Below are 115343 nucleotides of genomic sequence, written 5' to 3'. Positions count from 1 at the left end.
TGGCTTTCATAGTGAAGAAGGCAGCCACGGCGATACCCTAATTTTTGAACCTAATGACTTCGATGATGCCTGCGTCGGACACGCTGTGTGGGACCTGTTTCGCTTTTTAGTGAGTTTACCGCTTACCCAACTAGAAGGTGGGCGTATTCAAGAGCAAGCTCAGGATATTAAAGACCGAAGTAAACCTTTGGTAAGTAAAGAGCTGGTTGCCCAAGCACAATTGGACTTTTTACACAGCTACCTAAAAGCCTGTCAGTTGTCGCTGGAACATAAGGTCGATAGCAACACAGGCTTAACCGAATTTGATAATAATCATATACTGCATAAACGATGGCAAAAAGGGTTACAAAGAATGGCGGGTGGTGCCGCGTTTACGATAAAAAGCACGCTCGCAAAGGAAATCGACCTCAGCATTAAGCCGCTGCGTTTTCGCGAAGACAAACTGAAGTTTAAGCAACTTGACTCCGATTTAAAAGAAAACCTTATTCATCACTTTGCGCCCTATGTTGATGACGAAATTTTAGATTGTGTTGAGCGTATCGACCAAGGCACAGGCTCATTGCATCTGAGCAGATATTACTTGTTGGTTGGCCCAAACGTACAAAAGCCCACTAAAGATATTTTGCCGCTATGTCACATTGTGGAGGTAAAACAACAGCAACTCGCTTCGCCTCTGGCTTACTTTGTAAATTTAAGCCCAGTGAATCGCTTAGATCCCGCACACTTAACCGTCAACAGTCAAAGAAAAATGCAGCGCCGTACCGATCTCATTTTAGATAATGCATTGTGGCAAGGCAGCCATTGGCTGGTACGCTCGCGCCATCATGCTCGCGTTGGTATAGACCCAGAAGACATCACCATTGGTAAGCGTGCAGCGACTAAGTCGGGCTTTAGCCAATATGCAGAAGCATGCGGTGAAGCACTTGCCCTTTCACATATGCGAGCAGATAGACGATCCTTACAATTTCAAGAAGATGCCGTAGCCATTTTGCCTAGTCTCATCGATGAATTGGTCAAATCGGCCAGTCATTACAGCGCGCAAGTCGTAGCCGATTGGCATTGGTTTTGCGAGCAATCCCAGAGCTAAGCAGTTGCGCACTCAACTTGCTTTTGCTTTGGAATGTCTACAATCAGACCATCCTCTGCGATGATGAGTGCATTGCTAAAGTGCAACTTGGCCTCTTCAATAAGAGGCTGCAGCATGCCCTCACCATGATAGCGCACGCTAAAGTGAGTGAGCGCGAGCATGGGCACTTGATGTAATTGTGCAAACTGAGCGATGCGCTTGGCATCGCTATGTCCTGTATGAAATCCCACTTTATGAAGATCTGCAGCGGTAAAGGTAGCTTCATGAACAAGCAAATCGACCCCTTTTATCATCTGCGATAGCAAGCCGGGCTTTTCGTTATCACCACAAATTATTGCAACTCGAGGTTGCCAACTATAAAAACTGTAGTCATCCGAGGTTAAAAGTCGGCCTTGGTATTCTACGTCCTGGCCCTTTTGCAACAGGTTGTAGTGGCCGCCAGACGCAATGCCATCTTGCTGAAGTTTATCTATTTTTAACTTGCGAGGAATGCACTTTTCCGTGAGCTTATAGCCAGCACTGGGCACTCTGTGTTGTAGCGCTATGGTTTCGATATCGCAACTTTCAAGCGGTAGCTTATCGTTTATTTCTTCAAAGGCGATGGTGATTAAGTCAAAACTTAGTCTCACCTCTGTCAGTGTAAAACAGCTTTGCACAAACTGAATAACGGCCCTCGGCGCAATTAATTTTAGCGGCGCTTTGCGAGAGTTTAATGCCATGGATGAAATGAGTCCGGGTAATCCATAGCAATGATCCCCATGAAGGTGGGTAATACAAATCGCTTCGAGATGATATAGGGTTAACTCACTGTGCAGCAGCGCATGCTGGGTCGCTTCGGCGCAGTCAATTAGTACCCAGGCTTTGGTATTTTCAAAGCTTACTGCCGCTGCCGACATATTACGTTGTTTAGATGGGCTACCTGAAGAAGTGCCAAGAAAATGTACTTTCACGCCAAAACCGTTTACTTTTTAAGTGGGTATACCATTGTAACGAATAAATAACGTAATAGCGAAGCGCGTGCTCGCCTTGCAACGTAATCTCTAAGGAGAAGATGATGAATTTGATACCTTCGGACAGCATGATCTTGGTGATCGATATTCAAGAAAAATTTCGTCCTCATATTGAGGTATTTGGCGATATTGAGCGCCAAGTAACCACCCTGCTACAAGCTGCAGAACATTTGTCTGTTCCTGCACTGATTTTTGAGCAATATCCCAAAGGGCTTGGCCATACAGCACCGAGTTTACTTGAATTTAATCTTCCGGTTATCGAAAAAACCGCGTTTAGTGCTTACCATGTTGAATCTTGCAAGCAAGCTATTCAAGAATATAAACGCGACACCATCGTCGTGGTTGGCCTCGAAAGTCATATCTGTGTACAACAAACCGTCAATGACCTGCTTGCGGACAATTTCAACGTGGTGATAGTTGCCGATGGTATTTGCTCACGTAATCCAAAACACACAGATTGGGCGCTAATGCAGATGCAGGCAGATGGCGCACGCTTTTTGGCTTTAGAGTCTATTTTATTTCAGTGGCTAAAATCGGCCAAGAATGAGCAATTTAAGGCAATTTCAGCGTTAGTTAAGTGATCGGCTATCACAGTGAAAGCGTATTCCAAGTATCGAGGTGAACAATGAAAAATGAATTAGATAGCAAATTCTTGTTAACGGTGTTCGAGCATATTCAAAAGCACGGTGAAGTAACCGAAGAAGGTAAACGCTATGAGGGCATAGTGGCCTATTCAGATCCAGATGGTTACACCATATACCTGCAAGGCAGTGGCGTGTTACTGCGCTCTGGGTTTCATAATACTTATCACTTGGATTATGAACAAGATAAGCACAAAGACGATTTCATTAAGAAGCTAGATTACATTTTTAAAGAGGCGAATGAGTAGCTTATATCCAAATACCAACCGAGGACGTCGCGTTAGACGTCCCCACCCTGAAAGCAAACAAACCCGCGCATATGTAAGTAAGGTCGTCGAAGCGCTCAGGGAAAATCCAAATAAACTCAAGATAATCAAACAGAACTGCGATGAATTTCGCCAGCAACGCTATTTAAAACGTGGCTTTTTGCTCGCCATCGAACGCTTTGATTGGGTGTTTGCAGTGGACGATGACGTAGAGCGAATATGCCAGCAGATCCTCGCCGACGACTACATCGGCAAACGCCTACGCCGTTACCCTTTATTGTTTAAGGGGGTGTTAGATGATTAATCTCGTTTGGCTCAAACGTGACTTAAGAGTGTTCGACCATAAACCACTTTACGAAGCGTGTAATAACGGCAGACCAACCCTGATCTTGTATGTTGTTGAGCCCGAATATTGGCAACTCCCCGATACCAGCGAAAGACAATTTCAATTTGTAAAAGAGTCGCTGTTAAGCCTTGCTGAGCAGCTGCAGCTTTTAGGTGGCACGCTGACGATTCGCCAGGGCGATATCATTGAAATACTTGAAAAGATCCATCAACACATCGCGATAGCAACCCTTTATTGCCATCAAGAAACGGGGAATACATGGACATTTGCGCGCGATTTGCGTGTTATTGCCTGGTGCAAAGAAAGACACGTAACGTATGAAGAATATCGCCAACAAGCCGTATTCAGGGGAAAAGTGAATCGTGATAAGTGGCAACAGCAAGCCGAAGACTGGCTGCAAAGCGACTGTCTACCAACTCCTTCAAAAATCAATTCACTGCTGCAACAACATAGTGGCATTGCACTTTTAAATGACTATCCTGGTAATGACAGCAACTCAGCCCCAAAGCCACAATTAGGTGGACTCAAAGCCGCGCAGCAAACCTTGAATAGCTTTTTTAATTATAGGATAGACAACTATTTATTTGGTATCTCAAGCCCGGTAAAAGCTGTAAATAGTAGCTCCAGACTCAGTCCGTATTTGGCCTATGGCGTGCTAAGCCTCAGGGATGTTTTACAACAAACCCTTGCTTTAAATGTTGACTCAAAACGCAATAAGAGCGGTTTTTTATCACGGCTTTACTGGCATAGCCACTTTGTGCAAAAGCTCGAATCAGAACCGCTTTATGCTGAGCGTGCAGTGCATGCATCCCTAATTGCTATGCGTGCGAGTGAATTTAATCCGCAACGCTTTGAACTTTGGGCTCACGGTAACACGGGCGTCCCCTTTATTGATGCCTGTATGCGAATGCTGATCACCACAGGTTGGATAAACTTTCGCATGCGCGCCATGCTGATGGCGTTTTCAAGCTATCATCTGTGGCTTGATTGGCAACAACCAGCTGCAAGACTTGCCACTCTTTTTGTCGATTATGAACCTGGGATCCACTATCCTCAGGTACAAATGCAGTCAGGCACGACTGGGATAAATCCGTTTCGCATCTATAACCCCATAACCCAGGGGCAAAAATATGATCCAGAAGGTCAATTCATTCGCCGCTACATTCCTGAGCTCAATCACGTTCCAACGCATTACTTGCATACGCCTTGGCTTTATACTGGCTTAAAAGAAGACCAATATCAGCGGCCAGCCATATTACCCGATGACGCAGCAAAAATTGCCCGTGAAAAAATCTCTGCATTTTATAAACAACATCTAGATAAAAATGAAACAGGCAGAGTGCGTCACACTCACGCTTCAAGGCGCCGCTCAAGTCGTGGGCGCAAAAAACAAGCAAGTTCTGATAAAAATCAGTTAAAACTATTCTAACTGATTTGTTTTTGCACAATGTTCCGCCTTTCGACCCAGAAAGAGGACAAATAGCCGCTTAAGCATGACCTCATGTAAAAAAAATGCTAAGGTTGCGCCATTTTTTGGAACTGAGAATTTAGCTATGTCAAATGCTGTAGAGACGCAAGCTGATAGTCAGGACCAACAGGGGCAAAAAGGGGGATTATTTAATCGCTTCTTGGCAACTGTTGAGTTCTTAGGGAATATGCTTCCCCACCCTATTACTTTGTTTGCAATGTTTTGTATCGCCATCGTGTTATTTAGTGGTATTGCCGATTGGATGGGGCTATCTGCCATCGATCCTCGCCCAGAAGGCTCCGCGGGTCGCGACCCCGACGGTGTCATTGAAGTCGTAAGCTTAATGAGTGCTGAGGGTTTGCAACGCATTGTGACAGGTCTTGTGACTAACTTTACTGGCTTTGCACCACTTGGCACTGTACTTGTTGCATTACTAGGGGTTAGTGTTGCAGAACACTCTGGCATGCTATCAGCTGCAATGCGCGGCATGGTAATGGGCGCTTCAAAACGCCTTGTTACCTTTATGATTGTATTTGCTGCTATCTTGTCTAATACCGCATCAGAACTTGGCTACGTTGTACTTATTCCGCTTGCCGCAATGATTTTCCATAGCCTTGGTAGACACCCACTTGCCGGCTTAGCCGCTGCATTTGCTGGCGTATCTGGTGGCTACAGCGCAAACCTGTTACTTGGCACCATAGATCCGCTATTAGCTGGTATTACGACGCCAGCTGCGCAGATGATTGACCCAACTTACCAAGTAGGACCTGAAGCGAACTGGTACTTCATGATGATTTCAGTATTCCTAATAGCCATCGTGGGAACCTTAGTCACTGAGAAAATCGTAGAGCCACGTTTAGGGAAATACGACCCTAAAGAAGCCAGCGTTGATTTAAGTGAAAACAATATCGAGAAACTTTCTGCAAAAGAAAAATCAGGCCTCAAATGGGCGGGCGTATCACTACTCGTAGTAAGCATTCTACTTGCCTTAACCATAGTGCCTGAAGATGGCATTTTACGTCATCCGGTAACAGGCGAAGTGGCAGGCTCACCATTTTTAAAAGGGATCGTGGTATTTATCTTTGTAACCTTTGCTATTCCGGGTTTTGTGTACGGCCGTGTGGTTGGCACCATGAAAAATGACCGCGACATTATTGATGCAATGAGTAAAAGCATGAGCTCGATGGGCATGTATATCGTGTTGGTATTCTTTGCCGCTCAGTTTGTTGCATTCTTTAAGTGGACAAACCTAGGTACTATTCTTGCGATAAATGGCGCAGCACTGTTACAGGCGCTAAACCTAACTGGCCCTGAAGTATTCGTACTGTTTATATTCATGTGTGCACTCGTGAACCTAAGCCTTGGTTCATCATCAGCTCAATGGGCTGTCACTGCACCGATATTTGTTCCAATGCTAATGCTTATCGGCTATGCACCAGAAACCATTCAAGCAGCGTACCGTATTGGAGATTCAGTTACTAACCTTATCACTCCGATGATGAGTTACTTTGGTTTAATATTAGCGGTTGCGACGAAATACAAAAAAGATATGGGTATAGGTACACTAGTGGCAACAATGTTGCCGTACAGTATGTTCTTCTTTATCGGCTGGGTAGCACTATTCTACGTGTGGGTATTTGGCTTTGGTCTACCAGTTGGACCTAACTCTCCTATCTACTACAATCCGTAGCTAATACTTTAAAATTATCTAAATGCCAGCATTTGCTGGCATTTTTATTTGTGAAAACCTCAACCCTCACCTAAGGTTGAATAGGAGACAGCGAAGAAGGAGCCGATTTTGGATACCAATAACCTTGCAATTATTACATTGGTATTAAACTAACTTCACGTGATCACTGTTATTTTATGCCCTGTTCCTGAGTGATACACGTGACCTAACATTAGGTGAATTATGTATACACTCTTTTACTATCCACAAAGTGCGAGCCTTGCGCCTCATATTTTATTAGAACTCATTGGTGAGCCTTATCAACTTGAACTGGTGGATATCAAAAAAAACGCCAACCGTAGTGCACAATACTTAACACTAAGCCCTGCCGGACAAGTACCAGCCCTCGTTGATGACGACTTTACCTTATTTGAAAGCGCTGCAATTTCTCAGTATCTTGCTGAAAAGCACATTGACAAGCAACTTATCCCAACTGAGCTAAAACTAAAATCACAGTGCCTGCAATGGATGCATTTTATGAGCGCTTCTATTCACAGCGACTTATTGATGTATACCTACCCCGAACGACACACCCAAAGTGCTTTGATGTATGACGACCTTATTCGCTCGCAGCAAGGCCGATTAGAAGAAGGGTTTGGTATTATTGATACCTTACTTGCAGACAATCATTACCTGTTTGCAAATCAATTTACGCTGTGCGACAGCTATTTATTTATGCTTTGTGAACGTGCGAAGACATTTTTAGAAAAAACGCCTTCGCTTAAGAATTTACGCCGCTATTATCGCCAAATTGCGGCAACACCAGCGATTAGCAAAGCCTTAGAAATGGCTGAGTTTTAGCCTGAACGATTAACGTTAATAAGTACAATACCGGTCAGCACAGCGATCACGCCCACGACTTTTTGCAGGTTAATAGGCGTATAAGGTACACCAAAGAGACCAAGCTGACCGATCACCATAGCTACCACCATTTGACCACACAAGTAATAAGCCATTAGGTTACCTATACCCATTTTAGGAATTAAAAAATAACAGAGTCCCACCCCTGTTGCACTTAGCACCCCACCTAAACACCACAAGTACCAAGGCACCGCTTTTAGTTCTGAGGTTGCTGGCAGCACGTTATCAGATACCCGAAAGGCAATAAAGGCATAGAAGGCGCTGACAGTAAACGCCACTCCTGCTGCCAATATCGGACTTTTTAATAAACCGCCAAGCTGTGCATTCATGCTTGCCTGCACCGCGATTGCCCCCCCTGCGAAAACAGCTAATATGGCAAAAATCATCGTCACACCTCAATATGCAGCAAGTCTCTAGATTTCCTTACTTTGCTTGTATTCGCGTTCACATCCGTACTATCACGAATGCCAATTGGCGCAATTAATACCGTGCGTAAGTTTAAGGATGAAAGACCCAACACGTCATCGTAGGCAACCTTATCGATACCGGTCATCGGGCAAACATCAATTTCCATACTGGCGGCTACCAACAGTAATGTACCGAGGGCCAAGTGAGCCTGCTCAGAACACCAGCTATATTGAGACGCACAGTCCATAGTGTGTAGCGCGTCTTTCATACCCAATTCCATCTGTGCATAGATAAGCTCATCAAGATTTCGATTCGCCTTAAAGTCTTGAATGTAGCGCTCTACTTGACTATCAATAGATGACATATCAGCAGCAAAAACTAATAGATGACTATTATCAAGCACTTTTTGTTGTCCATACGAATGCGGTAGTAATGCTTTTTTTATCGATTGCTTGGATATTTGAATAATCTTATAAGGCTGTAAGCCAAATGCTGAAGCACTCAACCCCGTTAGTTCGATTAACTTATCGACTTTGTCTTGCGCAATGGTTTGCTCAGAAAATTTGCGGACGGCGTAACGCCAATTCAATAACGATTCTAGTTGTGATGTATTCATAAGTTGCTCTCCATTATGTGTGAGGCAACTTTAACAAGGTGAAGAGCTTGGCTCATTTACCTATGTAAACGAACCTGAATTTTTTAACGATTTTCTTATTCGGCTTAACTGTGTAGGAGTGATCCCAAGGTGTGACGCTAAATGGTATTGCGGTACACGCTCAGCAAGCTCTGGCTGCTCTTTTAAAAATGCAAGATAGCGCTCCGTGGCATCTAACTGCACCATATAAAGCTCTCGCTTATCCTTTTCTAACAACCAATTCTTTTCAAGATACAGTATTTGAAATCGCATTAATTCCGAATTATCCATCAGCAGTGCTCTAAATTTCTTAAAATTAATTAGCACAACCTCAGTCGGTTCTAAGGCTTGGATCCCCTGATTAGCGGGTTCAGCACGGTGCAAAGCATGCATTACACCAGGAAATTCCCCCGCCACAAAAAAACGCTTATTATATTCCTGCCCAGCAGCATTGGTGTTAACTAATCTAACTAACCCTTGATGTAGAAATGCAAAAGTAGTCAGATACTCTCCTTCTTTGTAAAGCCACTCATCTTTCGCGAGTAGTTTGATGCTGGTGATCGCAGCAATAGCGGACCAGGTTTCTTGAGAAAGTGGATAATAGGCGTCTACCGCTTGTTTTAATCTTGTTAGTGCATCCATGAGTTCTAGCTTTATGATATTATTCGGATTAACTATTCCTATTTGCAGTGTCTATGTCAATCTCTAGCCATTATCAAGCACAAATCGAATGTGGAAATCTTACTCCTGATGCAGCGCAGCAAGCTGCAATTTCAGCCTTAGATGCCCTTTCTCAATCACTCGCTTGCGGTCACTCGAATAAAGGCATCTATTTTTATGGCCCAGTTGGTCGTGGCAAGACCATGCTGATGGATTGGTTTTATGAATTCACTGACGTCGCAAATAAAACTCGCCTACACTTTCATCACTTTATGCAACAGGTGCATAAAGAACTCAATCAAATACAAGGTGTGAGAGATCCTTTAAAGCGGATCGCCCAAAACTGGGCAGAGCACACTTCTGTGCTGTGCTTTGATGAATTTTTTGTCACCGATATCGGCGATGCCATCATTATGGCGAGATTATTTGAAGCCCTTTTTGAAGCTGGCGTGACCTTAGTTGCAACCTCTAATTGTCACCCAACCGAGTTATACAAAGATGGATTACATAGAGACCGCTTTGAACCAACGATAGCACTGCTTATAAGTCACTGCGATGTCATATCTGTATGTGGTGAGACAGATCATCGATTTAGCAAAGGTACAACGGCAAACCACTACTTCGTCAACAATAAACAAGCATTTTGGGACGCCTTTACTAATGCCGGTGGCATATTCAAACCGGGCGCCCTTGAAATTAATCATCGTCTAATTAACGTGCTTGGCGCAAATGAAAGTGTAGCATGTTTTGATTTTATGGAGATCTGCTCAAGCCCTCGCGCTACCAATGACTATATTGAGCTTGCACAGCAATTTAGCTGTATTTTTATCTCTGAGTTACCGCTACTGGGTGTTACTCCAGAGAATAAAGATGTAGCACAAGGAACTGAGGAAGGCTATATCCGCCCAAATAACTCAATGCAACCTAGGATTGGCGACGATGAGGCCAGACGACTGATTGCGCTTATCGATGAGTGTTACGAAGCCAAAGTACTGGTTGTTTTTTTGGCAGATGCGCCGATTGAGCAAATTTACCAAGGAGAACAACTGGCATTTGCATTCGCTCGCTGTATTAGTCGAGTGACAGAAATGCAAAGTTGGTCTCTTAGCGCCTGCTGAGCTTACAATTTTTGTCATTGTATAAATTACAACCGAGTGCTAACCTGTTGCAAATAATAATAAAAAAGGATGTTTTCATGAAAAAAGCCACAATCATTGCTCTTTTTCTTTTTATCTCATTCCCTTCACTAACAACAGAAGCACTGTGCAACAACACGTGCATGCAAACTCAAACACAGAATTATCTCGACAGTCTTGTTACGGTTTTTATTAAAGGTTCAACAGTCAAAGATATCGACGCGCTACTGTCTCAATTACATGACAACGTAAAATATGAACATGAAGAATATGATGCAGACTTCGATAAAACTAAATGGCGTAAAGCATTCATCAAACAATTAGAGCTGGGTTCTTTTGACGATACACCTAATACGCAGGCAAAAATCCTGAACATCATCTACGGCAAGCGCCATGCCGCCGTAGAATACTCATACGGTAAAACAGATCAAGCCGGCAACTGGACTAAGGGCCATGTAAAGTTTGCTCTATTTGAATTCACGGATAAAAAAGTCTCCCTTGTCAGAGAGTACTGGTGACAGTGACTAATCAACAAAAACAAGCTCAGCTCTTTATTCCTGACTCTTTTATGCCACCAACAAGGGTTAGCACAGCGCATTTTTCTTTTACCGTACTCAATGACTAATTGCGACAGTAGATTATGCGCTGGTGATGGCTAATCAAGCACGTTTGCAAGGCATATTTGGTCCGAATTCAGACTGGCCGAAAGCTTCTATGACTTTTGAGGAAAACATTGCGAGTTTAGCCACCCACAAGAAAGAATTTATGTCGCGAGCGGCATTTACTTATGCGATTTACACCAGACACAGTGAAAAGTATATCGGTTGTGTCTATATCGATCCGCCGCAATCTTCAGATTTTGATTGTGATTGTGATGTCTATCTTTGGATAGGAGCAGAAGATACCACGTTGGATAACCTACTCTATCAAACAATTACTCATTGGTTAAAAACGGCATGGCCATTTTCTAAACTTGCATTTCCCAGTCGAAACGTTGCATTTAATACAGAGTAAAAAAACTATAAATTAAGGAAAATCATAATGAAAGTTCGATATGCACTGCTGACCCTCATGCTGGTTTCAAGTCTTTGCTCCGCAGATACACTGAGCGACAAGGTCAACGCTTACTTCGACGCACAAGAAGCCGTTGAACACCAATATTCAAAAGAGTCTGATGTTACCCACCTACTTACGCTTTTAACGCCAGGCGCCTCATTCGAGCACCCTCGTTTTAATGCCGTGTTGTCAAAAGAAGAATACAAAAAAGGCCTACTCAGCTATCTAGGCCAATACGGAAAATGCGATATCGAAGTCACAAACATCATTGAAGGACTTAATGCGGTGACCGTTGAGTATCTACATCCTTGCGTTGATCAGCAAGGTAACACGGATGAAAAAGAAAATAAGCAAAAACTTATGACACTGTTTGAGTTTAGCGGCGAAAAAATAAAGCGTATTCGCCACTATTTTTAAGTGGCAATAAATACTCAAAAAATAGACCACATGGATTACCTAAGTGGCCTATTTACGCATTTTGATTATCATTCACCAAGTAATTTAGTTAGCCGCTCTTTACGAGCAACAAAGACATCGTAGCCACCATCACCCTTCGTTGATAATGCCAGCGCTTTGTTTACTTGCTCTAAAGATGCTTGGTATTGTTTGTCGGTTTCATAGCCATATGCTAAGCCGTTGTAGGCATCTGCATTATTTGGATAGCGTGAAACGCCAAACTTAAACAACTTAATTGCTTCTTTCACGTTACCCATGCTTACGTGGTAATAGCCAAGCTCTCTGATCACGGCTTCCTGTGGCTCAAAAGCCTCGCCATATTGAGCAGACAGTTGTTGATAATACTTAGTAATAGAGCTCAATTCACCAGTATAAGCACGCGCAGGCATTCGGGTTGGCAAAAACAGCTTTTGATACGCGCTAAAAATACCAGCAGCAGACACAAGTCCATGCGGAACATTGTCGTAGGCCTCACTGAAAAAGCGCAAATCATGTGGTTGATTTGCTGCTAGAAAGTTCGCCATATCGTCGTATCTTTCGCGCATCACGCCGCCTTCCTCACCAATTGTGATATATAGAAAGTTATCTAACTGCTTCGTTTTGGAAATAAACGCTTTAGTACTCTTTGCTGTCGCGCCAAAGTTCCACCATACCGCTGGACTATAAGCAATATGCGCTTGAAATAGCTCGGGCTTTGCCTGCAAAGCATAAAGAGCAAAAGTCCCCGCTGCAGAAGCACCTGCAATAACTTTAAAATCATGAGTGCGATAGGTCTGGTTCACATAAGGAATAAGCTCAGTCTCGATAAATTCTAAAAACTTGGGAGCCCCTCCGCCAATATCCATAGGCCCTGCCGGCTCTTTATTCTTAGTTGGATAAAGGTCTCTTAACCTGTCTGTATTTTCAATCGCAACAATAATAACTTCAGGTGCCGCAGAAACGTTTGCTCCTTGCAAACGCTCAAGTACAGCGGTCATCAACGGAAGGTTGCCTTTACCATCAAGGCGATAAATAACAGGGTATTTTTTATTGGGGTTGGTGTGATAACTTTTGGGTAGTTGAATGGTAAAAGTTCTCTTTTCATCAAGCACTTTTGACATCAAGGTTTTTGTTTGTTGTTCATATTCTTGTTTTGTCTTTTCTTCGGACTCTGCCATTGCTGATCCCGAAAAGAAAGCCGCTAACGTCACAGCGAACAAGCACTGAACAGCCTTACCAATTCTCATTATTATTATTCCATTTAGTTGATTTCACTAACAAAGCTAGCATAATGGTTCAGGAATTGATAGCACCACATGTCCCTCTTTTTGCTAGCTTACTTTTAAGATAGTCAGCGCATACTCTTAAACAGAGAAATACAGCAAAGCGGCAATCGCAAAGAAAACCACCCAATCAAAAACAACACTGCTGCAATTATCATTTATGCCACTTCCATTTTATGATTTTATCTAAAAAATGCGCTCAACTAACGCGCGGCTTACTTAACTAAACCATCGACGTTTTTATCCAATGCACTATAAATGGCTTTCATGGCGGGATCGACACCATTGAAGTAGCTCGTAGAGTCTGGCAATACCGGCATATGTGGTGCAATCCAAATACGGTGGTCTTCTGAGCGAGAAGTTTGATGAAACTGCGACGAAACGAGTCCAAACACCCCACTGAACGGTAAACGGAACCTTCCAGCTTCACCAATATGATTTGGTCGAGAACCACTTGGCTCTCCAACCAATATAGCATTGGTAAAGCTATCAATATTGGTTAAGAGGTTTTGCGCTGCTGAAAAGGTATTACGTCCCATCACTACAAATAACTTGCCTTCTGGCTTTGCCGCTTCAAAATAAATAAGTGCCTTTAGTAATGGTGGTAAGATGGAGCCATTGCCACCACTATTGTGTCGTAAATCCAGCACCAAGTGGCTTACTTCACCGTGTTTTATTTTCTCTATCAACTCAGCACTAAATTGCGCTAGCGACTGCGTTTTCATCTGTGCAACGGCATTAAACTGTACGTACAAAATCCCATTGCTTTTATCCACTTCGTACCAATAAGGTTTAGTGACGTTTTGCAGATATTGTGGGCTTTTTTGATGATTTTCTGGCAAAGTCGGAAAGCCGTGAAATTCAAATGTTCGACCACTAAGGCGAATGGTCTTTTGCGCGCTCTGTGCATTTTCCAACGTGATAGACACCTCATTTGACGCATCGCTCAACTCTAGTCCAGCGAGTACTTCGGGCATGGCGAGATAATAAGGCGCAAGCCAAAGCTGCTGCATTTCATTATCTCGCGGATTAATCTCAGCAACTTTCGCCATTGCTTCTGCGGTTGGTGTTTGTCCAAAGGCTGTGACTTTATAGCCGATTAAATCACTAAACTCAGCTTCAGCATCAACAATGTAAAGGCCATCGATAAAGGCATAAAACTGCACTGGCAAACGAGTGAAATTCCCTTTTTCTCCGAAGGTCGGTACGATAAAGTTATGCCCGTTACCAAGCCTGCCTATCATTTGCATCATACCGAAGACAATTTGCTGATCAGTTAACTTGGGTATATCTGAGCGCAAATTATTTGCCAACGTAATTAAATCCGGGTTGTTACTTGCCTGTTCGTTAACATGCAATCGCTTAATTTCTGAGAGTAAGAAATCTAAATCCGCATTCCACTGTTGATCTCGAGTGAGCGAAGTGTCTTTATAGTTACCTGTAAGACGCTGAAATTGCTGGTTATCTTTGATGGAGTCGAAAACACTTTTATTTGCTAAGCTACTGCGTTCGTCGTACCGCGCTGACAAAGACTTACTCAGCCACTCATTAGCTTCATCCACTTTACTTAGCGCGGCATACGCGCCTGCAATCTTTATCATAATGTCATTTGAGGGGCGCGAACCGGTAGGTACATTGGTTAGGTTTACGCCCAGTGACAACGCCTTTTTTAGTGAAATGATAGCTTGCTCATACTGCGCTAATTGTATTTGCGTTAATCCCAATAGATACCAAGTGTCTCCGTCATCTTGATACAACTTAGTAAGCTTTTGCAGTTGTAGTAACGCCTGTTGCCAATTTTTGCTACGTACTAACGCTAGTGCGTTGATCCGTGTATTTAGGTAATCCACTGGGGATTTAACATTTAGTTGCTGTGCAACATGCGCTTGTTCGCTCGTTGATGTCAGCGCCCGAATAGGTTCAGCCTTTGCAGGCTGCGCGATAAACAAACTACTAAAAGTCAGGCAAGTGGCCACATGAGTGAGAAAACGTGAATACATCATCTTTATCCTTGTTATCGATTTAACTCCAGATTACCTATAACGACTTTATATGGCGTGCAACATCAGGATTTTGTACTTCTACGACTTTTAAAAGACACTCAGAATTCAGTCTAAGCAATTGTTTAATCTACTTATATTAATTTTGAAAATTGACTTGGAGTGTAACCCGTTTGCTTTTTAAAAACACTGTTAAACGAGGATTTTGAGTTAAACCCAGCATTCATTGCGAGCACTAACAAGTTGGGCGTTGCTTGCTTTTCGCGCTGTAGTTGCTGTTTTACCTCATCGACCCGCAGGCTATTGATATACTCATTAAAGTTGTAACCACCGCAAGTATTGATGGCCCAAGAGATATCCTTTACCCCAAGTCCAATAACCTCAGCAACATCGTGAATAGTCAGGCGTGGCTGGCGATATAAATAGTGCAGCATAATCGTGTTATGAATTGCATTGAATATCTCGGTTGGATCTTCTGACTGTTTATCCACCTCATTGAACGTTATTTCTTGGGCTTGGGTTATGGAATCTTCGAGGTGTGGTTGATTGTGTACTTTGACAACTAGGTAAAGATTAATTGCAAGTAACCAAACTAAGTCAATAAAATACCAGAGTGCTTTAGTGCTGATGTCATTGTATGTTTGCATATTGAGTCTAACCAAATCCACCAGAGCAAAGATCACAAACAAGACAACCGTTGTTCTTATCCACTGTAAATCGCGCGTGTTGACGTCCGCTCTGATCTCCGCGGATGCTTGCTGGTAAAGGCCAACAAGTTGCACCGTAAAAGCAAAATAAATCAACTGACTTACAGTACCAAGCGCAATCACGAGCTGGGTGTATTCAGTAAATGGAAGCGCCAGCAAAACAGGTAAGAAATGGACTAACCTTCGCTCTTGCTTATGTTGATTGGCATGCAGTAAATTTTTAAACAGAAAATAGACTAAAGGCCCAGTAGCTAGGGTAAATACAGGCGTGATAAGTAAATAACTTCTAACTCCTAACGCTTCTTCAGCAAAGTTGGTTGCCATCAGCACACATTGAAATAACAAATAAATGACGAGCATTCGTGCGCGTGGTTGATTGGCAAAAATTAACATTGCAAGGAGATAAGCCCCAAGAGAGACGAGTTGGATTAGATTAACTGGAACAATGTGAAATAACTGAAGCACAAGCCGTATTTTTATAATTATTTTTCGCTATTGTACGCCACATTGGCTAAAAACAACAACGCCAGCGTGCTAGCTGGCGTTGTAAATATAGCAAAAAACAATTTTACTTCTTCTTTTGCTGCTTACGTACATTTGCAATACGAGAGCGGTTTTTTAATCTTGCTTCTGCACTTGCTTGATTCGAAGGCTTATTCACCCGCGCCTTACGACGTTGATGCGCTGGTTTCTTCTGGATAGTTTCAACCAGTCTTTCACGATTTGCCACTTCGTAGCCAGGCAGATAATAGCGTGAAATTTGCTGCTCGATTAACTGTTCAATATGAATTAGATCTGACTCTTCTTCACGGCTTACAAAGGTGATCGCATAACCAAACTGACCTGCACGACCAGTTCTTCCGATACGGTGAACATAATCTTCGGCAAGATAAGGCACATCGTAGTTAACCACGCGTGGCAGGCCAACGATATCCAATCCGCGAGCTGCGACTTCGGTTGCAACCATAACGCGTACTTTGCCTTCAGTGAACTCTCTTAAAGCGCGACGACGAGCACCTTGAGTTTTGTCGCCATGACATACGTTTGCATCTATACCATCAAGCTTTAGCTCTTCAACTAGCTTGTCTGCGGTTTCTTTCATATTGACGAACACTAGCACTTGTTGCCAATTTTTGGTCCCGATCAGCTCAGATAGTAACTCGCGCTTACGTTCTTCTTTAACTGGATAAACAACGTGGCGAACCGTGTCGGCTGTACTATTTTCTGGCGTCGCTTGGATTAACTTAGGGTTATCTAACACTTGTTTCGCGAACTGCTTCATTGCCGACGGGAAAGTTGCAGAAAACAACAATAGCTGCTTTTGCTTATCCACCAGCTCAATGATTTTTTGCATGTCGGTGATAAAACCCATATCTAACATGCGGTCAGCTTCATCTAACACTAAGTGTTTAACGTTACTTAACGTGACATTACCTAAGCGGATGTGATCTAACAAGCGTCCAGGGGTTGCCACTAAAATATCCACGCCCTGCTTTAAGCGCTCAGCTTGGCCATTGGCGTTAACCCCGCCAAACAGTGCCTGCACTTTTAAGTCTGTGTACTTTGCAAATGTCGCACAGTTGTTGGCGATCTGCTCGGCAAGCTCACGCGTTGGCGCCAAAATCAACGCTCTTGGCGTCGACTGCGCTTTAGCCTCAAGCAGTTTTTGGATGATAGGCAATGCAAAAGCTGCGGTTTTCCCTGTTCCAGTTTGCGCTGTTGCGAGCACATCACTACCTTGACGGACAGCTGGGATAGCCGCCTGTTGAATTGGCGTTAATGTATGAAAATTGATGTCTTGCAGCGCATCTAAAAGAGGCTGTGCGAAACTAAATGAAGAAAACGTTGCCATAATAACCTACGACCGAGTCAAAAACGGTCGCAGATTATAAATGACAAACCGACTTTTAACAAAACTTAAGCAAGGTTTCGTCAATTAATTTTGGTGTCGAGCCAACAAAGTCACTTTCTTTTAACTGCGAAAGGAGTTCAATCCCCTCTTTTTGCTGTGCTTGCGACAGTGGCACATAAGGTAATCTAAATACCGGTTTGACTGCGCCAGTCATAATCAAAGCCGAATTGATAGCAATTGGATTTGGTTCGCAGAAGAGCCAGTTCATTAACGGTTGCAATGACTGATTAAGCGCTTGGTTAGGCGTATCCATCAACTGTCTGAATAAGCCCGGAATGATGTTTGAAGCAACAGAAATAACGCCGTGAGATTGGCTGTTATGGCGGCTATCGTGGGCTTGATCATCGTTACCTGACCAACACGCAATGCCTTTCGCTTCATAGTGCGCGATACGTTCATCACCCGCACATTCTTTCATACCAACAAAATGCTTGTGGCTGGCCAGCGGCTCAATGATATCAGGCGTAATGTCTTGTCCCGTTCTGCCAGGCACGTTGTAAATAAAACCAGGGCCGATTTCTAATACTTCTTTCAGGTGAGCCTTCACACCCGCAATTGAGGTTTTACCATAATACGGGTTTATTTGTAGTGCACAGTGCATACCTGATGCAAACCCATATTCAGTCGCTTTTTTTGCTTCTCTGGTGTTATTGCTGCCGGTATTACCAACAATGAGCAATTTATCGCCAAACTTATTCGCAGAATGGGCAATGAGCATTAAGTGCTCTTCCCAATTCATCAGTTGGCCTTCACCTGTAGTGCCACCGACAACAATACCATCGACACCGCCTGCAATTTGCGCTTCGACTAGCTTGTCGTAAGTATCTAAGTCAATTTCACCCGCCATTGTGTAAGGGGTTTTAATAGCGGTAATTAAGCTTGCTTTTTTTATTGATTGGATCTGATGCATGGTCTTTCTATTACTCTTCCAGTTGACAGCCATTTTTACCATAAATCTGACTGAGATCCGACCCATAAACCTGAGTAAATCGGTTAAATCTAATGAAATTTAACTTTAGTGCTTGTTATTTGCGTAAAGATCCAGCAAAATCAAAAGCACTGTATATTTATCCAGTTTAATTTTATGGGACTGACACATTTTCTAAATACGCACTTTTATACCACTTTGGAGCTGAGCAGCAGCTTAAAGATACCTGAAGAACAGCTCTTAGAATGGCAACAAATGAGCCTATTCCCAAATCCGAGTTATAGTATTCAAAATCAAATTAAGTGCAGTTCGTACTTTGGCCTGTACGAATGTGAAGAATATACTGATTTTTATGCCAGAGGCCTACTCAATTGGGGGCAACTTTTACTTAAACATAAAGTAGATCAATCAAGTAGTGCATTTGAGTTATTTCAACAGCGTTACTGTGAAGCACTTGCGAAATGTATTGAAAAAGGCTTTTACACCGAAGATCCAAGCTTTAGTGATGACCTTACAGAGCATGTACAACAAGTTTGGCAACAGTTTTTATGTGGCAAGTATGGAGTGATCAGCCAAAATGGTCTCGTAGAGGAAGCGCTTTATATTGACCTAGGCCGCGCGATTATCGACGACATTACAGAAGCAAGAACCGCCAGCAGCATTGCCCCAGAGCAACGTAGTCAAGTACACAGCGCCATGAAGCTACTGAACAAAGCACTAGCGGCCAATACTCAAGCTGAGCAAACAGAGTCGCTACGCACTCGATACATTGACCAATTGATTAGTAAGTACGACTTATCAATCAAATAATCTGCCGTCTGGCGCACAACCGTTTCGCCAGACAATCTATGCGTATTTATATTTGCTGTTCTATGTGCGCACGAATTATCTCAAATGCTTTTAAGACCTTTAACTGATCTTTACATAAGCTGTCGTACCAAGCATCGAACAGTTCATCATCTTGCTCACTGAGCGTTTGATACTGTGCCAGTAGTGTCACTATGTCACTATGTGTACAAGAAAGTGTATCTAATTCTTGCTGTAACGCGCTGTCATCGCTGCTGTGAAGCTTAGCTAAAATTGAGTTATCTAACTCAGCATGTTTATCCATAATAAATGCTCTATATCTGTATTGCGTTGGCGAACAAAGTACCTTCGCGAACGTACTAGGTTTTAATTATTTGCTAGGCCTCTCTCATTTAGTGAAGGTTATTAACCGTTAAGCCAGCCTCAATTGGATCTCACTCTTTTATCTCATATCTATCAAACCAACAGGCTTACATCGATAGCTATATTCCAAAAAAGTCTATTCGCTACTATTCCGGTTAGGTGTCAACACCAATATGACTACTTGAGAAACTATCTAGAACTAGTTATATCAGGCAATTTTAAGGAAAGTAAGCCCCTTTGAATCAACTGCTCAAGATGCATTCAGTTTAGTTCCGCATGCGTCGACAAATTAAGCGTATCGCACTAAATAGCGGCAACGACAAATTAGTTGTTGAGAATAGTTTTTATTTGATTTATATTGATACAATATAACAACACATTATTTAGGAGTCGTTGTCGTGAAACCCAATATCCACCCTGATTATCAACTTGTTGCCTTCCATGATACATCGGTTGATAAGTACTTTATTGTCGGTTCAACCATAAAATCCGACAGAACCGTTGAACTAGATGGTAAGACTTACCCTTACTTCCCAATTGACGTCTCTAGTGCGTCTCACCCTTTCTACACAGGTAAACAGAAGTTGGTGGCAAGTGATGGTCGAGTTGCACAATTTAACCGTCGCTTTAAAAACCTTGCGACTAAAAAAGGATAAACCAGATGAAAGTACTGAGCTCACTCAAAAGCGCTAAAAATAGACCGGGGTGCCAAGTCGTAAAAAGACGCGGTCGGGTTTACGTAATTTGTAAATCTAATCCGCGATTTAAAGCGGTTCAAGGTAAAAAGAAGAAGAAACGTTAAAGGTCAAAATAAGTAACCTGAGCTGCGGATAATTAATGCCTTTCTAGCAGCCAGTTTTAGCGCTAACTGTGTTGAATTCACTTCCAATAGCCAGCTATTGGTGCGTACATTCGCCTTGCCTACAGGATGTAGGTACCTTAGCGAGAGCAGGACGCGGAAGCGGTGTTTTCCCTAAAACTCTCTGGCTAGACAAGGAGAAAACTAAGTTGTGCTTTAGCAACAATGAGTTGGAACATTCCTTATCCAAACCTCAGGTTAAGTACGTTTTAAAGGTGGGCATTGCCCACCTTTTAACTAAAAAGCTATTCTTTTGCTTCCCACAATGAGAATTCGCCTAGTTGAATTAGGCGTCCGCTAGCGCCGCCAATTCCAACGCCTTCACGGGTATGCTCAAGTTCCAAACGATACTGGGTATACGCATTTGGACTCTCGATAGCAAAGCTATAGTATTCCATCGTATTAGGTAGTTTGTTGAACTGTTGAGTATCTAGCGTAATCCAATTCGTACCGTCATTTGAGCCCTGTAGCTGCCACGCATTAGGAAAGCGATGAGGGTTGTCTCCCGCTGTCGCTAATGAGTAGTATTTTGCTGTTTTAGCGCTGTCAAACACATAGTTAACCTGGGCCTTATCAACCTGTTTTATCGGCAACAAGTCAGGCGCATATTGTGCAAGCCAAGCAGGCGCTTCCAATACCACATTAAATTTAGAGGTAATATTTCTATCATTAAGCTTATCTGCCCCCTCATTAAAAGGCACAAGTGCAGTTCCGTTTGTTGTTACCTGAGTGCTAGTGGGTGCAAAGTTCTGATAGCCAAGTGGTACTGGTGGTAACTTACCGACGCTTGCAAGGTAGACTTGATACTCTTCAAATACCGCATCAATCCCACGTTGTTCACCAAATATGGATTTAAAAGCGGTGTCTAAACTCCACGCATCAAGCGTTTTTGCAGCCGCATTAAACTTGCGGATAAAATCTGTATTACGATGACTGTTTTCTACCCATTCAAAGAAGAATGCTGTTTGATCGTAAGCATCAACATTGTAGTGTTCCATCCAGCGAACTCCACCGCGTCTATGCTCTAAGTAACCAGCATCTATTCGAATAAAGTTAGCCAGCGCTTCTAAGTAGGTATGATAATCCGTGCCCGGACGATATTCACCTTCAGCCGGAACATTATTGTAGCCATGAGTCAACTCATGCCACAGCACGCCAATGACTTCGTTACGGATAGCCTCATCTCCAAGACCCTCTAGATTGGCGATGTGCTTAACATCAAACCTAAGCTCCATAAATTTGCCTTCACCAGCCTTTGAAGCAGGCGCGTCAAAGTCTCCAGTGATAAAAGTAACGTGCTCAAAAACGTTTATTTCGGTTACATTATTAAATAAGCGTTTGGCAATCTTCAAAGAGATCTCATGAATAAGGGCATTTAGATCTGGTACCGCACGTTCAAGCGCCAGCTGTCCTGGGTGCTCTGGTAGTTCCTTTTTCACTTCAATTGCAGGCTCTGGAAACCCTGCCCATGGCGAGACTGGATCCCACACACGGATAAAATCTTGCTGAACTAATGTCGCTTCCCCTTTGTCATTACTCGCAACTAGTGTAATGGTTTTTGGCCCTAAAGCTTCAAACTTAACCAATGGGCTTTGCTCTGTACTTGTCGCAGGAATACCACCTTCAAACGTCCACTGCCAGTGAGTCGGATTAACTAACGACTCATCTCTAAAAACAATATACTCAGAGACTTCAGGAGTCGTGTTTGTCGCATTAAATGCGACGATAGGAATATCCGATACCGTTTTGATTTCGAGTTCCGCTAGTTGCGTAATATCAGCACCATAGCCATCTGTACCACCATGTACTAAATCAAATTTGAAGTAGCGATACTTTTCGCCGCTTTCGGCCAATTCAAAATTGCGAGTCAGTCCTCGAGCAGAGAAGACTTCTCCCGCTCTTGAGTCCAGCTCAATCCACTCAGCTTTATCATTTGAGCCATATACGACCCACTGTTTTGGATCTCGGTTTGCTTCATCGTTTGCTGACGTAAAGCTATATTCTCTAAGCTCAATCTCTGTCGCGGCTTTAAACACTACAGTGACGTTTGACGCAAAAGCGAGGAATTTTGTACTCGTGTTAGCGTCGATAAGTTTGTCGACACTTTCACCTGCGGGCGAGGCTTGTACACCATCTGCTAAAATAGCCTCTATCTCAACCCCAGTATCTAAGGTGATATTACGCAGTGCACCAGAGCCTGGCTGTCCAGATGATTGAGTTTGTTCAGGCTTGTCACGTTCAACAAATTCAGACCCATCATTACAGCCTATTAGTGTCGCAGCGACGGCCATTGCCACCGCTGATAGCATTAATTTTCTCATTTCGTTATCCTTTATTATTAAAATTGGTAGTTAACTTTTAGTAAGAACTCGCGCCCATTCGTGTCATAATTACCCGCTTTATAGAATGGGTAACTTCTAAACGAGTCGTCCTGAGGCGGCATCGCATTTAATAAGTTTTGAACCGTAAACATCACTCGCGTGTTGTCATTGATGTAATGGCCAATGGTTAGGTTATGCTTTATCCATGCAGGTAACTTTTCTCTTTGACCAAAATCAGCACCGTTCCAATTTTTTCCTTTATAATTTACCTGCCATGAAATTGCGGTCTTTTCCAACTGCCAAGTCAGGTTAAACGATGCCATATCTTTGAAGTTATAGTTATCTTGACTGTCTAACACATCTTCAAGCGGATCTTCAGGACGGAGCTTTTCTTTTTTCTTTAAAACATGGCTGTAATCAAGCTTATAAATAAACTCGCCAAGCTCTGACTCAAACGTGCCTTTCACACCAAAATTGACGCCGCCATGCTGCCTTTCTGCGGCGTTTATATAACCTTCTCTGATAATTGCAGCGGTGTACGGTAATCCTTTTTTCGTGTTCCCTAACCAGTCGGTTGCCAGACCATCTTGGTCAAAACGCTGTACTCTGTCTTGCATGTTCGCGCATTTAGCAGAAGACGAATCAATTAGGTCGTTTTCACACTTCCAGACATTATCAAGAATTTCGCCAGACCCAAGTCGAGTAATTTTGTCTTTTAAGACAATGTCATAAACATCAACATTGAATGACAGCTCAGGGGAGTACTCATACACAAGACCGAACGTTAATGAATGACCAGACTCTTCTTTTAAAGTTGGATCGCCTGCCGAGATTGTCTCAAAGTCAGCATCTAGCTTTGGCTCGTTGATATTTGTTGTGTCTAAGTCTGCACAGCTGATAGTTAATGCATCAGCATTATATTGAGCGGGATCCCCAGTGGTTTGAAAACGTAGACAAGCATCTGCAATCACTTTGTCCGAGCCTCGTCCAAAGTTACCAGCAAACCCTTGATATACCGAGCTCATGCTAGGACCACGGAACGTTGTGCCATACGCACTTCTTAGCATCAGCGCGTCAGTAGGAGAATACTTAAAACCGACTTGATAAGTGAATGCCCCACCAACATCAGAAATATCATCATAGTGGTCATAACGCAGCGCTATTTCACTAGAGATCTGTTCAGTAATAGGGATCATAAATTCTGTCGCCGCAGCATAACGGTTACGTTCACCATCGGTGATAACACCAGTCAGACCAACAAACTCTTTATTTAGTATTCTGCTATCGGGCGTCGCTCTCGTCCCTTCTTTCATCAGCTCAATATATGCCGCAAAAGACACAAATCCTGCTGGCAATTCAAATAAATCCCCGGACAGATCTGCGGTTAGGGTTTCATTGAACGATAAGCCATCGTAGGTTGCCCAATCAGCCATGTTATACATATTGTCTTGGGTCAGAGGCGCAAAAAAAGCTTGGTAATTTGGACGGTAGATTGGCATGCCATCAACCTCTCCCAACTTTGGTCCTTTTAGCCAGTTATTTCCTTCAACCGTGTGGTGCAAGTACCTATCAGAGAAATCGTATTGTGAACGGCTGAAGCCAACGGAGTAATAGTAATCTGCTATCTCCCCTTCAAGACCAAAACTAAATGAATAAGATTTATCATCGTATACTCGACCTAAGCCATCATTTGTATATTCTGAATCATTCACTATCCGCCACATATACTTAACTGGGGCGCCATAGCCACCAGCTTTATTTTTGATATCAGGATCCCAAAACATGGATCCGTGAATTGACTCTGCATGAGCAAAGAAGAATGGATTTCGTGCCCCTTTCTTTTCTTGATCGATATAAAATCCGTTAACAAAAAAACTGTGTTCGTCGTTGATACTGTACACCGAGTTGATATACAAACTCATGGTTTCAACTTGGTTACGGAGCAAATTGTTACCGGTTTCATCCCACCCACAGCTTAGGCCGTAATCATTGCGGCTAATAAAGTGCTGAACTGCAGTTGGGTGTGGATTGTCATCTGTGTTGCAGTACTGCGCTGAATATTGATTTTTGAACTCGGTATTCTCAGCCCATACAGTAATTGAACGATTAAGCTCTCGCTTGTTTGTTGGGTCTGGATTATCCCAAACGCTGTCATGAAAAGGTCTGTCGGCACCAGTTAGCGCCTCTTCCGTCTTGTACTCCAGTGAGTAGTCAAACGTAAAATCGTCTTGCTCAAAACCACCAACAAACGACAAGCCTTTTTTATCACCCGTACCATAGGTATCCTGGCCGTAGAATGCTTCGACGACGTGCTCGTCCATACCTTTTTTGGTGATAATATTGACTACCCCAGCCATTGCGTCTGAACCGTAGATTGCAGAGCCACCGCCGGATTGAATATCGATGCGCTCAACCATCGCCGTTGGCAACATATCGAGATTAACAAAATTGGTTTGGCCACCGTAAGGCATTGGGTAATAAGCCAAGCGCTTGCCATTAACTAGAATAAGTGTGTACTCAGGTCCAACACCTAATAGGTTTAACTCCTTGGCGCCAGGCGTATAGGAGCCAGTTTCTACTTCACCGAGAACGGCACCACTAGCAGCGGAAATACTACTCAGTGCGTCATAAACTGTGTTAAAACCACTTCTGACCATATCAGCGGAAGAGAGACTTTGGACATTGGTCACACCCTCAATGGCGATACGTTTAATACGAGATCCTGTCACCTCAACACGTTCTATTTCTTCTGCTTGTTCATCTGTTGCGGCTGTTACTGAGTTAGTTGCTACCGCTGCAAGAACAGCAGCGGCGATCAGGCTATGTTTATACATTATTGTTGTCATAAGACCCCCACAATTTAAAGGAACGTTCCAATTTCTTATAAAAATTTTATTTCACCATTAGCAAAACCAACAAAGCATCAGGCAGAAATCAAAAAGGGAACGTTCCAATTATGAGCAATAAAACAAACCTGTCAACAAATTATGTACATTTACAGCACAACACCGACAAATTGTAATCACCTAGTTCTTGCTAGTTCTTGCTAGTTCATTGCAATTTCTTGGTATTTAGCCCACTTTGATAACGAGACCAGAGCTTATCAAGGGACTCTCCAGTAACTGATTTTATTGCATCTTCAAATGACCAATCTTCTATTTCTACCGCAGTTTGATTAAAACGATAGGCAAAATCTGGATAAGACGCAGCGAGCCATGCGAGAAAGAACCCAGTGTTTGTGTATCCACCAACCCAAGAATCTGACGGCTTAGGCGAACGGGTTTTATGGTATCCCGCTTGAATGCGAATGAGATCCGCCATTCCTTCAATAAATGCATGTACATCGGGCTCAGAATAACTTCTCTCTTTTGGAAATAGCTGATATCCATGGGTAAGTTCGTGCCAAAGCACACCAAGGAGCTCGTATTCCACTTGCTCATCTGGCTGTGCGGCGAGTTTTTCGGTGATGTACTTTGAACTAAACACGATTTCCATATTCGTTTCGTCTCCAGAGCGATAGGCTATTGTGTCCATCCATTTTAGCCTAAATGTGACTTGCTCAAACTCTGGCAGCTCTGCAAAGTGTTTGTACAACCTAGGGGCCAGTTGGCGAGTTACGTCATCCACCGTACTGGCTATATCAGGAAATAGTGCTTGCAGGCGTTTCGACCCTGCCGACTCAGTATCTTCAATAACTACTTTGACCTTTGGCGGCTCAAAGCCTTTCCATGGTTGAATTGGATCGTATATTTTTAAATAGTTCGCACGGGTTTTTAGGTCCGAACCATGCGCATTTTTAGTGGCTAGAGTAACATCGTAGTTACCAGGCTTGTCATAAACTACTTCAACACTTTTTGTGGTTGGCAGCATCGTTTTGCCCTCAACCTTCCAACTCAGCTCTGTTGGTGAGTTTGCAGATATCGACTGCAGAGAAATTGGCTCATTAAGCTTGGCAACGGTTTTATCTGCCGTAAAATTCGCCAGTGGTAAACTTGTTTGTGCATAGAGCGCCAGATCAGCGATTTGCAAAAAGCGGTCGCCCCACTGCGTTTTACCTTCTTGTGCTACAGTAAAGCGCACGTACCTCGCATCCGTTGTTTTGGGTAGGTCGAAAGCGAGTGTTTCACCTCGCCTTGAAAATACCATATTGTTGCGCTTATCAGCCTCTTGCCATGCCTTACCATCTCTAGATACAGCTACAGTCCAATGCTTTGGGTCTCGAGCGGGGGCATCTTGGGCTGAGGTGAGACTATATTGTCTAAGCGCTTTTACATCTTTCAGATCAAATACAATCTCAGCGCTAGATTGCTTAGATAAGAATTTGCTTTTTAGCGACCTATCAACTAATTGCTCTATCCCCTCACCTTGGATTTGCTCCCTTACGTCACTCGTTACAGAGAAAGCATCGCGTTCGGTGATGTCGTAGAGCGCATTGGCACTTGCTAATGAGGAGCCACAAAATGAAAGTAAAATTAGACTGGCTAATGAGGAGGTTTTCATTGAAATTTCCCAGATTAAAAACAAACATACTGGATCGTTCCAATTAATAATGCAACTTATTTTGAGTAGATCTTTACGTAATTTTTAATAAGTGCAGAAAAGGATAACGCTATTTCACCGCTTTTTGGATTTTATAGAGAACTAACGAGCGAGCCTGAAAGATCAGGCCACCACTCGCTAGTATTTTGTCATGCTCAACTAAAGCCAAGACAGATGAGCAAAGCCGCTGCGATAAAACAAGAAATAACCACAGCGCTTAGATAAGTTAACTGTTCGAATCTCAGCTTAACTACCAAACAGTAATTCCCAAAAGCTCGGTGGCTCGTGTAGTTTGTGATATTGCTTTCTCAGTTCATCAATTTTTAAAAGCATTTCACGGGCTTTCTCAACTCTTCCCGAGTCTACTTCTTGGCTCGCTTTAGTAATGGTTTCGAGTACTTTATTCAAGCCCGCAACTGACTCGGCAGACACCTCTTGCTTAAACTGAAATTGCTTACTTTCATTAACGAGTGTAGTCAGCTCGGTTAAGTGTGCTTGCATTTCTTGAGCAGATTGCGCTTTCATAGCCTGCTTATAAATATGACCCATTTCCTTCATGGTTTTATTCAGTTCGCTTGACTCATGCGCAACTCCAGACATCGAAAACAACAACACGAATATAAATACGATTTTTCTCATCAAAGTCCCCTTACTCTTTGCGCGCTAGTATAAAGCAATTAACGTATGAGCTAAATTCAATGCTATGAAAAAAAGCTGGTTCCGAATAGCATGCAAAAAACAGGCAGATAGCGCAACGATTCTAGCGTAAGCTATACTTGTAGCGTATTTAGCAGCACACTTTTTGAATATCAAAAATGTAGAGACTTATGATCCGAAAATTGTTGTTCATCTTTTTACTCTTATCGCCGATGGCCGTGCTATCTGCACAACGATTCAACGTTCAATTTGTAAACCCTGGCTTTGCAACAAAAAATCCTACAGGGGATTTTTGGTATAACGTCAGCAACGTGATGACTGCGGCCGCTACTAACATGAATATTTCCCTCAAAATTAGTTATGCGCAGCGCAACCATATTTTGATGAAATCGCTCGTAGAGCAAGCCTTGAAAAGTGATGCTGATTACCTTGTGCTGGTAAACGAAAAGTCGAGTGTCGTTCCCTATTTGTTAAACACTAAAGCCACCAACATTAAGATTATTTTCTTGCTCAACGGACCGACCAAAACAGAGGAAGTGGCTTTGTTAAAGGCAGGACACCAAATTATTGGCACCATTGAGCCAGACAATTTCCAAGCCGGTTTTAAATTAATGCATCAACTTGCGCGAAAAGCGCTTAGGTCCTCAAATCCATCGCAACATGTATTAGCTTTACTAGGTGACGTGGCGACGACTGCGGCATTAGACCGACAAAAAGGCATGCGCGCATATCTTGAGCACCATACGGAGCTAGAATTAATCGCAGAGGCAAATTGTCAATGGTCTCAGAATGAAGCTTATCGCCTCACTAAAGCGTGGTTACAGCGAGACTCCGCAATTACAACCGTTTGGGCTGCCAATGATCCTATTGCTTATGGCGCATTACTCGCTGCTAAAGAGTTAAACCGTAAGATCGTCATAGGTGGGATTAATTGGGATGAAGATATTGCGCCTAAGTTAGATGTTTCGATTGGAGGGCATGTGTTGCTTGGGGCCTATACCTTAGCTCGACTAGCACAATATCATAGAGACTTCACACCGATAGACAGCGTAACCTTATCTATTTTCGAATCGCTGGATGACGCTCACTTACCTTTGTATCATGCCATACATGGAAACTTTCCTGAACACCTGGACTTTTTACGTTACATTAACGATCCTGCGCAATTTACCATTACAGAACTAACTCACTCACTTAATAAAAATAACCACAATAATAATGTGAAGAATTGAGAATTTAAGAACGTTTAATTAATGCATTAAACAAAATCCAGAAAGATAATGCAATTTAAACCTGTCTAATATTTACGCATTGACAGCGATGTCAACACCTGTTTTAGTAACAAACGTAAACAACATGTAAAACAGGTGAAATATGAAAAACAGTAATACAGTAGTAAAACTTCTTAAGCTTTCGACCCTTAGCGCCTGCGTTTGTGCAAGCCTTTCAGTTGCTCACGCAGATACACAGCGCGTTATTGTCACGTTAAAAGACAGCGCAACACCAAATGTTCTGCCAGTGCGCTTAAATCAAGCAGAAACGGCGCAGTTTAAAGCGCAGGCTTTGTCTGAAGCTGCCTACTCCACCTTGGGTACTGCTGCAGTCAACACATTACCAAGCATTAATGCATATGTCGCCGAAGTTTCTTCAGCGCAAATGCAACAACTACAAGCAAGCGGTAATGTTGCACACGTAGAAGTTGACCCTAAACGCTATTTGCCAAGTGTAAAAACTTCAGCAATTGATTTACTTGCTGAAACAACACCTTACGGCATTAATATGGTGCAAGCTAACCAAGTATCTGACGGCTACAGCGGCAACCGTAAAGTCTGTATTATGGATACAGGTTATACGCTAGGTCACCAAGATTTACCTAGCACAGGCATTACTGGTAATGACGGCTACGGTAACTACGACACAGGTGTGTGGAGTAACGATGGTAACGGCCACGGAACACACGTTGCCGGCACAATCGCCGCTCTAGGTGGTAATGGCACAGGTGTGGTCGGGGTGAATCCATCAGGGCAACTAGGTCTTCATATTGTTAAAGTGTTTAACGACCAAGGTAACTGGGCATACGGTTCCGACCTCATTAAAGCAATTGAGCAGTGTGAGCAGGCTGGCGCCAATGTAACTAGCATGAGTTTAGGTGGCAGCGGCAGCTCTACGGCAGAACGAAGCGCATTTGAGCAGAGTTATCAGCGTGGCATGCTACATATCGCAGCCGCTGGCAACGCGGGTAATAGCTCGTTGAGCTACCCAGCATCGTATAATGCAGTTGTATCTGTGGCTGCGGTCGATAGCTCTGAGTCAAAAGCCTCTTTCTCTCAATACAACAGCCAAGTAGAAATTGCAGGCCCGGGGGTTGGTGTAAACTCAACATGGAATAATGGCGCGTATCGCAGTATTAGTGGGACTTCAATGGCAACACCGCATGTTTCTGGTGTCGCAGCATTAGTGTGGAGCCACTTCCCGCAATGTACTGCTCAGCAAATTCGCCAAGTGCTTAATACAACAGCAAAAGACAAAGGCCAAGCAGGTCGTGATACTTCTTACGGCTATGGTATTGTGCAAGCAAAAGCGGCGGTTGATTATCTAACAAATAATGGTTGTGATACTTCAGGTGCAGTCAATGCAAACTTTAACTTCAGCGTGTCCGGCCTCACTGCGACATTTAACAACCAATCAACAGCAGGTAGTTATCAGTGGGAATTTGGTGACGGTGCAACAAGCTCACAAACTAACCCATCACACACCTACGCGAGTGCTGGTACATATCAAGTGACACTCACTGTGACAGCTTCAAATAACAGAACTGCTTCTAAGACACTAGCAGTTACCGTTAGTGATGCACCAGCTGGGTGTAATGGTATCCAAGAATGGAATGCAACTAAGTTCTACAATACGGGCGACCGGGTTTCATTCAAAGGCTTTGAATACCGTGCTACGTACTGGTCACAAGGCGCAAGCCCAGAGATCTACTCAAACGTTTGGACTAAAGTCGCGCAGTGTAAGTAATACCAATTAGTAATTTTAAGTGGCGCTTAAGCGCCACTGTTTAATGCTAACATTGCACTACAACACAGAATAACAGAGATCATAAGCCATTCTTTTGTTGAAATTGCCTCTTTAAAAAACCACATTCCAAGCATACTCGCGCTGACTATACCAATGGCTCTTTTCAATCCTTCAACAAGCCCCGGCTGAATTTCGGTTAACGCCTGCATTTGAAAGATAACAGCGACAGCGAATACCACTGAAGAAATACTCCAGAGCAACCAATGTGCGCGGAAATTTTGATTTTTAAACTGTGGTCGTAACAAGATTAGATTAACAAAAAATACCATAAAGGTTAGAAACCCAGCATGAAAAGAGAGCGAGCTGTATTGCAAAGCCTGTTTATCGAACACGATGCAAAGCCCCCAGCAAAAAGAGGTGATCGCAACTTGTTTTGCACCAGGCTCTTGAAAAGAGAATCTGCCTCCTTGCAATAAAAACGAAGCAAGAACAATCGCAGCGATTAGTATTGACTGCAGTGTGGTTAAAGGTTCTCCTAGTAGCAACCAAGCAAATACACCTGCAAGTGCTGGAGTGATGGATAACAGAGGCAGGATAACCGCCATTCGCCCAAGCGAAAGCGCCTGAATAAAGTTTACGCTACCAATTGCCGCCAAAATTCCGCTAGCTATCGCAGGCGCTATATAAGCAGAGCTTGGGAGCTGTTTGTCAACAACCAACCAATAGCCAATGTATGCAGGTAAGACTAGCAGACTAAATATCACCGACATTTGCGCGGCTGAATAATGGCTCGCTAGCCTTTTTCGTAAAAAATCAAATACAGCCCAATTTAACGCACTGAATAAGGCTATGACCATTTATTATCCCTGTTGTAATGCAATTTCCGTTTGAAATTTCATGTAATCATTGATTTTTACATGGTCCGGTTTCCAACCCAATAGAAAGCGATAAAAGTCAGCCCACACCACAGGCCACAACGACTCCCACTCAGAAAGGATCTGAGCGATATCAATAGAGGCTGCTTTGCCTAATAATTCTATTCTCAACATATCTAAATACAACTTGAGATACTCATCAGCATGCAGGAGCTGTTCCTTTTCGTCTAATACCGATGTAATAAACAGCATTAAGTCTGACACACCAATACCCTTTCCGACATACTGAAAATCGAATCCTAGCGCTTGGTCGCCATTAAAGGCAAAGTTAGCAAGCTTGGCGTCGCCATGGATCCAAGTATGCCAATGGCTATTTTTGATACGATCTCGTAATCGTGGCGCCGCTTGTTTAATGCTACTGTGCTGCATTCGCTCAAGCTCATCCGGTCGTGTATCTAGGTGCCAATAGTTTCCTTGTTCCCACACATGCTCTGCTGGGCTTTGTAAAAAGTGAGCATGGAATTTAGCTAACCACCCTATCACTGCTAATATTTGTGACTCGGATGGATTAGCGGTTTGCGAAAAACCTTGAGTTGAGAAGTCTCTAAAGACGATGTAGTCCATCCCTTCACTTACCCCTTCACCTAAATAACTAGGCGTATTGCAGGGTGAGAGTAACTCGCATGCATGATGCTTGTAAAAGTGACGTTCTACTTGATAAGACTTAGCTTTACGCGCAAGCGCTACTGAAGATTGTGCAATTCGCCGATGTGCAATGTCACTAGGCACTTTAGTGCGCTTAATTGCAAGCTTCCCAGCATCATGATTGATAAATAACATATCACCACAACCGCTCCATAATTGTTGCTCTTGCTGTGTTGACATAGGCGCAGAAATTACATCGTTCGGAATACTTATTTTCACTGTGTTACACCTTTTTGTTATTTAACCTGAAAGCAGTTCAATAAATAGCCAAACTTTTTTATTGTATAACTCAGGTTACTTAAACACAGTACAACCCTTTACTTACTGTTACGAATACCAATTTGCTTAATTAAGTGATCTATTTTGAGACGAAGAAATCTTGTTGATAACACCGCTTCCGCATCCTGCTCCCGCCAAGGTACCTACATCCATATAGACAAGGCAAAAATTTTGCTATTTAGTTATTCTAAATAAAAAATTTTTAACGCTGTTAACGTCAGATATGCTCCTTCAAATTGAGCTAGTATTAAGACAAATTGGTATAAATAAGCAAACCGTTTTACAGTGCTTGATAATTATAGCTGGTGTTATTATCTTTACCCAACATGAAAAAGCCCTTAACCAATTGATTAAGGGCTTTTACTTTTACAAAAAAGTTATTTGTTTAACTTACTCATTCACAGCTTGCTTGACTGTTTCTTTCGCACTTTGTTCATCTAACAAGTTTAAATCGAAGTCAAACTCATCCACTCGGATTGCTTTTTCACGCTTGCGATTGTAATCAACCAGTTTTGCGTACTCTTCTTCGTTGATAAGGTTACTAACGAGTGCATTATCTAATGTTTGCTCGAAACGAACACCTGGTTGGATCTCGCGCTTGCGAACTGCCTTTTTAACTTTGGCAAGCAGGTCAAGGCAACCCATCTTAGCTTTATATGCTTGCTCATTGATATCATGACCATCACCTGCGGTAGGCTTCACAAGATGAGTAAGCTGCGCTTTGATTGGCGTATCCATTTGCGCCGCGGCGGCCAACTCTCTGATCATATCATCATTAATTTTAGGCATTTGTTTGCCACTAAACTGCATCGTGATCACACGCATAAATTTACGAGTACCACTTGCCGGGAAGTTATCTAAGAATTTATGTAGCGCTTCTTCAGCACTGATAAGTGCATGCCTTGTCGCATAATGGAAATAAGGTGCTGCTTGCTCACGCTCTGCTACCGCTACTTTTTGCTCATAGTATTTGATTGAAGCCATCGCTGCATACAAGTGACTCATTACATCACCAAGGCGTGCTGACAGCATTTCTGCTTGCTTCAGTTTTCCACCTAGCACAAGTAGTGAGAAGTCTGCATATACCGCAAGCTTAGCTGCTAATCTATGCGCGGCTTTTTCATACGCACGCACTTCAGGTAATGGTGACTTTGCATCGGCAGTGAAAGGCATAAGGCCGTATTTGAAAGCACGTAAGCTGTTGGCAACACTATAGCTAACTGTTTTTGTCAAAATACCACGGAATTTACTGTCGGCGTCTTTCTCTTCGCTGTGAATAGATTCAACCATCGACTGCAAATATGGGTGACAGCGCATTACACCTTGACCAAAGATCATCAAGTTACGCGTTAGAATGTTTGCACCTTCTACGGTAATCGCTATTGGCTGGGCAACATAACCGCTTGCAAGGGTATTCTGAGGACCGTTTTGAATAGCCTTACCTGCAAGAATATCCATTGCAGAGTCCAATACGTCACGACCAGTTTCAGTCATGTGGTATTTTGCAATTGCTGTTACTACAGATGGCTTAAGACCCATACCTAAACCTTCTGTTGTTAATACCCGCATTGCCTCTTGCATGTATGCTTTGCCTGCAATATCAGCAAGCTTTTCTTGAATACCTTCAAACTGGCCGATCGAAAGACCAAACTGCTCACGTACCGCTGCATATTCTGATGCCGATTTCAATGCGACTTGACTAGTTGAAACACCTAGCGCTGGTAAAGAAATACCACGTCCAGCACCTAAGCAACTTACCAACATCTGCCAACCGCGACCGATATTCTTCTGGCCACCGATAATAAAGTCCATTGGAATAAAGACTTTTTCACCACGTGTCGTACCGTTATAGAAGCGTATCCCCATCGGGTCATGACGGTTACCAAGTTGCACACCTGGATGGTCATGTGGAATTAACGCACAGGTGATCCCTAGTTCTTTTTTACCGCCTAGTAATCCCTCTGGATCCAATACTTTAAAGGCTAAACCGAGTACCGTCGCAATCGGCGCAAGTGTGATATAGCGTTTGTCCCATGTTACTTCAAGACCGAGTACTTCTTCACCGTTATGCATGCCTTTTTTAACAATACCTTGGTCCGGAATGCCACCGGCATCGGAACCAGCTTCAGGGCTTGTTAGCGCGAAACACGGAATATCACGACCGTTTGCTAGGCGAGGAAGGTAGTGCGCTTGCTGCTCTTTAGTACCATAATGAAGCAATAACTCACCCGGACCTAGTGAATTAGGAACCATCACCGTTACCGCTACCGCAGAGGATTTAGTCGCAATCGTACCTACAATCGTTGAGTTTGCGTAAGGACTAAACTCTAGACCACCGTATTCTTTTGGAATGATCAAAGAGAAAAATCTCTCTCTTTTCAAAAATTCAAGCACGTGCTCTGGCAGGTGTTTGCCATTTTGAATTTCCGAGTCATCGATCATACCCATTAATTCTTTAACTGGACCTTCTAAAAAAGCTTGCTCTTCTGCACTTAGCTTAGCTTCAGGTACAGCACGAAGCGCCGAAAAGTCAGGCTTACCTTGATAAATTGACCCTTCTAACCAAACATCACCGGCATCTAATGCTTCTTGTTCTGTGATTGAAATGCTTGGGAGGATCTTTCTTAAATTCGTTCTTAGGCTCATAATTAACTCATCCGACCAGATAGATATACCTACATTACGGCATAAAAATTCGTTTAGATCAATTACTCTACTTAATTTTTTAACGGCTTTTTTACTGAGTTATCGAGTGATTAATATAAATGACTGCTAAATTAATGGCTTACAGCTGTAAGTTGAGAAAAGTAAATTACTGTTCTTAGGGGAAAAATAGGAGTGAACGAGAAGCTTTGACAGCCTGAGCAGTTCTAGACTGGCATTTTATCTGTAATCAAGATGGTTTTTACGCTGAGCACTGCCATTAAAACAGTGCAATTTTTGCTTTGCATAGCTGCTCTACCGTAGCAGGTGAAACAACGACTTCAACTCCCCGCTTACCCGCACTAACATAAATTTGCTCAAATGCTAAAGCACTCTCGTGAAGTAACGTGGGCAGCTGCTTTTTCTGCGCAAACGGGCTTATACCACCAATTAAATAACCAGTTACCTTTTGCGCGTTTTGTTGATCTGCAAGCTGTGCTTTTTTCCCCTTACACGCTTTAGCAAAGGCTTTTAAATCCACTTGTTGCGTGGCGGGAGAAACAGCTACATACAATTTACCATCAACGTCAATCAGCAGGGTTTTAAATACTTTTTCTCGGTCTAGGTTGAGCTTTTTCGCTGCTTCATTAGCAAAGTCATGATCATTAGGGTCATGCTCAAATTGCAGCACTTGGAACGCCACTTTCGCCTTTTTAAGTAGGTTAATTGCCGGTGTCATTACAAACTCCTTTTAAGCAGATGTTGATTTCTGTTATACCAAGAAACAAACGCTTATGCTATCGCCTTACGATGAGCTCCATCATCCGTCAAAACAAAAATGCCCGCTATCGCAGCGGGCATTTTCAATAAGCTTAAGTTACTTAGTTAAGTCATCAAAGAACTTCTTAACGCCGTCAAAAAAGCCTTGTGCCTTAGGACGGTTCTTACCGTTGTTTTCACCCATAGACTCTTCAAACTCTTGCAGAAGCTCTTTTTGGCGCTCGTTTAAGTTTACTGGCGTCTCAAGGACAACTTTACAAATTAAGTCGCCTACCGCACCGCTACGCACAGATTTCACGCCTTTACCACGCATACGGAACATTTTGCCTGTTTGACTTTCCGATGGGATCTTCAGTTTTGCGCGGCCATCTAGCGTCGGCACTTCAATCTCACCACCGAGTGCTGCCGTTGTGAAGCTAATTGGCACTTCACAGTACAAATTGTTGCCGTCACGTACGAAGATTGGGTGCTCTTTTACACTCACTTGTACGTACAAGTCGCCGGCTGGAGCACCATGTGCCCCCGCTTCACCTTCGCCAGACAAACGTACTCTATCACCCGTATCAACCCCTGCTGGGATCTTAACGTTAAGTGTCTTCGTTTTCTCCACACGGCCTTGTCCGTGACAGCTGTTACACGGGTCTGAAATGATCTGACCTGTGCCCTGACAAGTTGGACAAGTTTGCTGTACCGCAAAGAAGCCTTGGCGCATTTGTACTTGACCTGCACCATGACAGGTTGTACAAGTTTTAGGCTTAGAACCTGCTTTCGCACCACTACCATCACATGGTTTACAGCTCACCCAAGTTGGTACTTGGATATCAACCTGCTTACCACGTACCGCTTCTTCAAGACTTAACTCTAAGTTATATCTTAAATCCGCGCCACGCTGTTGTCTTGATTGACGACGGCCACCACCGCCACCAAAGATATCACCGAATACGTCCCCAAAAATATCGCCGAAGTCGCCAGCGCCGCCAAATCCACCATGACCAGCACCACCACCTTGTTCGAAAGCTGCATGGCCGTATTGATCATACATCTGGCGTTTTTGACTATCAGTCAATACCTCGTAAGCTTCTTTTACTTCTTTGAATTTTGCTTCGAGTTCGGTGTTACCTGCAGTACGATCTGGGTGATATTTCATTGCAAGACGTTTATACGCCTTTTTAATGTCACGTTCACTGGCGTCTCTTGCAACACCTAATACTTCATAATAGTCAGGTTTAGACATTTTTATCACACTACTCTTTCTTGGCAACTTATGTCGTTGCAAACTCTGCTGAGTTCTGTCGCTCGCAAATTAATGCCAGACAACAGTCTAATTTATAAACACGTAGGGCGCGACAAGCCATACAGCCAGCGCGCCCTCACTCAAGACCTACAATTACTTGTCGTCTTTAACTTCTTCAAATTCAGCGTCAACTACATCGTCGTCTTTTTTCGCTGAACCTTGTTGGGCACCTGCATCACCGCCTGCTTGTTGAGCTTGCGCTTTTGCTTGAGCGATTTCCATAAGCTTCTGAGATTTCTCTGCTAGTGCTTGTGTCTTAGCATCGATTTCGTCTTTGCTATCGCCCTTGATTGCTGTTTCTAGCTCGCCAAGTGCAGCTTCAATTGCAGTCTTGTCATCAGCTGGAAGGTCGTCACCCGCTTCTTCAACTTGCTTGCGTGTAGCATGAACAAGTGCATCAGCTTGGTTACGAGCGCCAACTAGCTCTTCAAACTTTTTATCTTCTTCTGCGTTTGCTTCCGCATCACGTACCATTTTTTCTACTTCTTCATCGCTTAGACCTGAAGAAGCCTGGATTGTGATCTTCTGCTCTTTACCTGTGTCTTTGTCTTTCGCAGACACATGTAAGATACCATCAGCATCCACATCAAAAGTAACTTCAATTTGTGGCACACCGCGCTGCGCTGGACGAATACCTTCTAGGTTGAATTGACCTAGAGACTTGTTATCACTTGAACGCTTACGCTCACCCTGTAGTACGTGAATTGTTACTGCAGACTGATTGTCTTCTGCTGTTGAGAACGTTTGCGACTTCTTAGTAGGGATAGTCGTGTTTTTCTCGATTAACGCAGTCATTACTTGACCCATAGTCTCAATACCTAGAGACAGAGGACAAACGTCAAGTAGTAGAACGTCTTTCACGTCACCCGCAAGTACACCACCTTGAACCGCAGCACCAACTGCTACCGCTTCATCAGGGTTTACGTCTTTACGAGGCTCTTTGCCAAAGAATTCAGCTACTGTTTTCTGTACCAGTGGCATACGTGTTTGACCACCAACTAGGATAATGTCATTTACGTCGCTTACAGAAAGGTCTGCATCAGCAAGTGCACGTTTTAGCGGCTCGATTGATTGCGCAACTAAGTCTTCAACTAGTGACTCAAGTTTTGCACGAGTTAGCTTAACGTTCATGTGCTTAGGACCTGTTGCATCAGCAGTAACGTAAGGTAGATTTACCTCAGTTTGCTGTGCTGAAGACAGCTCAATCTTCGCTTTCTCAGCCGCTTCCTTAACACGCTGCATCGCTAGCGGGTCAGTTTTTAGGTCGATGCCTTGGTCTTTCTTAAATTCTGCAACTAGGTAGTTGATAACGCGGTTATCAAAGTCTTCACCACCTAGGTGAGTATCACCGTTAGTTGCTAGTACTTCAAACGTGTGCTCGCCTTCAACTTCATCAATCTCGATGATTGAGATATCGAATGTACCACCACCTAAGTCGTATACTGCAACGACGTTGTCGCCTTGCTTCTTATCCATACCGTAAGCAAGTGCTGCTGCTGTTGGCTCATTGATAATACGCTTAACTTCAAGACCTGCGATACGACCAGCATCTTTAGTTGCTTGACGCTGTGAATCGTTGAAATATGCAGGAACTGTGATAACAGCTTCTGTTACTGGCTCACCAAGAAAGTCTTCCGCTGTTTTCTTCATTTTCTTAAGAACTTCAGCTGAGATCTGAGGTGCAGCTCTTTTCTCACCGCGTACTTCAACCCAAGCGTCGCCGTTGTCCGCTTTTACGATGTTAAAAGGCATGATGCTAAGGTCACGCTGTACTTCTTCATCTTCAAAACGACGACCAATTAGACGCTTGATCGCGTATAGTGTGTTTTTAGGGTTAGTCACTGCCTGGCGTTTTGCTGGCTGACCGACTAGTGTTTCACCATCATCTGTAAATGCAATAACAGAAGGAGTTGTGCGGTCGCCCTCAGCATTTTCAATAACGCGCGGCTTGTCACCATCAAGTACCGCTACGCAAGAGTTAGTAGTACCTAAATCGATTCCAATAATTTTACCCATGAATCATCTCCGACTTCAAAATTCGTTGTTCAGTTAGTTGATTTGATAAATAAGGTCACCGATTTGTAATTCAAGCGTCACAACTAAAAAAAAATGAAAAAAATTGAAATTTTTTTACTTTTCGAACGTTTCGGTCAAAAAAGCAGCCTTAATTGCTTATTTTGAAACAAGTGAAGACGAAAATACGATGTATTTGACGCTTGATTACCTGGTTAGACCAGTTATGCTAAGTGCAACATAATAAATAATGAGAAATGACAACATGACATTTGATGAAATTATTCAGTCGGAGCATTTACAGCAAGCGCAAACACAAATGACATTTCCTGCAAGTTGGTGTCAAGGCCGCACTGCGTTTGGCGGATTGTCTGCAGCAATCGCGGTACAAAGCATGAAGCACCAACTGACAGAGCCTCGTCGGCTGCTCTCTGTGAGCGTTAACTTTGTCGGACCACTGCTAGAAGGCGCACCATTTACCGTTGCAACAACGATTTTGCGTAGCGGAAAAAATGCAACCCAAATGCAAACTCAACTGATCCAATCAGGCGAGGTTTGTCTTATTGCTATCGGGTGCTTTGGCAAGGATAGAGCATCCGCTATCCAAGTTACAAATGTCGATAGCCCTACTCTTTCAGATGTTAATCCAAACGCAGTTCTTCCATACCAAGAAGGTGTGATGCCTGCATTTTTCCAGCACGTCGCGCTCAATGCCCAGCAAGGGGCTTTACCATTTTCAGGTGCACCATCTTCAAATCTAGGTGGTTGGATGCGATTTAAAGCAAAAACTACATCGGTAAATGAACTACATACACTGGCTCTTGCTGATTCATGGCCGCCAACCTTACTCCAGATGTGTAAAGCGCCAAGCCCCGCCAGCAGTATGTCTTGGTACATAGAGTTTTTGTGTGATATTTCACTCGACTCAGAGTCTTGGCTGGGCTTTGAAGCCGTTACCCACCATAGCCAAAATGGTTATGGTATTGAAGATGCTAAAATTTGGTCACAAGATGGCAAGCTGCTCGCCCTAAGCCGCCAAACCGTCGCAGTATTTGATTAACATTGATAAATTTGGGCGCATCAAGCAAACTAGCATAAAAGGAATCAACGGATTTTTGTGTGATTACAGCTTGCCCTGAATGCGATACGCTTGTTGAAATAGACGCTATCGAGTCCCAAAAGCGTGCGGTGTGCCCAAACTGTCGGTGCGTGTTGTGCCATGTACAAGGGCACCAAAATCAATTAGTACAAGCCTTCAGCTTTTCTGCGTTACTATTTTTATTCGCAAGCTTATTTCCAAACTTTATTTCCTACACGCAACATGGTATCACTCAAGTTGTGAGCCTCTGGCAAGCGCTCATATTGTTAGCTGAACATTATAGTTATTTTCTCGCTGGATTATTTGCCTTCACTATCTTAGTCATGCCTGTTGCCGTATGCTCATTGCTACTGATTGCACACACCGAGTATTGGCAAATCATCAATGCGCACAATGCCCGACATTTAGCCAAATTACTTTCAGCACTGAAACCGCTTAATCTCACAGACATATTTTTAGTGGCCGTGCTCGTGAGCGCTTTTAAATTAATGTCTTTCGCTGAATTGGAGATGGGACTTGGGTTTTGGGCCTATATTTTGTTCGTTTTGTGTTTTATTGAAGCGCTCTCACTTTTTGATCATGAGTACATGTGGCGTAATCAGACTCAATGTAATCGTCACTTAGTGGAGCCACAGAATTTATCTTCCACACTAAAGCGTTGCAAGGTTTGTGGCTTTTTGGGTGAAGGTGAAAAGTGTCAGCGTTGCTACGCCAAACTAAAATACCGAAAGTCTCAATCTACGCAAAAAAGCTTAGCTTGGATGCTCACCAGCGTCGTGCTACTTGTACCTGCTAATTTTCTGCCCATCATGGATACCATTAGTCTTGGGCTCCATACTCCTGCAACGATTTTTTCAGGTGTTCAAGTGCTTTGGGAAGCCGGTTCTTATCCCGTAGCAACACTTATTTTTCTCGCAAGTATATGTATTCCTATCGCAAAAGCGTTACTATTGAGTTACTTACTAATACGAGTTAAAAAGCCCAAAGACCCAATCACAGCAACAAAAGTGTATCGCTTGCTCGAATTCATTGGCCGCTGGTCGATGATAGATGTGTTTGTGGTGATTATCTTAGTGTCTTTGGTGCAACTTGGTACGGTGCTAAATGTCGAACCGGAAATTGGTATCGTATTTTTTACTTTGATGGTGCTTTGCCAAATCGCAGCCGTTAATAGTTTTGATCCAAGATTATTGTGGGATAAAAATAATCAATGACTACTCAAGCTGATATAGAAGACAAACCAAAATTTTCAGTGATTTGGATTATTCCAATTATCGCGTTGCTCATCACAGGCTGGATGTTATATCAACATCAGGCAAATAAAGGCCACACTATTTTTATAAAAATGACTGACGCAGATGGTATTATTGCCGGCAAAACTGAGGTGAGAGTTAAAAGCGTTAAGGTCGGATTAGTCGAGTCATTAAAGCTTGAATTAGCGCAAAATGCAGTGGTAGCAAAAGTTCGGATTTTACAGCCCTACCGTGACTTATTGGCCGAAGACTCATCGTTTTGGGTAGTTAAACCTCGAATTGACGAATCCGGCATCTCGGGCATGAATACGCTACTCTCTGGCGTATATATAGAGCTCTCTCCCGGTGAAGCAAAAGCACGTTCGAGCATCTTCACCTTAATGGATGAACCTGCACTAATCGGCTCAGAGGTACAAGGAAAACGCTATCAACTCGTGGCTTCAGATGCTGAAGTGTTAGACGTTGGCTCCAGTATTTTTTTCCGCAATTACAAAGTGGGTCAAATTGAGTCAGCACATTTTAGTGTCGAAAGCTTAAAAATGGAGTACGGCATTTTTATCTATTCGCCATACGATACCCTTATCACCGACAACGCTATTTTCTGGATTAGTTCCGGCATTGATTTTAAACTATCAACGGAAGGCGTTGAAGTGTCGACAGGATCGCTAGCAAAGATGATCAAGGGCGGGATTTCTGTTGACTATCCACCAACTATGCCAAGCGGCACTGCGGCGCTCGAAAACAAAACCTACGCCTTACACAAAAACTTTGCAATGGCTTTAGAGCAACGTTTTGATCACTTTGATTACTATCTCATTGAGTTTGAGCAATCAATTCGAGGACTTCGAGCTGGCGCACCAATTGAATATAGAGGTATGCGAATTGGCACGATAGAACAAGTTCCTGCGACTGGTGTTAGCGACGATAGACCTTTATACTTTCAACAAAATAACACTTCTGTGCCTGTATTGGTTAAAATTGAGTACGGCCGCATTTACGAAGATGCACAGCTTGCACAAACATATTGGTCAGAAAATATAGACAAATGGATTAGCAGCGGCCTTAGAGCATCACTAAAAAGTGGCAATTTGTTAACAGGTGCGGTATATATAGAGTTAGACTTTTATCCAAGTGCAGAAGTCGTTAGTTCAAACAAAACGACTATTTATCCAGTATTACCTAGCGTTCCGAGCGGTATTACAGCACTTTCTGAACAGGTCACAAGCTTACTGAACAAGTTAAATGGGTTACCTCTTGAAACAACTGTTAAGGAACTAGAAGGTGCCCTTCAGCAACACAGGTTACTAGCAATGGAAATGAATCAACTCGTAGAGTCTATCAATAATAACAATATAACAGACAAGGTTGGCGGTAATTTAACGAGCTTAAAAGATACGTTAAGCCAGCTCACATCAAGCTTGAAGCAATTTGAGCAAACCATGACTCAGTACCAAAAAGGTTCAGGTGTTATGGATCAACTTAGTAATACCCTTGAAGAACTTGAAAGTTTGTCAAATCGCTTAAAGCCTATTTCTAAAGGGTTGAATGAGCAACCGAATATGCTTATTTTCAATAAAGAGAGCGGTACAGATCCACTCCCAAGGAAAAAATAAATGAAGACTGGCTTAGCGACATTTTTGCTTTTATTTTGTTTAACGGGCTGCATAACGAATCCATCGCAGCCGGTTAGTTATTATCAGTTAGAAGCAAAGAGTGTCGCTGACGAAAAGCAAGTTGAGCTCAATCACGTTCTCTTGGTTGATAAAGTGCAGTTGATTGAATTGTTTGATCAGCAAGCTTTAGTGCAATATCAACCAGAAAACAAAGTAAATATCGCTAATTTTCATTTTTGGGCTCAGCCACCTTCCGATATGCTGACTTGGAATTTAGTAAACGCGTTAAATGCAACCAATAAAACCACTGCAATTAAAAGCGATAAGTTTTATCGCAACACGCAAGAACATCAACGCCTCGTTGTAGAAATTAACGAGTTTGCAGGGCACTTTGAAAAAGGTGCTGTGATGGGTGGGACTTGGTATCTTTACCAATACAAAGAAGGGAGCTATCAACTAACTCAAGTGCAACCATTCCAATTTGAAGCAACGCTTGAGCAGGATGGCTTTAGTGCTCTTGTATCTGCACATCAAAAAAACTTTAACCAACTAACTGCACAAATAAGCCTGCATTTATAGTTGGCACTCAAACACCACTACAGGTGTTAAGTCATTATCAATTATTATTTTACCAATACGACTAAATCCCACTTTGCTAAGTAGGTTAATGCTGTTGCGGTTACTTTCTAATGTAATTGCACCTAACTTGATGTAGCTTTGTTCTAATTTAGCATATTCCATAAGTAACCTAACGGCCTCAGACGCATAGCCTTTTCTGGTAAACTCATCTAAAAGCGCATAACCTAAGTCTGGAATATTAAAAAAAGGCCTTTGATATAAGCCACACAACCCAATACTAGTATTGCTGCTTGCTTCTACAACGATGTAAGCTGCAGGCTTACCAATTTGATAGGGAATAAGGTAAGCTTGCTCGATATGCTCCTCAGCTTGTTGTTGCGTTTTTATGCCTTTATCACGGATGTTATCGATAAAGCTTTTTTGATTCAAAAGCCTGAGTAAGAAGCCGGCATCATTTAAAGTTGCTTTCCTTAAAAAGATCCGTTCTCCCGTCGCTATCGTCATTCTGCCTCCAAAAATATCATAATTAACTTCCATAGGAACTTTAGCATTTACATAAGCGAATAAAAAAGCTGGGAAACGAATTTGCCCAGCTTTTCATTACTACTGAAATACCGACTGGTTACTGTTGGAATTTCACGTTTTTATACATTTGCTCAACTGAGTCTAGCTTAGTTTGCTTCGGTAAATCTGCAAACGGCTCAGCTTGGAACTTAGCACCGCGTAATTGAATATTTAGTCTAGCAGCATTGGTGTTCATTACAGTTTGCTGATAGTACGCTTTAATATCTTCTAATGTGACCGCTTTAACTGCAGCGATTAACTTAGCTTCGGAGTCAAACGCCATATTTTCTTTGAACCAATCGCCTATTAATGGTTGTAGTTCTTCAGAAAGGTTTTTTGGCTCTTCGGTTAATGAGACTAACACTGCATTTTTTAACTGCTCAAACGTTGCCCCATCTAACGCGGCTAAGTCTTTAGCGTATTCATCTTTATACGCGTCAAAACGAGCTTGCATGCTTTTAGCATCTTTTACTGGTGTTTGAATATAAAAGCCTAGCGCTGAATATTCGTCAATAGCAACACTCGTTGCGCCAACCGCATACGCTAACTGCTCTTCGGTTCTCAGACGTTCAAACGCCGCCGTCCTTAAGTGCCCTTGAAGCACCATCGCCGCCGCCTTTTGCGCATAGCCTTTGATTGGGTGCACTGCAAAATCGATTACAGCAACATCAGCAACATCAATGTCTTGCTGCCATACAAGTGTCTGCTTTTGCTCTGGTTGCCAATATTTAGCACGTGCGTACTTGGTCACTTTTTGGCGTTTAGGCAGCGCATTGTCGAGTGTCTCTTTTACTGTTTGCAAATCGGTTTTATCGTAGTTGCCATAGGCAAAAACACGAACTTGATTATTCGTCAGAATTTGATTTTGCACTTTATCTAAGTCGGCCAGAGTCAAAGATTTAGCTGCTGATATCAATGCAGAATCATCATAACTTCCTGAACGGATAAGTTTTTGATAAACACCGAAAGCTTGTCTGAATGGGAATTCTTTCTCTTGATTTTTAATGCCACGTACGTAACGATCAATGGCTTGGTCAAATGCCCGTTTATTCGTTTCTACACGAACACCAGAGAGCGCATCCTTTATTAATAAAGCTTGCTTATCTGTAAAACCTGAAATATCTAGCATTATCCCATTTGCAGGAGTCAGCCCAAGATGCATACCCGCTATGCTCGCTTCCGTCATTAACTTTGCTTTATCCAAGCGGTATAAATCAGCCCAAATCGACAGTGCAACCTCAGTTTTGATGTCTTTTAATGCACTTGGGTTATTAACGTAGATTTTCAGACTACCTTTAGGCTGTTGGTAGAAACGCTCACTCGCAGCATGCCAAACCGTTACGCCATCAGCATCAATAACCTTCTGAACGCCCTTTTTCGCATCATCCGCAGATGTTTTCAGTGCGAAGTTTTCAGGTAGCAAGGTATTTACACTAGGAAGTGCTAAATCGAAATTTGCCTCTTCTTTCCATTTATCAAAATCGCTACGCTTTAAGTCTACAATCTGATATTCACCATCATAGAAGTGTAGTTTTGCATCAGTAGGTTCATCTTTACTAATATACCATACCCGCATTTGCTCAGGTGTTAATTGCTTCAAGACGGCATTAACAGCATCAGCATCAAACTGCGCATAGTAGTAGCTCGCATTGATAGCGTGGTTCATTGGGTAATGCTGCATGCTATCCGCAAGGTTACTGACGTAACCAAACTCATCGCCTTTTTCTAAAAACCTAAATTGATTATTTAGCGACGTTTGGATTTCCTTGAAGTAACGGCTATCGACGCCTTTATCACGGATCATATCGATATAATCAAGTACCGTACCTGTAATTAACTCGCGTTGCTTTAAGCCCTCATCGGTTAACTGAATATCAATCTGCAATGTTCCATAGTTGCCGTAACTATTTGGTGTCGCGAATGCACTTAACGATGAGATTAAGCCTTTATCTTTTAGTACTTGAGCTGGGCTACCCGCCATTTCATTACTTAGAAGGTATGTAATGAAATAGTTCGGTTTAACCGCAAACGCGCTTGCGTTGTTTTTGATAGTGAAATCAAGCTGTAGCGTCTTTACGTCTTCATTTGGTTTGTAGTGGACCAACTTCTGCCCAACGTTATCGAAGTTAAGCGATTGCTTAACCTCTGGCTTCTCGATGTTTTTATTCATGATTGTCGTGAAATGCTTTTTCGCTTTGGCCACCATCTGCTCAATCGGCTCGTTAGAAATCATGGCTAACTTCATGATATTCGCAGAGTAGTACTTATCATAAAAAGCAACGGTCTCTTGATGTAGTTTGCTACCTTCTTTATCACCTAACGTTTCTAGGTTACCAATAAGAAAGCGATTAGCTGGATGCTCTCCCATCATGTTTCGTGCAAGTTTAAATTGACCAAAAAAGTCCATTTCACGACGCATAGACCACTCTGCGTTTACTGCATTTTTTTCTTTTTCTGTGTACTCAGGGTAAAGCTTTGGAGATTTAAAGAAGTCGGAGAATCTGTCTAACGCCTCATCATAGGCATCGTTGTTTACTTTGAACATATAATTAGTAATATCCAACCAAGTGTAAGCATTGTGTGCCCCACCGTTTTTGGTCATGAACTCAGAATAACCTTTGCTATCTGGATACTTTTCTGTACCAAGGAATAGCATATGTTCAAGATAGTGCGCCATCCCTTGCTGAGACATAGGATCGTGTAGTAGACCAACGCCAACACTCAGCGCTGCCGCTGACTTCGATACAGAAGGATCTGATACCAAAATGACTTCAATGCCATTTTCCAAGGTTAACGTTTGATATTGTCTATCATCATTAGGACTTACAACCAGTTGCTCTGAAAGAAGATTCTCAGTCGTGTCTGAATGATTGAGTGAAGAAGTTGTACCACATCCAGTCAAAACTGCTAAGGTAAGTGTGCTAATTGCGAATAGCTTTTTCATAAAACAATCCATTATTGTGATAATTACTTTTTGGAACCAGACTATCATCGTCATTCGACTAAGCTTTTGCAATATAGAAATTTTTTGTTTTGTAACACTTCGTAAACTGAGGAATCTATGCCGACATCCATTTATTTACTGCTCGCCGCGCTATTTTTACAAACTCTACTGACCTTAGTCATCATGGTCATTATGGGTAAACGTCGATTTAAAGCTGCACGAGAAAAACAGATCCAGTTTGATCAATTCAAAACCATGGCGCTCGACAACGCGCCCGAAGAAGTCATTCTGGCATCCAGAAATTTTACTAATCAGTTCGAAATTCCCGTGTTGTTTTTTGTGGTTTCTCTTGCCGCACTCGCAATGAAACTTGTTACGTTGTGGTTCAGCATCTTCGCCCTGCTGTTTGTAATTAGTCGTATTGCGCATGCCTATGTTCATATCGGTAGTAATCATATTCGAACGCGTTTTCGCCTCTACCTTGCAGGATGTGCCTTCATTGTGTTGCAGTGGATCACATTACTTTTAACACTTATATAACTAAAAATAATAAAAATGCCATCCGTTTTAGCTAATTGTTCTTTAATCTCTGAGCCAATTTGTTAGCATGGCGATGGCAAAAAGAACAACAGGGGCACATAGATGAAACAGGATAATGATATCTGCGATTTTGGACTTCATGCTGGAGAGCCATACTCCACGCTGCCAGCGAGCTTTTTAAACTGGATGATAGAAACAGACCATGCAAAATGTGAGTTAGCTAAGTTTGAACTGGACAGAAGAGTATCTGCGGTGGCACAAAACACCAGAAAATATAGCAATTTTGAGTGTTAGCACTATTAAAATAATTATAATGATCTAGAATACGCGCATAATTTATCAAATAGCTTCTAAATTATGCGCAACTTACTTATTCTTTCAACGGCTTTGCTATTATCAGCATGCCATTTTTCTTCTCCTAAGCGGTCGCAACAAGCAGAATACCTAACCGTATTACACACCAACGATAATCATGGTCGTTTTTGGCAAAATGAAAAAGGTGAATATGGTATGGCTGCCAGAAAAACCTTAATTGACCAATTAAAAAGTGATGCCGAAAAAGCTGGACATGCCGTTATATTGCTTTCTGGAGGCGATATAAACACGGGTGTACCAGAATCTGATTTACAGTTTGCCGAACCTGATTTTAAAGGAATGAATAAACTCGGTTACGATGCCATGGCAATTGGTAACCATGAATTTGATAACACTCGAGATGTGCTAGCCAAACAAATTGAGTGGGCAAGCTTCCCAGTACTGTCAGCAAATATTCTTGATAATACAAATCAGATGCCAGCATACGAGCCTTACACAATTATTGAGCGTGCAGGATTGACCATTGCTGTCCTTGGACTTACGACAATTGATACTGTTAAAATTGCCAATCCAAAACATGTTCATGGCCTTACTTTTATTGAGCCTTTAGCAGCCACAGAAAACTGGGTTCCTAAGATCAAAGCCAAATACCACCCAGATGTAATGATTGCTGTTACACATATGGGCCACTATCACGGTGCCAATCATGGTATCAATGCACCCGGTGATGTAACGCTTGCGCGCCGACTTCCTAAAGGTATGCTTGATTTGATAGTCGGTGGACATTCTCAAGAACCTGTCTGTGTTGACGACAATGGTAACGAGGACATAGCTTTTGCTCCTGGCAAAACATGTAAGCCTGATAATCAAAATGGTGTTTGGATTATGCAAGCACATGAGTGGGGTAAGTATGTGGGTAAAGCCGTATTTAGGATTGATGGTGATACAAAAACCTTGATTAGCTATAACTTAATCCCAGTAAACTTAAAAAATAAAGCTGGCTATGTGATTGGTGAAACTATTCAAGAAGATCCTCAAATGCTCGCTTTTTTAACACCTTTTCAAGAAAAGGGGCAAGCGCAAATAGCTGGTGCTGTGGGATACGTTGATAGTTTCTTAGATGGCCGTCGCAGTACAGTGAGATTCAAGCAAAGCAACCTCGCAGATCTTATCATTAACGCGCAAATGGCAGCTGTCGAAGCAGACTTTGGCATTATCAGCGGCGGCGGGATCCGAGATAGCATAGAGCAAGGTGATGTCAGCTACAAAGATGTGCTGAAAGTTCATCCATTTAAAAATCGTATTACTTATATAGACTGGAAGGCCAACGACCTAATTAACTACTTAAACATTGTCGCCAAATTCCCACCTGACTCTGGTGCTTACTTACAGTTCCACCATATTACGTTTGATATCAAGAACGATAAGGTAACCAATGTTCACATAGCGGGCGAGCCATTGACTGACGGCAAGACCTACCGCATGAGTGTGAATAGTTATAATGCTTCTGGTGGTGACGGTTATCCAAAGATTAATCATCTTCCAGAATATACCGCTACCGACCTAACTGATGCACAGGTCCTCAAAGATTACTTCCAAAAGAAGAGCCCTATAAAGGCCGTGGATTTATAAAAAGGTACCTCATATAAAGCGGTGTGATGCACCGCTTTATATGCATTCATTCTATTTACCAATAATATCAATATCTGACTTTTTCACTCCACTCAGTCCGTAACTATGTAATTTAGAACGAGACCCTTCGCCATGTGCTTTCGGCGGATAAAACAACACCTTTTTTTCTGGACAAGCGTCTAATACCTCATCTAGCGCAGCTCTAATTTCACTTAATGTTTTTTCTAAACTATTAGTAAAGTTGGGCCGTTTTCTAATGGTATGCCCAAGCTCAACTAAACGGTAAAAGTATTTATCAGCGAGATCCAACAACTCCTTCGGCATCTCTTTGTTTTGATTGAGAACAGTATCGGGATTTACATCGCAAAACTCAACAAGCGCTAAATAGAAGCATAATGGTTTGTTGGCAAGCTGGACACTTACTAGTTTGTCTCTATTCGTCGTTACTGTTTTTGAATACAAATCAATAACAAGCTTAAATTCCGGTAACTTTTCTAGCGCTTGGTTTGAACTTACCTTCGCCTCAATACCTTTTCTTCTCACCCAGTTAAACACTGCAACGCCGATAAACGCCATAATCAGTGGAAAAATATAGGCTGATTTAGGTTTAGTATCATCTAATGAGACCGCGACATAGAAGTTTCTGTGTGGCGCTGATAATGTTAGTACTTCGCTTTTTTCACCCTGTCCTGCTCCAGATGTATTAATGTCAAGAACAGTTAAACGGGCATCTTGGGCGTCTAACACTGTATTGAGTGAGTTTATATATTCTCTTAACTCAGTTTCATTACCTGCATAATGTAAAAAAGGATCTGCGACAGGTAAACGATTCATATCAATAGCAACACGAAGCGCAACCGCTTCTTTTTGTTGCTTCAAAACCCGCTTAGTTTCAATACTTTGAGAAATGTAGAAAATGCCGCTAAATAACAGTGCCAAAGCAATAAAAACGGATATATTACGCTGGCTAACTTCCATCTTCTTCTCCGATAAAGCCATAAGGTAAGGCTTCACATTGCCAGTATCTATCTACCTTATCAAAGTAACTAGATGTTCTTAATTGAGCCACCTGGTTAATAATTCCCTGCATTGCACAAGCTAAGTCAGTGTTATTGTTGTTCATTTTTAAATACCATTTACTGCCACTAACATTATTCGCAATTGGCGTAATGTAATTCTTCGAAAACCGCTGCTCATCTTCTTCGGACCAATAAGAAGCTATAATATCAACTTCGCCAGCAGCCAACCGATCGCGGAGCGCTTGATGCGAGCTTAAATAGGTAATATCGAGCGCATTGATATCGATATCTAACTCTTTAAACGCACTTTTTGGTAATATGTGACCAGAGCGACTTGTTGGATAGTCAAGCAAACCTATTTTTTTATCTAAGAAATACGATTTAGATAGTTTAGGTTTTTCTGTGTTTGAGATAAAAAAGGCGGAATAAGCCGGATAACCGATAACAGGCTTATAACTATGCGTTGATTCGGCCATCAAAGCCGACATGATGTTGTCTTTCGTTAAAATAAGATCAGCGATCCCCTTTGCAAGAAACTCTATTTGCTCAGCGAGACTTCCGCCCCAATACACTTTCACTTGCCCATATTGCCTAGTGACCACTTCATCTTCACACGCTCTAACTAATACGTCTAACGCGAGACTTTTAATCGGAACATGTATTTTTAACGTGTTGATATTAGACACTGAACGTGTTTTGCAGGTATTTGAATACTGGACGACGGGATCAAGAGTTAGAGGCTTTGCCGATATTAACCGAGCCCCTAAAATCCAGCACAATAATGCGCTTATAAACAACAAAGATACAATTGTTGATTTACTAGTCAAAATGTTACTATATATCACTAATTGGAATAACCTATCCTTTCTTGACCGCTATTAGATCAATTTTCTTTACTCATTGCAATAGGTAATTTTACCAATAACTCGTAACCAGATGAATTTATTACTTTATTGACAAGAAATTATGAATCTTATTGAGTCCTTTTATTTTGTTGAAAAATACGGACAATTGGCCTCACTTTTCGGTTGGGAAGATTGTTCCCTTTTCTACAAGAGATACAAATGTTACGTAAAAGCTTGTCATTACTTTTCGCTGTAGGGATGACTATAACGACGTCAAGTGCACACGCCTGGGGTCAAAATGGTCATAGGATCATTGGCGAATTGGCTGAGGCACATTTAACCGAGCAGACTCGCGTTGCGATTCAACCTTTATTAGAAGGTGACTCTCTGGCTGAAATTTCAACTTGGGCTGATGAGATGCGTTCGGATCCAGGCACGTTTTGGCGTAAACAATCTTCGAAGTGGCATTACATCAACATCGACAACCCAAAAGCAATGCATGAGCACGTTCATGCCGATTTGAATGACAAAGAAAAAGTAAAACACATCCTAGATGGCATCTACTATTCCATCAATACGCTAAAATCAGAATCCAAATCAATTGATGAAAAGCGTTTTGCATTCCGTTTCCTGGTTCACCTTGTAGGTGACAGTCATCAACCGTTTCACGCAGGTCGCGGCAAAGACCGTGGCGGTAACATGATTAAAGTAAAATTTTTTGGCAGTGATTCAAACTTACACAGCACTTGGGACACCAAATTAATCGAAAATGAGAATCTTTCATTTACCGAGTTTACACGTTTTATTCAAACCACAAATAATGAAATAATTGCTGAATACTTAGACAGCTCGCCAGCGGATTGGTTGCTTGAGTCAAATAATATTGCTGAAAAAGTTTATAACAGCAATGAAACTGAAATAAGTTACGGTTACATTTATAAATATATGCCAACAATTAAATTTAGGCTGCAACAAGGTGGCATTAGATTAGCTGGCCTATTAAACCAAATTTATGATCCTAATTCTAAACCGCTGGTTTCATCATTGAAATCAGCAAATAAAATAACAGTTAACCATTAGTTTAAAATAACCTACTAACACGGGAAACAACATAATGAAAATCCAACTTCGCAAAAATGCACTTACGCTTGCTATCGCTGCAAGTTTAGGCATGAGTGGCATGGCGGTTGCGGCAGATACATCTTCGTCTATCAAAGGACAGATTGTAGGACCTCAAGGTAATCCAGCTGCAGACACTAAGATTATCATCGTTCACGAACCGACAGGTACACGCCGCGTTGTTACAACGAATGACACTGGTACGTACAACGCATCAGGTCTTCGCGTTGGTGGTCCATATACCATCACTATCGACTCAAACAAATTCCGTGACGCTGAGCTGCGTAACGTTTACCTATCACTAGGCGAAGCACAAAAGATCGACCAGCAGCTAAGCGAATTGCAAATGGAGTCTATCGTAGTTACTGGTACTCCAGTACTATTTAACTCCTCTGCAAACGACACTTATTACGGTGCAGATGCAATCAAGAGCACGCCTAGTATCAACCGTGATATTAAAGACGTAGTAAGAAATAACCCGCTAGTTGTTATCCAACCTGGTAGCGACAGCTCAATGACAATCGCAGGCTCAAACCCGCGTACAAACTCTATTACTGTTGATGGTATTCCACTAAACGATGACTTCGGTCTTAACTCTGGTGGTTACCCAACACAACGTAACCCATTCCCTCTAGACGCACTTGACCAAGTAACCGTTCAAGTAGCACCAACAAATGCTAAATCAAGCGGCTTTACTGGTGGTAACGTTGACGCGGTATTTAAGTCTGGTACTAACGAAATCACTGGTAGCGTTTTCTATGAGAAAATGACTGACAGCTGGGCAGGTACTCCAAAAAACAATGGTAAAGAAGTTCCACTAGAGTTTGAAGAAGAGAACTATGGCTTCTCAATCGGTGCGCCTCTTATCGAAAACAAACTATTCTTCTTCGGTGCTTACGAAAAGTATGAATCTCCTCAGTCAATTGAGTGGGGCCCTGCAGGTTCTGGTATTGGCGCTAACGAGACAAAAATCACACAAAACGACTTAGCAGAAGTACGCAAAATTGCTTCTGAAGTATATGGTGTTGATAACATCGGTGGTGCAGACACTCAACCACAACTAGAAGATGAAAAATACATCATCAAACTAGATTGGAACATCAACGACTATCATCGTGCAAACTTTATCTACATGTTCAATGAAGGTAACCGCACAAACAACATGACTGATGATGCTGATGATCTACACCTAAGCACTTATTGGTACAATAAATCTGAAAAACTAAATAACTTCAGCTCAACACTATACTCTGACTGGACAGATGATTTCTCAACGCAAATCAGTATCACAAGCAAATCTGTTGAAACTGGTCAGATTTCACTTGATAGCGCACTTGGTTTAGGTGATATCAGCATCAGCAACATCGACGTAGATGGTGATGGTGTTACAGGTGACATCAGCTTTGGTTCAGATGCTAGCCGCCACTCAAACTCACTAGAAAACGACCTAACAACATTCAAGTTTGACGGTACTTACCTACTTGACGAACATACACTAGAGTTCGGTATCAAGTATGACATTCTAGACGTTGAAAACCTTTATCTAGATGGTTCTAAGGGTGTTATCACATTTAACAGCCTAGAAGACTTTGCTGCACGCCAAATTTCAAGATACACATATAGCAACGGTATCGGCAATAACCCTGATGCAGTTGCAGCGGCATTCAAACGTAAAGACCTTGCACTATACGTGAACGACCGTTGGGACTTCAGCGATGAACTAGCGTTTAGCTTTGGTCTTCGTTACGAGCGTTTAGGCTCTGACGACAAACCAGCGTTCAACCAAGACGTATTGGACAGAACGGGTTTTGATAACACTTATAACCTAGATGGCGCTGACATTTGGTTGCCTCGTGCAGGTTTCACTTACTACATGAACGAAGACGTAACTATCCGTGGTAGCGTAGGTCGTTATGCAGGTGGTAACCCTAACGTTTGGATCTCAAACTCTTACTCAAACGATGGCTTCAGTCGTCAAAACTTCTCTGCTAGTGATGTTACTGCTCCAGCAAATATCCTAAATACTATTCCGCCAGAAGCTATCGAAGGTATTAACAATGCGAATCGTGGTTCAGTTTCGAACTTTATCGATCCTAACTTCGACATTCCATCACAGTGGACTTATATGCTAAATGCGGATGTAACACTTGACATCCCAGGCCTTGGTGACGGATTCGCGTGGACTACGACTGCAATCTTCACAGATAAAGAAAATACCGCTGAATGGGTAAATGCTGCACTTCTTCAAGAAGGCGATGTAGTAGGTTCTACTGCTGATGGTGCATTACCATTCTACGATACCAGTGAACTTGAGATTATGCTAACGAACGCAGATAAAAACGGTCGTTCAATTATCCTAAGTACTGGTCTTTCTAAAACGTGGGATAATGGCTTCAAGTTTGATATGTCTTATACTCACCAAGATATCACTGAAGGTAACCCAGGTAGTTCATCGACTGGTCGTAGTAACTACCGCTACGGTCACTTCTTGGATCACCAAGAGACACAAATCGGTACTTCTTCTTATGAAACTGAGCACCGTTTTGTTCTAAACCTTGGCTATTCAACAGAGTTCATTGAAAACTATAAAACGAATTTCAATCTATTCTTTGAACGCCGTTCAGGTTCAGCATACAGCCACCTAACAAGATGGCAAAACCTAACTGGTGGTCGCTTCTTCGATCAAGATCTAATTCAGCCTTCAGGCTTTGGCTCTACGTTCGGCGGTAACTACCTAGCTTATGTTCCAACGGCAAACGATGCAAACGTACTTCGTTACGAAGGTACAACTGAGGCAGAAGTGCTTGCTCATTATGAGAGCTTAGGTCTGTCTGGCTATGCGGGTGGCTTCGTTGACCGTAGCGCAGCTACATCGCCTTGGACAACGACTATGGATCTGTATGTTTCTCAGGAACTTCCAGGTTTCACCAAAGATCATAAAGGTGAAGTTTACTTCGTAGTGAACAACTTACTAAACCTGATTGATTCTTCAGCTGGTAAAGTTTATACGCAAGACTTTGGCACTCGTAATACGCTAAATATGGATATCGACCCTGCGACTGGTAAGTACATCATCGGCGCACCGATTACTAGCGACTATAAGTTTGAAGCAGAAGACTCAACTTACCGCATCAAGATTGGCGTACGCTACAACTTCTAATATCTAACACGTAATTAGATAATCTCCCAAAGGCCAGCGAAAGTTGGCCTTTTTTATATTTAATCCAGCTTAAGATTATTTTCCAATTAATTAACCTTTATAAATTCCTGATAGTAAATATAATAGATACAGGACAAGTCATTGCTTCTGAAGAAGCAACCATACTAAATGTTAAAATGAAGGGATTATCAATATGATAAGGGATAAATTATGTTAAAACGTAAAGCTTTTATCGGCTTTGTAGTCACGATGTTAGGCATAGCTATTGATTTTTTAATCATCTCTCTATCCAATCATTCACTAAAAAGCAGCGCATTTGAAATATCCATGCTCTACATGATCTATATGACTATAATATCATGTACAGAAAACCGTACGAGATAACATTCGGCGGTACTTTACTATATAGAGCTTGTTCTAAGCGAGTGATCAAGCTCTTTTTCATCTACTGCGGACTGTAACAATTTCAGTAGTTGTACGAACTTTTCTTTCTGCTCATCGCTAAAACAACTAAGTAGCTCAGTTTCCCATGCCAATGCAAGCGGCGTTAACGTTTGATAAAGCACTCTTCCTTGCTCTGTCACTGCAATAGTTTTTGCACGTTTATCACTTGGACTCACTAACATCTCAATCAACTCTCGGTCTTGTAACTGCTTAATTGCTCTTGAAACGGTTGATTTATCCATGCTTGCCAGTTCACAAATATGCTTTGCGGTACTCCCCTTCTTCTGTATTGCATGAGATAACACACGCCATTGTGGCTGCGTTAATTCTCCCTTTTGTTCATAGACGTGCGCAAAGTCGTTGCTCACTTTTGTTGACAGTGAAACCAGTTGATACGGCAAAAATTCGTTTATATTCAGCAGTTTTTCATTATTTTTAGACATTATTTCACACTCCCAACTGTCACTATAACTTTACAGAGCGACTAGTTGACAAATATTGAAAATACTCTCACATGAGAGTATCTTACTATAAAACACAAAGGAGTCGAGACACATGAGCCAAGAACTTCAATATTTAACTGGATTTGGTAATCAATTTGAAAGTGAAGCACTGCCGGGCGCTTTACCTATTGGTCAATTTTCACCGCAAAAAGTAAAATACGATCTTTATGCAGAGCAATATAACACCACCGCTTTTACAGCACCTCGTGCTGATAATCGTCGAAATTGGTTCTACCGTATTCGCCCTTCTGTTTTACAAGGTGAATATGAAGCGATGGATAATGGCCTATTGCGCACGGCACCAATAACTGAAGCCATTACCCCCCCTTCCATGTTGCGCTGGAACCCTATCGATATACCACAAGAAAAAACAGATTTTATCGATGGCTTAGTGACGATGGCAGCTAACGGCAGTGCCAATGGCCAAAGCGGGATTGGTATTCATGTTTACGTTGCTAACGCATCAATGGAAGGTCGTTATTTCTATAATGCGGATGGCGAGTTGTTATTCGTCCCGCAGCAAGGTGAACTCATTTTACACACTGAGTGTGGAAAACTCGCAATTAAACCAGGTGAGATTGCCGTTATCCCTCGAGGTATCAAATTCAGTGTAGAGCTTTTAAGCGATACGGTGCGTGGTTATATTTGTGAAAACTACGGACACCCTTACATATTGCCTGAACGAGGCCCCGTTGGTGCGAATGGCTATACCAACGAACGTGACTTTCAATACCCCGTTGCCGCCTTTGAAGACAAAGAAGGTGATTTTGAACTCGTTGCAAAGTTTAATGGTAATTTGTTCCGCTGTGAGATTGGCCACTCACCGCTTGATGTGGTTGCATGGACAGGTAATAGCGCCCCATACAAATATGATTTAGCACGATTTAACGTAATGAACACCGTAAGCTTTGATCATCCAGATCCGTCAATCTTTACTGTACTGACTTCTCCATCAGGCACACCAGGTGTTGCAAACGTAGACTTTGTGATCTTCCCACCGCGCTGGATGGTGGCAGAAAATACATTCCGTCCGCCTTATTATCACCGTAATATCATGAGTGAGTTTATGGGCTTAATTGAAGGGGTATACGACGCCAAAGAACATGGTTTTGTGCCCGGTGGCATGAGTCTACACAACTGTATGTCTCCACATGGACCAGAAGCGGATGTATTTGAAAAGGCGAGTAATGCAGAGCTTGCACCACAGCGCTATGAAAACACACTCGCGTTTATGTTTGAGTCACGTTACATTATCTCTCCAACTAAGTATGCTTTAGAAGGCAAAGCGCGTCAGCCTAACTATGCTGATTGCTGGAAAGGCATTAAAAAGTACTTTAAAGGAGCATAAAGATTATGTTGAAACTCTATACTTATTTTCGCTCATCTGCAGCCTATCGTGTGCGTATTGCTTTAAATCTTAAAGGATTAGACCACGAGTTAGTCCCAGTAAACCTGCTTAAATCGGAGCAAAGCGGCGAGGCATATTTAAGTAAAAACGGTCAAGGGTTACTACCGGCTCTTGAAACTGAGCATGGCGTTCTTGCACAATCTTTAGCAATATTGGAGTGGCTAGAAGAAACCCAAACAGGCCAAGCATTGCTACCACAAGATCCTTGGCAAAAAGCGCAGGTAAGAAACTTTTGCTACGCCATAGCCTGTGATATCCACCCTATCGATAACCTGCGTGTGCTTAAATATCTCTCAAGTGAGCTAGGTGCATCTGATGAGCAAAAAAATGAGTGGTATCGCCATTGGGTTATCGAAGGCTTTAAAAAGATCGAACCTATGATAGGTGACGGTCAATTTTGCTTTGGCACGGAGCCCACACTCGCAGATGTTTGTTTAGTACCACAAGTGTTTAATGCCCTGCGTTTTAAAGTTGATATGACTGCATTTCCTAAGATCAGTCGAGTGTACGAATATTGTAATACGCTTGATGCGTTTTCTGATGCGGCGCCTGAAAATCAATTAGACGCACAATAAGGCTAGTAAACGATAAGCCAACTAAAAAGAGTGACATGCTAAGCATATCACTCTTTCAATCAAACGAACGTTTGTTATTTCAACGCGCTATAGACATGATCAAAATGGCCAATAAGGTCGTGACCAAGATCAGTCAAATAACCCCCATCGGGGCTGTCAATGACCCCTTTTTCAAATAGCCGCATCGCGGCACCTTGTATACCTTCAGGCGCGCTGCTATGAATTTTTATCCCCTGATGCAAACTATGTCTTGGAAATCTAGCTAGTAAGGTCAACTCATCCAACAATTTTTGGTCTAATGCCATTGTCATTTTTCCTTATTCTTCTATAGTCATCTAACACTCTAGTTCAAAAAACCAAATTTGATGAAGTTTTTAATTTGTTTAATCACTGTTAATTTGATCTCACTGCCTGTTTTGGCGACAACGCCCGCTGATTTGAGGTTATATGGAGAAATACCAAAGCAAGTCTGTTGGTATGAAGGAAAGTCATATAGCGAAGGCGCACTATTGCTACAGTTTGACATGCTGTTTATCTGTGCAACGAAAAAGTATAACGAAGACAATGGCAAACTTGTGTGGGTAAAGGCTGATGCGTCTGGTGCACCAATTAGACCTGAAATTTCGGATAAAATTAGGGTAAACTAGGCGTAATATCTAAAGTTATATAGAAGTAGAAGATGACAACCCAAGCAAATAACCCCCTTCACGGTATCAAGTTAGAAGAAATTATTGTAAAACTTGAACAGCAGCTAGGCTGGAAAGAAATGGCAGCCGCCGTAGATATCAACTGCTTCAAAGATAATCCAAGCGTTAAATCTAGTCTCAAGTTTTTGCGTCGCACACCTTGGGCAAGAACCAAAGTGGAGCAACTGTATCTAGATACCTTCCACGGCTTTCAGTGGCCAGATATAAAAAAATAACCCGTTTTCTCTAAGTTTATTTGGCTACATAAAGCACGTTGTAAGTTTCCTGAAGCTTATCAAGAATGTGTTTGGGAACATTTTTATTACAGGCTAGATAAAGAGACGTATTAAACTGATCTAATGTATATACCGGCTCAAGTAATTGAGCCGTTTGCTCTTTTGCACTTCGAAACCTAAACTGGGCATCACTTAATACCACCAAATCAACAAAGTCTTTGCGCGTCTTGAGTAGCTCAAAAACCTTATCAAAAGAATTAATCAGGATCAGCTGCTTCCCTTCTTGAAAACCATGTTCCATTAAAAATTGGTGGCTAAAATTGTCTCGGATCACCGCTGTTCGATAAGCTTGCGCATCTTCTAGTTTATTCAGCTTGATTTTGCTTTCACGTAGCGCATAAAAAGAGGTGGTAAAAGTGTCAATGGGAAATACCCAAGTAAACTCATTTTCGCGGATGGTATTTCTGGCTGTTGAAAACACACAGGTATCTTCTTTTCTTAATGCAGCATTATAGGCTGCAGGCCATGAAAGTACGTTGATGGTGTAATCAATGCCAGAGTCATCAAGCACCGCCCTGACTTTATCCGCTGAACGCCCAATTAGTTCTCCTTTTTCATTAAGGTATTGGAAGTCAGGAAAGTTCTCAGTGACTATATTTAGCGTGTAGGCAAGCGCACTGAAACTCATCAGCAAAATACAAAGACCAAAAGAGCGTGCACCCTTCATGAAACTCTCCCCATAGCTACTTGAATAATATAGTCTTAACTTAAAGGTTGAGCAATTTTTAAAGAGATAGAATGGCTTCTTGTAGATGGGAGTTATGGGTAACTTATCGAAGTGAATGAGTGATAGGCAAGGATGCCCCTGCCTATCACAGAGCTACATAATTACTTTAGCTATTGTTGATAGCATCAATCAAAAATGCACTCAGCTTAGCACCTTCTTTAAGCGTGGTTTCTGAGCTCGTTTGTCCAACAAGAGAGCTATCGGTAAATGGGGCAATTTCCATCATGTCTGCACCTGTGATTTTAAACTCACCACGCAGCGCTTGTAGAATTAACATCGCTTCGTCTGGAGTCATACCGCCTGCCTCTGGAGTACCCGTTGCAGAAGCAAACTCTTCATCAAGTGCGTCAATGTCAAAGCTAACATAAAGCTCTTCAACACCGTCAGCCTTTAGCTGTGCAATAACTTCATCTACAATCGCTTGTGCACCACGCTCTCTGATCTCATGAGCCCAATGCTGCTTAACACCGAATGTAGACTCCCAATGAGACTTAGGTTTGCCACTCGAGCGGATCCCAAATTGCACTAAGTGATGGGGTGCAGGTAAAAACTCTAGAATATGCGTACACCAAGAGCCGAAGCATAAATCGATACCTAAGCGCTCAACAAGTAAATCCGTGTGAGCATCAAAATGGATAATCGCTGTTTTTACACCACGAGCACGCTTTGCTTTAAGATACGCTTTTGTTAACGGGTAGCTGATTGAGTGATCACCACCAATGCCAAACACGCCTTTATCTGGGTAATTTTCGTAAAAGCCATCACACACATCTTCTGTAATAGATAATGGTGAGACGTAATACTCACTCTCTGGGTCAGCATAAAGTGCCTTTTGACAATTACTGATCGTGCTCTCGTTTAAATATTTGTCGTGTAGTAAATGTGGAATAACACGCACATCGCCAAGGTCAAACGCGCTTGTTTGCGGCTGTTGCTCAATTAATGTCGAACGCAAAAATAACGGGCCCCAGTTAGCGCCGCGTAAAATACCACCGCCACAATCCGAACTGATCCCAAGAATTGCCGCTTTATGTTCACTTTCGCCCAATTTTTCCAGTGACGCTTTCCATAAAGTATCAACACCTTCTGTTTGTCCATATAGCTTTTGTCTTAGCGCGTCTTTTCTTTCTTTCGCTGTGTTTACTGTAAACACACCATCACCCGGTGGGCATAAACAGTGCTCAAGTTTTTTATGGAATTGTTTTTTGCTCTCAGACATCGCTATCCCCTCTTATATGCATAATCATGCGACCCAGAAAAATCTTCCCTATTGCGCTCTATATTTTGCGTCACACTCAAAATACGATTGGCTTGAAATGAGTAAAAACGATAAATTAAAAATAAAAAAACTTATAAATCAAAAGGTTTTCTTGATTTCTAACTTCGTTTTCGGAAGACATTGACTGTTCGTTAGGTCGTTGTTGCAGCACATATAACAGGTTCAAATAGGAAGTCAACCGCAGTACCAACAATGCGCGTTGAGGCTGCGGTTGTTTATTCATAGAGGGTGTTTAGTTATTCGTAGTGACGTGGCACTTTTGTTTTAATTACAGCGATATAGCCATGCCAACTTGCGTACGCAAGTAGCGGCATAATAACGATAAAGCCAGCCGTTCCAGTTGCAAACCCAAGCATCACCATGAACACTAAGATCCCACACCACACCACCATAGCGCCGACATTTTCCTTCACCGCATGCATTGAGCTTATTACCGCAGTCATAATATCCACTCGGCGCTCCATCATTATTTGCGGGGTAAACGCTGAGATCGCAAATACACACACCAATAAAATGCCCCCCACTATCGAGCCGAGTGCTAAAAATGCCGAAAGTTGTTCAAACGTTGGATTCGGAACATTTGGATATAATGCATGAATAAGCGCAGCTAGGCGCATCCAAACAATCATAATGACCATCAGTAACACCGCAAACCCCCACTCGCCAGCCGGATTACGGAACATTGACTTAAGGCTGTGTGATAATGTTGGTTTATGGCCCTTTTCCAACTCCCACGCTACATCATACAAGCCAGCAGCGAAAGCAGGCCCGATAAGCGCAAAGGCGACAGCGGCAGGCAGAATTACCAAGTGAGTACCTGATTGGTACACTAACCACATGATAAAAGCAGGTATAAGGGTAAAAATAAGTCCATACACTAGGCTAAGTAATGGCGCATTTGCAATATCTTTAAACGCTAATGCGAGCCAGTGAAACGGCGCCATGGTTGGGACTTTGTTGCACTCAAAGCAACGCGCAAATTCGTTATCTTTATTTATAGAATGTGTAGCAGGCATAACCATTCCTCATTGTTGCTCTCATGTTAAGGTTTAGTGGAACATCGACAATCCTGCAAGCTATCCCGAGCTATAATACCAGCTGTATTAACTCTCTAACCAATTTGAAGGGCAAAATATCATATAAGCTTCGTTAAAAATTTCTCATTAAGCACAACTAAATAGCAAAATTTTTGCCTTGCCTATATGGATTTAGGTACCTTATGTAGTGATTCATTAGCGGTAGCAGCACGCAAGAGCGGTACTACTAATACGACTTCCCCACTTAAAAATAATTTACTTACTTCGGTTGCTATAATTTAAACACGTCACGCTTAAATAGGACATCTGTCCTGTACTTGATAGGCATTAACTATAAACATTACGCTTTAATTATAACTAAGGTTTACTATGGAAAAGGTATTTCACTTAGGTCTTACGAAAGCCGACCTACAAGGCGCTTCACTGGCAATTGTTCCGGGTGATCCCGAGCGCTCAAAACGCATTTCCGAATATCTCGATTCTCCTGTCTGCTTAGCACAAACTCGCGAATTTCATATTTACCTTGGCTTTTTAAATGAAAGTCCTGTGGTAATTTGTTCAACAGGTATAGGCGGCCCATCAACGTCAATCGCAGTTGAAGAGCTAGCACAGCTTGGTATCACTACCTTTTTACGCATAGGTACGACTGGCGCTATTCAACCACATATCAATGAAGGTGATATTTTGGTGAGCACGGCATCAGTGCGTTTAGATGGCGCTAGCCAGCACTTTGCGCCTATCGAGTTTCCTGCGGTTTCTGATTTCCACACCACTTCGGCAATGGTACAAGCTTGTGAATCGTTGGGCATTACTCATCACGTTGGGATCACTGCGTCTAGCGATACTTTCTACCCAGGGCAAGAACGCTACGACACATATTCAGGCTACGTCAGAAAGGCGTATCAAGGTTCGTGTGCAGAATGGCAAAAGCTTAATGTGATGAACTATGAGATGGAGTCTGCGACGTTGTTTACCATGTGTGCAGCACTTGGATTGAAAGCAGCTTGTCTTGCGGGCGTTTTGGTGAATAGAACACGCCAAGAAATCCCCAATGTCGACCATCAAGCTGTTGAAAAGAAAGCCGTCACTGCAGTATTAAAAGCAGCTGAACTGTTACTTTCGAAATAATAGCGCTAAGCGTAGAGATTGAGTGACTACTCAATCTCTATATGTGTAAGCAAATGCTCGGCATTGTATGCCTTTAATACTGCTAAGCTTACTTGCAACTGGTTAGCACAGCCCTGCTTTTCTAGCAAAGTGATCCCTACTACATTTACCTCAGATAATACTTTACCCGACATCGCTAATTGACTTAGTGCACTTTGTAATGGCGATAAGCTTGGGTTATAAGCCGCATTTTCAGCATAACGCCCATAAAAGCACTCGCCAGTGTCTAGTTTAATTTCCACCGCACTTTGATTGTGTGTGTAGGGGCAATAAGCGTGCAGATAATGCTGATAAAGCGCTGCACTGATTGATGCAGGCGATGTTTCATTCGCAGCAAGATGTTGCTCTTGAGAAAAGAGTTTTTCACTGTTGCCCAGATCGTCCGGACCAAACGAAGTCGGCAGCAAATCACACAACGAGGTTTTGCCTGTCGGCAATAAGATTTCAAGCTCCTTTGCGGTGCTTAGTTCATTCATAAACTGGCGACAAAATCCGCAAGGCGCGGCATTGATCGTCATTTTAGAGATTTCAGTTGCACCATTTAACCACGCATTGTTAATTGCCGCTTGCTCGGCATGAACAACCAAAGAAAGCGCTTGATGCGAAAATTCTATATTAGCGCCTAAAAACGCTTGTTGAGATTTATCATCCCAAGCAATGGCACCAACATAAAATTGTGAAATAGGAGGCGTAGCAAACTCGGCTGCAACTTCAAGTAAAGCAGCCTCAAGCTCAGATCCAGATAAGTGAAAACGGTTTTGATATTGTGCTAGCTGGGAATAACTAAATATTCCACGATGGGCAATGGCGTATTGCGTTAACGCACTTTTTATTGATGGTTCTATCTTTGCCATATTGTTGTCATGTTTATCTATGGCAGGATAGTTTACGCAAGAGTTACAGCCGACTCAACCATTCTCTTGCAGATTTAAAACACTCAAAGTTTTCAGCGCTGATATTAAAACGCTTAATTTTTTGTAGAAAAAGGTCATGCATATAACCTTCAAAACCAACGACGCGCGCGATGTGTAAATTACCGATATTGTGCGCAACTTTTGGCATTATGTTCACAATATCAATCGCAGCAAAGCGGTGTTCAAGTTCACTCACATCCACTAATACTTTGCTACTATTATGCTTTTTAGCATATAGATTGGCTTTCTCGTATGCCGAGACCACATCGTTTGCATTCGCAATGCCTCTGACCTTCATCATAATCAGATCATTACACTCATCAAATGTGACGCTAGTAGAAATTTTGTGCATGTATCGTAGACCCATCAACCGACAATTCTTGAATAAAACAAATAAAACGACTGGTTAAACCAGCCGCGCATTTTAAATCAATGAGAATTACTGTCAATAAATATACTAATAAAAAACCAACCAAAATAAAAAAACCAATCCATTGGGATTGGTTTTGTAGCTGTTATGCTTATAAATGTAAAATTTTACAAAAATAGATTATTCAAATTGTTGCACTAACCCGTGTTGCGCATTCCCGCCGCGATCCCTGTCATCGTGATCATGAGTGCCAGTTCCAAATCGTGATTGGTTTCTACACGCACACGCTTTAACAGTTCTATTTGTAACAAGTTTAGAGGATCGGTATACGGGTTTCTCAGTCCGATTGATTCTTTGATCCAAGGTTGCTGTGACAACAACGATGACTCTGGCGCAAGGCCGCGAATAAGCTCGATGGCTTGCTGCAAGTTGTCTCTTAATTCATCCCCTAGGCCTATATAGTCATCACTAACTAAACTTGCATCATACATCTCGCTGAGCCAGAGATCGGCTTTACAGAATACCATTTCGAGCATTTCTAAACGGGTTCTAAAAAATGGCCACTTTGCGCTCATTTCTTGCAGCATGTCTTTACCAAACGTTTCTACGGCAGCTTCAAGACCTTCTTTTGCCCCCAGCCAAGCAGGCAACATCAAGCGATTTTGACTCCATGCGAAAATCCAAGGAATAGCCCTCAAACTCTCTACTCCGCCGTTTGGATTACGTTTAGAAGGCCTCGAGCCTAGCGGTAATTTAGACAACTCTTGTTCTGGCGTTGCCATTCTAAAGTAAGGCACAAACTCAGGATTCTCTCGAACAATACTGCGATACTTTTTACAGGAAGCTTCACTAATCGTCTCCATTACCTCTACCCATTTCGGTTCGGGTCTAGGGGGCGGCAACAAATTACTTTGTAAAATCGCACTGGTATAAATAGATAGACTTTGCATCGCGACTTTAGGTAAACCAAATTTAAAGCGGATCATTTCGCCTTGCTCGGTTACTCGCAAGCCACTTTTTAGCGACCCAGGAGGCTGAGATCTCAGCGCTTGTGCTGCAGGCGCACCTCCACGACCAATCGTGCCTCCGCGGCCATGGAAAAGCACCAGCTCGATGCCCTTCGCTTCAGCAAGGTTAACCAGCTTTTCCATTGCATCATACTGCGCCCATCCTGCCGCCATCATTCCTGCGTCTTTTGCAGAGTCGGAATAGCCGATCATGACATATTGCTTGGCACCAATCGTGCCTTTATACCAAGTGTTCTCAAATAACCCGCTGATCACTGATTGTGCGTTATTTAAATCATCCAGCGTTTCAAATAGCGGGGCTACCGGTAAGTTGAATTTACATCCGCTTTCTTGGAGTAATAAATGTACGGCGAGAATATCTGAGGCACTTTGCGCCATTGAGATAATGTAAATGCCAAGTGCATTTTGGTCTTGATCCGCAATCGTTGCAAATGTCTCTAGCACCTCTTGAACATTGGAAGAAGGTTGCCAATGACGCGGCAGTAACGGTCGTCTCGAGCTTAGTTCGGTTAATAAGAAAGCTTGCTTGTCTGCTTCTTGCCACTGGGCATAATCGCCAAGACCCAAATAGCGCGTTAATTCAGAAAACACTTCGGTATGTCTGGCGGAATCTTGACGAATATCTAACTTACATAAAGACACGCCAAAGCAGTCAATTCGTCTTAATACATCCAACAATAAACCATCGGCAATATTAGCCATGCGACAATCAACCAACGAGCGATAACACGCCTCTAGTGGCTCTCTTATCTGTGAGACCTGTTTAATCTTATCCTGATAATGAGAAGGCGTGCCTTTGATTTTATATTCCAATGCTGCAATGGTTTCTTCTACCTCAGCGCGTACTTGCTTTAGCACATGCCGATAAGGTTCATTGCTGCTGTCCGCTCGCGCTATAAAGCTTGCGGATGCATTACTCATAGAAAGTTCTGCCCCCAAGATTTCTAGATCACGACGATATAAGTCAAGCGCCATCCAGCGGCCGTGATCAAGCACAGATTGCGTCACATGAGAAGTAACAAACGGGTTGCCGTCTCTATCGCCACCCATCCAAGAAGTGAGCTGGATAGGACTAAAATTGGCGGGTAGTTGTAAGTTTAATCGCGTTTTCACTTGGGCGTTGAAATACCGAACAAACTTAGGCACGGCTTCCCAAAGACTATTTTCGATAACCGCGAACCCCCACTTTGCTTCATCCAGTGGCGTAGGTCGCTTTTCTCTAATATCGCTTGTGTGCCACGCTTGTGAGATCAACTGCTCAATGCGGTCAATGACCTCATCGTAAACAGGATCCTCACCTGAGGTCACCTCAAGCACTTTTAAACATTCGCTCAACTCAACGTGTTTATTGATGATGGTTCTGCGTGTTACTTCCGTTGGGTGAGCGGTTAGCACCAAATCGATTTTTAGTTTGCTTATTACATCTGCTACTTCATTGAGTGTCAGCGCGCCAGCATCGACTTTACTTTGCAATTCATCAAGCGCCTTATCGACTTCGATCATCACGCCGTCTGGAGAGCCTGATTTTGAAATGGTGTGGAATTGTTCTGCGACATTCGCAAGGTTTAAGAAATGATTAAATGAGCGAGCAACAGGAAGTAGCGCTTCATCGCTTAGGCTACGTAAGGTGTCAATCAGCGCTTGCCTATCTGAATCATTACCGCTTCGCGAGGATTTTGCTAGGTGCCTAATTTCTTCAACTTTGTCTAGCGTCTCTTGACCCTGCGCTTGTTGAATAATTTGTCCTAACATCTGCCCCAAAAGGCTCACATTACTACGTAGGCTTGCGTATTGCTCAGTCATACAATCTCCTTGATGAAAAGATACTCGAACTCCACTATACCGAGAATAAATTGATTTGCGAACGATCTATTTTCAAGACGTTAACGTAATAACATGACAAAGATAAGTATTATTCGAGTGAGCGAATGATTGTATTTTACGATGGTAACTGTCCGCTGTGTGTAGGGGAAATGAATAAACTTAAACGTTTCGATCAACACAATAAAATTGATTTAGTGAACATTCACGATAATCGCTTCTCTACCGAGTTTCCTGAGATAGCGCATGAAGCGGCTATGGCTAAACTCCACGGTTATGATAGCCAAGGCAAGCTCATTGTAGGACTAGATGTTACCGCAGCGGCTTGGGGCCAAGTTGGCAAACATCGCTGGATCAAATTATTGAGATTACCCATCATCCGAACAATTGCAGACGGCGTTTACTTGTTTTTTGCAAGGCACAGAATGAAAATTTCTAAACTTCTGGCCCCAAATCAATGCAGTATACAAAATAGTGGAGATTGCAATCGTGACTAACTTCGCCATCATAGTGATTGGTGCAAGTTCAGCGATCGCTGATGCCTTTATACAAGCGCAAACCGAACAACATCCCGACGTAAAAATGATCACGGTGTCTAGGCAAGCTAAAACGGCTCTACATGCCAATAACCTGCATTTTCAGTGTGATTATTCTAAAGCACAAATTCAACAAGTTGCGAGCCGTATTCTCGAGCAAGAGTTAACGATTAAAAGCGTCACCATTTTTAATGGCTTACTCCATGACGAGTTTGATAAATACCCAGAGAAAAAGCTTGAGGACATTGATCTCGAATACAGCATGGCGCTGTTTAATATCAATACCATGATCCCCATGCTTTGGTTGCAAGCTTTACTGCCAGCCTTAAAAGGTAAGCAGCCATGCGTAGTTACGGCACTCTCTGCCCGTGTTGGAAGTATCAGTGACAATCGGATGGGCGGCTGGTATAGCTACCGCAGTTCAAAGGCTGCGCTTAATATGATGTTTAAATCCGCGGCTGTCGAGCTTGCGCGTCGGGCAAAAAATATTAAGCTCATTTTGTTCCATCCAGGCACTACTGACACTCCACTTTCAAAGCCCTTTCAAGCCAATGTCCCGGATGAAAAACTCTTTACGCCGGAATTTGTGGCACATCAACTTAGCAGCATCATCGCAAATAGCCACCCTGATGGTACGGTGAGCTATGTTGACTGGCAAAATAAATTAATAGAATGGTGAACACATCATGAAACACTTCTCAAGTGACGATATTAAAACCTTAGACGAGCGTTATCGCGCATTGATGATAAATTCACTGTCGGGTTTCAAAAGCGCTAACTTAATTGGAACAGTTGATGAAACAGGTCAAGAAAACTTGTCTATCGTCAGCTCCGTTTTCCACCTCGGTGCGAGCCCGGCACTCGTAGGTGTGATTTTTAGGCCTCATAGCGTACCTAGGCACACACTGGAAAACATCTTAGCGACTGAAAAATACACCATTAATCAAGTCAATGTTCAAATTTATATGGCAGCCCATCAAACCTCAGCCAGATATGAAAAGCACCAATCAGAATTTGAACAAACAGGATTAACCGCCGAGTATTTAAATGCTTTTCCAGCTCCTTTCGTCAAGGAAAGCAGACTAAAATACGGGCTTACACTCAAAGATCACCAAACCATCAAGCTCAACGACACCGAGCTGGTAATAGGCGAAATTGAGTCGCTTCACGTTGAAGAAAGCGCTTTGCTCGAAGACGGCTATATTGATATCGAGGCACTCGATAGTATTGCTATTTCCAGTTTAGATGGTTACCACAGTACCAAACGTATTAATCGTTTGGAGTATGCAAAACCAAACAAGCCAACCAGAATTAAGCTACTTGGCTGAGCCCCTCTACAAGGATTCCAAGAGCTCAAGTAACTCTTCGAGCTCTTCTTTAAAGTTTTTCTTTTGTTTTTCGCTCATGGTGTCTTTAAGTTTAACAGCGAGACTTGCATACTCTTTTATTCGTCTTGCTTGAATATCTAGGATGCGCTCAGGCAGCGCTGTGGGTGTAGTAACTATTGCTTGTTGCAACAGCTCAGGTGAAACTTGCTCAGTGCCGCTCAGTAACATGGCTTGTTTAAACTGGCTAAATCGCCTTTGTTCATGTGCACGCCAAACCTGACGCGCAAACTCGCCTTGCTCATAATATTCGTTAATAAGCTCCTTTTGTTTATCACTCAAATCACCAAGCCAACGCTCATATCGGTTAAATTGGTCTCCTTCCTCCCAGTCATCATCCAACATTTCTTTTTCTATGTTGGCTATCAGCATTTCTCGCTGTTCACGGTTAAGCGAATTTAGGTGTGTTTCTAACTTAGGATATACGGCTTCTACGACGGAATACCAATAGTTTCTTGTGGTATACACCATATGCACCATGTCACTCTCGGTCATGGTTTGCCAGTGCTTCAACAATGATTGGATATGAGATTTGTATTTTGGTAGCTCTGACTGTCGATGCCACGCAACCAAAGATTCTACATCAGCCTCCAGCTTTTCCTCTTGCTCATCCGTCAGCTCAACATAATCGGAAATATAATAACTCGCTAACCATCCTAAGTTGTTATAGGCCAATCTTTGACTACATCCAGCCAAACATAGTAAACATAGCGCCAGTGCTATTAATCTCTTCATCCCATTGCCTCAATTTTTGTTTTTATTACCTTATATTAACGCAGTATCTGCCATTTTAGATTTGTATTTTGTAAATCTGTGTTTCTGGCATTAGAATAACTAACAACATAGTTAGCATAGCTACCTTAAGGAGGTCTATGATGTTAGGCAGGATTTCAAAAGCATGTATCGCCATTGCACTATTAAGCCAAGCACCTTTGGCAACAGCTGGATTGGAAGAAGGCATAGATGCACTCAATGCTGGCAGGTTCGAAGAAGCACTACAAGAATTCAATTATTTAGCTGAAATGAACTACGCCCCGGGCATTTATCAACTCGGTGTAATGTATGAAGGCGGCTACGGTGTCGTCAAAAATCCACGTAAAGCGGCAGAGTTATTTCAACAAGCCGTTAAACTTGGTGAAGCCGACGCAATGTTTGCGCTAGCAGTCATGTATGACGAAGGTCGCGGCGTTAAAAAGGACCGCTCAAAATATGTTGAGCTAATGACCAGAGCGGCAAACAAAAACATGCCAGCTGCGCAATTTAACGTAGCGCTGATGTATGCAAACGGTGACGGTGTACCACAAAGTTACCGCCACGCACTTAACTGGTATGAAAAAGCCGCCGCAAACAACTACACCTTAGCCATGTTTAATTTAGCACTCATGTATTTTCAGGGCTTAGGAGTCGAGAAAAGTATTGAACGCTCGTACGTATGGAATACGTTAGCGGAGTTTAATGGTTATGCTGAAGCCACAAAGAGCCGAGTGCTCGACGAGAAACAGCTTTCTCCTTCACAAATCGAACAAGCAAAAGAACTCGCTAATAGTATTTACGAGCGAATTCAAGCCGGTAAATACGTAGCAGAAACACGTACTAAATAATCTAAGCTTAGATTAAGAAAAGTGTTAAACAATAGAGGTCTCCTGCGAGGCCTTTGTTATTTTTCCTTATTAAGATTGGGTCAATATCGTAACACCTATGTAACAGTCATGCTCATTGTTATACCAATTCGCTTAATTAAGTGATCTATTTTGAAGCGAGAAAATTTTGTCGATCACCAGGCTAAAATTTTGCTATTTAGTTGTTCTAAATGAGAAATTTTTAACGCCGTTAGCGTCAGATTTGCTCCTTCAAATTGAGCAAGTATTAAGACTAATTGGTATTAACTGCGGCAATCTTTTTATCATTGTTGAACCCGCTAACACTAAGGTAAACTAGCACTTCATCCATAATGAGCTGTGAAAATGAATCGCAAAAAGAAAATTTACGAAACCTTAAAGAAAAAAGACAAGCGTGCTAATGCTAAACTCCACAAAAGCAACAAACCGCGCTACATCTCAAAAGCAGAGCGTGAAAAAATCGCAGCCCAGCAAGACAGTGAGGAGTTAAATAGCGAAAACAATGAACATTAATTGCCCGAGTTTTGTGTCAGCTCGTCATTAACTGCTTTAATTTCAATCACTTTTTAACTATGATTCTGCATTCTTGCCTACCTCAATCAATCTTCCAACGTTAGATGAGGATCTCTGCTATCAAATTAAAATTGATTTGCTGGTTTGCACAGTGAAAATTCACACGTGTTAGATGTCACTACTCCCATGACTCTGAGTCTTTGCAAACAAGGTGGATAATCGATGCAGGGCTTGACACCCAGAATGCCTGAAATCCTTCAGGTAACGGTTCGATTTCATCGCAGCGTACGACGCCAGCAGCTTTGAGGTGCTCTGACGCTGCCGCAATATCATTGGTAACAATCTCGAGCCATGTTTCGGCTTGGCTGATACCAGGTACGCTGTCGAGCCAGAGATTATTGGAGCCAAACTCAAAACCAACGGATGGAGCATGCTCTGTTATTTCTTTGAGGCCGATGACATCTCTGTAGAACTGAAGTGTTGCGTCGTACTGGTGAGGCGGCAGCTTCATGGCGATATTACGACCAGCTGTGAACTTAACCTTAGTATTCATGTGAACTCCTTCCTGACTGAAACTGTAATCCTGTATCGTGTTAGCCTGAATATTGGGCTGAGCCAGCACTCTCTCTAGCATCAGCTTTTTTATCTGTTGATATAGTGAAGTCCCATAAAAATAACCACTGATATTTCAAGCTAAGTCTTATCTTTAAGTATATTGGATCTCTATATGTAATGGCGCTTTGCTCAACACATTAACGCTACTTTTTCCTCAAAAAGAGCCACTCTAAAGGCTTTGTAAGCAGCTTCGAATGGCTAAGCAGCATCTTATTACGCCATTTAGTATTATTGGATTGGAGAATGGGCTTTTTATGGCTAAAGGTATAAAAGCCCTCTTCGCCATGATATTGACCCATACCAGAGTGACCTAGGCCACCAAAGGGTAAAGACTCAACAACCACGTGCACTATGGTTTCATTGATCGCTAAAGTCCCCGTTGCGAGCTCCTTTGACACTTTATTCATGGAAACTTGAGACTGTGTAAACAAATAACTCGCAAGCGGTGTGGTGTCCTCCCTAATATAGCTAATCGCATCATTTAAGTTGGAAATTTTTAGGATAGGCAAAATCGTTCCGAATAACTCCTCTTGCATCACCCTCATGCTTTTGTTGACCTGGGTGATGATATGCAGAGGAAGCTGACGATTGTCGCGTGCTGGCTCAGCTTGCCACACATTCGCGCCTTTACTTTTGGCATCAATAATAATGTCGTTTAAGCGCTGAAATTGTCTGTCGTTAATAATTGAAGTTTGGTTTTTTACACCTACTTTTGTTTTATATGTTTTTTCGTAGTGCTGTTTCAGCTCAGCAATAAATGCGTCGTATTTTTCTTCGTGCACTAACACATAATCTGGTGCAACACAGATTTGACCTGAATTAGAGAGCTTCCCCATTAACACACTCATCGCTGCGCCGCTGATATCAGCGTCATCCAGTACTATAACAGGTGATTTCCCCCCTAACTCTAAGGTGACCGGCGTGAGATTTTTAGCCGCAGCCGCCATCACCTTTTTGCCAACTGCTGTTGAACCTGTAAATAGCAAGTGATCAAATGGCTGCTCAGTAAAAGTCGCGGCAATATCAGGTCCGCCTTCAACTACGCACACTTCATTGTCCAATCCTTTAAAAATGGCTCTTATCACCGCATTCACCTTGGGAGTGAACTCGCTCAACTTGAGCATGACTTTGTTTCCAGCAGCGAGGGCAGTAATAACGGGAACAATCGCTAGCTGAATAGGATAATTCCATGGGGCTATCACGCCCACGACTCCTTTTGGCACAATCTCAATTTTTGCCTTAGATGGTAGCCACTGCGCACCAGGTGAACGATGCTGCACTTTGCTCCATTTGCGCAGGTGCTTCGCGATATAATCAATCGAATTGATGCAAGGCATGATGTCTGCAATCACGGTATCGAATCGACTCCGAGTACCAAAATCCTGATCTGCCGCCTCGACTAATTGATCTTGCCGCTGCAACATACGTGATTTTATTTCAGTTAATAGGCGTAAACGCTCTTCAAGCGCGGGGTAAGGATCTTGGTTAAAGCGACTTTTTAACTGAGTAAATGTGGCTATTAGGGTGCTGGTATTATCTTCAATCATTATCAGGTCCTGCTAATGTCTAATTTGAATATAGCAAGGAAAAAACAACGGGTCTATCTTCAAAAAACTAGGTATTACTATAGAGGCAGGCTGCGTATGACCGAGTTGCCTTTCGATGGACACAGCCTGTGGAGAATGGCAACTTTAAAACCCTAGTATGCTCCTTGCCAAAGTCAAGGTTACAATTGCAATTAACCCTATCGCGACTATATTCAAAACAAACCCTGCTCGGATCATGTCTTTAATTTTGATCTCACCTGAGCCAAATACGATGGCATTTGGTGGTGTTGCAACAGGCATCATAAAGGCGCAACTGGCCGCGATTGCAGCAGGAATAACCCAAGCTAAAGGAGAACCCGTGATTGATTCAGCGACAGGACCAAGTAAAGGTAAAAAGCCTGCAGCCGTTGCGGTATTGCTGGTAATTTCCGTTAAGAACGTAATAAGTGCTGCAACAACTAGTACTCCAAGCACTAAGCCCATGGCATCCGCGCCCGCAAGTAAGTTAGCGATGTAATCGGCAAGTCCTGAAGATTTGATCTGTACCGCTAGTGATAAACCACCGCCAAATAATAGCAAAATACCCCAAGGCACCTTAGCTGCGCTTTCCCAATCTAAAATACGTTCGTCACTTCCCGACTTGGCTGGAAGAACAAATAGTAACAGTGCAGCGGCAATTGCAATGCCAGTATCTGACAATTTAAGACCCGTAACATCGCCAATTAGCGGTCTAAAGATCCAGCATACTGCCGCTAAAATAAATACCGCAAAAACCCCTTTCTCCGCACGAGACATTTCACCGAGTGCTTTTAATTGGGAAGTAAATAACGACTTAGTATCAACATTAATTTCTTCTTTATCAACCTTGTAAGTCACTTTGGTCAACCAGAACCAAGCAAATGTCAGCATTACCAAAGACAAAGGCACACCAATCATCATCCAAGTGGCAAAACCAATCTCAATTTGATAACTGTCGGATAAGTATGCAGCCATTAACGCATTTGGTGGCGTACCAATTAAAGTTGCAATGCCTCCAATACTGGCTCCATAAGCGATAGAAAGTAATAGCGCTTTAGCAAAGCTTTGGCTATCTCCACCCTGCTCTTTTACCAAGTGAATAACCGAAAGTGCAATCGGTAACATCATGACCGCCGTTGCCGTGTTTGACATCCACATAGATAAAAATGCTGTCACGCCCATCATCGCTAAGATCTGTATACTCGGTTTAGTGCCTGCGAACAACATGGTATTCAGCGCGATGCGTTTATGCAGCCCCCACCTTTCCATGGCGATTGAGAGCAAAAATCCACCCAGAAATAGATAAATCAAAGGATGCGCAAACGGTGCAGCGACGGCTTTAATAGATGCAATCCCGACTAGAGGCGAAATAACCAAGGGTAATAACGAAGCCGCCGGAATAGGCACAGCTTCGGTTATCCACCAAGAAGCTAGCCAAAACGCTAAGCCTGCGGTTCTCCAAGCCTCAACCGACATGCCCGATGGAGGTTCAACCAAACAGATCAGTAACATTACCAAGGGACCAAGCCACAGAAACAGCTGCGTTTTTATCGTTTTTTTATTCTCTTCTGTCATTATCTTGAACCTTTAAAACTTATATTTTAAGCCAACAGCGATGCTAGTATCGTCTTGTGTTTCAAGGTCGAGCTGCGTTGCCATCACATACAAGTTAGTTTGTTTATCAAAAATATAGTCTGTACCTAGCGTCCACTGAGTCGCATCTTCACTGTGGCGTAATCCGCTTGAGTCTTTGGCAAACTGTAGCTTCGGACGCCAATTATCATCGAGTTGGTAACTTGCGCTTAGCACATAACCATTACCTGATTTGTCTTTCGCTAGATTTTCACTGTCTTGGATGATGGCACCAAGTTGTAGCTTTTGCCACTTGTAAGCCAACGCGATACGCGTAGCAACCAAATTACCAATACTGTCGGTATGACTCAGAGCAACATAGTAATCTTTATTTTTTAATGCTCGGTCACCATAAATTGCGGTAGCTGCAAACCCAGTTTCGTCGTTGCTCGCGTCGTCTTTAGGTGTGTAGGTCAGAGAAAAAGAAAAGTCGTTCCATTTAGGTGAAGAATAGGTAATTGAATCACCAACTCTGTCTTGGCCTGCTAGCACTTGGGCAATATCACTTTGGGTTTCGTTAAATTGATCGATTTTACCTTCACTGAATTTAAAACGCGTGTCGTTTCTGCCCACTAAAACCGTACCAAATTTACCTTCAAGGCCAACATAGGTGTTTCTTGCTGAAAATGGCTCGGTGGTATCGTCGTGTTCAAAACCTTTAACTTGTACTTCATATTTGTAGACGAGTTTTAGATCGCTTGATAAGCCGTGAGTGCCTTTTACACCAATTCTTGAAAATGGTGCGTCAATTTGTGTGCCCTCTTTGGTATAACGCATCACACCTTTGTCTGTGTTGGCAATTTGAACTTCTGCTTTACCATAAATGCTGTAGTCTGCGGCTAACGCAGAGGCTGATAACGTTGCACTGGCAACTGCCAACGCAACTAAAGATTTACTTGCTGTCATAACTTGTCTCATTTTTTGATTATTGTCGCTTAAGACAACGCAATTCTGAGACCAGAGTTTATTTTTTAATATAAATCAGATGGATAAATAAAAATCTAAGATTAACACCAGCTAAAATGTGCGGATTTCCACACACTTAAATCTATACTGTGTCACTAAATTCACCCATCATCCTTGGTGAACATAGTGCGATTTAAACCATACTTGCTCATCTTGTCGTACAAGGTTTTTCTCGGCACTTTTAATAAATTCATCGCATCTTTTATACTACCTTGGCTTTGAGCCAGCGCTTCTTCAATTAACGATTGTTCGTAGTAGCTCACCTTCTCAGCCAAACTCAACGTTTCATCAGACAAATTGCTTTGCATGTTGTTACTCGCAGTCATCGCACCACCGAGTAAAATATGGCGCTCGGCGTGGTTTCTCAGCTCTCGCACGTTTCCAGGCCAATCTTGCGCCAGTAGCTGTGCCTCTAATTCAGGGCTAATTGGCTGCATAGGTTTATGGAAGCGAGTAGCAGCAATGGAGCTAAAGTGTTTATATAACAGCGGAATATCAGCTTTTCTGGAACGAAGTGATGGGATCATCACTTTGACGAGGTTAAGTCGATAAAATAAATCCGAACGGAATTTACCTTGTGCGACTAAGGTTTGTAAATCCACTTTGGTCGCTGCAACCACTCTAATGTCCAGTGCTATCGCAGTGTTGCTGCCAACAGGCGTCACACTTCTTTCTTCTAAAACGCGCAGCAGCTTCACTTGTAAAGCCGCAGACATGGCTTCGATTTCATCCAAAAAAACCGTACCACCTTGGGCAAAAGAAAATTTTCCCTCGCGAGACTCTTTAGCACCCGTAAATGCACCACTTTTGGCACCAAATAATTCACTTTCAATCAGCTCTTCAGGAATTGCACCGCAATTGATAGCAACGAAGTTATGGTTTGAGCGCTCGCTATGGTCGTGTAAGTATCGTGCCACCAATTCCTTTCCTGTACCGGTTTCACCTTCAATCAATACGTCAGCTGGGGTATCAATCACAGCATCAAGCAAATGCAGCATTTGCTGCATTTGTTTTGTCTCACCTAAGATCCGCACGCCCGGCGCAGACTTTTTCTTAACTTGCGCTTTTAGCTCTCGGTTTTCCATCACCAACCGGCGTTTATCAAGCGCCCTTTCTATGCAGTCAAGTAGCGGCTCTGACACAGGCTTTTCAAAAAAGTCGTAAGCCCCTTTTTGGATAGCTTTTACCGCCACTTCAACATCCGCAAAGCCGGTTAGAAATACCACAGGTAACTCAGAATCAAACTGCATCACCTGCTCTAAAAATTGAATACCATTGACCTCGGGCATATTGATGTCACAAAGCACAACACCGCCAAACTGACGAGAAAGCTTTTTTAATGCAGGCGTTGCACTGGAGAAACACTGCACAGAGTACCCTTCTATTTCAAATAGTTGCTTTAGTGCATCTCGTATACTTTGTTCATCATCAATGATTAATAGTGTTTTCTCTTCAGTCATGTTGCGGATTCTTTGTGTGTAAACTAATTAAAAACTCGGCACCACCTTGCGGATGATTATGGGCACTGAGTTTGCCATGAAACGATTCAATGATCTGCTTTGAAATGGATAACCCTAAGCCCAAGCCATTACCTGACTTAGTGGTGTAAAACGGTTCAAATATGTTAGATAAAGCGTGCTGTTTTATCCCTTCGCCCGAGTCAATAATCGACAGCTGGATCTTGCCTTCATGCTCCACGGCGCGAATATAAATACATTTATTATCTTGCTCAACAATGGCTTGGCAGGCATTGCTAATAATATTCACCAGTACTTGCTCAAACTTAAATGGATCGACCCAGATATTGCACGCAAGCCCCTCACTTTGAATTGCTACACCGTAGCGTTTGAGTTCAGGCCCAACTATAACTAAGGCGTTATCTACTGAGTGTTTAAGGTTGGCCACCAGCATCTTATTATCATGATGCTGACTAAATGACTTTAGCTGAGCCACAATTTTATGCACTCGAGTGATCAAAGATTGGATCAGGACCATGTTTTCGACTACTTTGCTCACTTCTCCCTTTTGAGCCAACCGTTTGGCGCTGGCAACATACGCACTCATGGCACTAAGTGGTTGATTGATTTCATGGTTAATACTGGCACTGAGCTGCCCTATGGTTGCCAACTTGGCAGCGCGAATAAGTGCATCTTGCGCCTGCTCGAGCGCTTGCTTGCGGCTGGCAACCTCAGCCTCTAAACTCCGCTGACTGAAAAGCAGTTGTCTGTATCCTGTCAGTTTACTCAACGTGTACTCGACAACAACAAAGAGTAAAATCAATACCAGTGCGGTTACCCCAAGCCGCGGCCACTGTGCCGCTTTGATAGGCGCAACTTCATGTAGCAAATAAAGTGTGTATTGCTTGTTAAGCGGCCTCTTTTGCATCAGCGCGTCGCTACCATGAGATGAAGTTTTCACTTTGGTTGGTGAAAGCACGCGCCAATCAATAGGGAATAGAGATTCGTTTTCAAACTGCCTTGAGGATTCAATTTCTTTTCGCTTTGCAGGTGACAGTTCCCCTAACGAGGCTAACCGCCACTGCTCAACATCAGATGCCAGTACAATATGATTGTCATCCACAATTAAGAAATGGCTATCAGTTCCCGTATCAAGCTGGGCTTTATCTGATTCAAATTTACTGGCGTTAACCTTCATCACCACCACGCCCACGAGCGATCCATCTTTGTAGACAGATTTAGCAAAATAGAAGCCACGGGTTTTGGAACGTAAACCGAGCGCAAAAGAGACATGCTCATTGCCCTTGATTGTTTCGTAAAAATAGGGGCGAAAGGCAAAGTTACTGCCTTTATAGCTATGCGGCAAATACCAGTTGCTACTTGCAATCACAGTTCCACTGAGGTCTAGCAGGTAAACGTCTGACGCACCACTGGATATTTGAATATCCTGTAGATATCTGTCCAGTTCATTGGAGTTTATAGCGGTTGCTTGCTGTAAGCCTGATTGCACCAAATTGCTTAAGCCCAATTGCATTTGGATAGCTTGATAACGAGTAAATTCAGTCTGGATATAACTATTGAGCTTTTCTAGATTGGTTTTAGTCTGACCAAGGACATTTTCCTCATCCTGTGCCACATTGAACAAGTAGCTTGCCCACAGCCCACAAAATAATAATAAAAGATAAATTAATATCTTAACTGAGAACTTATGTGACACACGCAACTCCTAATTGAACTCATTGAGTCTATCAGAAGCAGAATATCAATTAAATCAAATCTCTTTAAATCAATGTATCACTAAGCGCTAAGACCAGAGATAAACAAGGTTTTATCTCCGATCTTGATTTTAAACGCGTATTAGTTGGCGTGTTAATTCGCGCTAATATTTAGCGTTACATTGCTCGCGGCTTGGTAACCTTGCAGGCCGATATGCCAAGTGCCAGCTTGAGGATTGGAGATTGTACATACCTCATTATTGCCATTTTTGTATGGCCGACATTGGTAGGTGCTTGTATTTGGTTGCGTGCCAAAATTAACATAAAGATCCGCATCTCCCGTGCCTCCCGACGTCGTAATTGTCAGGGTTTGATATCCCGCGGTTAGTGCTTGACTAAAATACTGCCACTGTCCGCTGGCGACAGAAATATTATTGATAGTTTCGTCAATAGGCGTATTGCCACTTGAGGTATCGTATTGTCCTACCAAACTGACCCCCGAAATCGCGTTCCATGCCTCTACCATCACGTAATACGTGCCAGTTTGCACAGCGGAAATATTGCATTGCTCGTTACTAGACGAGTTAGTGCTCTTGCAGTCATGAGTATCCAAAGTAGGTTTGGAGCCATAGCGAACGTAGAGATCGGCGTCACCAGTGCCACCTGAGGTGGTAAAACTTAAATTAGTTGCACCTTGTGGGACTTCCATGGTGAAAAACTGTTGGCTTTTAGATGCACCAGAAATACCCGTTTTAGCCACACCATTTTCAAGCTCATTGTTTGGCGGTGGCGGAGGTGTATCACCCGCATTTTTACCAAGCTCAGCAACAAACGCCAGCGCGAGTTTTGCAAATTTTTGTGCATGTGTTGAATCAAATTCAGTATCGTTGGTGGTATGAATTTTTCTGTTGATCTCAGACATTCTTGATTCAAATGGCATAGAAGCTGGGAACCCTTGCTGATACCAAGATGCATGGTCAGAACAACCATAACCGCATTGGTCATAGGCATAGCTTAGGTTTGGCAAATAAGTTTCAATTAATTGGCCTAAGAACTGATTCTGTGCGCTGTTTGTATAGTCTGTCATCATCACAATATCCGCACTACTGCCATTGCGGCCAGTCATATCAAATTGTGTCATACCGACTACGTTTTTTCCCTGAGAGCTGTACGACTGCGCGATAGCTTTAGAACCTCGAAGCCCAACTTCTTCTGCCGCAAAGCCCATGATTTGGATTGTCCGCTGAGGCTGATAACCATCTTCAACAATAGCGCTTAGCGCTTCAGTAAGCACAGCGATCCCAGAGGCATTATCATCCGCACCCGGCGCAAGCCCACTCGAGTTAGATTGGTTAATTGAATCAAGGTGCCCGCCGATAATAACGATTTCATCGCTCAGTTCGCTACCTGGAATGGTGACAATCACTGAAGACTGAGCCCAAGAGTGGCTAAAATATTCAACACTAATATCTGAGCGACTTGCTGCAATATCGCTCCATGTTTGCTTGACCCATGCAGCGGCATCAACACCCGTTTGCGAGGTATAATAGCGGTTATAAAAATTGGTTAGTGAGTTGACGCTGCTGTCCAAGTTCACTGTACTGACTTTTGAGATTAAGCTGTTAACCCGTGTGGGGTTATCAATGCTGTAGTTAACCAGCGTCGCACTTGGGTTTATGCTTTCTAACTGTGCAAGATAGCTTTGCGCCTGCTCTAAAGAGTCGTGGGCGACAAAACCACCACAGCGATGATATTCGTCGTGCATAAATGCACTCAGGTGTGAATGTAAGTTTGCAGGTACTTTTAACGCTTTAACTTCGCTGTTTGGTAAAGAAAGCTGTTCGAAGTGAGTACCGCGAATAGAATTATGGACTTGGAAATGCTGACTAGACTTCGCATCCATCGTCACCCAAACCTCTTCAGACGCTTCAGAAAAGCCACTCAAACAGGCAACGCTCAGTAGCATAGGTGTAGTTAATTTCATTGTTGTATCCTCAACTCATTTGAATAACAACATGATTTAAGCGCTGAGCAAAATAAAAAGATTATTCAAATGAGGTAAATTTATGACTTTTTTATTAATAAAGAAAGGGAGCTTGCGCTCCCTATAAACTGTTACTTAGTTCGCTTTGATATTCAGTGTTACACCGCTTGCTGCGCTATAGCCACGTAAATCAATATACCAAGTACCTTGTTGTGGGTTTGCAATCGTACAAGTCTCGTTGTTACCGTTTTTATAAGGACGACACTGATAGCTCGACGTTGTTGATTGAGAACCAAAGTTTACATATAGATCCGCATCACCTGAACCACCTGAAATGCTCACTTCAAGGTTGCTGTAGCTAGCATTTAGATCTTGTGTGAAGCGTGTCCAACTGCCAGATGCAACATTGATATTAGACTCAGTGCGATCGATTGGTTGAGTTCCACCTGTTGAGCTATATGTACCAGTCAAAGTTACGCCCGAAATCTGATTCCACGCTTCGACCATCACGTAGTACTTACCAGCTTGAATGTTATTAATATCGCAGCTTTCGTTACTTGTAGACGTTGTGCTATTGCAGTCATAAGTGTTTAACGTCGGACGAGAACCATACTTGACATAAAGGTCCGCATCACCGCTACCACCAGAAGTGGTGAAGTTTAGGCTAGTCGCATCAGCTGGCACATCAAGGGTAAAAAACATTTGCTCTTTTGCCGCGCCACTTATCCCAGTACGAGGCTGACCGTTCGTTAACTCTTCGTCGCCACCTGGAGGTGGTGGAGGATTAGTATCACAGCTACTACCTGAGCTTAAGTTTGAGTTGACGCCAACCGCTGCTAACGCTGCTTGTACATCACCAGGTTCATAACCTAGGTCACATGCCGCATCCATTACACCGTTACCTGCAGTATCCCAATCGGTGTTCGCAGTCCAATACATTTGGTTAGCTTTTGCCATTACGATAAAGGCTTTTTTCGTATCCCAACCTGCCGTAGTGGCCAGATTGTAGAAGGCTTTGTTGAACACCCCTGAAGTGTGATGAACGTCCATGCTAGACGTATAGTTAGACTGGTGATCGATTGAGCGGCCGTCTTGCGTTGGGTCATTCATATAACGCAATGCGCCACTGCCTTTGAAGATGTCTTGGCCAACTAACCAGTCATTGCTGCCTTTCATATAAAATTCAGCAGCCTCACCAGCCATATCAGAAAACGCTTCGTTCAAGCCACCTGATTTATAACGGTATACTAGACCTGAGTTTTGCTCAGTGAAACCATGACTCACTTCGTGAGCAGATACATCAAGGCTTACCAACGGATAGAATGTATTCGCACCATCGCCAAAAGTCATCGCGCTGCCATCCCAAAACGCATTTTCATAATTGCTGCTGTAGTGAACACGCATTTGCAATTGGAAAGACAAAGGTGCTGCACCAAGCCAATCGTTATACATGTTAAACACAACATTGCCAAAATAATGGGCGTCGTTCAGCGGTGAGTATGCACCGTTAATTTCTTTAACTGTATTTTCTGGGCACGTAAAGCTATGTGCAGTCGAGCCGCTGCTACCGTGATTTAAGTTAATTGTCTTAACGTTCGCATTAGTCATGGTACAAGTATTGCCCGACTGCGCTACGTCTAGATGACCATAATCAGTACCATATTGGTAACGACCAGTCTTTTGGTTACCACCAGGGCCTATCGCATCTGCATGCTGCAAGTTATTGAAGCTTTCTAACACTTCGCCTGTGTTTGCATCAATGATCAAATATGGGCGTTTAGGCTCATCACCATAAGTAACAAAAGTGACTTCATAGACTAAACGTGCCGTTGAATTGCCATCCAGCCAGATCGCAAGGCGAGATTTCTCGTTATGTTTTTTAAGCTTTTTGCCTGTACTAAGCGATTGCTTTTCAAACTGATTCAATGCCATTTTGGCATTTAGCTTGGGTTTTACCGAACCGATGTCAGCCGCGATGTTATAAACCGCCGCACCGTGAGCTTTTTTAAGCGCACCGGCATCGTCAAACGTTAAAATGACCGAATCGCCAATCACTGGTAATCCTTGGTACATTTGTTGAAAACGCTTAGTTACTTCACCTTTTTTACTATTGAAGCTTTTAAGCTCCTTTAGTTGGCTCGCGCTTTCCAAACCAATCAGCACTTCTGGTTGTGTACTCAACACAGTTTGAGAAGCTGATTTAAGCATAGTATTCATGTCAGCTTGCTGGTTTAAGTATTGTTTTGTTGCAGCTTGAGCACTGAGCGAAGTAAACGCAATCGCACACGCCGTAGCCATAGTTACTGTAGATAATTTCACGAATTACACTCCTAGTATTGTTGTTTTATTGTCCTTTTCATCATTGCTTAACAAAAAGCATTAGATGAAATGTGACTGTTTTCTCCTTCAACTGCAGAAGACATGGCAAGCCCATTAGCACTCGCCACGCCTTATTAGACTAGGCAGCAATTCAAATAAATAAACCCCAAAGTTAACATTTTAATAATATTTAATTTACTTTAAATATTTATGCAATGCTTTCATGCATTTGTTTAAAAAATAGACCCACACTTAATATCTTGAATTAAGTAACAAAACACATCTTTGTAAATTTTTTGATACGATATGAGTAAATATGCCAATTTCTTCCCTAAACTAACTTTACAATCATTATGTTGTATCAAAACATGTAGTAACTACTCGGTAATTCTTTCTTGTTTGTGCTTCATTTGTTCAACCCCACAACATCTAGAGTTTAAAATTATTAATAAAATTCAATATATTAGAAATCTTACTCTCTCGGTATAACACTTGCAGTTTGAATAATTACAAGCTGCAACGAAATTAGGAGGAGTAATGGATACTTTTGAAATATTATCCTACGCAGATCATAGAGTTGGGGCCGTTCTAACAGGGAAAGCAGCCGCAGAAGAATTGCAAAATGATTTGTTAAATAGCCACCTTGTTCAACATGAGCATCTACAACTGGTTAATCCGTATGACAAAGGTGCTGACAAAAAACTTGAGCCTAAAAGCGAAAGTCGCCTTGCCAAGAACATGCTTAATTGGCATTTGTACCTTGGCAGCATGGGGGTGATATTAGGCTTTCTCATCGCGGGGCTATTGGTAAGTTATGGACCGGCTTTCACTCAAGCTAATCCTTATTTAACGTTTATCGCTTTATTAAGCCCCGGCTTATTTTTAGGGCTATTTGCCTCAGGCCTTATTTCTTTGCGTCCAGACAAAGATGCGTTTAATCAGGCGGTGATGAATAAAATCGCAGAGGGCAAGTGGCTGCTTATCATTAAAACGAATAATGAGGCGCATCGTAGCAAACTCATGTCGTTTTTTAAAAACAGCACCAAAGCAGACGTTTTAAGCTAGATAAGAGGTAATCTACATGGAAATTTTTAATGCAATAAAGCAAGATCATGATCATCAACGCGCCCTATTGAATATGTTGGCAGAAACGTCTGGTGATTCAAAGGTCCGCGAAAAGTACTATAAAGAGTTGAAGGACGCGCTAGAGGCGCATGCCATCGCAGAAGAAAGGTACTTTTATGCCCCATTAATGGACAGCGATATGACGATCGAAGACTCTCGCCATGGTATCGCGGAGCATCATGAGATTGATGAGCTAATTGAGGCACTGGATAATACGGAGTTTTCCGACCCTAGTTGGCTAACTAAATTGAAAAAGCTCAAAGACAAAGTTGAGCATCACTTGGCTGACGAAGAGCAAGCGTTTTTCCAGCGAGCGGGTAAGGTACTTGATAAAAGTGAAAAGTCGCAACTTGCAAATGAGTATCAAAAAGAGATGGAAGAACAGTTGTAGTTTTCTATGCCCACAACATGTTGTGGGCATTTACTTTGCTGAGTGTTGGTAAGCCTACACAGTCACAACAATTTACCAATTAATACCAGTCCAAGCATGAGCAGTAGTCCATTCATCACCAGCAAAAATTGCTTTTTAGGTAAGCATTTCGCAAGGTGCACACCGAGTCTATTACCAAGCAACGCTAAAGGTGTAAAACAGATAGCAAGCAGCACATGTTGCCACTGTAACAACCCAGTTGCAGAGAAGGTCGCCAACTTAATCACATTCATCAGCGCAAATAGTACCGCAACCGTCGCGATATAAGCCGTTGGCTCCAATTTTCGAGCGTTAAAATACACCATGAGTGGTGGGCCGCCAGCATGAATTAAGGTCGTGGAGATACCAGCTGCGGTAGAGGTGCTCGCGGCCAGTAACCTTAAGTGCCCAACACTTTCAGGTGTATTTTTAATCAGTAAGCTTTTAAGCGCAAATACTATACTCATCGCTGCAATCACAACCGTCAGCCAAAACTCACTGACACCTTGAAGAAAAAGCGTTGCTAAGGCTATCCCGACTAGTGTACCTGGCAATAGCCGCTTTAATTCCGACACATTCCATAAGCGCCAATAGCTCTTCAGGCTAAAAACATCCGCGACGATAAGTAGCGGAAGCATCAACGCAATGGCATCCCTTGGGTTCAACACCATCATCAGAATTGGAACAGAAAACGCCCCTAAGGCGCCTGCAAAGCCAGACTTTGAAATACCACTTAGCAGAACGACCAGGGCAATTACTGCAAGTTGTATTGGTTCTGTCATTCGTCAATTCCTTTAATTCTAGGCGCTGAATTTAATACCAATTTGCTTAGTTAAGTAATAAAAACCACAGTGCTTCAACATCTGTTACTGCCTTAACCTGCATGTTGTCACCAGCAATCAGACCGATACCATCTCCTTGCTGAAATGCCTCACCATCAAGCGTCGCTTCACCGCCAACAATGTGCAAATAGGCTTTTTGCGCGTGCGCATTCAGCTCAATCTGTTGACCTTGATGTAGCTGCAAGCGGTGTATTTCAGCTTCAGCATTGATACTCAGAGTACCCTGTGCGCCTGTAGGCGTAACAATCGGCGTAAGTGCACTACTTTGTTTAATTTGAATTTGTTCATAACTCGGCGTTATGCCTTTAAGCTTTGGCTCTATCCAAATTTGTAAAAAATGTGCAGGCGCTGCCTTTGAAGCATTGTATTCTGAATGAAGAATGCCACTGCCTGCGCTCATTCTCTGAACTTCACCTGCCACCACGGTAAACTGATTACCCATACTATCTTGATGTGCTAATTCACCGTCAATGACATAGGAAATAATTTCCATATCTCGGTGACCATGAGTATCAAAGCCATGACCACCAAGTACTGTGTCATCATTGATCACCCTAAGATTACCAAATCCCATGTGGGCGGGATCATAATATCGACCAAATGAGAAACTATGTTGGCTTTGCAACCAGCCAAAATCTGCTTTACCTCTATCTTGTGCTTTTCGAATATATCGCATGTTTCGCTCCAAACGCATGTTGATGACCTTAGTCTATTGCCTGTTTGAAACGAATAAAATTTGATAATTTAACATCAATCATTCTATTCAATAGAATCCTCTAGCTGCATACACTGATATCTTAACTCACCAATAAAAGCGCGCGCGGCGGGTCCAAGCCTGTCACCATCTTTAAAAATAAGATGAAGCTGTGCTTTACGCTGACTATGTTGCGCTAGTGGTAGTGGTTTCAAGACGCCAGAGTCTAGTTGCGTTTTGATAGCCGGAATGGGCAACCAAGCAAATCCTAAGCCTTGCGCTATCATATCTATCGAGGTTGTCATATGGCTCACCGTCCAACGTTGATGCGCCCCCAACCAACCTTCATCTTTTTTACGCGAGATTGCAGAGTCTCTCACTACGATTTGGCGATGGGATTTTAAGTCTTCGAATGTAAGCGCGCGACCAAATTGATGTAATGCGTGATTGGGATTTGCCACTGCAACAAACTCGATTTGGCACAACTCTTCACTGAACCCGTCTTGTAAAGTAACCGGAGAAATGGCGATATCTACGTCGGTATTTTGCAAAAGTTCAGATGCACCAGTCAATACTGACTCAACCAACTCGACACGCAATAAAGGGTATTGCGCAGATGTATTTTCTAGTACCTTATAGAGTACCTGCTGTGGGAAAATTTCATCGACCGCTATGCGCAGTTGGCTCTCAACTCCCTCGCCCAGCGTCTGCCCTACCGCTTCCACTTTTGCCGCTTCTTCCAAGAGATAGTTGGCACGGCGCAGCATCATTTCTCCCGCTTCGGTTAACAGGGTTCTTCGCCCCTCGACCCTAAAAAGCTTAACACTAAGGCCTTCCTCAATTTTATGGACCGCAGTGTGGATACTTGACTGGCTTTTATGTACTTCTTTAGCAGCTTGATTAAAGCCACCATATTCAACAACGGCTCTAAACATTCGCCATTGCTCTAGTGTCACTCTCAACATACTGATTTAACCTAATATTTATACGTTATTGTTCAATGACAGGTGGTTTATCTTCACAATTTTCACCATGGCAGGTATTAAGATCTTCTTGCGCTTTTTCGTCCGCCTGAAGTACCTGTTTAAGGTCAGCCATACGCTGACGAATCGCAATACCATAGCTTTCATCGTCTCCCCACACATCGGCAAGCATATGCATAGATTCAACATCGTGTTTGGTAAAGAGGTAGCCTGCTCGTGCGACATCTTCTTCGCTATGGCCCAATAACTTAAGCGCCTGCTCACCTAGCTTCACAGCAGAGACAAAAGTTTCTCGCTCAAACGCAGTGACACCCAATTTTATCAGTTGGTAGGCATGGCGACGGTCGGTTGCACGAACTACAAGCTTTAGATCAGGGAAGTGTTGCTGCGCCAACCTGACGATTTCGAGGGTTTTATCTGGTTCATCAATCGCTACGACCAGCATTTGCGCTTCGTGAGCCCCTGCGGCTTCGAGCAAATCTAATCGTGCACCATCGCCATAAAATACTTGATTGCCAAAGCGACGGAGTAATTCAATTTGGCTTGGGCTGTGATCCAAGATCGATAAATGATAGCCCTGCGCATGGAGCAAGCGCCCTATCACTTGGCCAAAACGCCCGTAGCCGACCACAATAACGTTTTGTGTCGCTTCCATCGTCTCTAAGCTATCTTGTTCTTGAGTAGTATTGGCCTGACGTTCAACTATTTTGTCGTAAAGAATAAAAATAAGGGGCGATCCGAGCATAGATACCGCAACAACCAGTGTGACTAATGCGACTTGATCTGGAGTTAAGATTGCTAAACTGCCAGTAACAGAAAGTAGTACAAACGCGAACTCTCCGCCTTGACACAGGGCTGCAGTAAATAACCATGTCGCTCGCTTATGCAGTGAAAACGCCGTTGCCAACAAATATAAAATAACCGCCTTTAACCCCATTAATAGCACCACTGACGCTAAAATAAATAACCATTTTTGTGCCAATAAGGAAAAGTCGATTGATGCGCCGACTGTCATGAAAAAGAGGCCAAGAAGTAACCCTTTAAACGGTTCAATATCGGCTTCTAATTCATGGCGAAATTCACTTTCCGCGAGAACAACACCCGCGAGAAATGTTCCAAGCGCTGGGGATAAACCAATGCTTTGCATCAATAACGCGGTTGCGATAACGATAAATAGCGCCACTACGGTAAATAGTTCGCGCATTCGAGTGCTGGCAATATACCTAAATAACGGCGCGGCAACATAATGTCCAGCAGCGATAATAGCCAAAATCACAAAAACAGAAATAGCCACTTGGAGATAAGTCGGAAAAGCGTGTAACAAGTTGCCGTGACCATCACTCACAGCCAAATCACTAAATGCTAACAACGGCATAATCGCGAGAATGGGGATCACGGCTATATCTTGAAATAACAACACCGAAAACGCATTTTGACCGCCAGATTGTTTAATCAAGCCTTTTTCATTTAAGGTTTGCAGTGCAATGGCGGTAGAAGACAGTGCCAACATTAACGCGATGGCTAATGATTGCTGCCACAAAAAGCCAAGCGCTAAATCAATCGCGAAATAGAGTACAGCCGTTGTTATAACCACTTGTAAGCCACCGAGACCAACTATAGAGCGGCGCATCGTCCAGAGCCTTTTGGGTTGTAACTCAAGCCCGACTAAGAATAGCATCATCACCACACCAAACTCGGCAAAGTGCATGACGTCAGTTTGCTCCCCCACAAGATGAAGAAGATGAGGACCAATTAGGATCCCTGCCAATAAATATCCAAGCACAGAGCCAAGCCCTAGCCGTTTAGCGATTGGCACCGCCAATATCGCAGCAGCCAAATAGATAGTCGCAAGCAGTAACATAATAAAGACACCTGTTGTTGTTATCGTCTTTATTATGTTCAGGGTAAGTGCATTTATCCAGTCTTCGTTCTAAAAAACAAAATATAAGTGACTAAAATCCAGCAATTAATCTTGTAAATCCGAATATATTGTAGGATGGCAGATCTGCATCAAAATACTTGGATCTGGCACCGCTGCAAAGCCGAATTTTTCATATAGAGTATGCGCATCAAAAGTTGCCAGCATAAAGCGCCTTAAGCCTTGTAGCTCTGGATGTTCAACCACGGCTTGAACAATCGCTTTGCCTACCCCTTTACCTCTGGCACTTTCCTCAACTATCACGTCGGCAAGATAGGCAAAGGTGGCATAGTCAGTTATCACGCGACAAAAACCCTGAAACTCACCTTCATCGTCCAAATACATGAAGCTCAGGCTATTTTGAATGGCCTTTTCCAGCAATACTTTAGGCATTTGTTTTGCCCAATAAGCATTAGAGATCAGCGCATGGATAGTATCAAGATGGCGTAAAATTAGAGGAGTATCAGTGGTTATCATTATTGTCCCAGTTAACGGCAAGAATAGAGCTAAAAATTAAGCGATTTTTAGCAAGAAGCAAAGTGAAATTTTCACAGTCATAAATCTTTCATTATTGCGTCACCCTTCCGTCAATAAAGCGGTGTAACCTCTTTTTACGAAGACTCCCCTTGATTGATTTAGAGTTGTTGGCAGTGTTGACTCAGTTAACACTGCTTTTTTTTGCTTGATATCAAAACATAAAAAACGGCGCTCTAAGCGCCGTAATTAACCAAGCTTTTGAATAACTAACCTAAGTTTATTTGATAGGTTGGTGGTTGGTTAAGTTTATTACCCAGTCTGGATAACCCTTTCCACCACGCAAATCCAAACAACAACATCGCTATAATCCAAAGCGAAGCACTCGTTGGCGAGGTGCTTAACTGACTAGCTTGGTAAACTAAAGTCGCCATGATATAAGCAATTGAGGTCGTCCAGCCAATAACAAGCCACATCCACTTACCGCCAGATTCACGTTTAATTGCACCTAATACCGCTACACAAGGTGTGTAAAGTAAGATAAAGACAAGATAACTAAATGCACCGATTTGACCATTAAATTTCGCGGCCATTGCAGTAAGTAGCGCAGTGCCACTTTCAGCGCCTGACTCTAATTCGTTAAGTCCTAATGGATCACCAAGGTTTGCGATAAGATCTTTACTATTGTCTACTATGGTCATCAACGCTTCTTTTAACGAAGCCAACAATGAAAACTCTCCACCTTCTTCTTCGGCACCGGTATAAAGCGCATCTAAAGTACCGACGATGGCTTCTTTGGCAAACATACCAGTCACAACACCAACCGTAGCAGGCCAGTTTTCCTCTTTTAACCCTATTGGCTCAAAGATTGGCGTGACCACTTGTGCAGCCTTCGCCAAAAGTGACTTATCTGTATTCTCATTGCCAAACGAACCGTCGGTACCAATCGAGTTTAATGCACTGAGTAAAATAACTACCATAACAATTGTTTTGCCAGCACGTTTGATAAAGCCGCTCAGACGCTGCCAAGTGGTAATGAATATATTGCGCCAAATTGGCATATGATACGCTGGCATCTCGGTAAATGAGGGTAATTTTTGCGTTTTGAATACTTGCTTTCTAAATAAAAAGCCAGAACCTACCGCAACCAATATGCCAAGCAAATACAGACCAAAAACAACATTGGCTCCGTTCGTTGGAAAGAAAGCCGCTGCAAATAACGCATATACCGTCAAACGTGCGCCGCAGGACATAAATGGCGCCATAATAATCGTCAGTAATCGATCGGACTCTCGACCCATCGTTCTTGACGCCATAACCGCAGGCACATTACAGCCGAATCCAACGATCAAAGGGACAAAAGCATTGCCAGGTAGACCAATGGATGACATCAAACGGTCAATAACAAACGCGGCCCGAGAAAGATAACCACTGTCTTCCAAAATGGATAAGCACAGATACAGCACCGCAATAACAGGGATGAAGGTCGCCACTAATTGAATACCCACACCAAAACCATCAGCCAATAACACACCCAGCCATTGAGGTGCGCCAATATCTGCTAGCAAGATTTTTACACCATCGATGAGTAAGGCGCCCACGGCGATGTCAAAAAAGTCGATAAATACAGCACCAACATTCACCGCAATGGTAAACATTAAATACATCATGGCTAAGAAAATAGGCACGCCAAGCCAGCGGTTGAGCACGATTTTATCAAGCGTTTCTGTTGTATCTGCACGTTTTGGCGTAATGATACTTACGCCATCAGCCAATTTTTTCACTGCTTGGTGACGAGCAACCGCTTTTTCGAGGGGATCGCTGCCGGCACTTTCGGTGTTTGCCGTCACAGGTGCTTTTGGAAAACGAGTGATCTGTGCGAGTTGTTCCAACAACGCTTCTTGCCCTGTACCTTTAGCACCGTGGAATGGCACTACAGGTAACCCTAACTGTTCAGAGAGTCTTTTTAAATCTAACGTTCTCCCACGCTGTGTTGCAACATCAACCATATTTGCAACAACGAGAATAGGCTTGCCTAATTCTTTCAGCTGAGAAGTTAATACTAGATTTCGCTGTAAGTTAGCGGCATCTACGATGTTAATGATGACATCGGCTTCATTTTGCTTTAGGAAGTCACACGCGATTTGCTCATCTTGGCTTGGCTCAATTTGTTCCATGCTATAGAGCCCGGGCAAATCTACCAATTCTACGTTTGTGTTTTCTAAAGCAAAATAGCCGAATTTTTTCTCGACAGTTACCCCTGGCCAATTCCCTACTTTTTGTTTAGAGCCGGTCAGGCGGTTAAATAATGTGGTTTTCCCGCAGTTCGGGTTGCCCACTAACGCAATTTTCATACGTGAGCCCTTAATAACTTATAAAACTTCAATTTCAACGAACTGTGCGTCGGCCTTACGCACACTCACAAAGGTGTCACCAATTTTCACTTGCATCGGGCATCCAAGTGGGGCGACGTTAATGACTTCTATTTGCTCACCAGGAATAATTCCAAGTGCCATTATTCGACTCAGTAACGCAGTATCTGGATGGGTAAGAGAAGTGATGGTCGCTGCGCTATTTTTGGAAAGTTTATCTAATGTCATTGATTATGAGAACAATTTGCAATAAAAGTATGGCGCATCATACCTCATTGACTATTTTCTTTAAACTAGATTGCGACAATAATCTATTATTGCTTGTTATTTAAGGTGTTTACTAGTTAAGATGAACTAAACCATTGCCATATGCCTGACTGTATTAAGGGGTCCTGCCAATGAGTAACGACAAAAAAAAATGGACGCTCAAAAGCATTGCGGCGGAATTAGGCGTGTCAAATGCAACGGTATCGAATGCTTTTAACAGACCAGATCAACTCTCTAAATCCAAACGAGAAGAAATTTTAAAAGCCTGTAAAGAATTGGGTTATTTTGGGCCTAACAAGGCAGCCCAATCGCTGCGTAAGGGCTCGTTTAACATTGTCGCGCTGGTACTACCCGATAGCGTTGAATATATGGTATCAGATCCCGTTGCGAGTAGCTTTATGCGAGGAGTTGCAAGCGTTTTAGAAGCTCAGCATATTAACCTACTCTTGTTCTCAGGCACCGCAGATAATGTCGGAGACATTGTCGATTTCGTCGACGGCTTAATTTGTTATGGCCGCCCGCGTAATCCCAAGTTAATTGAGCATCTTGCGAATGTTAGCAAACAGGTTGTGACGGTTGACTTTGATTTGCCCGCGCATGCCAGTATTAATATCGACAACCAACAAGCCGCCTTTGATGTAGCGAGTAAAGCACTGAACGACGATAGTGATGTTGCTATTTTTGGTTTGAGATTATTAGACACTGATTTGCTATGCCGTGTATACGAGCAAAACCTAACAGACATACAGACCTCTATTGCACATCAGCGTTATAGCGGATATCTCAAAGCTATTGGAGAGCGTGGATTAACACTTGGTGAAGACAGAGTGTGGAATATTCCTGAAAGCAGCGAAAGGTTTGCAAATATCGCCGCAAAAGAACTACTTAACCTCTCACCAAGGCCTAATACCGTACTGTGTATGAGTGATTTAATTGCACTACCGCTGTTAAGAGAAGCCAAAAAACTTGGTGTAAAGATACCACAGGAGCTTAAAGTCGTTGGTTTTGATGGCGTTGATGAAGCGCTACGCTTTAGCCCTAGCCTAACTACCATTCATCAAAATAGTGAAGAAAAAGGCCGAGAAGCAGCCAAACTCTTCTTAGATAAAAGTGATGATAAAGTTATGCTTGGCTATACCTTAAAAATGGGGCAGAGCTGTTAATTGCCCCCTATCAATTAGACTCGCCTGGGTAATCTGCAGGAAATGATCCCTGCCAACAGCAACATCACACTTGATACCACTAAACAAGCCACCAAACCATACTCCAAAAAGATCCAACCTGATAGCACAGTACCGAGTAATCGCCCGATAGCGTTCGCCATATAATAGAAGCCCACATCAAGTGACACTCCATCACTATCGGCCAAACTCACAATAAGATAGCTGTGAAGAGATGAATTGATAGCAAACACAAAACCAAAGAGCAAAAGTCCACCTACTACGGCTAAGCTTGTCCAGAGCTGCGCTTGAAGTGAGATAGCAATCAACAGCGGAATAGCTGCCAAATACAACGCCCATCCGCTGACTTTACTTGGTGTTGATGCAAACGTATCACGACTAATAAATCTAGGAGTTGTTGATTGCACGATGCCATAACCGATGACCCAAGTAGCCATAAAGCCACCAACCCACCAATGATCCCAACCGAACTGCTGCGATAAAAAGACAGGAAGCGCAACCACAAACCAAACATCCCGTGCGGCAAATAAAAACAATCGCGCGGCAGATAGCATATTAATTGCTCGGCTTTTTGAAAATACATCGCTAAATTTGGGTTTGCTTTTAGCCTTGCCTAAATCGCTTTTTAAGCTGATAACGCTAAACAACCACACTAATAGCAACATGATTGCCATCGACCACATCGCGCCGGTAAAGCCAAGTAAGGTAAGCAACAACCCGCCAAGAAAAAATCCGACGCCTTTTAGCGCATTCTTTGAGCCGGTAAGTATTGCCACCCACTTAAACAAGGTCCCTTCTTCACCCGATTTTACGATGGCCTTTATTGCACTTTTGGCACTCATTTTATTGAGATCTTTGGCAATACCTGAGAGCGCCTGTGCTGCCATAACATAAGGCACGGTAAGCCAGTGCGTTGGTACTACTAACATCAATAATGCTACTATTTGTATGCCTAACCCAATATTCATGGTGCGGTTTAAGCCAATGCGTGCGCCAAGCCACCCTCCAATTAAATTGGTGACAACACCAAAAATTTCATAGAAGAGAAATAGCATGGCAATTTCAAGCGGGTTATAACCCAATTGGTGAAAGTAAAGCACCACCAACATTCTGAGCGCACCATCCGTTAAGGTAAACGCCCAATAGTTGCCTGTCACAATGAGGTACTGCTTGATATCTTGAGGTATATTACGCAGCTGCATGATATCTTATTCGCCTAACGACAATCCCACTTTACGTACTAATTCCGCGGTACGATTTGCATAGCCCCACTCGTTGTCATACCACACGTACAACTTAACCTGAGTACCATTAACTACCATTGTAGATAACGCATCGACGATACTAGAGCGAGGATCCGTTTTATAGTCAATAGAAACTAGTGGTCTTGATTCATAACCTAAAATTCCGTTAAGCTCAGTAGCAGCAGCTTGCGCCATCCAGTGGTTAATCTCTTCCACTGTAGTTGGCCGCTCGACCTCGAACACGCAGTCTGTTAATGAAGCATTCGCCAACGGAACACGAACAGCGTGACCATTTAGCTTACCTTTTAATTCTGGAAAGATATGGGTAATAGCAGTCGCTGAACCTGTTGTTGTCGGAATTAAACTCATGCCACAGGCCCGCGCGCGGCGTAAATCCTTATGTGGCGCATCCAAAATGGTTTGCGTGTTGGTGATGTCATGAATAGTCGTCATCGAACCGTGCTTTATGCCAATGTTTTGTTGCAATACTTTTACGACTGGCGCTAAGCAATTTGTGGTACAAGAAGCGGCCGTAACGATTTGGTGGGGAATGTCGTCGTATAGATGGTCATTCACTCCCATCACAATATTTAATACCCCTTCTTCTTTTACCGGTGCCGTAACAACAACGCGCTTAACGCCTTGATCTAAATACTGTTGCAGTAAAGCTTTGGTTTTCATTTTGCCGGATGCTTCGATCACGACGTCACATTGAGACCAGTCAGTTTGCGCAATCTCTTTGTTTTGAGTCACCGACAACACAGTTTCACCTACTTGGATCTGTTCACCTTGAGAAGACACACTGTGATGCCATTTACCATGGACAGAATCAAACTCTAGCAAGTGTGCTAGGGTTTCTGCATTGCCCGCAGGATCGTTAATTTGTACAAACTCGATTTCAGGCCAGTCAAAGCTAGCGCGAAGCGCCAAACGCCCCATTCGACCAAAACCATTGATCCCTACTTTAATCGTCATAAGAACTCCAAATCTAATTATTAGTTACAGCAAGTTGCCATGCGTGTTGGCCGTTCGCCCATCGCATTTAGCCTCACTAACTCAGCTTTTATATAATCTGGTTGATGCATAACCGTGGCGTTTATCACCGCCTTCATCCATAGCGGTAGCGTTGGGTTTATAGAATAAAATACCCATTGTTTTTGCTTGCGATCACATAGAATTCCAGCCTTCTTCAGCTGCGCTAAATGCCGTGAGACCTTGGGTTGGCTATCTTGTTCAAGCGCAGCCATTAGCTCGCAAACACATAGCTCACCTTCCACCGTCAACATGGCAAGCGTTTTTAAGCGGATCTCATCCGCTAGGGATTTATAAAATTGCAAGGGTGTAAGTAGCGTATGTTGTGACTTACCTTCGCGTAGTAGGGAAATAACTTGTTCATTGATGTCAAACAAGGTTTGCTCATAAGCGTTATTGCAACTTCGCTCAGCTGGACTCGCAATATCCCACGCAAGGACATGTTCTCCTTGCAGTTTACCTTCGCATTCAGATTGCACTTCAGAGCATAAAGTTACCACCACATCAAAGTGTTCGTCCTTATACTCATTGAGGTGTTTACTGTACAGATTGTCCGTATTAATCCCTAAACGGCGTAGCATTGAAAGCGTAGTCGCATTCACAGTGCTTGGCTTAGTGCCTGCACTATACGCATGAACATCCGAACCGCCATGAAAGTTAGCTAGCGCCTGTGCTAAAATTGACCGCGTTGAGTTTCCAGAACAAAGAAAAAGTAGCTTCATCATCGCATAACAAATTAATTATATAACTTTATTGTTATATAGTTAACCCGCTATGTCAATTACGCTTTGTTGGTATTTATCTATACATAGCAGCTCACCTAAGATTGCGAGCCGCTACCAAGGATAATCGATGTTGAGGTACTTAAAGCGCGCTTTCTACGCGCAACTTTGGCTCCTAGCTATGGTTAGGAAAGCAGCGATTGAATGTTATAGCTCTGCTCTGTGGCGTTTTCAGAAGTTTTAATCATGGCTTCATCTTTTGCGAGATCAACTCGCAACTCCGCTTTTGCATTATAGCCCTCCCAAGTTATAACCAGATTTGAGCCTTGGCATGTTAATGCAAAATTGCCATCAAATGCGCAGCAAGTATTACGCAGTTTAATTAGTGTTTGCAGACCCTTCACCACAGGTTTATCGAGTGCGGCTTCCACCATCGCGACATCCAAATAAGGGCGGTTGATATCGCGTCCAACATTACTTTTTTCTAGGAGTGCTATGTCATTTTCCATCGCCAATAGACCACCGTAATAAACTTGTGGTACTCCAGGGCAAAAGAACTGAATTGCTCTTGCTACCAAATAATAAAAATCATGCTTCCCTAAGGCTTCATAATAACTGCAATTGACTTGATACAAGTCGACATTGCTCGCTGCAGCGCCGGTTGCCTTGCGACTTTGGCCTTTACTGTTGCTATGGATCTGCTCAACCAAAGCATCAATTTGATTGGCATCGAGTAACCCTGGTTTATCCCCTTCAGGCCCCGCGTCAATAATGCCGATTCCGTCATGAGTATCCAGCACGGTTAGACAATTACGTGGCGCAATGTCCAACCACTTGGCTAAAGCCGAGAAATCTTTATTGAATAAACTGTGTAAAATAAGCGGAGGGAGCGCAAAGTCATAAACACGGTCGACTTTGCTGGCAACCTCTACTTGAGTTTTGTAATAACTGTGAATTTCGGCAATGGTTTCCATACCAAGCTCATTGGCGCGCTTAGATAATTGATTGATAAAAGCAAAGGCCTCATCAGTCATAAAACAGCTGGTATTTGCGCGTTTGATTGCATATCCTGCGGCATCTAGTCGAATAATTTTCACTCCACTGTCTGCAAACAATGTTAAGACTTTTTCTAAATAAGCGCGCCCCGCTTCTGACTCAACATTAATATCAATTTGGTTATCAGTAAAAGTGGTCCAAAAATCCACAACTTCGCCACTCGCTAACGCCTTTTTAGAAAAGCAACTTCCCGGCCTCGGACGATAAATTGCTTGCGCTTGTGCTTGCGTGATGCCATTAGGAAAGACATCTTCTTCTTTTAAAAACATCGACCAAAACTGTGACTCTTGTCCATGAGCCAACACATCTGCAAATTCTGCTGACTCTCCTGATACATGGTTAACGATAAGATCTGCCATTACCTCACAGTGCTCGGCAATCAACTTAATATGTTGCCAATCACCCAATCGTTCGTCGACCTTGGCATGGTCAATCGGGTCAAAACCTGCGTCACTACCATCAATTGGATAGTAAAAAGGCAAAATGTGGACACCACCAAATAGTCCAGCTAACGGGCCCGTTAGTAACGTATTTAATTGTGCAAGGCCGCCGCCAGACAGGCGATCAGCATACGTGATCAACTGAACTTGGTTTTTCATAATTTACTCATTAAAAAAGTTGAGACTTAATCGATTAAGTTATATCTTTAATCATGAACAAACAATAATCAAGTTTTATCGTAGCGTTCTACTAAAAATAATTCGCTTAATGCAGATTAGTATTACACTCAGTCTTATGTAAAGAAGTAGACCAGCTACATAACAAAGCCCTTCAAGAGGTGAACAATGAGCAGCAAGTCGAATCACACTCAGCTCAACACGTTGCGCTGGTTAACTTATATGATGTTTTTGATGTTTGCGATGACATCAGACGCCGTTGGCGTGATCATTCCAACACTGATCAGCGAATATCAACTTAGCATGACCCAGGCCAGCGCCTTTCACTATGCGCCAATGATTTTAATTGCCTTTAGCGGCTTATGTTTAGGGTTTTTGGCAGATAAAATAGGCCGTAAGCTCACGGTGTTAATCGGCCTCATACTATTTTCATCCGCATGTTTTCTGTTCGCACTGGGTGAAACTTTCACCATGTTTTTAATGCTTTTATGTGTTATTGGATTAGCCATTGGCCTATTTAAAACAGGTGCCCTCGCCCTTCTAGGTGACATTTCTGACGGCGCACAAGAACATACTCAAACCATGAATAAAGTCGAAGGCTTCTTTGCCATCGGCGCGATAATTGGCCCTGCAATTGTCAGTTATCTATTGATACAGGGGGTGAGTTGGACCTATCTTTATGTGCTTGCTGGTGGGCTATGCTTAATACTCAGTATCGTGACTTTAAGCACTGAGTTTCCCAAGTTTAATACCGCTCATGCACAAAACAATGCAGGCCTATCTCACACGGCAGCGATGCTCAAGAACAAATATGCACTTGGCTTTTCCCTCGCCATAGCACTCTACGTTGCAACTGAAGTCGCAATTTATGTCTGGATGCCCACTTTATTACAGGATTACCAAGGTGATTTAACTTGGCTTGCAACTTATGCGCTCACCATCTTTTTTATTTTACGTGCAATAGGTCGCTTTATGGCTGTATGGTTACTCGCTAAGTATCGTTGGCAAAGCGTAATGCTAACGCTGAGCTTTGCTATATTTGTATGCTATTTTTTAACTTATCTTTATGGTGTTAATGCCGCTATCTATACGCTCCCGCTAAGTGGTTTATTTATGTCTATGATTTACCCAACATTAAACTCAAAAGGGATCTCTTGTTTTGACAAAGCTCAGCATGGCTCTGTTGCTGGTGTGATGTTGTTCTTCACCGCGCTTTCTGCTGCGCTAGCACCACTTCTGATGGGCATGGTGAGCGATTACTTTGGCCATGTTAGCTATGGCTTTGTACTTGCGACTGGGTTTGCATTTTTCCTCTTTGCGGCCATGTTGTACAACTGGTTAAAGGACCCTGCCCGCTTACCATTGAGCAAAAACGCTAAGTTGCAGCGAGTGTAACCCCTCCGACCAAAAATTTTTCGCGGGTTAAAATTCATAAAAACCAAAGCATTAAAATTTTGTTTGAATTATTGATTAATTTTTAATTGCAACCAAATTAAATTGTGCTAAAAACAAACTTAATCGATTAAGTTTGTTTTTAATAGACCGCACGAGTTTGACAACGATAACAAGAGGCAAATGATGACAACAATCAAAACCACCCTATTTACACTCAGCGCACTCACGCTTGCAATCTCTCACTCGGCGGCCGCTGAAGAAAAAGCACACACGAAACCTGCCGATGGCTTCGAGAAAATAGTCGTGACGGGTGTTCCAAAGCGAACAACCATTATGGAATCGAGTGTTTCTGTTAGCAGCATAGGGCTGGAGCAAATCTCTGCTGCAACCCCCAGAACTACCGCTGAAGCATTCAAACTAATTCCTGGTGTAAGGTCAGAATCAACCGGTGGTGAAGGTAATGCAAATATCGCTGTACGTGGTCTTCCTGTCGCATCCGGTGGCGCTAAATTTTTGCAGCTACAAGAAGATGGCTTGCCTATTTTGCAGTTTGGTGACATTGCTTTTGGTAACGCCGATATTTTTATGCGCCTTGATAATACCGTGGAGTCAATCGAGTCTATTCGTGGTGGCTCGGCTTCGACTGCCGCCAGCGACGCTCCCGGAGGCATTATTAACTTGATTTCAAAAACGGGTGAAAATGAGTCAGGCAGTGTTGCCACCACGTTTGGTTTAGATTATGACGAGTTTAGAACTGATTTTGAGTATGGGAGTTATTTAACTGACGACATAAAATTTCATATTGGTGGCTTTGTGCGCCAAGGTGAAGGCCCACGTGACACCGGCTATACCGCAAATAAAGGCGGCCAACTCAAAGCCAATATCACCAAGGAATTTGAAAGTGGCTACGTTCGTTTGTATGTAAAACACCTTGATGATAAGACAGCAGGCTACCTTCCTATGCCTATGTATTCTAATGGCGACTCCATCAGCGGCTTTGATGTACTGTCAGATACACCCCACTCTGTTTATTTCACCGCCACGCAAGGCTTAGGTGGTAACAATCAAATTCGTCGAGGGGATATGCGAGACGGAATGCACCCTGTTGTTGATAGTATCGGCTTTGAAGCAAATTTCAAACTAGGTAATGACTGGCAAATCGAAAACAGGTCCAGAAAGTCGAGTATCTCAGGCTCATTTATGTCGCCTTTCCCTGCTGAGGTCGCTAATAGCCAAGCAATTGCCGAGAGCATAGCCGGTACCGGTGCAACACTCACCTTTGCCAACGGACCAAAAGCGGATCAAGCGTTCAATCAAGCACTACTAATGCGCGTTCATACCTTCGAAGTGGAAATGAATGATTTCGACAACATCATGAATGACCTAAAGCTCACCAAATCATTTGGTACTGACACGTCACTCACCTTCGGTTATTTCATGTCATCGCAAAATATCAATATGTCTTGGTTATGGAATTCATACTTGCTCGAGGTTAAAGGAGATAACGCAGCGCTTGTCAACGTGGCCGCTGCGGATGGCACAGCATATTCTGAAAACGGATTATATGCCTATGGTACGCCCTATTGGGGAAATTGCTGTCAGCGCAACTACGATACTGAATACGATACTCGTGCCCCATATATCGCCTTTTCAACAAAGCTCGGCGATATTTCAGTTGATGCGAGTGTGCGTCATGATTCAGGTAAAGCGACAGGTACATTTGCAGGTGCTGTAACATCTCGTGTAGATATCAACCGTGATGGCACTATATCAAAGCCGGAGGAGCAAGTTGCAGCCATCGATCTCGCTAACCCCAATGTAGTTAATTACGATTGGAGCTACACAAGCTACTCTGTCGGCGCAAACTACCAAATGACCTCAAGCAGCGCCATATTCGGCAGATTCAGTGAGGGCGGTCGTGCAAATGCAGACAGACTATTGTTCGGTAAAGTGAATATTGATGGCAGTGTTGCTGATGAAGATGCTGTGGATGAAGTGACACAATATGAATTTGGTATCAAACAAAAGTTTGAACAAGGCCGTCTATTTGCAACTTTATTTTACGCCGAAACAGAAGAGCAAAACTTTGAGGCAACCAGCCAAAAGTTCTTTGACAGGCAATACGAAGCACAAGGTATTGAACTTGAAGGTGTCTATTTTATTGGCTCCTTCGACTTACGAGGTAGCTTAACTTGGACCGATGCTGAAATCGCAAAAGATGCACTCACTCCCGAAGTCGAGGGTAACACGCCAAGACGGCAAGCTGACTTTGTTTATTCCTTATTGGGTAAATATAACTTCGATCAAGGTGCTATCGGTTTAAGCCTAATCGGCACCACTGACGCGTACGCACAAGACAACAACGAGTTAAAATTTGACGGTTACACTCAGGTCAACGCGTTTGCAAGTTATGATCTGACTGAACGCTTCAATATCGCGTTAAACGTAAACAATCTCTTTGATACCACTGGATTAACAGAAGCCGAGGAAGGCGTAATTCCAACTAACAATATTATTCGCGCTCGCAGTATTAACGGCAGAACTACGTCTGTCACTTTAAAATACCGTTTCTAATTGGGGGTAGTAGTTATGCAATTAACATGTTTTGGCGAGATGCTTATCGATTTGTTACCTACCGGCGACGGTAGCCTTAACCCTATTGCTGGCGGTGCTCCAGCGAATGTGGCGGTAGGCTTTGCTAAACTTGGTGGCAGTGCTCGGTTTGTGGGAGGCTTCGCTGAAGATCCCTTTTCGCTGCAATTAAAATCAACCTTGGCGTTATATGCTGTTGGAACAGAATATTGTGTATCCATAAGTGGAGCGCAAACCGCCTTGGCCATCGTCCACCTAGACGCTCAAGGAGAACGAAGCTTTTCGTTTTACCGCGACAATACCGCTGATATCGCAATCCGCCCAAAAGACTTTGAGCATTTGCAATGGCCAGATCACGGGATATTTCATTTTTGCTCAAACACGCTTACCGATGCAGAAGTTACAAGTACCACCATGGCGTTATTAAAGTCTGCTGCGGCTCATAATCAATTAATTTCATTTGATGTTAACCTGCGCTTGAATCTATGGCAGGACTTATCTTGCTTATCCGAACGTATAGAGGCTTGCTACCCCTATGTCGACATATTAAAAATGAGTAAAGATGAGCTGAGATATCTCGCTGAAGAAAAGAACATGAGAGAAGCTAGCTATTTAGATTGGTTACTTAGTGTCGGCGTACAAGCGGTGATCTCAAGCGATGGGCCAAATCCTTGCAGTGTATTAACAGCTAAAGACTTTTATTCCGTCGCCTCTCCTACTATTGATGCGGTTGATACAACCGGCGCTGGGGATAGCTTAATGGCAGGGTTTCTATTTCAACTCAGCCAACACGGGATCTCAAAAGATACACTAGTGCAAAACTTCCCAACCGTAAAAAAGGCACTTAGCTTTGCTGTGAAATGCGGTGCGTTTACTTGTGAACACAAAGGTGTCATGCCCTTTATGCCAACGCGTATAGATGTGTCTGAACGGTTTTCTTCCTTCAACCCTGAGGCTTTGTTAGGTTAATACCTAAAGCGGGAAAAGGCTTTCCCGCTATTTTATTATAAAAGTCGAGGCTTAAAACCCTGTTTCATAGTCAATATGAGCAGAGTTTGTCGTCTCGTATGTACCATCAGTATAAAGAATAGTTGCAGTCGCATTGTACTGACGATAAGCACGAATGGTCATGTTACACGTAGTACCACCGCTGCAGCTCGCATCACCATTCCAAATTACTTTACTAATCGCTTTAGTGGCATTTGCGATATAGAATTTACCAGAAGTTGAATTACCGAAAGAAAAATCAATTCCTGAACAAAAGCTAGTATTGTTACCCCACACATTACCGCCTGATTTCACGTTCAAAGAGCATTTTAAATCTGCCGCTTGCGAACTAAAAGACAGACCACCTAGTACAACCAATACTGAAGCAATTAATGTTGATTTCATTATTATTTCCTTTAATTAAGAATGAGTTAAGTAATTTTTAGTGACCAGTTTCATACGAGATACGTGATACATTCGTTTCTTCGTATGTGCCATCTTTGTATAAGATAGTCGCCGTTGCTGTATGTGTTTGATACGCATAAACCGTGAGTGCACATTCAACACCACCAGAACAGCTAGCATCACCATTCCAAATCACTTTATTAATCGGTTTGCTGATATTCGTTAAGTAAAACTTACCAGTTGTCGAGTTGCCAAATGAGAAGTCCATACCAAAGCAGGTTTGTCCGTTACCAATGACGTTACCACCTCTTTTCACTTGTAGGTCGCAATTCAACTCAGTTGCGCCAGCGCTGCAGGTACCAACTAATGCAATAGCTGCAAGTATCTTAGTTATTTTTTGTTTCATCTTGCTATCCTTATATTTGTTATATTAACAACCAAGAAACCTTGGTTAAAAATAAAGCTACACAATAAAAATAAAAAATTCAATTGTTTTAACCCATAAAAAACATAAAATTCACAAGAGGTTCAGAATGCACTAAATCTAGCAAGTTCATGGAAATTGGTATAAACGGTGAAGGGACAAGCTATAGCGAGTATCGAAATAATAGACTAAATAAAAAAAGGCCGCAGCGGCGGCCAAACACATCATGGGTAAAACAATGAAGGGATGTAAGTGTGAATACACGGGTCATTCTATGTGAATAATCATAAATTAAAATCACATTATAATGATTGTTATCATCGCTTTTTTCGAATGGTCTATTTCTGCTACGCTCGTGATACAATCGCGAGATTAAAAACTACAACAAATTGTCTATGCCATTACTTTGGATTGTTACTTTACTTTGGGCGTTCTCGTTCTCTTTGATTGGAGTCTATTTGGCAGGCCAAGTCGATGCTTGGTTTAGCGCTTTATCTAGAACCTTGCTAGCAGCAATTGTGTTTATTCCATTTTTGAGATTGAGTTCAGTGAATAAAGAGTTGATAATCAAGCTGATGGCAATCGGTGCAGTACAGATTGGTCTGATGTATGGCTTTTACTATCACTCTTTTTTATACCTAAGCGTACCTGAAGTGTTGCTATTCACAGTGATGACACCCATCTATATTACTGCACTCAATGACTTACTAAACCGCTCATTCAATGCCACTTTTTTGCTGTCTGCGCTCATAGCTATCATTGGTGCAATCACCATTAGATTTACTGAGCTTACTAGCGACTACCTTTTTGGCTTGCTACTAGTGCAAGGGGCAAACCTTTGCTTTGCAATAGGCCAAGTAAGTTACAAACGCTTAAGTAACCACTACCAACTGATACACCATCAAAGTTTCGGTTTTTTCTTTATTGGTGCGTCCCTCGTGCTCGCCATTGGATTTATGTTATTCGGTAATCCCCAACAACTCCCAAGTACCAATCTACAATGGGGAATACTGATTTATTTAGGCTTGATTGCTTCAGGCGTCGGGTATTATGTCTGGAACTTGGGACTGACCCGCGTCTCGGTGGGTGAACTCGCGGTAATGAACAATGTGTTGATCCCAGCTGGGATCATTGTCAATTTGCTGATTTGGAACCGAGAAGCTGACCTCGTTCGCCTTGGTATTGGCAGTGTCATTATTTTTGCGGCATTGCTCTATAGTAAAAGCGGTGCAAAAGTATAACCCTTTTTAACTTATTTACCGGGTTCGACAGAGTCAAACTCCATTTGTGAATTGAAACACGCCAACGCTTCGATATCTTGATATGGCTCTGTTGACCAACATGCTTTCCTAAAGCGCTCATACACTTCACGAAAAGGTGTACAAATTAGCTCAGATTCATCCATCATAATACAGCTAAAGTCTTCAGACTTTATTACAATATAGAGATACTCTCTTCCGCCTTCTTCGGCAAAAAATACGGAATCCCAAAAGTAGCCTTTCTGTCGCATTTCTTCTCTCGGAAACGCGATATTATCCTGCATATAAGCAAGTAATTCATCCACTTGAGGACGAGTATTCAAATTTAATTTTATCTTTAGCAGTTTTGTTTCCATGGAATAAGATTAACACCTCCAACCTTTAACCATTTTGGTACTGAGCATACTTTCCTTCATTTTTTATTCCTATTTCCCACTTATCATTTTCGTAGTAACGACTATACCTAATTCCCTCAAACGGGCCCAACTATAAAATTAGTAAAATGTAACAAGCTGTTTTGCCTAAGATAACCATTAACGCCCATGAGCCAGATCTCTGGAGTTAGGTGTTTGACGAAAATTTCGTTAATATCTAAAGAAAAATAAAGTAAAAATATGATGACAAGAATCGTACAACTATTCCCTCTTTGGGCCATTATTTGCTCAGTAATCGCCTATCTTTTTCCGACTCTATTTAGCGCGTTTAAAGGCAGTATTATTCCGTTATTAATGTTGATCATGCTGACAATGGGCTTAACCCTCACTACAAAAGACTTTTTACGCGTGCTCGACAACAAAAAAGCCATTTGCGTTAGTGTGCTACTTCAATTTACTGTGATGCCGAGTGCTGCCTACTTAATTGCAACCACCATGAGCTTAGAAACTGACCTATTAATTGGAATGATTTTAGTGGGCACGGTTGCTGGCGGCACGGCAAGTAACGTTTTGTGTTATCTCGCCAAAGGAGATGTCGCGTTATCGATTTCTATGACCGCGATTAGTACTTTACTCGGCGTGTTCTTAACGCCACTACTAACCACATTGATGATAGGCCAGGTGGTTGATATTCAGTTTTCTGATATGTTGACGAGCCTGCTAAAAATTGTGCTATTTCCTGTGGCTGTGGGCGTTGCTTTCAATACCTTGCTTGCCAAGCCACTGGCGCATTCTGTTATCAAAACAACTCCGATACTGCCTTTACTTTCAATGCTTTCAATCGTTTTTATCATTGCGGTGATCGTTGCTCTTAATCAACCTAAACTTGAAAGCATCGGGCTCGTTATGCTGGTTGCAGTGATCCTGCACAATACTACAGGGCTACTTTTGGGCTATTTCATTCCGAAACGGCTGGGTTTTGACGAAAAAGTATGTCGCACCATGGCCTTTGAGGTGGGTATGCAAAACTCGGGGCTTGCTGTTGCGCTTGCCATGAAGTTTTTTACTCCTACAGCGGCCGTAGCAGGTACCCTATTTTCTATTTGGCATAATGTCAGCGGCTCGATATTAGCAGGAATATGGAGACAAAGCGCCACCAGCTCATCTGATAACAATAAAGCCTAATATCAAAGGTTAGGCTTTTTGTAATTGCTTATAAAAGTGAATTTTGCAATCCGATGAGCCGTTGATTTGTTCACATTTTACAATCTGGTAATCGCGGCTTATTAACATCAATAGCATGTTTTTGAATAGGTTTCTCGACTTTACTCTAATGGCGCTATAGCCTTGCGCTTTACACCAAGTTTCTTGCATCACCAACAACTGCTTGGCAATACCTTTGCCGCGATATTCAGGGATGACCGCGCCTAACCAGCTATAAAATTCGTTGTTTGGCAGTTCGTGACCTAGCTTATACCCAACGGGTTTGCCTTGCGCGTACACCACCAGCAATAAATGTTGCTTATCTCGCAGTTTGTCTACGACTTCCTCACCCTTTCTTGGCGTGGCAAACTCCGGAATTTGGTTTTCTATCGCAAGGAGGTCATCTATCGAGCCGACTTTATATTCTAGATTCATATTAATGTCTGTGTAATTGAAAAGGTATCGCCAACAGTCACTTCGGCATATGCGCCGTTAATCAGCGTTAAATTCGGCGCTTGATGGCCTATATCCACATCGTATAGCACGGGGAAATCGCAACCAGTAAAGGCGTTTTGCAATGCATCTAGGTGCGTCCAGTCGCTATCTTTTGCCAGCGGCTCTGGATTTCGACCAATCAAAACTCCAGTGACTTTCGAGAACCAACCTCGTAATTTAATACTTTGCAGCGCACGATAGTATGCCGCTGGCGGCATTTCGCCATTTTCAAAATATAAGATAATCGACTCATCAGGGTGCGCCTGTGAAAAAGCGTCCAGATCAAAATATTCCGTACCAGCCAATAACATGTGAATATCCAAACAGCCGCCTAATAATCGACCAGCAAACTGCTGCCGGTGATTGCCATTGGCCAAAATACGCCATTGAGTGCTCGCGGATAAGTTAAATCCAGCATCGGGAAAGTCAACAAAATTGAGTGGCTCAGCTTCAAAATGTGTCGAGGGAAATTGCGTGAAAGAGTCCTTAGGCGCACGCCTCAAATGGTCAAAAAGTCCAACCGTTAATGCGTCTTGTTGATGGACATTTAATTGCATAAGGTTAGTTGCATGCACGCTTGCCCAGCCTAGTTTGCAAGTCACTGCGCTCAGTAAAGTGCTGACATCAGAGAAACCGATGAGCCATTTTGGCGGAGCATGCGCCAACTTTTCCCAATTAAGCAATGTCAGCAAATCCATTGCAATTGCACCGCCCCATGGCGGCATAATCGCGTCTATTGTATCATCGAGTAAGTATCCCATAAGCTCATTAGCACGGGTTTTGACATCTGCGCTAACGTAGTTGTGGTTATCTCGCAGGCATTCACCAACCACGAGTTCAAAACCTTGTTGCGCGAGATAATCCAAAGCGTTGTCTAATCTCGCGTGCATAGCAGCAGGTACGCCCGCTGAGAATGCCGTGATCGCAATTTTACTGCCCGCTTTCAACGGTTTGGGATACTTCATCATGATTTCCGTTATTTTTTGCTTATCCTACCTGAATTTCCGCTTTTGCATACTTTAAATTCTCCCGTTTCGGGCGAGCGATCAAATATAGAAAGGTTAACGGCCCCAAGCGTCCAATCAGCATTAAAAAGATGATTACCGCTTCACCGGGTTCAGACAATGAGCCAGTGATCCCTCGAGATAAGCCAACCGTGCCTAATGCAGACACCGCTTCAAACGTGATATCCGTTAAATTTGCCTGCTCGGTAATCGTTAAAATAAGGGTTGCGAGCATCACGGTAAAAAAGTACACCACGGTGAGACTAAGCGCCTTAAATACCGTTTCAGGCGAGATCTGTCTGTGTCCAATAGCGACTTGATCTCTGCGTCTCAAATAAGCGTAGGTTGCCATTAATAGCACCACCACTGTGGTTATTTTAAGACCACTGGCGGTACTCATAGAGCCGCCCCCTATTATCATTAACCAAATGGTCAGCACGGTACTTTCGTCATTAACCAGCGCAAAGTCGATACTGTTAAAGCCCGCTGTCCGTGGCGTTACCGCTTGCATCCAGGCAGTGATCACTTGCTCAGACAACGGCAAATTTCCAAGGGTCTCTGGGTTATTTGCTTCAAAAAGCCAAAATAAGCTAAATGCCAGCACATTTAACACCGCTGTTGCTATCAAGACTAACTTAGTGGCAGATCCAAACCGGCTCCAACGGCGTCGTTTTACTATATCCATCAACACCACAAATCCAAGTCCGCCAATCACAAATAACCCTGATATCACAAGATTAACGACCCAATCGCCACGAAAACTGGTGAGGCTGTCATCATGCAATGCAAATCCGGCATTGTTAAAAGCCGAAATGGTGTAGAAGAAGCTTTGCATTATCGCATCACCAAGTGGTAGCGTTTGATACCAATGGGCAAGCAAAATGGTAAACCCTATCGATTCGATGATCAGTGCATAAACTAACACGCATTTGGCTGTATCAACCAACTGATCAAATCGAGCAATGCCAAAGCTTTCTTTTGCGATAAGTTGTTTACTAATGTCCATTTGCTGCCCCATCCCCCGCAGCACCACAACCGTAATGGTCATAAACCCCAGTCCACCGATTTGAATAAGACTAGCAATAACGAGATGGCCAAAGGTCGTAAAATCATTTGGCGTACTCAATACCGCAAGTCCTGTCACCGTTACCGCGGAAGTTGCAGTAAATAACGCTTGCATCACTTTGATGTCTTGGGTGTGTGCTATCGGTAGCAACAGCAACATAGTACCTAAAGCTATCAGCCCGCAAAACCCAATAAACAGAACTGCTGGGGGGCTTAACCTCAGCGGCTTTTTGTGGGCTTTGGGCTTGCTATTTGGATAGGGGTAATAGTGGGGACTCCATGTTTTCATTACGCCCCCAGTTTTAACGCGATAGAATTTAACGCTTTTAACTGACCGTTGAGGATCACTTTATCATCTTCGTTTATCAAAAATGACTCAGCCGGATTGGTATAACACGCTTTGCCGCGCTGCACTAACACAGCCTTGATTTCGCCCTTTGCACGCTTTAATAGCGTCGCCAAAGACTGACCGCAGCTTAATTTATTCACGATGACTTCCACCATGTAAAAGCCATGCCCCAACTGCATATATTGATTGACCATAGGGTAATTCAGTGTCTGTGCAACCTTAATCCCCATTTCTTCTTCAGGGTGGATCACACGTGTTACGCCTAAACGAGATAAAATTGTATGATGCGCTTCTGAGCTGGCCTTAACCCAAATTTTCTCAACGCCTAAGTTTTTTAGCGACAGTACACATAAAATGCTCGCTTCTAGGTTTTCACCAATGGCGACCAGTACCGCTTTGCTTCTCGTAATATCTAGTTGGCGTAATGCCGTTTCATCGGTCGCATCCAAAGAGGTGGCATAATCAATATGCTCAACAACTTGGTTCACCACACGTTCGCGACTATCTACCCCTATCACTTTGTTTCCAAGCCGCTTTAGTTCCAAACAAGCCGCAAAACCAAATCGACCTAAACCAATTACTACAAATTGTGCCATAACAACCTCTATATACTCCGTTATGAGAAATGCTTATTGAGCGGTAAAAGTAAAAACCGATAACCAACCCCAGGCTCAGTTTCTATGATTTTTGGTGTAGCAGCATCATCACTGAGTTTCTTACGTAACTGGCTGACCACAATCCGTAAATAGTGACTATCTTCCACATGGCTTTCGCCCCAAATTTGCTTTAATAAGGTTTGCTGACTGACTAATTCTTGTGCTCTTTGTGCAAGCATACTAAGTAGTGCAAATTCCTTTTTCGATAGTGCTAATGGTGCGTTATCCATAATGACTTGATGCTTTTGTAGATCTATCATCAACTTGCCGTAGTCAATGGCGAGCAAGCGTTTGTTCGGTACTAAATCTCGTAATAGCACTTTGACACGGACCACCAGCTCTTTGATGCTAAAAGGCTTCGTCAGGTAGTCGTTTGCGCCGCCCTCCAGCAGTTTAATCTTCTCAGCCTCTTGATCTCGTGCAGTTAAGATCAATACAGGTAGCTTGCTGGTTTCTCGGATCTTCTTCAAAATGCTATATCCATCAAAATCTGGTAGCCCAAGATCTAAGATTACTAAGTCTGGCAGCTCACCTTTTAGCACCGACATAGCTTCCTTTCCGGTGCTGGCTTCCACATAATTCAGCCCTTCAGCTTTTAATGCTAAGCGGATAAAACGACGGATCTCTTCTTCATCGTCAATCAATAAAATGGTGTGAGTCATCAATGCGCCTCCTCTTTTGGCAAACTAACTTCCATTGTGCAGCCTTGCGTCGTCGGCAAAATGCGAATATCACCGCCGTGCGCACGAATAATACCTCTTGCCACACTCAGCCCTAAGCCACTGCCACCGTCTTTGCTGGCGCTTTGTCGAAACGAACTAAAGGCGGTAAAGACTTCCTTTTGCCGAGCAACGGGGATCCCAGGGCCGTTATCCTGAATAAATATCAACAACGCTTGCTGCGTTTCTCCTAAGGAAATCTCAACCCGCTCTCCATCGGGACTAAAGGTGACTGCATTTTCAATTAAGTTAAACAGGGCTTGCTCAATGAGTGCAGCTTGTATCGTGAGAATTGGACTCATATTCTGTGGCATTCTCGAGACGCATGGCGCGCCTAACCGCAAAATCACGTTATCGATCAAGACATCAATAGACGTAGGTTGCTTCAACAGTGAAAGCTCATCCCCTTGATGCTGTAACTTGGTGGCTTGCAAGATATTTTCGATATAGCGAAACAAACGGTGGCTTTCTGATCGTGCCGACCCCAACAGCTCATTTTGCTCGTCTTGGTCTAACTTATCACGATAGGTTTCTAGCGTTTCGAGCGCGCCCATCACCGCAGCGAGCGGTGTGCGTAGATCATGAGAAACCGACAATAAGATATTAGAGCGCACGTTCGCAACTAAAAGCTGCTGCTTTTGCTCTTTGATATAGCTCGATAAATAGCTAGTAGCTAATGCCACCGCGATAAATACCACTAAATTGACCACATCTTCGGTATTATTCATATGAAGCGTGTATCTGGGCTCTGTGATGAAGAAGTTGAACACTAGACTGCTAACAATCGCCACTCCCAGTGCCATCCAACGTTTTGCGATGAGAGAAACAACAACAACCCCCAACTGCAATACCAACAATACACTGATCGCCGAATGTAGCAGCGAGTCTAAGGCAACGGCAAAGGCGCTGGTTAACAGCAAAACCAGAAAACTAACGAGATACTCGTTCTTGGCAATAAATCCATTCTCGGAAAACATAGTGACTCCAACTTGCGCTATGTCTTTATTCTATCCTTGTCGAAATTCCGTTGCCGTATAATTTGCGTAAAATTTACTTAACTTTAGGCTATTTAACCTGAGGTTTGGATAAGGAATGTTCCAACTCATTGTTGCTAAAGCACAACTTAGTTTTTTCCTTGTCTAGCCAGCAAGATTTAGGGAAAACAAGGCGAATTTACGCACCAATAGCTGGCTATTGGAAGTGAATTCAACGCAGTTAGCGCTAAAACTGGCTGCTAGAAAGGCATTAATTATCCGCAGCTCAGGTTATTTAGCACAAGAGCCTGTTTATCTATCAAGTTTGTTTTTGCATGTTGATGATAAAAAAGCTAAGCGCATATCTGATAAAGCCATTGTGATACGCTGGCACAAGCTGTTTAAAAGCAACTGGGTAACTTAGAAATTCATTGAAGAATGGCCGAGAGCGAGTACTGACCACTTATTGTAAAACACTCAAAAAACGACGGCACACAAACCTAGCAAATTGTGAAGTTTGTTGGCTGGACCAAATAAAGGCTTTAGCAATAACGCCTCAAGCTGCGCTAACCGTAGCCTCCCCCATGCAGTGCGCGATAAGCTGATTTTGACGTCGAGAAATACGTAAACGCCAAAAACTCGCTTATTTTAGAAACACTTTTGATATGAGTGATGAACAGTTTTTTGTAATTCTAAGTCGAAACTGCCGTAACTATGGTGAATAGATAACAGTGGGTGTCTGTATTGTTTCCAATTTTATCCGCTTTCAAGTTATTTGTTAGCCGACACTATTAAATTGCATGATCATCAACTGCTTTTTGAAGAAGAGTAGCTAACTCAAAAATGAACTCCATGTCTTCAAAGTTCGATTCATAGCTTAATTCTCTTGAAGTAAGCCCTCGATGCGCAATTTGATGCCGAGATAATAAGATTCCATCAAGCCTTTCCTTTGCTTGAACACGTGAAAAATCATCAGTATCCCAACAAGTCGTAACTTTCGTTAATCCGAAAGCATCTTTAAGTAATTGGTCAATATTTTTTGTATTGGGAGTGTTAAACCTTTTCAGTTTATTTTCAACATTCTGAGCAAGTAAATCATCTAAAGGATGAGACCCGCTATAGGACTTGATGTCCGTAAATTTTCGACGCACGAGAGACTCAACAAAATCTTGCCAATACGCAACCAAATGAAACACGTAAGTTTGGTTTAGATATCTAATTTTGCTGTCAAACTTGCGTGTTGTTTCGATGTTCAAATCATTTTGAATATGCTGTACGTACTTTAACCTCACTAACTGGCGGCTAAACATTTGTAACGGAGACTTTCTTAAATCAACTTTCATTTAAAACCTGCAGAATGCAATGGCGGCTAACGCTTGCCGTAAACGGCACAAAATAGCAGGCTAAAATTAGCGACGAAGGAGCACAAGCCAAGCGTTTTGCGTCCAACTGCCATGATGGCCTTGATACTTATTGAACCTTCTCCCCGAAGTTTAGCGAACAGCTAAACTTCTAGGCGACGAAACCCAAAGGAGAAAGCTCA

Annotated in this window: 105 protein-coding genes and 1 pseudogene (1 of these 106 running past the window's edge); 44 read left to right on the top strand and 62 right to left on the bottom strand. The window is 42.7% G+C overall.

The annotated features are described in order from the left end of the window. Positions 1-1087, top strand: the 3' portion of a protein-coding gene (locus EXT48_RS19650; RefSeq protein WP_130165473.1) for a DUF2252 family protein. 227 nt of this gene lie to the left of the window's left edge; 1087 of the gene's 1314 nt are visible here — the last part of the coding sequence; the start codon falls outside the window, past its left edge; the stop codon is at positions 1085-1087. On the opposite strand, the gene EXT48_RS19645 is transcribed toward EXT48_RS19650, so the two are convergent. Continuing rightward, the gene (locus EXT48_RS19645; protein WP_205992120.1) at positions 1084-2037 is read right to left on the bottom strand and encodes a ribonuclease Z; all 954 of its coding nucleotides are present in this window, start codon (positions 2035-2037) and stop codon (positions 1084-1086) included. The two genes, EXT48_RS19650 and EXT48_RS19645, sit on opposite strands and share 4 nt — an antisense overlap. Before the next feature lie 101 nt (positions 2038-2138). Between EXT48_RS19645 and EXT48_RS19640 the strand changes: the two genes are divergently transcribed. The 6 genes from EXT48_RS19640 to EXT48_RS19615 all read left to right on the top strand — a co-directional run bounded on the left by EXT48_RS19640 (position 2139) and on the right by EXT48_RS19615 (position 7348). Further along, positions 2139-2678 carry an isochorismatase family protein gene (locus EXT48_RS19640; RefSeq protein WP_223193527.1) on the top strand — a complete coding sequence of 180 codons (540 nt, stop codon included), beginning with the start codon at positions 2139-2141 and terminating at the stop codon, positions 2676-2678. A gap of 44 nt (positions 2679-2722) precedes the next feature. Continuing rightward, entirely contained in the window at positions 2723-2986 is a 264-nt protein-coding gene (locus EXT48_RS19635) for a DUF3081 family protein (protein ID WP_010373027.1), read from the top strand. After that, positions 2979-3308, top strand: a complete 330-nt coding sequence (locus tag EXT48_RS19630) for a hypothetical protein (protein WP_130165472.1) — start codon at positions 2979-2981, stop codon at positions 3306-3308. The genes EXT48_RS19635 and EXT48_RS19630 overlap by 8 nt, the downstream gene beginning before the upstream one ends. Further along, positions 3301-4779, top strand: a complete 1479-nt coding sequence (locus EXT48_RS19625; RefSeq protein ID WP_130165471.1) for a deoxyribodipyrimidine photo-lyase — start codon at positions 3301-3303, stop codon at positions 4777-4779. Before EXT48_RS19630 ends, EXT48_RS19625 begins: the two co-directional genes overlap by 8 nt. A gap of 124 nt (positions 4780-4903) precedes the next feature. Next, on the top strand, positions 4904-6508 hold the full coding sequence (locus EXT48_RS19620; protein WP_175401246.1) for an AbgT family transporter: 1605 nt from the start codon (positions 4904-4906) through the stop codon (positions 6506-6508). A 222-nt stretch (positions 6509-6730) separates the two neighbouring features. Next, positions 6731-7348, top strand: a complete 618-nt coding sequence (locus EXT48_RS19615) for a glutathione S-transferase family protein (RefSeq protein ID WP_099028636.1) — start codon at positions 6731-6733, stop codon at positions 7346-7348. Here the strand turns inward: EXT48_RS19615 and EXT48_RS19610 are convergent. The 3 genes from EXT48_RS19610 to EXT48_RS19600 are packed head-to-tail and all read right to left on the bottom strand — an operon-like array spanning position 7345 to position 9092. Beyond that, positions 7345-7794: a DMT family transporter gene (locus EXT48_RS19610; RefSeq protein ID WP_017216748.1), complete on the bottom strand. Its 450-nt coding sequence runs from the start codon at positions 7792-7794 to the stop codon at positions 7345-7347. The genes EXT48_RS19615 and EXT48_RS19610 overlap by 4 nt on opposite strands. Before the next feature lie 2 nt (positions 7795-7796). Further along, positions 7797-8432 (bottom strand): nitroreductase family protein, encoded by a 636-nt coding sequence (locus EXT48_RS19605; protein ID WP_130165470.1) that lies wholly within the window; start codon positions 8430-8432, stop codon positions 7797-7799. A 60-nt stretch (positions 8433-8492) separates the two neighbouring features. Continuing rightward, a complete protein-coding gene (locus EXT48_RS19600; protein WP_130165469.1) occupies positions 8493-9092 on the bottom strand; it encodes a Crp/Fnr family transcriptional regulator in 600 nt (199 codons plus the stop codon). A 53-nt stretch (positions 9093-9145) separates the two neighbouring features. Between EXT48_RS19600 and zapE the strand changes: the two genes are divergently transcribed. The 4 genes from zapE (at position 9146) to EXT48_RS19580 (ending at position 11719) form a co-directional block, all read left to right on the top strand. After that, entirely contained in the window at positions 9146-10228 is a 1083-nt protein-coding gene (gene zapE / locus EXT48_RS19595; protein ID WP_130165468.1) for a cell division protein ZapE, read from the top strand. A gap of 77 nt (positions 10229-10305) precedes the next feature. Then, positions 10306-10764, top strand: coding sequence for a hypothetical protein (locus EXT48_RS19590; RefSeq protein ID WP_130165467.1), 459 nt, complete (start codon positions 10306-10308; stop codon positions 10762-10764). Positions 10765-10897: 133 nt separating this feature from the next. After that, positions 10898-11260, top strand: coding sequence for a hypothetical protein (locus EXT48_RS19585; RefSeq protein WP_239359059.1), 363 nt, complete (start codon positions 10898-10900; stop codon positions 11258-11260). Between the two features lie 27 nt (positions 11261-11287). Beyond that, the gene (locus EXT48_RS19580) at positions 11288-11719 is read left to right on the top strand and encodes a nuclear transport factor 2 family protein (protein WP_130165466.1); all 432 of its coding nucleotides are present in this window, start codon (positions 11288-11290) and stop codon (positions 11717-11719) included. 68 nt (positions 11720-11787) lie between these two features. Here EXT48_RS19580 and EXT48_RS19575 read toward each other — a convergent pair whose 3' ends face one another. The 5 genes from EXT48_RS19575 to EXT48_RS19555 form a co-directional block, all read right to left on the bottom strand. Beyond that, on the bottom strand, positions 11788-12984 hold the full coding sequence (locus EXT48_RS19575) for an alpha/beta hydrolase-fold protein (RefSeq protein ID WP_130165465.1): 1197 nt from the start codon (positions 12982-12984) through the stop codon (positions 11788-11790). Positions 12985-13235: 251 nt separating this feature from the next. Beyond that, entirely contained in the window at positions 13236-15023 is a 1788-nt protein-coding gene (locus EXT48_RS19570) for a hypothetical protein (protein ID WP_240703411.1), read from the bottom strand. A 131-nt stretch (positions 15024-15154) separates the two neighbouring features. Beyond that, positions 15155-16051, bottom strand: coding sequence for an AraC family transcriptional regulator (locus EXT48_RS19565; RefSeq protein WP_130165464.1), 897 nt, complete (start codon positions 16049-16051; stop codon positions 15155-15157). A gap of 244 nt (positions 16052-16295) precedes the next feature. Next, entirely contained in the window at positions 16296-17579 is a 1284-nt protein-coding gene (locus tag EXT48_RS19560; RefSeq protein ID WP_045989325.1) for a DEAD/DEAH box helicase, read from the bottom strand. Positions 17580-17634: 55 nt separating this feature from the next. Continuing rightward, positions 17635-18549 (bottom strand): dihydrodipicolinate synthase family protein, encoded by a 915-nt coding sequence (locus tag EXT48_RS19555; protein ID WP_045989326.1) that lies wholly within the window; start codon positions 18547-18549, stop codon positions 17635-17637. Between the two features lie 174 nt (positions 18550-18723). Between EXT48_RS19555 and EXT48_RS19550 the strand changes: the two genes are divergently transcribed. Beyond that, positions 18724-19377 (top strand): DUF6058 family natural product biosynthesis protein, encoded by a 654-nt coding sequence (locus EXT48_RS19550; protein ID WP_017216736.1) that lies wholly within the window; start codon positions 18724-18726, stop codon positions 19375-19377. Between the two features lie 46 nt (positions 19378-19423). Here the strand turns inward: EXT48_RS19550 and EXT48_RS19545 are convergent, their stop codons facing one another. Next, complete coding sequence (locus EXT48_RS19545) at positions 19424-19678, bottom strand: hypothetical protein (RefSeq protein ID WP_010373062.1); 255 nt, start codon at positions 19676-19678, stop codon at positions 19424-19426. Positions 19679-20135: 457 nt separating this feature from the next. Between EXT48_RS19545 and EXT48_RS19540 the strand changes: the two genes are divergently transcribed. Beyond that, positions 20136-20393 carry a type B 50S ribosomal protein L31 gene (locus tag EXT48_RS19540; RefSeq protein ID WP_010373063.1) on the top strand — a complete coding sequence of 86 codons (258 nt, stop codon included), beginning with the start codon at positions 20136-20138 and terminating at the stop codon, positions 20391-20393. A 5-nt stretch (positions 20394-20398) separates the two neighbouring features. Further along, positions 20399-20539, top strand: coding sequence for a type B 50S ribosomal protein L36 (gene ykgO / locus EXT48_RS19535; protein WP_010373066.1), 141 nt, complete (start codon positions 20399-20401; stop codon positions 20537-20539). Between the two features lie 302 nt (positions 20540-20841). Here the strand turns inward: ykgO and EXT48_RS19530 are convergent, their stop codons facing one another. From EXT48_RS19530 to EXT48_RS19515, 4 genes are all read right to left on the bottom strand, one after another. Then, positions 20842-22917, bottom strand: coding sequence for a basic secretory protein-like protein (locus EXT48_RS19530; RefSeq protein WP_130165463.1), 2076 nt, complete (start codon positions 22915-22917; stop codon positions 20842-20844). Between the two features lie 17 nt (positions 22918-22934). Next, positions 22935-25763, bottom strand: a complete 2829-nt coding sequence (locus EXT48_RS19525) for a TonB-dependent receptor (RefSeq protein ID WP_130165462.1) — start codon at positions 25761-25763, stop codon at positions 22935-22937. A gap of 205 nt (positions 25764-25968) precedes the next feature. After that, the gene (locus tag EXT48_RS19520) at positions 25969-27417 is read right to left on the bottom strand and encodes a basic secretory protein-like protein (RefSeq protein ID WP_130165461.1); all 1449 of its coding nucleotides are present in this window, start codon (positions 27415-27417) and stop codon (positions 25969-25971) included. Positions 27418-27702: 285 nt separating this feature from the next. Continuing rightward, positions 27703-28095 (bottom strand): cytochrome b562, encoded by a 393-nt coding sequence (locus EXT48_RS19515; protein ID WP_069019285.1) that lies wholly within the window; start codon positions 28093-28095, stop codon positions 27703-27705. A 188-nt stretch (positions 28096-28283) separates the two neighbouring features. Between EXT48_RS19515 and EXT48_RS19510 the strand changes: the two genes are divergently transcribed. Both EXT48_RS19510 and EXT48_RS19505 read left to right on the top strand, forming a co-directional pair. Next, positions 28284-29345, top strand: a complete 1062-nt coding sequence (locus EXT48_RS19510; RefSeq protein ID WP_045990667.1) for an ABC transporter substrate-binding protein — start codon at positions 28284-28286, stop codon at positions 29343-29345. 142 nt (positions 29346-29487) lie between these two features. After that, the gene (locus tag EXT48_RS19505) at positions 29488-31131 is read left to right on the top strand and encodes a S8 family serine peptidase (RefSeq protein ID WP_130165460.1); all 1644 of its coding nucleotides are present in this window, start codon (positions 29488-29490) and stop codon (positions 31129-31131) included. Between the two features lie 26 nt (positions 31132-31157). Here the strand turns inward: EXT48_RS19505 and EXT48_RS19500 are convergent, their stop codons facing one another. The 6 genes from EXT48_RS19500 to dnaK form a co-directional block, all read right to left on the bottom strand. Continuing rightward, positions 31158-31988, bottom strand: a complete 831-nt coding sequence (locus EXT48_RS19500; RefSeq protein WP_130165459.1) for an EamA family transporter — start codon at positions 31986-31988, stop codon at positions 31158-31160. 3 nt (positions 31989-31991) lie between these two features. After that, positions 31992-32930, bottom strand: a complete 939-nt coding sequence (locus tag EXT48_RS19495) for a phosphotransferase (RefSeq protein WP_130165458.1) — start codon at positions 32928-32930, stop codon at positions 31992-31994. A gap of 450 nt (positions 32931-33380) precedes the next feature. Next, entirely contained in the window at positions 33381-35636 is a 2256-nt protein-coding gene (locus EXT48_RS19490; RefSeq protein WP_130165457.1) for an acyl-CoA dehydrogenase, read from the bottom strand. 277 nt (positions 35637-35913) lie between these two features. Continuing rightward, positions 35914-36372: a Cys-tRNA(Pro) deacylase gene (ybaK, locus tag EXT48_RS19485; protein WP_130165456.1), complete on the bottom strand. Its 459-nt coding sequence runs from the start codon at positions 36370-36372 to the stop codon at positions 35914-35916. Between the two features lie 138 nt (positions 36373-36510). Next, a complete protein-coding gene (gene dnaJ / locus EXT48_RS19480; RefSeq protein ID WP_045990341.1) occupies positions 36511-37647 on the bottom strand; it encodes a molecular chaperone DnaJ in 1137 nt (378 codons plus the stop codon). 153 nt (positions 37648-37800) lie between these two features. Further along, positions 37801-39723: a molecular chaperone DnaK gene (gene dnaK, locus EXT48_RS19475; protein WP_010373090.1), complete on the bottom strand. Its 1923-nt coding sequence runs from the start codon at positions 39721-39723 to the stop codon at positions 37801-37803. 262 nt (positions 39724-39985) lie between these two features. On the opposite strand from dnaK, the gene EXT48_RS19470 reads away from it, so the two are divergent. From EXT48_RS19470 to EXT48_RS19455, 4 genes are read left to right on the top strand one after another with little or no spacing between them, the layout of a single operon-like run. After that, complete coding sequence (locus EXT48_RS19470) at positions 39986-40780, top strand: acyl-CoA thioesterase II (protein WP_130165455.1); 795 nt, start codon at positions 39986-39988, stop codon at positions 40778-40780. Positions 40781-40839: 59 nt separating this feature from the next. Next, positions 40840-42033 carry a PqiA/YebS family transporter subunit gene (locus EXT48_RS19465; protein ID WP_130165454.1) on the top strand — a complete coding sequence of 398 codons (1194 nt, stop codon included), beginning with the start codon at positions 40840-40842 and terminating at the stop codon, positions 42031-42033. Beyond that, positions 42030-43685: an intermembrane transport protein PqiB gene (gene pqiB / locus EXT48_RS19460; RefSeq protein ID WP_130165453.1), complete on the top strand. Its 1656-nt coding sequence runs from the start codon at positions 42030-42032 to the stop codon at positions 43683-43685. Before EXT48_RS19465 ends, pqiB begins: the two co-directional genes overlap by 4 nt. Next, entirely contained in the window at positions 43686-44264 is a 579-nt protein-coding gene (locus tag EXT48_RS19455) for a membrane integrity-associated transporter subunit PqiC (RefSeq protein ID WP_130165452.1), read from the top strand. It begins immediately after the preceding gene. Here the strand turns inward: EXT48_RS19455 and EXT48_RS19450 are convergent. Both EXT48_RS19450 and EXT48_RS19445 read right to left on the bottom strand, forming a co-directional pair. Then, positions 44259-44768 carry a GNAT family N-acetyltransferase gene (locus EXT48_RS19450; RefSeq protein WP_130165451.1) on the bottom strand — a complete coding sequence of 170 codons (510 nt, stop codon included), beginning with the start codon at positions 44766-44768 and terminating at the stop codon, positions 44259-44261. The two genes, EXT48_RS19455 and EXT48_RS19450, sit on opposite strands and share 6 nt — an antisense overlap. Positions 44769-44886: 118 nt before the next feature. Further along, entirely contained in the window at positions 44887-47772 is a 2886-nt protein-coding gene (locus EXT48_RS19445) for an insulinase family protein (RefSeq protein ID WP_130165450.1), read from the bottom strand. A 117-nt stretch (positions 47773-47889) separates the two neighbouring features. Here EXT48_RS19445 and EXT48_RS19440 point away from each other — a divergent pair, with 117 nt between their 5' ends. From EXT48_RS19440 to ushA, 3 genes are all read left to right on the top strand, one after another. Beyond that, positions 47890-48312 carry an MAPEG family protein gene (locus EXT48_RS19440; protein ID WP_069019300.1) on the top strand — a complete coding sequence of 141 codons (423 nt, stop codon included), beginning with the start codon at positions 47890-47892 and terminating at the stop codon, positions 48310-48312. 102 nt (positions 48313-48414) lie between these two features. Beyond that, positions 48415-48606 carry a hypothetical protein gene (locus EXT48_RS19435; RefSeq protein ID WP_039495063.1) on the top strand — a complete coding sequence of 64 codons (192 nt, stop codon included), beginning with the start codon at positions 48415-48417 and terminating at the stop codon, positions 48604-48606. A 63-nt stretch (positions 48607-48669) separates the two neighbouring features. Continuing rightward, positions 48670-50259 carry a bifunctional UDP-sugar hydrolase/5'-nucleotidase UshA gene (gene ushA, locus EXT48_RS19430; RefSeq protein WP_130165449.1) on the top strand — a complete coding sequence of 530 codons (1590 nt, stop codon included), beginning with the start codon at positions 48670-48672 and terminating at the stop codon, positions 50257-50259. 51 nt (positions 50260-50310) lie between these two features. Here ushA and EXT48_RS19425 read toward each other — a convergent pair whose 3' ends face one another. Together EXT48_RS19425 and EXT48_RS19420 are read right to left on the bottom strand one after the other, a co-directional pair. Beyond that, the gene (locus EXT48_RS19425) at positions 50311-51237 is read right to left on the bottom strand and encodes a hypothetical protein (protein ID WP_045990333.1); all 927 of its coding nucleotides are present in this window, start codon (positions 51235-51237) and stop codon (positions 50311-50313) included. Next, complete coding sequence (locus tag EXT48_RS19420; RefSeq protein ID WP_239359039.1) at positions 51227-51964, bottom strand: PhnD/SsuA/transferrin family substrate-binding protein; 738 nt, start codon at positions 51962-51964, stop codon at positions 51227-51229. The genes EXT48_RS19425 and EXT48_RS19420 overlap by 11 nt, the downstream gene beginning before the upstream one ends. A gap of 378 nt (positions 51965-52342) precedes the next feature. Here EXT48_RS19420 and EXT48_RS19415 point away from each other — a divergent pair, with 378 nt between their 5' ends. Both EXT48_RS19415 and EXT48_RS19410 read left to right on the top strand, forming a co-directional pair. Further along, positions 52343-53203, top strand: coding sequence for a S1/P1 nuclease (locus tag EXT48_RS19415; RefSeq protein ID WP_039495059.1), 861 nt, complete (start codon positions 52343-52345; stop codon positions 53201-53203). 34 nt (positions 53204-53237) lie between these two features. Further along, positions 53238-56402: a TonB-dependent receptor gene (locus EXT48_RS19410; protein ID WP_069019303.1), complete on the top strand. Its 3165-nt coding sequence runs from the start codon at positions 53238-53240 to the stop codon at positions 56400-56402. Positions 56403-56803: 401 nt separating this feature from the next. Here EXT48_RS19410 and EXT48_RS19405 read toward each other — a convergent pair whose 3' ends face one another. After that, on the bottom strand, positions 56804-57289 hold the full coding sequence (locus EXT48_RS19405; protein WP_130165448.1) for a MarR family winged helix-turn-helix transcriptional regulator: 486 nt from the start codon (positions 57287-57289) through the stop codon (positions 56804-56806). 112 nt (positions 57290-57401) lie between these two features. On the opposite strand from EXT48_RS19405, the gene hmgA reads away from it, so the two are divergent. Beyond that, on the top strand, positions 57402-58697 hold the full coding sequence (hmgA, locus tag EXT48_RS19400) for a homogentisate 1,2-dioxygenase (RefSeq protein ID WP_130165447.1): 1296 nt from the start codon (positions 57402-57404) through the stop codon (positions 58695-58697). An 8-nt stretch (positions 58698-58705) separates the two neighbouring features. Continuing rightward, a complete protein-coding gene (gene maiA, locus EXT48_RS19395) occupies positions 58706-59332 on the top strand; it encodes a maleylacetoacetate isomerase (RefSeq protein WP_205992122.1) in 627 nt (208 codons plus the stop codon). Positions 59333-59406: 74 nt separating this feature from the next. Here the strand turns inward: maiA and EXT48_RS19390 are convergent, their stop codons facing one another. Then, positions 59407-59637, bottom strand: a complete 231-nt coding sequence (locus EXT48_RS19390; RefSeq protein ID WP_010373121.1) for a TIGR02647 family protein — start codon at positions 59635-59637, stop codon at positions 59407-59409. Between the two features lie 60 nt (positions 59638-59697). Here EXT48_RS19390 and EXT48_RS19385 point away from each other — a divergent pair, with 60 nt between their 5' ends. Continuing rightward, positions 59698-59979 carry a DUF1496 domain-containing protein gene (locus tag EXT48_RS19385; RefSeq protein ID WP_130165445.1) on the top strand — a complete coding sequence of 94 codons (282 nt, stop codon included), beginning with the start codon at positions 59698-59700 and terminating at the stop codon, positions 59977-59979. 32 nt (positions 59980-60011) lie between these two features. Then, positions 60012-60254 (top strand): VF530 family DNA-binding protein, encoded by a 243-nt coding sequence (locus tag EXT48_RS19380; protein ID WP_017216709.1) that lies wholly within the window; start codon positions 60012-60014, stop codon positions 60252-60254. 16 nt (positions 60255-60270) lie between these two features. Here the strand turns inward: EXT48_RS19380 and EXT48_RS19375 are convergent, their stop codons facing one another. The 3 genes from EXT48_RS19375 to EXT48_RS19365 form a co-directional block, all read right to left on the bottom strand. After that, positions 60271-60981 carry a transporter substrate-binding domain-containing protein gene (locus EXT48_RS19375; RefSeq protein ID WP_130165444.1) on the bottom strand — a complete coding sequence of 237 codons (711 nt, stop codon included), beginning with the start codon at positions 60979-60981 and terminating at the stop codon, positions 60271-60273. 166 nt (positions 60982-61147) lie between these two features. Next, positions 61148-62260 (bottom strand): arginase family protein, encoded by a 1113-nt coding sequence (locus tag EXT48_RS19370; RefSeq protein WP_045990324.1) that lies wholly within the window; start codon positions 62258-62260, stop codon positions 61148-61150. Positions 62261-62556: 296 nt separating this feature from the next. Next, the gene (locus tag EXT48_RS19365) at positions 62557-63336 is read right to left on the bottom strand and encodes a DUF2189 domain-containing protein (RefSeq protein ID WP_039495051.1); all 780 of its coding nucleotides are present in this window, start codon (positions 63334-63336) and stop codon (positions 62557-62559) included. A gap of 390 nt (positions 63337-63726) precedes the next feature. Between EXT48_RS19365 and udp the strand changes: the two genes are divergently transcribed. Then, positions 63727-64485 carry a uridine phosphorylase gene (gene udp, locus EXT48_RS19360; protein WP_039495050.1) on the top strand — a complete coding sequence of 253 codons (759 nt, stop codon included), beginning with the start codon at positions 63727-63729 and terminating at the stop codon, positions 64483-64485. A gap of 26 nt (positions 64486-64511) precedes the next feature. Here the strand turns inward: udp and cdd are convergent, their stop codons facing one another. From cdd to ppc, 3 genes are all read right to left on the bottom strand, one after another. Then, positions 64512-65378, bottom strand: coding sequence for a cytidine deaminase (cdd, locus tag EXT48_RS19355; protein ID WP_130165443.1), 867 nt, complete (start codon positions 65376-65378; stop codon positions 64512-64514). Positions 65379-65421: 43 nt separating this feature from the next. After that, the gene (locus EXT48_RS19350) at positions 65422-65739 is read right to left on the bottom strand and encodes a hypothetical protein (protein ID WP_232288019.1); all 318 of its coding nucleotides are present in this window, start codon (positions 65737-65739) and stop codon (positions 65422-65424) included. A gap of 266 nt (positions 65740-66005) precedes the next feature. Then, entirely contained in the window at positions 66006-68639 is a 2634-nt protein-coding gene (gene ppc, locus EXT48_RS19345) for a phosphoenolpyruvate carboxylase (protein ID WP_130165442.1), read from the bottom strand. Positions 68640-68764: 125 nt separating this feature from the next. Between ppc and EXT48_RS19340 the strand changes: the two genes are divergently transcribed. From EXT48_RS19340 to EXT48_RS19330, 3 genes are read left to right on the top strand one after another with little or no spacing between them, the layout of a single operon-like run. Then, entirely contained in the window at positions 68765-69154 is a 390-nt protein-coding gene (locus EXT48_RS19340) for a thiol-disulfide oxidoreductase DCC family protein (RefSeq protein ID WP_130165441.1), read from the top strand. Beyond that, entirely contained in the window at positions 69147-69872 is a 726-nt protein-coding gene (locus EXT48_RS19335) for an SDR family NAD(P)-dependent oxidoreductase (RefSeq protein WP_130165440.1), read from the top strand. The genes EXT48_RS19340 and EXT48_RS19335 overlap by 8 nt, the downstream gene beginning before the upstream one ends. Positions 69873-69879: 7 nt before the next feature. Beyond that, entirely contained in the window at positions 69880-70521 is a 642-nt protein-coding gene (locus EXT48_RS19330) for a flavin reductase family protein (protein ID WP_130165439.1), read from the top strand. A 6-nt stretch (positions 70522-70527) separates the two neighbouring features. On the opposite strand, the gene EXT48_RS19325 is transcribed toward EXT48_RS19330, so the two are convergent. Next, entirely contained in the window at positions 70528-71313 is a 786-nt protein-coding gene (locus EXT48_RS19325) for a DUF6279 family lipoprotein (RefSeq protein WP_069019314.1), read from the bottom strand. A gap of 140 nt (positions 71314-71453) precedes the next feature. Between EXT48_RS19325 and EXT48_RS19320 the strand changes: the two genes are divergently transcribed. After that, complete coding sequence (locus tag EXT48_RS19320) at positions 71454-72179, top strand: tetratricopeptide repeat protein (protein WP_045989895.1); 726 nt, start codon at positions 71454-71456, stop codon at positions 72177-72179. Between the two features lie 363 nt (positions 72180-72542). After that, positions 72543-72710, top strand: a complete 168-nt coding sequence (locus EXT48_RS19315) for a DUF2986 domain-containing protein (RefSeq protein ID WP_084204271.1) — start codon at positions 72543-72545, stop codon at positions 72708-72710. 178 nt (positions 72711-72888) lie between these two features. Here the strand turns inward: EXT48_RS19315 and EXT48_RS19310 are convergent, their stop codons facing one another. From EXT48_RS19310 to EXT48_RS19275, 8 genes are all read right to left on the bottom strand, one after another. Then, positions 72889-73263 carry a glyoxalase/bleomycin resistance/dioxygenase family protein gene (locus EXT48_RS19310; RefSeq protein WP_069019316.1) on the bottom strand — a complete coding sequence of 125 codons (375 nt, stop codon included), beginning with the start codon at positions 73261-73263 and terminating at the stop codon, positions 72889-72891. A gap of 205 nt (positions 73264-73468) precedes the next feature. Continuing rightward, positions 73469-74872, bottom strand: coding sequence for a coniferyl aldehyde dehydrogenase (locus EXT48_RS19305; protein ID WP_130165438.1), 1404 nt, complete (start codon positions 74870-74872; stop codon positions 73469-73471). Between the two features lie 144 nt (positions 74873-75016). Further along, positions 75017-76465: an SLC13 family permease gene (locus tag EXT48_RS19300; protein WP_130165437.1), complete on the bottom strand. Its 1449-nt coding sequence runs from the start codon at positions 76463-76465 to the stop codon at positions 75017-75019. Positions 76466-76477: 12 nt separating this feature from the next. Continuing rightward, entirely contained in the window at positions 76478-77428 is a 951-nt protein-coding gene (locus tag EXT48_RS19295) for a porin (RefSeq protein WP_102057986.1), read from the bottom strand. A gap of 161 nt (positions 77429-77589) precedes the next feature. Further along, positions 77590-78948 carry a sigma-54 dependent transcriptional regulator gene (locus tag EXT48_RS19290; RefSeq protein ID WP_130165436.1) on the bottom strand — a complete coding sequence of 453 codons (1359 nt, stop codon included), beginning with the start codon at positions 78946-78948 and terminating at the stop codon, positions 77590-77592. Further along, on the bottom strand, positions 78941-80662 hold the full coding sequence (locus tag EXT48_RS19285) for an ATP-binding protein (RefSeq protein ID WP_130165435.1): 1722 nt from the start codon (positions 80660-80662) through the stop codon (positions 78941-78943). The genes EXT48_RS19290 and EXT48_RS19285 overlap by 8 nt, the downstream gene beginning before the upstream one ends. Before the next feature lie 152 nt (positions 80663-80814). Then, positions 80815-82644 carry a M28 family metallopeptidase gene (locus EXT48_RS19280; RefSeq protein WP_130165434.1) on the bottom strand — a complete coding sequence of 610 codons (1830 nt, stop codon included), beginning with the start codon at positions 82642-82644 and terminating at the stop codon, positions 80815-80817. Positions 82645-82779: 135 nt separating this feature from the next. Then, positions 82780-84963 carry a M4 family metallopeptidase gene (locus EXT48_RS19275; RefSeq protein WP_130165433.1) on the bottom strand — a complete coding sequence of 728 codons (2184 nt, stop codon included), beginning with the start codon at positions 84961-84963 and terminating at the stop codon, positions 82780-82782. Between the two features lie 537 nt (positions 84964-85500). On the opposite strand from EXT48_RS19275, the gene EXT48_RS19270 reads away from it, so the two are divergent. Beyond that, positions 85501-86028 (top strand): hypothetical protein, encoded by a 528-nt coding sequence (locus tag EXT48_RS19270; protein WP_130165432.1) that lies wholly within the window; start codon positions 85501-85503, stop codon positions 86026-86028. A gap of 16 nt (positions 86029-86044) precedes the next feature. Next, positions 86045-86479, top strand: a complete 435-nt coding sequence (locus EXT48_RS19265) for a hemerythrin domain-containing protein (protein ID WP_130165431.1) — start codon at positions 86045-86047, stop codon at positions 86477-86479. 62 nt (positions 86480-86541) lie between these two features. Here the strand turns inward: EXT48_RS19265 and EXT48_RS19260 are convergent, their stop codons facing one another. From EXT48_RS19260 to EXT48_RS19230, 7 genes are all read right to left on the bottom strand, one after another. Next, the gene (locus EXT48_RS19260) at positions 86542-87279 is read right to left on the bottom strand and encodes a sulfite exporter TauE/SafE family protein (protein WP_130165430.1); all 738 of its coding nucleotides are present in this window, start codon (positions 87277-87279) and stop codon (positions 86542-86544) included. A 46-nt stretch (positions 87280-87325) separates the two neighbouring features. Continuing rightward, on the bottom strand, positions 87326-88015 hold the full coding sequence (locus EXT48_RS19255; RefSeq protein WP_130165429.1) for a pirin-like bicupin family protein: 690 nt from the start codon (positions 88013-88015) through the stop codon (positions 87326-87328). A gap of 83 nt (positions 88016-88098) precedes the next feature. Next, a complete protein-coding gene (locus EXT48_RS19250) occupies positions 88099-88998 on the bottom strand; it encodes a LysR family transcriptional regulator (RefSeq protein WP_130165428.1) in 900 nt (299 codons plus the stop codon). A 25-nt stretch (positions 88999-89023) separates the two neighbouring features. Then, a complete protein-coding gene (locus EXT48_RS19245) occupies positions 89024-90877 on the bottom strand; it encodes a monovalent cation:proton antiporter-2 (CPA2) family protein (RefSeq protein ID WP_130165427.1) in 1854 nt (617 codons plus the stop codon). 105 nt (positions 90878-90982) lie between these two features. Continuing rightward, a complete protein-coding gene (locus EXT48_RS19240; RefSeq protein ID WP_130165426.1) occupies positions 90983-91411 on the bottom strand; it encodes a GNAT family N-acetyltransferase in 429 nt (142 codons plus the stop codon). 266 nt (positions 91412-91677) lie between these two features. Continuing rightward, positions 91678-93762, bottom strand: coding sequence for a ferrous iron transport protein B (feoB, locus tag EXT48_RS19235; protein WP_130165425.1), 2085 nt, complete (start codon positions 93760-93762; stop codon positions 91678-91680). Positions 93763-93780: 18 nt separating this feature from the next. Further along, positions 93781-94008 carry a FeoA family protein gene (locus EXT48_RS19230; RefSeq protein WP_010605304.1) on the bottom strand — a complete coding sequence of 76 codons (228 nt, stop codon included), beginning with the start codon at positions 94006-94008 and terminating at the stop codon, positions 93781-93783. A 170-nt stretch (positions 94009-94178) separates the two neighbouring features. Between EXT48_RS19230 and EXT48_RS19225 the strand changes: the two genes are divergently transcribed. Continuing rightward, positions 94179-95210: a LacI family DNA-binding transcriptional regulator gene (locus tag EXT48_RS19225; protein ID WP_039495005.1), complete on the top strand. Its 1032-nt coding sequence runs from the start codon at positions 94179-94181 to the stop codon at positions 95208-95210. Between the two features lie 14 nt (positions 95211-95224). Here the strand turns inward: EXT48_RS19225 and arsJ are convergent, their stop codons facing one another. From arsJ to gtfA, 4 genes are all read right to left on the bottom strand, one after another. Further along, entirely contained in the window at positions 95225-96430 is a 1206-nt protein-coding gene (gene arsJ / locus EXT48_RS19220) for an organoarsenical effux MFS transporter ArsJ (protein ID WP_130165424.1), read from the bottom strand. A 6-nt stretch (positions 96431-96436) separates the two neighbouring features. Beyond that, entirely contained in the window at positions 96437-97447 is a 1011-nt protein-coding gene (locus EXT48_RS19215; RefSeq protein WP_130165423.1) for an ArsJ-associated glyceraldehyde-3-phosphate dehydrogenase, read from the bottom strand. 20 nt (positions 97448-97467) lie between these two features. After that, complete coding sequence (locus EXT48_RS19210; protein ID WP_226899309.1) at positions 97468-98229, bottom strand: metalloregulator ArsR/SmtB family transcription factor; 762 nt, start codon at positions 98227-98229, stop codon at positions 97468-97470. Between the two features lie 182 nt (positions 98230-98411). Beyond that, entirely contained in the window at positions 98412-99881 is a 1470-nt protein-coding gene (gene gtfA / locus EXT48_RS19205) for a sucrose phosphorylase (RefSeq protein ID WP_130165422.1), read from the bottom strand. A gap of 186 nt (positions 99882-100067) precedes the next feature. Between gtfA and EXT48_RS19200 the strand changes: the two genes are divergently transcribed. From EXT48_RS19200 to EXT48_RS19190, 3 genes are all read left to right on the top strand, one after another. Next, positions 100068-101294, top strand: coding sequence for a sugar MFS transporter (locus EXT48_RS19200; protein WP_130165421.1), 1227 nt, complete (start codon positions 100068-100070; stop codon positions 101292-101294). A 183-nt stretch (positions 101295-101477) separates the two neighbouring features. Then, positions 101478-103868: a TonB-dependent receptor gene (locus EXT48_RS19195; RefSeq protein WP_130165505.1), complete on the top strand. Its 2391-nt coding sequence runs from the start codon at positions 101478-101480 to the stop codon at positions 103866-103868. Between the two features lie 15 nt (positions 103869-103883). Continuing rightward, a complete protein-coding gene (locus EXT48_RS19190; RefSeq protein ID WP_130165420.1) occupies positions 103884-104855 on the top strand; it encodes a carbohydrate kinase in 972 nt (323 codons plus the stop codon). A gap of 51 nt (positions 104856-104906) precedes the next feature. Here the strand turns inward: EXT48_RS19190 and EXT48_RS19185 are convergent, their stop codons facing one another. Both EXT48_RS19185 and EXT48_RS19180 read right to left on the bottom strand, forming a co-directional pair. Beyond that, positions 104907-105278, bottom strand: a complete 372-nt coding sequence (locus EXT48_RS19185) for a hypothetical protein (RefSeq protein ID WP_039494990.1) — start codon at positions 105276-105278, stop codon at positions 104907-104909. 37 nt (positions 105279-105315) lie between these two features. Next, entirely contained in the window at positions 105316-105684 is a 369-nt protein-coding gene (locus tag EXT48_RS19180) for a hypothetical protein (protein WP_099028569.1), read from the bottom strand. Positions 105685-106097: 413 nt separating this feature from the next. Here EXT48_RS19180 and EXT48_RS19175 point away from each other — a divergent pair, with 413 nt between their 5' ends. Then, positions 106098-106943 carry an EamA family transporter gene (locus EXT48_RS19175; RefSeq protein ID WP_130165419.1) on the top strand — a complete coding sequence of 282 codons (846 nt, stop codon included), beginning with the start codon at positions 106098-106100 and terminating at the stop codon, positions 106941-106943. Positions 106944-106954: 11 nt separating this feature from the next. Here EXT48_RS19175 and EXT48_RS19170 read toward each other — a convergent pair whose 3' ends face one another. Further along, the gene (locus tag EXT48_RS19170) at positions 106955-107317 is read right to left on the bottom strand and encodes a DUF6176 family protein (protein ID WP_099028567.1); all 363 of its coding nucleotides are present in this window, start codon (positions 107315-107317) and stop codon (positions 106955-106957) included. Positions 107318-107575: 258 nt separating this feature from the next. Here EXT48_RS19170 and EXT48_RS19165 point away from each other — a divergent pair, with 258 nt between their 5' ends. Beyond that, the gene (locus tag EXT48_RS19165) at positions 107576-108520 is read left to right on the top strand and encodes a bile acid:sodium symporter family protein (RefSeq protein ID WP_130165418.1); all 945 of its coding nucleotides are present in this window, start codon (positions 107576-107578) and stop codon (positions 108518-108520) included. 9 nt (positions 108521-108529) lie between these two features. Here EXT48_RS19165 and EXT48_RS19160 read toward each other — a convergent pair whose 3' ends face one another. From EXT48_RS19160 to EXT48_RS19135, 6 genes are read right to left on the bottom strand one after another with little or no spacing between them, the layout of a single operon-like run. Next, entirely contained in the window at positions 108530-108973 is a 444-nt protein-coding gene (locus tag EXT48_RS19160) for a GNAT family N-acetyltransferase (protein ID WP_130165417.1), read from the bottom strand. Beyond that, positions 108970-110001, bottom strand: coding sequence for a S66 peptidase family protein (locus EXT48_RS19155; RefSeq protein ID WP_240703409.1), 1032 nt, complete (start codon positions 109999-110001; stop codon positions 108970-108972). The genes EXT48_RS19160 and EXT48_RS19155 overlap by 4 nt, the downstream gene beginning before the upstream one ends. Positions 110002-110020: 19 nt before the next feature. Then, the gene (locus EXT48_RS19150) at positions 110021-111391 is read right to left on the bottom strand and encodes a TrkH family potassium uptake protein (protein WP_205992118.1); all 1371 of its coding nucleotides are present in this window, start codon (positions 111389-111391) and stop codon (positions 110021-110023) included. Then, positions 111391-112047 carry a TrkA family potassium uptake protein gene (locus EXT48_RS19145; protein ID WP_130165416.1) on the bottom strand — a complete coding sequence of 219 codons (657 nt, stop codon included), beginning with the start codon at positions 112045-112047 and terminating at the stop codon, positions 111391-111393. Before EXT48_RS19145 ends, EXT48_RS19150 begins: the two co-directional genes overlap by 1 nt. A gap of 20 nt (positions 112048-112067) precedes the next feature. Then, a complete protein-coding gene (locus EXT48_RS19140; protein WP_010373790.1) occupies positions 112068-112769 on the bottom strand; it encodes a response regulator in 702 nt (233 codons plus the stop codon). Continuing rightward, positions 112769-113803 carry an ATP-binding protein gene (locus tag EXT48_RS19135; protein WP_039494975.1) on the bottom strand — a complete coding sequence of 345 codons (1035 nt, stop codon included), beginning with the start codon at positions 113801-113803 and terminating at the stop codon, positions 112769-112771. Before EXT48_RS19135 ends, EXT48_RS19140 begins: the two co-directional genes overlap by 1 nt. 316 nt (positions 113804-114119) lie before the next feature. Here EXT48_RS19135 and EXT48_RS23910 point away from each other — a divergent pair. Next, positions 114120-114221, top strand: a pseudogene (locus tag EXT48_RS23910) (transposase); the annotation flags it as partial. A 370-nt stretch (positions 114222-114591) separates the two neighbouring features. On the opposite strand, the gene EXT48_RS19120 reads toward EXT48_RS23910, so the two are convergent. After that, positions 114592-115143, bottom strand: coding sequence for a HEPN domain-containing protein (locus EXT48_RS19120; RefSeq protein ID WP_130165415.1), 552 nt, complete (start codon positions 115141-115143; stop codon positions 114592-114594). Between the last annotated feature and the right edge of the window lie 200 nt (positions 115144-115343).

It is taken from the genome of Pseudoalteromonas sp. CO348 (assembly GCF_004208845.1).
Lineage (GTDB): Bacteria > Pseudomonadota > Gammaproteobacteria > Enterobacterales > Alteromonadaceae > Pseudoalteromonas > Pseudoalteromonas maricaloris.
Note: the sequence above shows the minus strand (reverse complement) of the source record. Positions and strands in the feature narration are given on the sequence as shown.

Excerpts from the sequence above, each read along its gene's own strand:
- ybaK (WP_130165456.1), bottom strand. The coding sequence starts at position 36,372 with ATGACACCGGCAATTAACCTACTTAAAAAGGCGAAAGTGGCGTTCCAA.
- EXT48_RS19490 (WP_130165457.1), bottom strand. The coding sequence starts at position 35,636 with ATGAGCCTAAGAACGAATTTAAGAAAGATCCTCCCAAGCATTTCAATC.
- feoB (WP_130165425.1), bottom strand. The coding sequence starts at position 93,762 with ATGAAAATTGCGTTAGTGGGCAACCCGAACTGCGGGAAAACCACATTA.
- EXT48_RS19615 (WP_099028636.1), top strand. The coding sequence starts at position 6,731 with ATGTATACACTCTTTTACTATCCACAAAGTGCGAGCCTTGCGCCTCAT.
- EXT48_RS19445 (WP_130165450.1), bottom strand. The coding sequence starts at position 47,772 with ATGAAAAAGCTATTCGCAATTAGCACACTTACCTTAGCAGTTTTGACT.
- EXT48_RS19435 (WP_039495063.1), top strand. The coding sequence starts at position 48,415 with ATGAAACAGGATAATGATATCTGCGATTTTGGACTTCATGCTGGAGAG.
- EXT48_RS19635 (WP_010373027.1), top strand. The coding sequence starts at position 2,723 with ATGAAAAATGAATTAGATAGCAAATTCTTGTTAACGGTGTTCGAGCAT.
- EXT48_RS19260 (WP_130165430.1), bottom strand. The coding sequence starts at position 87,279 with ATGACAGAACCAATACAACTTGCAGTAATTGCCCTGGTCGTTCTGCTA.
- EXT48_RS19525 (WP_130165462.1), bottom strand. The coding sequence starts at position 25,763 with ATGACAACAATAATGTATAAACATAGCCTGATCGCCGCTGCTGTTCTT.
- ykgO (WP_010373066.1), top strand. The coding sequence starts at position 20,399 with ATGAAAGTACTGAGCTCACTCAAAAGCGCTAAAAATAGACCGGGGTGC.
- EXT48_RS19590 (WP_130165467.1), top strand. The coding sequence starts at position 10,306 with ATGAAAAAAGCCACAATCATTGCTCTTTTTCTTTTTATCTCATTCCCT.
- dnaK (WP_010373090.1), bottom strand. The coding sequence starts at position 39,723 with ATGGGTAAAATTATTGGAATCGATTTAGGTACTACTAACTCTTGCGTA.
- EXT48_RS19315 (WP_084204271.1), top strand. The coding sequence starts at position 72,543 with ATGAATCGCAAAAAGAAAATTTACGAAACCTTAAAGAAAAAAGACAAG.
- EXT48_RS19320 (WP_045989895.1), top strand. The coding sequence starts at position 71,454 with ATGTTAGGCAGGATTTCAAAAGCATGTATCGCCATTGCACTATTAAGC.
- EXT48_RS19370 (WP_045990324.1), bottom strand. The coding sequence starts at position 62,260 with ATGTCTGAGAGCAAAAAACAATTCCATAAAAAACTTGAGCACTGTTTA.
- pqiB (WP_130165453.1), top strand. The coding sequence starts at position 42,030 with ATGACTACTCAAGCTGATATAGAAGACAAACCAAAATTTTCAGTGATT.
- EXT48_RS19390 (WP_010373121.1), bottom strand. The coding sequence starts at position 59,637 with ATGGCATTAGACCAAAAATTGTTGGATGAGTTGACCTTACTAGCTAGA.
- EXT48_RS19225 (WP_039495005.1), top strand. The coding sequence starts at position 94,179 with ATGAGTAACGACAAAAAAAAATGGACGCTCAAAAGCATTGCGGCGGAA.
- EXT48_RS19575 (WP_130165465.1), bottom strand. The coding sequence starts at position 12,984 with ATGAGAATTGGTAAGGCTGTTCAGTGCTTGTTCGCTGTGACGTTAGCG.
- EXT48_RS19295 (WP_102057986.1), bottom strand. The coding sequence starts at position 77,428 with ATGACAGCAAGTAAATCTTTAGTTGCGTTGGCAGTTGCCAGTGCAACG.
- EXT48_RS19140 (WP_010373790.1), bottom strand. The coding sequence starts at position 112,769 with ATGACTCACACCATTTTATTGATTGACGATGAAGAAGAGATCCGTCGT.
- EXT48_RS19240 (WP_130165426.1), bottom strand. The coding sequence starts at position 91,411 with ATGATAACCACTGATACTCCTCTAATTTTACGCCATCTTGATACTATC.
- EXT48_RS19585 (WP_239359059.1), top strand. The coding sequence starts at position 10,898 with ATGGCTAATCAAGCACGTTTGCAAGGCATATTTGGTCCGAATTCAGAC.
- EXT48_RS19620 (WP_175401246.1), top strand. The coding sequence starts at position 4,904 with ATGTCAAATGCTGTAGAGACGCAAGCTGATAGTCAGGACCAACAGGGG.
- EXT48_RS19165 (WP_130165418.1), top strand. The coding sequence starts at position 107,576 with ATGATGACAAGAATCGTACAACTATTCCCTCTTTGGGCCATTATTTGC.
- EXT48_RS19265 (WP_130165431.1), top strand. The coding sequence starts at position 86,045 with ATGGAAATTTTTAATGCAATAAAGCAAGATCATGATCATCAACGCGCC.
- dnaJ (WP_045990341.1), bottom strand. The coding sequence starts at position 37,647 with ATGTCTAAACCTGACTATTATGAAGTATTAGGTGTTGCAAGAGACGCC.
- EXT48_RS19520 (WP_130165461.1), bottom strand. The coding sequence starts at position 27,417 with ATGAAAACCTCCTCATTAGCCAGTCTAATTTTACTTTCATTTTGTGGC.
- EXT48_RS19545 (WP_010373062.1), bottom strand. The coding sequence starts at position 19,678 with ATGGATAAACATGCTGAGTTAGATAACTCAATTTTAGCTAAGCTTCAC.
- EXT48_RS19470 (WP_130165455.1), top strand. The coding sequence starts at position 39,986 with ATGACATTTGATGAAATTATTCAGTCGGAGCATTTACAGCAAGCGCAA.
- ushA (WP_130165449.1), top strand. The coding sequence starts at position 48,670 with ATGCGCAACTTACTTATTCTTTCAACGGCTTTGCTATTATCAGCATGC.
- EXT48_RS19150 (WP_205992118.1), bottom strand. The coding sequence starts at position 111,391 with ATGAAAACATGGAGTCCCCACTATTACCCCTATCCAAATAGCAAGCCC.
- EXT48_RS19305 (WP_130165438.1), bottom strand. The coding sequence starts at position 74,872 with ATGATTGAAGATAATACCAGCACCCTAATAGCCACATTTACTCAGTTA.
- EXT48_RS19425 (WP_045990333.1), bottom strand. The coding sequence starts at position 51,237 with ATGGAAGTTAGCCAGCGTAATATATCCGTTTTTATTGCTTTGGCACTG.
- EXT48_RS19350 (WP_232288019.1), bottom strand. The coding sequence starts at position 65,739 with ATGATGAAGGTCAGAGGCATTGCGAATGCAAACGATGTGGTCTCGGCA.
- EXT48_RS19200 (WP_130165421.1), top strand. The coding sequence starts at position 100,068 with ATGAGCAGCAAGTCGAATCACACTCAGCTCAACACGTTGCGCTGGTTA.
- EXT48_RS19155 (WP_240703409.1), bottom strand. The coding sequence starts at position 110,001 with ATGATGAAGTATCCCAAACCGTTGAAAGCGGGCAGTAAAATTGCGATC.
- arsJ (WP_130165424.1), bottom strand. The coding sequence starts at position 96,430 with ATGCAGCTGCGTAATATACCTCAAGATATCAAGCAGTACCTCATTGTG.
- EXT48_RS19385 (WP_130165445.1), top strand. The coding sequence starts at position 59,698 with ATGAAGTTTTTAATTTGTTTAATCACTGTTAATTTGATCTCACTGCCT.
- EXT48_RS19405 (WP_130165448.1), bottom strand. The coding sequence starts at position 57,289 with ATGTCTAAAAATAATGAAAAACTGCTGAATATAAACGAATTTTTGCCG.
- EXT48_RS19325 (WP_069019314.1), bottom strand. The coding sequence starts at position 71,313 with ATGAAGAGATTAATAGCACTGGCGCTATGTTTACTATGTTTGGCTGGA.
- EXT48_RS19530 (WP_130165463.1), bottom strand. The coding sequence starts at position 22,917 with ATGAGAAAATTAATGCTATCAGCGGTGGCAATGGCCGTCGCTGCGACA.
- EXT48_RS19610 (WP_017216748.1), bottom strand. The coding sequence starts at position 7,794 with ATGATTTTTGCCATATTAGCTGTTTTCGCAGGGGGGGCAATCGCGGTG.
- EXT48_RS19600 (WP_130165469.1), bottom strand. The coding sequence starts at position 9,092 with ATGGATGCACTAACAAGATTAAAACAAGCGGTAGACGCCTATTATCCA.
- EXT48_RS19300 (WP_130165437.1), bottom strand. The coding sequence starts at position 76,465 with ATGACAGAAGAGAATAAAAAAACGATAAAAACGCAGCTGTTTCTGTGG.
- EXT48_RS19215 (WP_130165423.1), bottom strand. The coding sequence starts at position 97,447 with ATGACGATTAAAGTAGGGATCAATGGTTTTGGTCGAATGGGGCGTTTG.
- EXT48_RS19550 (WP_017216736.1), top strand. The coding sequence starts at position 18,724 with ATGGGACTGACACATTTTCTAAATACGCACTTTTATACCACTTTGGAG.
- EXT48_RS19195 (WP_130165505.1), top strand. The coding sequence starts at position 101,478 with ATGACAACAATCAAAACCACCCTATTTACACTCAGCGCACTCACGCTT.
- EXT48_RS19560 (WP_045989325.1), bottom strand. The coding sequence starts at position 17,579 with ATGGCAACGTTTTCTTCATTTAGTTTCGCACAGCCTCTTTTAGATGCG.
- EXT48_RS19250 (WP_130165428.1), bottom strand. The coding sequence starts at position 88,998 with ATGTTGAGAGTGACACTAGAGCAATGGCGAATGTTTAGAGCCGTTGTT.
- EXT48_RS19210 (WP_226899309.1), bottom strand. The coding sequence starts at position 98,229 with ATGATGAAGCTACTTTTTCTTTGTTCTGGAAACTCAACGCGGTCAATT.
- EXT48_RS19340 (WP_130165441.1), top strand. The coding sequence starts at position 68,765 with ATGATTGTATTTTACGATGGTAACTGTCCGCTGTGTGTAGGGGAAATG.
- EXT48_RS19160 (WP_130165417.1), bottom strand. The coding sequence starts at position 108,973 with ATGAATCTAGAATATAAAGTCGGCTCGATAGATGACCTCCTTGCGATA.
- EXT48_RS19190 (WP_130165420.1), top strand. The coding sequence starts at position 103,884 with ATGCAATTAACATGTTTTGGCGAGATGCTTATCGATTTGTTACCTACC.
- EXT48_RS19375 (WP_130165444.1), bottom strand. The coding sequence starts at position 60,981 with ATGAAGGGTGCACGCTCTTTTGGTCTTTGTATTTTGCTGATGAGTTTC.
- udp (WP_039495050.1), top strand. The coding sequence starts at position 63,727 with ATGGAAAAGGTATTTCACTTAGGTCTTACGAAAGCCGACCTACAAGGC.
- EXT48_RS19230 (WP_010605304.1), bottom strand. The coding sequence starts at position 94,008 with ATGACATTAGATAAACTTTCCAAAAATAGCGCAGCGACCATCACTTCT.
- gtfA (WP_130165422.1), bottom strand. The coding sequence starts at position 99,881 with ATGAAAAACCAAGTTCAGTTGATCACGTATGCTGATCGCCTGTCTGGC.
- ppc (WP_130165442.1), bottom strand. The coding sequence starts at position 68,639 with ATGACTGAGCAATACGCAAGCCTACGTAGTAATGTGAGCCTTTTGGGG.
- EXT48_RS19170 (WP_099028567.1), bottom strand. The coding sequence starts at position 107,317 with ATGGAAACAAAACTGCTAAAGATAAAATTAAATTTGAATACTCGTCCT.
- EXT48_RS19565 (WP_130165464.1), bottom strand. The coding sequence starts at position 16,051 with ATGGCAACCAACTTTGCTGAAGAAGCGTTAGGAGTTAGAAGTTATTTA.
- EXT48_RS19245 (WP_130165427.1), bottom strand. The coding sequence starts at position 90,877 with ATGTTACTGCTTGCGACTATCTATTTGGCTGCTGCGATATTGGCGGTG.
- EXT48_RS19410 (WP_069019303.1), top strand. The coding sequence starts at position 53,238 with ATGAAAATCCAACTTCGCAAAAATGCACTTACGCTTGCTATCGCTGCA.
- EXT48_RS19380 (WP_017216709.1), top strand. The coding sequence starts at position 60,012 with ATGACAACCCAAGCAAATAACCCCCTTCACGGTATCAAGTTAGAAGAA.
- EXT48_RS19450 (WP_130165451.1), bottom strand. The coding sequence starts at position 44,768 with ATGACGATAGCGACGGGAGAACGGATCTTTTTAAGGAAAGCAACTTTA.
- EXT48_RS19145 (WP_130165416.1), bottom strand. The coding sequence starts at position 112,047 with ATGGCACAATTTGTAGTAATTGGTTTAGGTCGATTTGGTTTTGCGGCT.
- EXT48_RS19330 (WP_130165439.1), top strand. The coding sequence starts at position 69,880 with ATGAAACACTTCTCAAGTGACGATATTAAAACCTTAGACGAGCGTTAT.
- EXT48_RS19625 (WP_130165471.1), top strand. The coding sequence starts at position 3,301 with ATGATTAATCTCGTTTGGCTCAAACGTGACTTAAGAGTGTTCGACCAT.
- EXT48_RS19440 (WP_069019300.1), top strand. The coding sequence starts at position 47,890 with ATGCCGACATCCATTTATTTACTGCTCGCCGCGCTATTTTTACAAACT.
- EXT48_RS19365 (WP_039495051.1), bottom strand. The coding sequence starts at position 63,336 with ATGCCTGCTACACATTCTATAAATAAAGATAACGAATTTGCGCGTTGC.
- EXT48_RS19120 (WP_130165415.1), bottom strand. The coding sequence starts at position 115,143 with ATGAAAGTTGATTTAAGAAAGTCTCCGTTACAAATGTTTAGCCGCCAG.
- EXT48_RS19310 (WP_069019316.1), bottom strand. The coding sequence starts at position 73,263 with ATGAATACTAAGGTTAAGTTCACAGCTGGTCGTAATATCGCCATGAAG.
- zapE (WP_130165468.1), top strand. The coding sequence starts at position 9,146 with ATGTCAATCTCTAGCCATTATCAAGCACAAATCGAATGTGGAAATCTT.
- EXT48_RS19605 (WP_130165470.1), bottom strand. The coding sequence starts at position 8,432 with ATGAATACATCACAACTAGAATCGTTATTGAATTGGCGTTACGCCGTC.
- EXT48_RS19455 (WP_130165452.1), top strand. The coding sequence starts at position 43,686 with ATGAAGACTGGCTTAGCGACATTTTTGCTTTTATTTTGTTTAACGGGC.
- EXT48_RS19505 (WP_130165460.1), top strand. The coding sequence starts at position 29,488 with ATGAAAAACAGTAATACAGTAGTAAAACTTCTTAAGCTTTCGACCCTT.
- EXT48_RS19135 (WP_039494975.1), bottom strand. The coding sequence starts at position 113,803 with ATGTTTTCCGAGAATGGATTTATTGCCAAGAACGAGTATCTCGTTAGT.
- EXT48_RS19580 (WP_130165466.1), top strand. The coding sequence starts at position 11,288 with ATGAAAGTTCGATATGCACTGCTGACCCTCATGCTGGTTTCAAGTCTT.
- EXT48_RS19570 (WP_240703411.1), bottom strand. The coding sequence starts at position 15,023 with ATGATGTATTCACGTTTTCTCACTCATGTGGCCACTTGCCTGACTTTT.
- EXT48_RS19515 (WP_069019285.1), bottom strand. The coding sequence starts at position 28,095 with ATGAGAAAAATCGTATTTATATTCGTGTTGTTGTTTTCGATGTCTGGA.
- EXT48_RS19185 (WP_039494990.1), bottom strand. The coding sequence starts at position 105,278 with ATGAAATCAACATTAATTGCTTCAGTATTGGTTGTACTAGGTGGTCTG.
- EXT48_RS19175 (WP_130165419.1), top strand. The coding sequence starts at position 106,098 with ATGCCATTACTTTGGATTGTTACTTTACTTTGGGCGTTCTCGTTCTCT.
- EXT48_RS19280 (WP_130165434.1), bottom strand. The coding sequence starts at position 82,644 with ATGAAATTAACTACACCTATGCTACTGAGCGTTGCCTGTTTGAGTGGC.
- EXT48_RS19270 (WP_130165432.1), top strand. The coding sequence starts at position 85,501 with ATGGATACTTTTGAAATATTATCCTACGCAGATCATAGAGTTGGGGCC.
- EXT48_RS19180 (WP_099028569.1), bottom strand. The coding sequence starts at position 105,684 with ATGAAACAAAAAATAACTAAGATACTTGCAGCTATTGCATTAGTTGGT.
- hmgA (WP_130165447.1), top strand. The coding sequence starts at position 57,402 with ATGAGCCAAGAACTTCAATATTTAACTGGATTTGGTAATCAATTTGAA.
- EXT48_RS19415 (WP_039495059.1), top strand. The coding sequence starts at position 52,343 with ATGTTACGTAAAAGCTTGTCATTACTTTTCGCTGTAGGGATGACTATA.
- EXT48_RS19255 (WP_130165429.1), bottom strand. The coding sequence starts at position 88,015 with ATGCGATATATTCGAAAAGCACAAGATAGAGGTAAAGCAGATTTTGGC.
- EXT48_RS19555 (WP_045989326.1), bottom strand. The coding sequence starts at position 18,549 with ATGCATCAGATCCAATCAATAAAAAAAGCAAGCTTAATTACCGCTATT.
- EXT48_RS19290 (WP_130165436.1), bottom strand. The coding sequence starts at position 78,948 with ATGACTGAAGAGAAAACACTATTAATCATTGATGATGAACAAAGTATA.
- cdd (WP_130165443.1), bottom strand. The coding sequence starts at position 65,378 with ATGGCAAAGATAGAACCATCAATAAAAAGTGCGTTAACGCAATACGCC.
- EXT48_RS19630 (WP_130165472.1), top strand. The coding sequence starts at position 2,979 with ATGAGTAGCTTATATCCAAATACCAACCGAGGACGTCGCGTTAGACGT.
- EXT48_RS19640 (WP_223193527.1), top strand. The coding sequence starts at position 2,139 with ATGATGAATTTGATACCTTCGGACAGCATGATCTTGGTGATCGATATT.
- EXT48_RS19500 (WP_130165459.1), bottom strand. The coding sequence starts at position 31,988 with ATGGTCATAGCCTTATTCAGTGCGTTAAATTGGGCTGTATTTGATTTT.
- EXT48_RS19510 (WP_045990667.1), top strand. The coding sequence starts at position 28,284 with ATGATCCGAAAATTGTTGTTCATCTTTTTACTCTTATCGCCGATGGCC.